Below are 115343 nucleotides of genomic sequence, written 5' to 3'. Positions count from 1 at the left end.
GAACTGTATCAGAACTATGACCGGGTACAGCTTCTGCTGACGAAGAGTCAGGGATCAAGTCTTGCAGGATGTATTGATGAATTTGTGGCATTTACAGAGAAGAATTACCGGATGCTGGCAGACGCACAGGCAAAGGTGTGTGGAGTTTCTGCACCGGATGATTATACGATACACTGGATGGCACATATGCAGATCGATGCATTTGTCCATTTGCTGACACATGAACCTGATGAAGAAAAAGCAGTTGCCCATCTGGGAGACATATTGAAATATCTGCTTGCCGGATGGTATGCACTGTTTCAGAGAGATGAATAGATAACAAAAAGCTATGTGAAATTTTATTTTGCATAGCTAAAAAAATAGTAACAACATAACGGTGTTATGTATGCGCAAAAAATAACAGGAGGAAGCGAGTATGTATTTAGAGGTATCAGATGTAAAAAAAAGTTATGGAGAAGGTGGAAGCTACATACAGGTTTTAAAGGGAGTATCCCTTCAGGTAAAGCAGGGCGATATGTGTGTCATTCAGGGAACCAGTGGTTCCGGTAAGTCTACGTTATTGAACTGTATCGGTGGACTGGATACGATCGAGTCCGGTTCGATCAAGGTGGATGGAACCGAGATTGCAGGTATGAAAGCAGATGAATTATCCGATTACAGGAGAGATTATCTGGGATTTATCTTCCAGTTCTATAATCTGGTACCAAACCTTACCGTGCGGGAAAATATTCAGGTCTGTGAATATCTGACAGATCAGCCGCTTAATATGGATGAGTTGCTTGAGATACTGGGACTGACAGAGCATCAGAATAAGTTTCCGGCACAGTTGTCCGGTGGTCAGCAGCAGAGATGTGCGATCGCAAGAGCACTGATCAAAAATCCGAAGCTGCTCTTATGTGATGAACCGACCGGAGCACTCGATTCCAAGACATCAAGGGATATCCTGATCCTTCTGGAGAAGATCAATGCGACCTATGGAACGACAATGTTGATTGTAACGCATAATAATTCCATTAAGAATATGGTCGATCAGGTTGTGATCGTAAAGGATGGTCAGATTAGGAAAGATTATTACAATGAGACAAAGGTACCGGCAGCAGAATTGGAGGATTTGTAAGATGCAGAAAGTATTGAGAAAAAGGATTTGGAGAGATTTCAAAAGCAACCTTCCAAGATATCTGGCATTGTCCCTTCTGATCATACTTGCCATGTATCTGGTAGTCAGTCTGGTCGGCGCAGCAGAGACGATCATTCGCGGAAGTGAGAATGCTGACAGCAGACAGTGTGTTGAGGATGGAGATTTTTCATTGTTCGTACCGATGAAGGATGAGGAAATGGAAGATCTGGAAGCAGATGGTGTGTCGATCGAGCCACAGTTCTATATGGACTATGAGATCGACGAAGATCATACGCTCCGTATCTTTGCAAACAGAGATAAGATCAATAAGATTAATCTGGTAAAAGGTACACTTGCAGAAAAGAAAAATGAGCTGGTGGTAGAACGCCAGTTTGCAGAGAAGAATAATATATCATTAGGTGATGTGCTTACATTTGGCGGACGGGAATTTACCATTACCGGAATCGGGACAACACCGGATTATGATAACGTATTAAAATCTCTGGGAGATACCGGATGCGACTGCCTGCATTTTGGTACAGGATTTGTTGCAGCTGACGTATACGATACACTTCGTGCAGAAGAAAAAAGTATAAAGTCAGAGGAATATTATTATGCATACCGGTTAAATGGTGCTATGACGGATGATGAATTAAAAGACCGTCTGGAGGATCTGGAGTTCTCATCAGGAGATGTAGAGGATCCATTTTTCCAAGAATACTGGGATCGTACGATGGGAAAGAAGGACGATCTGACAGATGGTATTCAGGAGCTGTTAGATGGAGTAAAAGAGTTAAAGGACGGACTTGCTGAACTGACCGATCATAATTCAGAATTAACAGATGCATCGGGAGAAATCTTTGAGGCTTATCTGAAGGAGGCAAATAAGACCTTAAAGAATTATGGTGTAGAAGAACTGACAAAGGATAATTTTGAGACTGTTCTGCAGACTGAGATTGATGGTGCAGACAATGCAATTCTGCGTTTCTCTTATAAAGATCTGTTGTCACAGTTAAAGGAGCTTAAGGCATTTGACGATGGAATTATAGAATATACAGACGGAACAAAAGAAGCTGAAGATGGTTCCAATGAACTGCTGGATGGTATTCAGGAGTTAAAGGATGAGACAGATGATATGATCGATGACATCTTCTCAGAGGATGCACAGAACCTTATGACTTTTGTAAAGGCAGGGGATAATGCGAGAATTCAGGCGGCTTCCGGTGATCAGGAATTATACCGGAGCGTTGGTACGATCGCAGGTGCGATCCTGTTGATCCTGATCTCTTATGTATTATCAGTGTTCGTTGTACATTCGATCGATCAGGAAAGTGCCGTTATCGGTGCGTTATATGCACTTGGGGTAAAGAGAAAGAATCTGATGGCACATTATGTAACACTTCCGACTGTGATCACATTTGTTTCAGGTCTGATCGGAACACTGCTTGGATATTCAAGCCTTGGTGTGCCGATCCAGATGCAGGACTGCTACAACTATTATTCCCTTCCGGATCTGGATGTTATCTATATGCCATATCTGTTCATTTATGGAATCGTGGTTCCACCGGTTATTTCTATAATCGTTAATTCACTGGTTATCCGAAAGAGGCTGTCGAAGCCGGTTCTTACAATGATCAGGAATGAGCAGAAGGTTGGTAATGGTAAGGATATAAAGCTTGGAAATATGAGCTTCATGAATCTGTTCAAGATCCGCCAGATGCTTCGTGAGAGCCGTACCGGATTTACGGTAGTATTTGGAATGTTTGTAAGTCTTCTGCTGGCGATGATGTCACTGGAGATATATACTTACTGTGCGAATGTAAATCGTGATTATGTAAATGATACAAAGTATGAGTATATGTATACCTACAAATATCCGACAGAGGAAGTTCCAGAAGGTGGATATGAGGCATATGCAAAGACACTGAAAAAGAAAATTTACGGTTATAACTTTGACATAACAGTTATGGGACTGACAGAGAATAATCCGTTCTTTGATGTGAATCTGTCAGATTCATCCAGTAAGGTTGCGATCAGTTCTTCGATCGCTTACAAATACGGTCTGGATGTTGGTGATACTCTGACACTAAAGGATGATGAAGCAGATAAGATCTATGCATTTGAGATCGCATCTGTTGCGCAGTATGCTCCATCCTTTATGGTATTTATGCCATATGACAAGGCGCTTGAGTTATTCGACGAACCGGGGGATTATTTCAATGTTGTATTTTCCGACCATGCACTCGATGTCGAGACCGGAAGATTATATGCAACAACGACAAAGACCGATGTGAAGAAGGCTGCCGGTATCTTCTCGGATATAATGCAGGGAATGATCCTTACAATTGGAGGAGTATCTGTTCTGATCTTCATTGTTGTTATGTATCTGATGATGAAGGTTATGATAGATCGGTCTTCTTTCAACATTGCGTTGATTAAGATCTTCGGATACCGGAATAAGGAAGTGAAGAAGATGTATCTGGATGGTAATTTCTATATCATAACGATAGGGTCATTGATCTCGATTCCACTGACCAAATGGATCATGGATGTGGCTTATGAGCCTGCCTTTGTTCCGAATATTGCCTGCGGTATCGACAAGTCCTTCCCATTCTGGATGTACCTTGCCATCTTCGCAGGTATCCTGATCCTGTACTTCATCATCAACCATCTGCTGATCCGCAGAATCCGCAAGATGGTGCCTGCTGAAGTGCTGAAAAACCGCGAGTAGGAGAAAGGGTGAGAAATTGTCTCTATCAGTTACAGCTGCAAGATATATGCACTACAGAAAACATGCTCATTTTTCTATTCGAAACACATGCCTGATTCGCGTCTGTTCTGTGCAAACTCGCTCTTCGAGCTCAGACATGCACCCACAGACGCTGGCAATGTGTTTCGCATGACGAAAAATAGAGCAATTGTTTTCATAGCAGTTGCATATATCCTGTAGCTGTAGCAGAAGGAAACAATTTCTCGCTATAGCTATAAGTTATATAACTTGCTGGAAATATATATGTATTTTACTTAAAATATATAATGCTACTTTGGAAATTCAATGGACTCAGTCATTATTTAGAAGAATCAGAAATTACCATTTACAGTTGTATGATGCATACTGGCAGAAGAAAATTACAGCCATCAGTTCCCACTGTATGCTATATCACTGTTCAAAAAACAATTGCTCAGTTTGTCTCTATTTGAAACGCATGAGATAACTGCCAGTTATTACGATATGAATATATCATTGTGCAGAAAATTATTACTCGCTTTTTCGTTATTTAAAACACATTGCCAGCAACTGCGGGTGCATGTTTGAGCTCGAAGAGCGAGTTTGCACAGAGCAGTTGCGAATAGGGCATGTGTTTCAAATAGAAAAACGAGTATATTTTTGCACAATGATATATTCATACCTATACAACTGGCAGTTGTCAGAAAAAGTGGGTCTGTGGTAAACTGGCAGTGCAGGCAGTTGCCTGCGGATAGTATATATCAGGAGGATATTACATGATATTAATAAAGAACGGTAGGGTCGTTGATCCTGTGACAAATACAGATCGGAAGCTGGATGTGCTGGTTGATGGTGCGGTGATCACAGAAGTGGAACAGCAGATAGATCTGGAAGTATGCAGGGAAAAGTATGGTACAGGTGATGTTCGCGTGATCGATGCGGAAGGTCTGGTGGTTGCACCGGGGCTGGTCGATACACATGTACATTTCAGAGATCCGGGCTTTACTTATAAAGAGGACATCGAGACCGGAGCAGAGGCTGCCGCTTATGGCGGATTTACGACGGTTATCTGTATGGCAAATACAAAGCCGGCAGTTGATAATGTAGAGACACTTGAGTATATTCAGAGAAAAGGGGAAACAACCGGGATCCATGTGATCCAGACGGCGACCGTTACAAAGGATCTGAAGGGAAAAGAACTTGTAGATATGGAACTGCTGGCAGAACATGGTGCTGCCGGATTTACAGATGATGGTATCCCGATCATGGATGAAGAAGTTTTAACGGAGGCAATGCTTCGTGCGAAAGCGCTTGATCTGCCGATTAGTCTGCATGAAGAAGATCCTGCATTTGTAAAAGGTGCAGGTGTGAATATGGGAACGGTATCCGAGCAGCTTGGTTATGGTGGGGCTTCCAGAACAGCAGAGGATGTCATGGTCGCAAGAGACTGTATCCTTGCACTTCATACAGGGGCATCTGTCTGCATCCAGCATATCAGTTCCGGAAATTCCGTTGAGTTAGTAAGACTTGCAAAGAAGCTTGGTGCGGATGTCCATGCAGAAGCAACACCACATCATTTTACACTGACAGAGGATGCGGTTCTGACCTATGGAACAATGGCAAGAATGAACCCACCGGTCAGAGAAGAAGCAGACCGGTTGAAGATTATTGAAGGTATTCAGGACGGCACGATCGATATGATCGTAACCGATCATGCACCGCACAGTGCAGAAGAAAAGGCACGTCCGATGGCACAGGCACCGAGTGGGATCACAGGCCTTGAGACATCACTGGCACTGGGAATCCGTTCACTGGTACAGCCGGGCTACATCACACTTATGAAGCTTATGGAGCTGATGAGTAAGAACCCGATGGAGTTCTACCGGATGACACCGGGCAGCATCCAGGCAGGAGCACCGGCCGATATTGTGATATTTGGAGAAAATGAAGAATGGATCGTTGAACATTTCCATTCCAAAGCCTCGAATTCACCGTTTCTTGGCTGGACACTTCCGGGAAAGCTTCATTACACGATCTGCAACGGTAAGATCGTAGCAGAGAACTAGAACACAGGGGATACGGGTACATACAGGGAATCATACATTTTTTTGCACAGGAGGAAGAAGAAATGGCAAAAGAATTAAGATGGGCAGTACTTGGTACAGGTGTAATTGCAAATGAAATGGCACAGGCACTGGAACAGATGGGTAAATCCTTATATGCGGTAGGAAACCGTACCCATGAGAAGGCAGTTGCATTTGCGGAGAAATATCATGTAACAAAGGTATATGATGATTTTCATGAGATGTTTACAGATCCGGAGATCGACATTATCTATATTACAACGCCGCATAATACCCACATTGAATTCCTGAGACAGGCACTTGCAAACGGCAAGCATGTATTGTGTGAGAAGTCGATCACGCTGAACAGTGATGAATTAAATGAGGCATTGCAGATCGCAGAGGAGCATCATGTGATACTGGCGGAAGCCATGACGATCTGGCATATGCCATTATATAAGAAATTATGGGAGATCGTATCATCCGGTGAACTCGGAAAGGTTCAGATGATACAGTTGAATTTCGGAAGCTATAAAGAATATGATATGAATAATCGTTTCTTTAACATCAATCTTGCCGGTGGTGCATTGCTTGATATCGGAGTATATGCACTCAGTCTGATGCGTAGCTTCATGGCAGAGACACCGGATCAGGTGATGAGTCAGGTGCGGTTCGCACCGACAGGGACGGATGAGCAGGCAAGCATCATCCTGATGAATAAAGAACAGCAGATGGCGGCTATTACGTTGTCCATGCATTCAAAGCAGCCAAAGCGTGCAATGATCAGTTGTGAAAAAGGGTATATCGAGATCATGGAATATCCAAGAGCTGATAAAGCGATTATCGTAGATGCTGCAAGCGGAGCAGTTACACCGGTAGAAGCCGGTGAAACAAAGCGTGCGCTTGAATATGAGATGCGGGATATGGAAGAAGCGGTACAGTCCGGAGATGTAAGCCGGATGCAGATGCCTTTTACCAGAGATGTCATGAACATCATGACAGACCTTCGAAAGAACTGGGGCTTAGTCTATCCGGAAGAATCAGGAAAGACGGAGTAGATCCCATTTTGATGAGGCTCCGGTCTTACGGAAGATATTCTGTAAGTGCTTCTGGATCGTGTTCTCACTGATCCCAAGAGTGGCTGCAATCTCATCGTTATTTGCAAATGAAAAGATCAGAGACAGGATCTCTGTCTCTCGTGGAGTAAGGTCATAGCCTTTTGCAAGTGCCGGGATACGGTTTGCAAGAGCGGTATGGCCTTTCTCTTTTTCCGGATATAGGATCTGTTCATAGGTTACGTTGATATGCTTGCCAAGAGAACGGAAGAAGAACATATCATCGTCTGTAAAATCCCCATCGATCTTGGTCCGAAACAGCGTCAGGATACCGGAGAATTCTCCACTGCAGATCATGCTGTACTGTAAGGAATCGTAGACATGGAATTTCTGATAACAGTGCTGATAGAGAGAAGAGTTCAGACGGACATCATCATTTACCAGATCGCTTTCTCTTACAAGCTGGGATTCCCGTACATTGTTGATCCAGAGCAGATGATCCTCACTCATATGATCGATGTAGAGCAGTTCTGCTTCATAGAAATAATCAGGAAAGCAGACCGGAGTCGGTACGATCTCAGTTCGGTTTTCCGGATTGACGGAGATAATGCTCGCATAAGTAAATGGGATCAGCAGGCGAAGCCTTGGGAGAAATTCATCTCTCAGTGCTTCATAGGATTTACATTGGTACAGCGTATATACGATATCGTTATAGATCAGAAAGTTGTTCTTTTCCATTGTGGGTCTCCTTCGCGTGAAATGATGTTGATTTTCAGGCAGATGCCAAGACTGCTTCATTTGCGTAGCAAGCCATCCGGTTGAAAGTTATATAAATACAATTATATATTGCAAAATACTTGTTTTCAAGTATATACTACTGAAAATGATTAGCATTTACCTCAAATTAATAATTGAAAAACAGTAGGAAATTGAGATAAGCTATAAAATGAAAAAGAGATCAGAGAAAGGAAGCGTTGCGGATGAAGGATAAAAAATATGTTATAACAATTACGAGACAGTTCGGAAGCCTTGGAAGACCAATCGCAAAACTGATGGCAGAACAACTGGGAATAGAGTATTACGACAGAGATATCGTGGATCAGGCAGCCAAGCAGTTGAAGCTTCCCGCTTCTGTTGTAGACGAAGAAGAAGAAAGCGCAAAGAAGATCTTCAAGAATCCGTTTTCCAGAATGGTACTTCCGCTTGGCGGTGGCACGAACAGTACCCAGGATGATATTTTTGATGCACAGCAGAATATCATACGATTTCTTGCAGAGAAAAGCTCATGTGTGATCGTTGGACGCTGCTCTGACTTTATCTTAAGTGAGATGGACAATGTGATGAATATATTCATCTATGCTCCGTACCCAGATCGTGTTGAGAATTGTGTGAATTCGATGGGACTGGAAATCGATGAAGCCCGTAAGATGATCGTAGCCGTTGATGAGGCGCGTGATTCCTATCACATGAATTATGCCGGATATAAGCCGGGAGACATCAATCATTGTGATATCCTGATCAACAGCAGCCTGCTTGGTGTAGAAAATACCGCAAAGTATCTGGCAGAACTGGTACGTGAGAAGTTTATCAGTGATTAATAAGGATTAGGCGTAATTAAAATTAAGTAGAAACTTATCATATATAATAATTGTAAATAAGTAAATGGAATTGTAAACTAAAAGCAGTTGATACGAAGGCGTATCTGTAATGTCATACGGCATTGCGGATACGCCTTTTTCGTTTTACAGGAAAAAATACAAGACAGAAAGGAAGAATGGTTATGACACATGGCTTAGTGGCACTGTTAATAGTGCTGATCGTAATTGTCGGTTCGATACTGACACATCGCTGCGAAGAATTTATGATCGGGGGTTCTCTGGTCGGCGCGGCATTATTATTTAAAGGTTCATTTCTGACACAATGGTGTACGATGCTTCAGGAGACGATTTCGGAAAATGTCTGGATCGTTGTAGTATGCGGATTGTTCGGCAGCCTGATCGCCTTACTTCAGACAGCAAAGGGAAATTATGGTTTTTCTAAGTTGGTTTCCAAATTATGTAATTCAGAGCGAAAGACATTACTTACCACATTTATACTTGGTATATTGATCTTTGTAGATGATTATCTGAACGTTTTATCGATCGGTGCCTGTATGAAGGGTGTTTATGATAAACGTAAGATACCGAGAGAGACACTGGCGTTCATGCTGGATTCCACAGGTGCTCCGGTTTGTGTACTTCTTCCGTTTTCAACATGGGCAGTTTTCTATGCAAGCCTGTTTATTGATCAGCCGAGTGTGCAGGCATACGGATTCACCTCCGGTATGAAAGCGTACTTAAGTGCCATTCCATTCTGTTTTTATCCAATTATTATATTATTGATCGTATTTTTATTCTGTATGGGAATCATGCCAAAGCTTGGTGGTATGAAGAAAGCATATAAGCGTGTAGAGGAGACCGGAAAGGTCTACAGTGATGCCAGCAGAAAGTACAATCATGAAAACCGTGCAGGTTATGAAGAAGACGGAAATATCTGGGATTTCGTTATTCCGATGGCAGTCCTTGTAGCAATCGCCATTATCACAGGTGATCTTCTTCTGGCAGTTGTACTTGCGATCGCATGTTGTATGCTGATGTATCTTCCAAGAAAGATTATAGCTGCAAATGAGTTCTTTGGTGTGATCGTAAAGGGATTTGCGGATATGCTTCCAACCCTTACCTTACTGGTACTTGCATTCTTATTGCAGAAGGTAACAGAACAGCTTAACATGACAGATTACATAATCGATCTGGCACAGCCGTTATTAACAGGCTCGCTATTCCCGATGATCACATTTATCCTTGTTGCGGCGCTTTGTTTTGCAACCGGATCCTTCTGGGGCATGAGTGCAGTCGTTGCACCGATCGTATTCCCGCTTGGCGCAGCAATCTCCGCAAACCCGGTTCTGATCATGGCAGCAATTATCTCCGGTGGTGCATTTGGAAGCCATGCATGCTTCTACTGTGATGCAACGCTTCTGTCATCGAACAGTGCAGGCATTGATAATATGGAACATGCAGTATCCCAGCTTCCATATGTTATGATCGCAGCTATGTTGTCAATCGTTGGCTTTCTGATCTGTGGATTTATAGTTTAGAGTAAAAGGGGGCATGTGATATGGCAGAATATATTATAAAGAGCCGAGCAGTATTTGATGGTCGGGCGGATAGCTGTAAGCCGCTTGCTGTCTGGATCAAAGATGACAGGATAAAGAAGCTCCTGTCATATGATGAGACAAATGCCGTTCCGGCGGATGTTCCGATATACGATATGGGTGACAAGCTTGTCATGCCGTCCTTTATCGATGCACATACCCATATATTTACCGGAGCGGTAGCCGCAAGTGAATATGTATGCAACACGTTGGATGCCTGCCATTCGGAACAGGAATGTGTGGAGCAGATGGCGGCATATGTAAAGGCGCATCCCGGACAGAAGCGAATCCGTGGAACTGGATGGTTTATCGGGAACTGGACGGAGGATCGTATGCCGGACAAACGAAGTCTGGATGCATATTTCCCGGATACTCCGGTATATCTGGAATGTGCGGATGCACACAGCATGTGGCTGAATTCAGCAGCACTTGCTGAAGCCGGGATCAGACCGAACCCGAGTCTTGCAAATGGCATGATCGAGACTTACCCGGATGGAGAGCTTACCGGAATGTTGATCGAACCGGAAGCCTATGCGCCCGCCATGGAAAAGTTCATGGATTTTACGGATGAAGAAATGACAGAAATACACAGACATTTCAAACAGGTACTTGCGGAGAACGGAGTTGCAGGCTTAAGTGAGATGTTTGCAGAAGATTATACAGAAGAGACTTATAAGAAATATGAATTGCTGAAAAAGCTGGATGATGAAGAAGGGCTGTATGCAAATGTATATGTCTACACGAAGTTATTTGGCTATACCTCATTTGAAAAGTTTTTTGAGATGAAGGAAAAACTGGATTCCAGACATTTTCAGATCACCGGTTTAAAGGGGTTTATTGATGGGGTGACGGAGACTTATACCGGACTGCTCTTAGAGTCATATACAGACCGTCCGGATACCTGTGGGGAGAAACTTCCGCTCTGGCCGAGAGCGAAGATGCAGGAGGAGATCACTGCGGCAAATGAGGCAGGCATACAGGTCAGACTTCATTGTATCGCAGATGGTTCTGTGCGCATGGCGCTTGATATGTACGAGGAAGCGGGAAAAAGAACCGGAAGAAAGGATCTCAGAAATACGATCGAGCATATCGAAAATATTCATCCCGATGATATCAGGAGATTCAAGGAACTGGATGTGGTTGCGTCGATGCAGCCGTATCATCTGATCCTGTCCAATAATGACAAGATCGTGCGGCTTGGAAAGAAGCGGTGCAGATACGAATGGCCGATGAAAAGCATCACAAACACCGGAGCAGCATTTGCAGTTGGAACGGATTATCCGGTTGTAGGCTTAGATCCATTTCAGACAATCTATGCGGCTGTGACCAGAAAGGATGCTGACGGAAGATTATCCGGTCAGAATCCGTGGGAAGTCATTGATATGGCGACAGTCTTAAAAGGATATACTTACGGAGCCGCTTACGTCTATCAGGCAGAAGACCGAACCGGTTCTATCGAGGCAGGCAAATGCGCAAATCTTATCGTGCTGGATCAGAATCTGTTTACGATCGATCCGGAGATGATACCGGATACCAAAGTGCTATGGAATATATTTGAGGGTCAGACGATATATGACAGACTGAATAATCTGGCAGGTGCGAGTGGAATATAAGCCGTTGAAAACAGACAACCGGCGGAAGATAGATTTGGCAGATGTAAGTAGAAGGTAAGCCGGAAATCAATGGCAGAAAATATAGGATAAAGAAATAAGATGTTCTGATAACAGGAGGATATGAGTATGAGAAAGGTAAAGGTAGCAGCTACACAGATGAGCTGTAGCTGGAATAAAGAAGAAGTGTTGGATAAGGCAGAGAAGCTGGTTCGGGAGGCAGCAGCAGAAGGAGCAAATATTATCTTGTTACAGGAATTATTTGAAACTCCGTATTTCTGTCAGAAGCAGAAATTTGAATATTTTGATCTGGCAAAGCCGCTTTCAGAAAATGCAGCAGTAAAACGATTTACCGAGGTTGCAAAAGAGCTTCAGGTTGTTCTGCCGATCAGCTTTTATGAAAAGGCAGGAAATACAGCATTTAATACAATAGCGATCATTGATGCAGATGGAACGATCCTTGGAACATATCGTAAGACCCATATCCCGGATGGACTTCCATATGCGGAGAAGTTTTATTTTACACCGGGAGATACCGGATTTAAGGTATGGAAGACAAAATATGCAGATATCGGCGTTGGCATCTGCTGGGATCAATGGTTCCCGGAGGCTGCCAGAAGCATGGCACTTCTTGGTGCAGAGCTGTTGTTCTATCCGACTGCGATCGGAAGCGAGCCTACATTAAATGTTGATTCCAAGTCACACTGGCAGCACGCGATGCAGGGACATGCAGCAGCCAATATCATGCCGGTGATCGCATCGAACCGTATCGGAACCGAGACGGACGATGAATCCTCGATGACATTTTATGGTTCTTCCTTTATCGCAGATCAGACCGGAACGATCGTGGAGGAGGCAGACCGTGAGACAGAATCTGTACTTATCCATGAATTTGATCTGGATGCGATCGCACAGATGCGTAGAGAATGGGGTGTGTTCCGTGACCGCAGACCGGAGATGTACGGAACGTTGATGCATCATTAATATGACTTTTATAGGATAGCCGTTATTTATGAATAGCTGATATTCACAAATGATCATAAAAGCAAAAATATTTCAAAGATATTTTATGTATAAGATCACGCACACAAGTTCAAGAATGAAGATTGCAGGAAGCCCAATGTAGAATTTGGGCTTCCTGATTTTATGTCGGAATAACAGCATACCAAGAATCGCACCAAAGATTCCGAACACTCCGGCGAGGATCAGGTGGGCTTCCGGGATGCGCCACTTGTGGTGGATGGCTTTCCATTTGTCGATGCCATACAGGAAAAATACGATCAGATTGATCAGGATATATGTACTTAAGAATAAATGATCTTTTATCAGTTCAAATAACATATGTGGTTGTACTCCTTTCATCCGTACAGACTGCTTTCACAGAGAAGAAGTTCGTTCCTTCGCAGTTTCCAGTCAAGCAGATTTTCATTATATGCATTTTAAGATGATTTTTGTGGATTGTCTATATTTATATTCTTGAAGCCTGTTTGATACGGGCTTATAATGATGCATAAAATAAGAAAGAAGGACGAAAGATGAATATACAGATCAGAGAATATAAAGATTCAGACATACAGGAGATGAACCGCATCTGGAACCGTGTGGTAGATGATGGAGTTGCTTTTCCACAGGAGGATGACCTGACAGAGGAGACAGGCAGGGGATTCTTTGCAGGCCAGACCTATACTGCGGTGGCAGAGGATACAGACACAGGAAAGGTGCTCGGACTTTATATCCTGCATCCAAATAATGTCGGACGCTGCGGTCATATCTGCAATGCCAGCTATGCGGTAGATGCGGATGTAAGAGGACTTCATATCGGAGAGAAGTTGGTGTCTGACTGTCTGGTACAGGCAAAGGCGTATGATTATCTGGTGCTGCAGTTTAATGCGGTGGTGGCTACAAATGTGCATGCAAGACACCTCTATGAGAGGCTTGGATTTACGCAGCTTGGAACGATTCCGGGTGGTTTTCGCATGAAGGATGGACATTATGAGGACATCTGCCCATATTACTTTGACCTGCGTGAACTTGGCAGATGATCGTTGTTAATTGAAAATTGATTTCAGACATGGAATGTCGGTCAGATAATATAATGCAAGACAGTAAAGATTTCTATTCGGTTCGTGCACTGATTTGTCAGCAGTCGCCCAAACTTGTCCTTATGGACTCAAACATGGGCTTGATGCTGACGGTTAGCACAAACCTCATAACGAAATCTTCGCGATATCTTAACATTTTATATTGCTTTTATTTTGTATCGGAACATTTAAAATATTAGCATGCTGCAATTATCTTATCTGCCAAGTCTTTATGGATCAAAGTAATATGTTTAATAAAATATAATTTAAGAGCTAAGACAGTATGTGGCAGAAATATATAATGAAGAAAGCAGGATGTTTTCTTTACACAAGTCAATTAAAATGGTAAAATAATTAATGTGCGTAATAAGAACGATATAATTTATTTGATGTGTCAAATAAGACTTTAGAATAGAAATCAGGATAGATAATCATGTTTAAATATAGATTTTTTCAGGTGATCCTTGCGATCGCAGTTGTAATGCTGATTGTGTCGTCTGCGGTGTTTATCTCATTCCAGGGAGTGAATATCAGTGAGGCAGAGTACACATCAGAGATGACCGGACGAACATTTGAGACAGATGGAGCAGATGGTTCGGAAACTGCTCTGACGGAGTTCGAGGCGTGGTTGGAGTACAGTATCATTGCGGATGGACTGAAGGAAACCGGAAATAATGTTGATTTTGATAAAGGAAATGTGAAGCTTTACGACTATAACCTGACGCAGCTTAGACAGTTGAAGAAGGTGAAGGATGAGGCGAAACGAATGATGTTCCTGTCGGTGATCCTGCTTATCATAGGATTTCTGGCAGTAAAGAAAAGACGAATGTATGAATGTGTCGTATGGGGCGGCGTTGCAGCAAGTGTGATCGGAATGGTATCGCTGATCCTGCTTGCGGTATCCGGAAGCGGCATTTTCTATGGTGTTCGTGAGATGGTATTTAAAGGCAGGTATGATGTATTTTTCTCAGGGGATGACAGACTGATCTCGCTGATCCCGGATAATCTGGGACTTCGGATGTTCTTGATCTATACAGGAGTGATACTTGCCGGACTTGTTATAACGATCATAGTACGACTGATAAGCTGGCGAAAGACACAGCCACACAAATTCTAATATATTCAGGAGGGTTATATGAACAAGAGAATCAACGATTGGATCAACTGGGTACTGTATGATGAACTGATCGCAGGTAAATTGAATGCACCAAAGCATCTGCTGGGTATTCATGAATATGGGGAAGGACAGATCATCACAGCCTATCGTCCACATGCGGTGGAAGTGAAGGTTACATCCAGAACAGGTAAAAAAGTTCATACGATGGAGAAGGTAACGGATGAGGGCTTCTATGCGATCTTTTTCCCTAAGAAGGAATTTAGCGGAACAAAATACAATCTGGTAACAACTTATGAGGATGGAACGACGGTTACGACAGCAGATCCATACGCATTTGACAGCCAGATTTCAGATTTTGATTCTTATTTATTTGCAGAGGGCAAGCACTACGAGATCTATAATAAATTTGGAGCACATCCGATGACGATCGATGGCGTAAAGGGAACTTATTTTGCGGTATGGGCTCCGGACGCGCGGAGAGTCAGCGTTGTCGGCGATTTCAATATGTGGGATGGTAATTTACATCCGATGCAGCTTCGACCAAACGGTGGAATCTATGAGCTGTTTATTCCAAATGTGCTTTCCGGCGCAGTATACAAATACCAGATTCTGACCCGTTATGATGAGATTTTATATAAGAGTGATCCATACGGAAATCAGGCACAGATGCGTCCGGACAATGGTTCGGTTGTTGCAGATCTGACGACCTACAAGTGGAAGGATACCGCATGGGTAAATAAGAGAAAAACCTATAGCAGAACAGATCGCATGAAGATGCCGATGACCATCTATGAGATGCATCTCGGTTCATGGAGAAAGAAAGTTGAAGACGATGACAGCGGCTTCTTCAGTTATAGAGAGTTAGCTCCGATGGTTGCGGATTATGTAAAGGATATGGGCTATACACATGTGGAGATCATGGGTATCGCAGAGTATCCGTTTGATGGTTCATGGGGCTATCAGGTAACGAATTATTATGCACCGACATCCAGATACGGATCGCCGGAAGATTTCATGTATTTTATTGACTATTTACATAGTAAGGGAATCGGTATCATCTTAGACTGGGTACCTGCACATTTCCCGAAGGATGCACACGGGCTTGGCAGATTTGATGGTATGCCGCTCTATGAGCATCCGGATCCAAGAAGGGGCGAGCACCCGGATTGGGGTACTTATATTTTCGATTATGGCAGAGCAGAGGTTGCAAACTTCCTGATCGCAAATGCACTTTTCTGGGTAGAGAAGTTCCATATCGATGCGTTACGGGTAGATGCTGTTGCATCCATGTTATATTTGGACTATGGTAAGCAGGATGGACAGTGGCTTCCAAATGAAAATGGCGGCAATGAGAACCTGGATGCAATTAAGCTGCTGCAGAATATTAATGCAGTTATGGAAGAAAAGAATCCGGGAGCATTCCTGATCGCAGAGGAATCAACTGCATGGGCCGGTGTGACTGCTCCGGCATCCATGAACGGACTTGGTTTCCTGTTCAAATGGAATATGGGATGGATGAATGACTTCCTCGAGTATATGAAGATGGATCCATATTTCAGAAGCTTTAACCATAACAAGCTGACCTTCAGCTTATCCTATACATATGCAGAGAATTATGTTCTTGTCATTTCACATGATGAGGTCGTACATCTGAAATGTTCAATGATCAATAAGATGCCGGGAAGCGAACCTCAGAAATTTGCAAATCTTCGTCTGGCATATGGTTATATGTATGGTCATCCGGGCAAAAAGCTGTTATTCATGGGTCAGGAATTTGCACAGCCGCGCGAGTGGAGCGAGGCAAGAAGTCTTGACTGGTTTGTCCTTGACAATCCGTTGAATCAGGGTGTACAGCGTTGGGTAAAAGCGTTAAATAATCTGTACAATGCGAATGATGCGTTATATGCAAATGACAGCGATGTGATGGGCTTTGAGTGGATCGACTGTGACCATCCGGATAAGGGTGTGGTTTCATTTATCCGCAGAGGTTCTACCCCGAATAAGCAGTTGTTATTTATCTGTAATTTTGTACCGGTTGAATATGAGAATTACGAAGTCGGAGCACCTTGCTTCACAACATATAAAGAAGTCCTGAATTCCGACGACGTACAGTTTGGCGGAGCAGGAAGATTAAACAGTGGTAAGATTAAGGCAATCGATAAGAAGACAGAACGTATGCCTTATTCGATCAGTGTAACAGTACCGCCACTTTCTACTGTTGTTCTGGAATATGATTACACCGATGTAACACCGGAGGATATTCTGAAGAAGAAAGAGGCAGAAAAGAAAGCGGCAGCAGCAAAACGCGCGGCTGAGAAGAAAACGGCTGCGAAGAAAACTGCAACGGAAAAGAAGGATGTAGAGACGACGAAAGTTGTAAAAAAGGAGCCGGAGAAGAAGACGGCTGCGACAAAGACAAAAGAAACAGTAAATAAAACGAAGCCTGCACAGACAAAAGCGGCAGTTTCAAAGAAGACTACTAAGAAATAATAAAAAATGCTGGATCGTACTTGTGCGGTTCAGCATTTTTTGTAGGCACAAGGAGAAGACATGAAGATAGAAAAAGTTAGTACAGCGGATGCGGAGGAGCTTCTCGCCATTTATGCACCCTATGTAGAAGAAACAGCAATATCATTTGAATATGAAGTACCATCTGTAGATGAATTCAGGAACAGGATCGAGCAGATCTCAGCAAAGTATCCATACATAAAGGCAGTCGTGGATGGGAAAATCGCAGGCTATGCATATGCAGTCAGCTTCAAGGACAGAAGGGCATATGACTGGTCAGTGGAAACAACGATCTATATCCGAAAAGACTGCAGGCAGATGGGGCTTGGCAAAGCCCTATATGAGAATCTGGAAAAACTACTGGAGGAAATGGGAATCCTGAACATGAATGCCTGTATCGCAAGTCCGGCAGCAGAGAGCGGACATCTGACGGATGACAGTTACAGATTTCATAAAAAAATGGGTTTTACGCTGGTTGGGCGTTTTCATAACAGCGGCTATAAGTTTGGCGAATGGTACGATATGATCTGGATGGAGAAGATGATCGGCGAGCACAAGAAGGATATGCCGGATGTAAAATTTGATCGATGAAAAAGAAATATATAAAAAACACTTGCAAAAAGATAATCCAAGCAATATAATACAGGAGAAGTGCAAAGAGGCACAGAGCGAGAAGCTCTGTGCCTCTTTAGTTTTTCAGGTATTAAGTTTTAGGAGGAAATTCAAATGAAAACAGGTACAGTAAAATGGTTTAATGCAAAAAAAGGATATGGATTTATCAGCGATGAGAATGGTGATGACATTTTTGTACATTTCTCGGCTTTAAATATGTCTGGTTTCAAAGTATTGGAGGAAGGCGACAAAGTTGAGTTCGAAGTAATTGAGGGAGAAAAAGGACCTCAGGCTGCAAATGTAACAAAGCTGTAAGCTGATACACAATGAAGATACCTCATGACGGATCATCGGTACTCGGAATTTTGAAAACCGATGATCGTCATGGGGTATTTTTTTGCGGCTTCTTGCGGAAATCATGATTATATATTAGAATAGCGGCACAGGAGAAAGAAAACATGAACAATCCAATAAAAGAATTAACAAAAAAGGAATGGATCATCTGGTTAGGATCTGTATGTATTGTATGCATATCGAATCTGCTGACAACAGATTTTGATCTGCTGACGTTTATAGCGGCCCTGATCGGGGTAACTTCATTAATCTTTGCAGCAAAGGGAAATGTATGGGCACAGATACTGATGGTGATATTCAGTATCCTTTATGGGATCATTTCCTACCGGTTCCATTACTGGGGCGAGATGATCACGTACCTTGGCATGACAATGCCTATGGCAATCTGGTCTACGATCACATGGCTCAGAAATCCGTCCGGCGGAAACGGAAATGTCGTAAAGATCCAGAAGCTGAACCGGAAGCACATCATAGGGCTTATTATATCCGGCGTGATCGTAACGGCAGTATTTTATTATATTTTAGTTGTATTCGATACCCCGAATATTATATTCAGCACCATATCGATCGTAACCAGTTTTCTGGCAGCGGCACTTACGATGCTCCGTTCCTCGTATTATGCAGTATGGTATGCGGCAAATGATATCGTGCTGATCATTTTATGGGTGCTTGCCTCGATGAAAGATCCGGTATACATACCGGTTGTAGTAAACTTCAGCATATTCTTCTTGAATGACCTCTATGGCTATGTAAGCTGGAAACGCCGGGAAAAGATCCAACTGTAAAAGAATTTTTACCGAATGAATAGCATAGGCTGTTCAGAAATTTTCACCGCGGGACCTGCAACATGCTCCTGTAATATAACTTACTGCGGTTTCTATTCGCTGCACATGCCCGATTCGTAATACTCCTGTGTCAACTCGTTCTTCGGACTCAGACAGGCACCCCGGATTACTGGCAATGTGCATCTCATAAAGAAATCCTCGTAAATGTTATATTACAGGGGCATATTGCAGGTCCCGCGGTGAAAGATTTCAGCAGTGCTATATGCTATTCATCCGCTAAATTTTATACCCTTATATGGTCTCTGATGTAATATTAGACAGATAAAAACAGAATCCCAGGTTCAGCAGTTTTACTGTTCATGAAGCAAGCCTTTCCGAATGTCGGTACTTGGCGAGCTGCCGTTAGGCAGGGAGCCTTAGTACCGCTACATGAGGAATAGAGTGCAAACGACTTGCGTAATGAATATGTAGAACTGCTGAACCTGGGATTCGTCCGTTATTCGTCCGTTATTCATCCGTTATAATATCAGTTCTTCGAACAGCGGAACAGCAGATCCTCCCAACGGCGATCCACTTCCTCCTGATACTGGACAAGCAGATGCTCATTTTCAGGCTTGAACAGATGCTTGAAACGTCCCTGTGTCCGTAAGAAGTCCTCGATCGGAAGCTTCTTCTTAGGAGAATAGCTTAAGATCCATTTGCCTTCGATGACTTCAAATAAAGGCCAGTAGCAGGTCTCAACCGCCAGCTTACAGATATCCATGATCTGTTCGGTAGGATAACGCCAGCCACGAGGACAAGGAGCCATAACATTTAAGAAAGCAGCACCCGGTGTGTAGATGGCTTTTTCGGATTTCTCATAGATATCACGCATATTACCAAGCAGAGTAGTCTGACCGACATAAGGGATATCATGAGCTGCCATAACCTGTGCCAGATCCTTACGGTTCTGCATCTTACCGTTTGACTGGGAACCGACAGGAGTGGTAGTTGTATCTGCATACATCGGAGTCGCAGAAGAACGCTGGATACCGGTATTCATGTAAGCACCATTATCGTAGCAGACATATACCATGTCATGACCACGCTCCATAGCACCGGATAAAGACTGAAGACCGATATCATAAGTACCGCCGTCACCGCCAAATGTTATGAATTTGTATGTTTCATCTAATTTACCTTTTTTCTTTAATACATGATAAGCAGTCTCTACACCGGAGAGGGTAGCACCTGCATTTTCAAATGCATTATGAATGTAACTGTCTTCATAAGCAGTATATGGATACATGAAGGTGGAAACCTCCAGACATCCGGTAGCATTACCGATAACTGCTTTGTCACCCTCATGAAGGGCACGGAGTACATTACGAACTGCGATCGTACCGCCGCAGCCTGCGCACATTCTATGACCCGGAGCAAGACGCTCAGGCTTGTTCATTACTTCTTTAAAATTATATGCCATTTTGTCTTACCTCCTTACTTTCTAAGCCCAATATACTGATACTGTGGAATGGTCTTGCCCTGCTCGATCATTTCCTCTAACTGGTTAAATACATCAGTTGCTTCCACTGTTGTATAATCTCTGCCGCCAAGACCGTAGATATAGCTGACCGCCTTTGTAGAAGCTCCGATATCATATAGGTGCTCCTTGATCTCAGCGGATAAAGGACCGCCACCTGCACGGAAGCCTTCGGAACGGTCTAAGATTGCAACTGCTTTTGTATGAGCCAGCGCTTTTGCAATCTCTTCACCGGGGAATGGGCGGAAGACACGGAGCTTTAATAAGCCGACCTTTTTGCCCTGTGCGCGCAATGCATCGATTGCTTCTTTTGTCGTTCCTGCTGCGGAACCGATCATAACGATCGCGTAATCAGCATCCTCTAATTTATATTCCTCAAAGAAGCCGTACTGTCTGCCGGAGATCTTTGCAAAATCATCCGCAACATCCAAGATCACCTGCTTGGCATTCTTCATAGCTTCGTTCTGGTTCATTTTGGATTCCATATAGAATGGAGAAGTTGCATATGGACCGACTGCCATAGGCATCTTTGGATTCAACAGGTACTGTTCCGGATTATATTCACCGACAAATGCTTTTACCTTATCATCCTCTAACAGTTCGATATTCTCAACTGCGTGGCTGGTGATGAAACCATCCTGACAGATCATGATCGGAAGACGGACATCCTTGTGCTCCGCGATCCGGTAAGCCTGTACGAAATTATCATAAGCTTCCTGATTATTCTCTGCATAGATCTGGATCCATCCGGTATCTCTTGCACCCATACTGTCTGAGTGGTCGCAGTTGATATTGATCGGGCCGGATAAAGCTCTGTTTACAAGAGCCAGTGCGATTGGCAGACGGTTGGAAGCTGCAACATAGAGCTCCTCCCACATCAGCGCCATACCGCAGGATGAGGTTGCTGTTAAGACACGGCAGCCGGCAGCGCTTGCACCGATCGCAGCACTCATAGCACTGTGCTCACTCTCGACCGGAATAAACTCTGTGTCAATCTCACCATTTGAAATATATGTAGAAACAAACTGTGGAATCTCTGTAGAAGGGGTGATCGGGAATGCCGGCATGACATCCGGGTTGATCTGCTTGATTGCATAAGACACCGCTTCATTTCCTGATAAACGTTCTCTGATACCCATTTATTTGCCCTCCTTCATCGTAATAGCACCAAACTTACACTGATAGGCGCAGATACCGCAGCCCTTGCAGTGGTTCAGATCGAAGTCAAGACGTTTGCCGCCTACGACAGGGATGCAGCTGTCCGGACAGACCGGTGCACATAACAGACAGTGTACACATTTGCTCTCATTTATGACAGGAGTAGCAGTTCTCCATTCACCTGTGTTAAATGCTTTGGAAGTACCACCGCCGTACACATGGTTACCGGGTGTGATTTCTGTATATTTACTTTTCTCATGTATTCTGCTGATATCTGTTCTCATTACTTGGTTACCTCCTTAAATGCAAGCTCAAGGGCTTTCATATTTCCATCGATAACCTCAGGCTTCTTTGCGAATTTGTGCTGATAGGAAAGTCTCATATCTGCAAGGAAATCATCCTGCTCCATGATACCGCTGACTGCAACGATAGCAGCAAGCATAGGAGAATTCGGGAAGTTCCTGCCGAGTGTCTGCATCGAGATCTCCCGGGCATCTAATGTATAAACTTTTCCTTTGTAGCCATTTAAATGAGGACGAACCTCATCCGGTGTCTTTGGGGTGTTAATGACGATTGCACCATCTTCTTTTAATCCGGCGGTTACATCCACGGATTCCAAGAGGGACTCGTCAACGACAACAACATACTGTGGGGTGTAGATATTGGAATGAACGCGGATCGGATCGCTGCTGATTCTGTTATAAGCAGTGATCGGTGCACCCATTCGCTCCGGACCATATTCCGGAAAACCCTGAACGTATTTTCCTGTTTTAAAAGCTACGTCTGCAAGCAGCAGAGCAGCAGTTTTGGCACCCTGGCCGCCCCGGCCATGCCATCTGATCTCAATCGTATCTTTCACTTTTTAATCTCTCCTTGTGACTATAAACGCATCGATATGTCAGAATGAATATAGAAATGATTTCCCTTATGATTTCAGACAAATAGAAGGTTTATTGAAAAAATTTCTTAATAAAACGTAGACTTTTTTATTATATCATGTATAAATAAGAAGTAAATAAAAATTTTTTTGTAAATAAGAGAAGAAATTTGAACGAATAAAAGACGGAAAAGTGCAGGTGATAGGATTTTGTAATAGTGAAAAATGAGGTATAATGAATCGTATCAAGAATGTAAAAAAAGAGGAGAGAAAAATGTCAAAAGGGAAAAAAGTAAAGATCGTAATTGAGGGAATCATTCTGTTGTTTATTGTTTACTGTGTCGTTTTAAAGATGCTGCCGGTATCGACAGGAAGACTGTCAACATACGAAGAGATCAATGATGCAGTAGCAACAGCCGCTTCAAGGTATAAGAATACGGTTACGCTAAAGACAACAGGGGAACCGTATATGGATTATCAGTCGGTCCTTGACAAGTTGATGGAAAAGAATATGTATGCAGGTGGAGAATTCTATGCATTTTCTTATGTATATACGCCGGATTCAGGTGGAGAAAAAGTAGCGGTAAAGATCAATCATATGAGCCGGTTAAAAAGCTTTCTTGTATTTATCCGTTCCGGACAGATTTCGGGGAAGATAAAGGGGCTGTCAGATTACGAGAAGGTGAAAGCGGTACATGATTATATTATCTTACATAATGAATATAACCGCTCATCCGGTGGCGCATGTAATACTCTGTACAGAGGCGATTCGGCATGTAACGGATATGCGCTGGCATTTTATATCATTATGAAAAAAGCCGGAGTCCCGGTCACCTGTGAATATGGTTTTGGACTGGAATCCGAGCATCTGTGGAATCGGGTTCAGGTGGATGGACACTGGTATAATATCGATCTGACATGGGATGATCTTGGTGGACAGAATGTCGGATATGATTATTTCCTTAAATCTGATGCGGACTGGCAGGGACATGATCATGGCGGTTCCGATGCAGAAACCTCTATGGATGTGACAGGAAAGACGGCAGCGGAATATTATAGAATGTTCCCGAATTATAATGCGATCATGATCTGGTCGATCATCGGAGTGATCGCGGCAGGATTTGCATTATATATCTGGCTGCTTGACCGGAAGATGAAACGGAAGAAGTTAGAGAAAGCCCGTCTGGAAGCGCAGGAGGAAGCGCAGAGAATGGAAGAACTCCATAAGAGAATGCAGGTGGTTACAAGTGCATTTACAGATGAAGCGACCGTTCCGGCGAATGAAAATGCGGTCACGGACTATCAGACAGCACCATATACAACACAGATGGCAGAGAATGTAGATGAGACTACCATGAATCATGAACAACCTCAGACTGCGGGTTCTGCTGAAAGTGCTTCACAGAATAAAGGCAGTGGTGCTCATTCAGGGTTCCGGTTGAAGCAGGATGATTAAAAATATTATAATGAAAACTTTCGTCGGCATAGTTGTTCACAACTATGCCGATTTGTGTTAAAATAAACAGCGATTGACAAAATGAGAAAAAGAATCACCAACAAATTAGGAGGAAATAGAATGATTAAATTATTTGACAATGGTGCTTATCTTTTAAATGGCACAGAGCTTGTAGAAGACAATGTCGATGCAAATGCGATCCTTACACAGAAGTTAGGTACAGCTCCATCCAAGGAAGAAGCTGCAAAGAATACTATGGCATATGGTATCCTGGAGAAGCACAACACATCTGACAATATGGACAATCTTAAGATCAAATTCGATAAGATGACCTCTCATGATATAACATTTGTAGGTATTATCCAGACAGCAAGAGCTTCAGGATTGAAAGAATTCCCAATCCCTTATGTCCTTACAAACTGTCACAACTCCTTATGTGCAGTTGGTGGTACGATCAATGAGGATGACCACATGTTTGGTCTTTCCTGCGCAAAGAAATTCGGTGGTGTCTATGTTCCGCCTCATCAGGCTGTTATCCATCAGTTCGCAAGAGAAATGCTTGCAGAATGTGGCGCAATGATCCTTGGTTCCGACAGTCATACCCGTTATGGTGCGCTCGGTACAATGGCGATCGGCGAAGGCGGCGGAGAGCTTGCAAAGCAGCTCTTATGTAGAACTTATGATGTAGCTAAGCCCGGTGTAGTAGCAATCTATCTGGACGGAGAAGTTGCAAAGGGAGTAGGTCCTCAGGACGTTGCTCTTGCGATTATCGGTGCAACCTTCCAGTGCGGTTATGTTAAGAATAAGGTAATGGAATTTGTAGGACCTGGTGTTGATAAATTATCTGCTGATTTCCGTATCGGTATTGATGTAATGACAACCGAGACAACCTGCCTGTCCTCTATCTGGAAGACAGATGAGAAGATCAAGGAGTGGTATGATACACACTACAGACCGGAAGCATATAAGGAAATGAATCCGGGTTCTGTTGCTTACTATGATGGTGTTGTATATGTGGATCTGTCAAAGGTAAAACCAATGATCGCTATGCCATTCCATCCAAGCAATACATATACAATTGAAGAATTAAATGCAAACCTGATGGATATCTTAGACGACTGCGAGAAGCGCGCATTGGTTAGTCTGGACGGTAAGGTTGACTTCACATTAAAGGATAAAGTCCGTGATGGCAAGTTATATGTAGAACAGGGAATCATTGCCGGATGTGCCGGTGGTGGATTCGAGAACATCTGTCAGGCAGCAGATATCATCCGTGGAAGAAGCATCGGTGCAGATGAATTTACATTATCTGTATACCCTGCGTCAACTCCTATTTATATGGAACTTGCAAAGAACGGTGTACTGGCTGACCTGATCGAGACAGGTACGATTGTTAAGACAGCATTCTGCGGCCCTTGCTTTGGTGCCGGAGATACACCTGCAAATAATGCATTATCAATCCGTCATTCAACCAGAAACTTCCCGAACCGTGAAGGCTCCAAGATCCAGAATGGTCAGATCTCATCCGTTGCACTTATGGATGCACGTTCGATCGCAGCTACAGCAGCAAATAAGGGATACCTTACAGCAGCTACAGATCTGGATGTTGAATACAAGGGACAGAAATATTTCTTCGATAAGAGCATTTATGACAGACGAGTTTACAATGGTGTCGGCAAGGCTGATCCATCTGTTGAGATCAAGTTTGGCCCGAATATCAAGGACTGGCCTGAGATGATCGCACTGACAGACAACCTGTTATTAAAGGTTGCATCTGTTATTAACGATCCTGTAACAACTACAGATGAACTTATTCCATCCGGTGAGACATCTTCCTACCGTTCAAATCCACTTGGACTTGCTGAGTTCACTTTATCCAGAAAGGATCCTGAATATGTAGGCCGTGCAAAGGCAATTCAGGCAGTTGAGAAGAAGAGAGAAGAACTTGGATGCTTCTGCAAGGCAGATGAATCTATGAAGCCTATGATGAAAGAGATCAAAGCAAAATTTGCAGATCGTGAGATCACAGGTTCCAATACCGGTTACGGTAGTACGATCTTTGCAGTAAAGCCGGGTGACGGTTCTGCCAGAGAGCAGGCTGCTTCCTGCCAGAAGGTACTTGGCGGCTGGGCAAACATTGCCAAGGAATATGCAACAAAGCGTTACAGATCCAACCTGATCAACTGGGGTATGCTTCCATTCATCATGGAGGAAGATTTCGCATTTGATAATGATGATTATGTATTTATTCCGGGTATCCGTGAGGCTGTTCAGAATAAGGACGAGATCATCAAGGCATATGTGGTAAATAAAGACTTCAAGGAATTAGACCTGAAGCTTGGAAGCCTGACCGATGATGAGAGACAGATCATCATGGATGGCTGCCTGATCAACTACTATAAGAACAACTAAGGTATTCTAATATAATAATTTCCTTACAAGGTGAGTCCTACCTATAAGTGGAAGTTGTAAAAACGTTGAAACCGCTGCTGGTGGTTTCACAAATATGGCTATGTCTTATGACATAGCCATATTTATATTATAAGAAGGAGAGAAACAACATGATATATATAGGAAATCATCTGTCGTCCTCCAAAGGCTTTGAGGCGATGGGAAAGGCGGCATTAAAACTTGGTGCAAATACATTTGCATTTTTTACAAGAAATCCAAGGGGCGGAAAGGCGAAAGAGATCGATCCGGCAGATGCGAAACGGTTACGTTCCCTGATGGAGGAACATCATTTTGGAAAACTGGTCGCACATGCACCATATACGATGAATGTCTGTGCAGCAAAACCGGATATTCGGGAGTTCTCATGTAATATCTTAAAGGATGATATGGAGCGGATGGAGTATCTTCCGGGAAATTATTATAATTTCCATCCGGGCGCACATGTTGGTCAGGGAGCAGAAGAAGCCATACCGGTAATTGCCGATGCATTAAATCATGCGATCAAACCGGATCAGAGTACAGTCGTATTACTTGAAACAATGGCAGGCAAAGGCTCGGAAGTCGGAAGAAATTTTGAAGAACTGGAACGTATCATAGAGCTGGTTGACTGCGAGGATAAGATCGGGGTATGCTTTGATACCTGTCATACATGGGATGGTGGCTATGATCTTGTGGAAGATCTGGATGGTGTACTTCACACGTTTGATCAGATCATCGGACTTGACCGCTTAAAGGCTGTTCATCTAAATGACAGCATGAATGTGAGAGATTCACACAAAGACCGACATCAGAAGATCGGAGAGGGAGAGATCGGAGCAGAAGCATTAAAACGGATCGTAACGCATCCATTGCTTGAAGGCAGGCCATTTATCTTAGAGACACCAAATGATGATGCAGGATATGCAAGAGAGATAGCAATGATAAAGAGCTGGGCGGATGAAAGCATGGAGTAATTGTAGGATAACAGATAAAATAAAAACTGCCACTATCAGAATGGTTACCCAATAACGGCTTCATTCTGACAGTGGCAGTTAATATTACCAATGAATCAGTTCAATCTTATTTCTCTGTTTTCACTAATTCCGATAATGAAGTTGCAAGTCCTGCAACACCCTGAATATCAGATGGAATAATGATCTTGGTTGACTTGCCGTCGGCAGCCTTTGCGAAAGCTTCCAGACTCTTGATCGTAAGAACCTGATTAGATGGAGCAGATTCATTTAAGAGACGGATACTGTCTGCATTTGCCTGCTGTACAGCGAGGATAGCCTGTGCCTGACCTTCAGCTTCACGGATCGTTGCTTCCTTCTTAGCTTCTGCGCGAAGAATCTGTGACTGCTTCTCAGCTTCTGCTTCCAGGATAACGGACTGTTTGTTACCTTCTGCAATAAGGATTGCGGATTTCTTTTCACCTTCTGCTTTCAGGATCTGTTCACGTCTTTCACGTTCTGCCTTCATCTGTTTTTCCATGGCATCCTGAATCGCTGCAGGTGGGATAATATTCTTTAGCTCAACACGGTTTACCTTGATGCCCCAAGGATCCGTTGCTTCGTCTAGGGTAGCACGCATCTTTGTGTTGATCGTCTCTCTGGATGTCAGTGTCTGGTCAAGTTCGAGATCACCGATGATGTTACGGAGAGTAGTGGCTGTCAGGTTTTCGATTGCCATGATCGGATTTTCAACACCATAGCAGAAAAGCTTTGGATCTGTGATCTGGAAGAAAACGACAGTATCGATTCTCATTGTAACGTTATCTTTCGTGATAACCGGCTGTGGAGCGAAGTCTACAACCTGCTCCTTTAAGGTAACACGACGTGCGATCTTATCGATAATAGGCATCTTCATATGAAGACCTACGGACCATGTACCGCAGTAGGTTCCCAGACGTTCGATAACGTAAGCATGTGCCTGTGGGACGATCTTGATTGTGCTGCAGATAATAATGATAGCAATGAATACTAAGATAATTACCAGCCATGTGAGTGGTGAATCCATAATAAGTACCTCCTTTAAGTGGCGACAGATATAGTATCTGTCAAATTAAATAAATTATATTCTGCTGACAATAAGTTTTACGCCGGAAACCTCATTGATCGTGACTTCGGTTCCCTGGGGAATAATATCAGTTTCATCAGCAGCACGTGCGGTCCATTCAAGACCATTTACTTTTACCTGCCCGGTAGCCTTTAGATTATCAATGGTTTCAGATACGATCACCTGTTTGCCGACCAGACTTTCAACATTTGTTTTTTCCATATCGGATAATTTGAAATGTTTTAAAGCCACAGGCCTTGTAGTAAACAGAAGAACTAATGAAATAACTGCAAAGATCAATATCTGGATGATCAGTGATGTACCAAAGAATACAGAGATCGCAGATACCAAAGCTCCTCCCGCGAACCAGATGGTTGTAAGTCCGAGAGTAATGATTTCGATAATTATACAGACCATAAAGATAACGGACCAGATAATTAATTGACAGATTAATTCATTTTCCATAAGAACACCTCCTTTATGCCTCCCCGGTCTTAGGTAAAATATGTTTTGTGGTTTGTTAAGAACCCTTAAACATGTCACTATTTTACTATGTAACTAAAATATCGACAATGCTTTTTTCAAAAATATAGGGTCATTTAAGGTTCATTTTTTGAACGATTTCGGATTTGGTAAAGTCATGGTTAAATCTATTTAAAATCTATTAAAAATAGGAAATTCTATTGCCTGACTTTTTGAAACAGTATATAATTTTTTCAGGTTGTTTATAATTATATGTAAGAATAAATCCATTGATGTGTTGTTATAGGAATGGAACGACATATCTGATATTGGGTTTTGAATGTGGAAAGGGAAAGGTTATCAGACAAAATTGGGAAATGAAAGAAAAAGACGGCTGTTTAAGGCGGGAACGATCATATTTCTGGTAATTGCAGCAGCGCTTGTATTTAATAAGATATTGGAGGAGTGGACAGGCTTTCGGAAGGTACTGGATACGATAACCGGGGCGGCAGCACCGATTATAATTGGTTTTGTGATCGCTTTTTTGTTGAATCCGGTGCTTATCTTTTTTGATCGTCTGTGTCATACGATCCTGCAGGATCGGGTGATCAAAGACAAGAAAAAACTGTTTCATGTATCAAGAGCCATATCGATCATTATAACGATCATTTTGTTCCTTGGTCTGCTCACGGGTTTGATCTGGATGGTAGTGCCACAGGTCATCGACAGTATCAATCTTCTTATATCCAATATGGATAATTACTATAATAATATCATGAAGGCGATCAATACCATTTATGATAAATTCAAGAACCTTGGCGAATCCGAAGAAATGGTAATGAATGTCGTAAACACTGTATATGACCGCTTGCAGAAATGGGTAAATACAGATGTTGTTCCGAATCTGGATAAGATTGTATTGAATATCAGCTCCGGTGTTGTGGGCGGATTGAAGTTCATTTATAATTTCCTGATCGGTATTGTAGCATCTATCTATGTGATGGCGAATAAGGAATATTTGGCTTCCAGAGGCAAGAAAATTGTCTATGCACTGTTTAAACTGAAAAACGCGAATATCATTCTGGATGGACTTGCAAGTGTAAATAAGATATTCAGTCAGTTTATCAATGGTAAGATCGTGGATTCAATCATAATCGGGATTATAACATTTATTTTGACAACGATCGTAGATATGCCATATGCATTGCTGATCAGTGTTATCATTGGTGTGACAAATGTAATTCCGTTTTTTGGTCCGATCATCGGTGCGATACCATGTGTGTTTATTGTTCTGATCGCAGATCCTATCAAGAGTATCATATTGCTTATCATGATCCTGTGTATTCAGCAGTTTGATGGAAATATTTTAGGACCAAAGATCCTTGGTGATGTAACGGGACTTTCCAGCTTCTGGGTTCTGACCGCGGTTATCGTAGGTGGTGGTATCTTCGGATTCTACGGAATGCTGCTGGGTGTTCCGGTATTTGCATGTATCTACATGTATATCAATAAGACATGTACCGACAAGCTGGAAAAGAAGCATATGGTATCGGTGTCCTCGGAATTTGAGCGGATCAAACGGATCGATGAAGAAACCGGAAAGCCAATCTATCTGACAGAGGAAGAGGAGGATATCCGTTTTCATAAAAAAACTCCGGAGGAAAAAGCAGCCGCAAAGGCAGAACATGAAGCGAAGCGACATGCGAAGAGGTTATATCAGCAGATTGAGAAAGTGATGCATGCGGAGAAAGCAGATGATCAGTTGGCAGCAACGGAGCATGGAGCTGAAAAGAAGAGTAGTAATGACGACAAAGATGATCAGATGTAGGAAACGTAGCATATTCAGAAATGACAGGGCACATATAGTGTAGCTTTATGTGATAGAATAAGCCGGCAGATTTCTGTGGGGTAAATACCCGGTTAGAGATTTGCCGGCGTTCCTTTTGCCATAGGATAAAATAGTTGTTTTCTCTGAATTAGAAGCATTTTATCAGATAAATCGATTTAATTTTCCATCGTAGTTAAAACCGGCAGATGCCAGTTTTTCGGAAACATCATTTACATTCAGATCCAGATCTGCACATAATTCATCCAGACTCGGATAAAAATCGCGAAGCTTCATATTAATAAAACTAAGGAGCATAACAGGATCTTTTGGAATATTTGGATTAGCCATAGGTTGGAAACCTCCTTTTATAAAAATCTTTTACATATTTTATTTGTAATAAGTAAAAAAAACTGGTATATATATAGGGTATTGGAAACGTGTGTTATTTCCGATGTCAGTATAGCAGACGCTGGAAATATGTGCAACCGGATAGAATGGTAGCTGATCGCTTGGTAGTCGGTTACAAAATAATCAGGAGAAACAATCATGCAGAATGATAATGAAAAGAAGAAAATAAAGAAGCCGTCCGGTATGAGGACAAATTTTGCTTTTCAGGCAGCAGTACTTGCAGGTGCAGGTATATTGTCCCGAGTAATCGGTCTCTTATACCGGTCACCGTTATTTCAGATTATCGGAGATGAGGGAAACGGATATTATGGTACAGCGTATGCAATCTATTCCATGATATTGATGATCGCAACTTACAGTATTCCGACAGCTGTTTCTAAGATCATTTCAGGAAAATTGGCCTTGGGAGAATACAGAAATGCGAGACGGGTATTTAAATGCGCTTTTATCTATGTAGTATCTGCCGGATTGGTGGCAGGTATTCTGACATTTGCATTTGCACCGGTTCTGGTAAAGGAACAGCCCAATGCGATTTTAAGCCTACAGATCCTCGCACCGACAATATTTCTGTCAGGCTTTCTTGCTATTTACAGAGGCTATCTTCAGGCATATAAAACGATGATTCCGACCTCTATATCACAGATTATAGAGCAGATTGCAAATGCAGTTGTCAGCGTTCTGGCTGCCTATCTGATGTCCAGACCATTTGCACCGGGAACCTCTGAACATGCAAAATATGGTGCAGCGGGCAGTGCAATGGGAACAGGGGCAGGTGTTCTCTGTGGAATTATTTATATTCTGATCGCATATGCAGGAAGAAGAAGAGAAATCATGGAGACAGTAGAGACTGATGTTTCGTCGAATGTAGAATCATATGGAAAGTTATTCCGGCAGATCGTAATGATCGTAACACCAATCATTATTGCTGCATTTGTGTATAATATTACGACCACCGTAGATATGAAGATTTTCTACAATGTCTTAAACAGTAAAAATGTAGATCGTGTTGAATCTGCAAATTTGTACGGTATTTTTTCTGGTCAGTATATGGTGCTGATCAATCTTCCGGTATCGATCGCATCTGCGGTTGGAACAACCCTGATACCAAATATTTCGGGAGCATTTACCAAGGGTGATAAAGCGGAAACGAATCATGTATACAATCAGTCCATGAGTATCACGATGATGGTGACGATACCATGTGCTGTCGGAATCGGTGTGTTATCAGAACCAATCATCACGCTGTTGTTCCGTGGCGCGGATCCGCTGGTATTTAAGGCATTGACTGCAGGCTGCATATCTGTGGTATTTTATTCATTATCAACACTTACAAACAGTATCTTGCAGGGAATCGGAAAGGTTATGGAGCCGGTGAAGAATGCGACACTTGCATTGTTGATCCATTTAGTATTCCTTGCTGCTATTTTGAAATTTACAGATGCGAAGCTGTTCGGTCTGGTAGCGGCTACGATCCTGTATTCATTACTGGCATGTATCTTTAACCATATATCTGTATCCAAATATATGTCTACAAAGCTTGATGTGAAGAAGATCTATCTTGCTCCTGCTGTTGCATCGATATTTATGGGAATCGTTGCATGGGGTAGTTATCAGATCTTCTACCACCTGATCCATATGAATTTAGTCAGTGTTGTTCTGGCAATCCTGCTTGCAGTTATTTTCTATGCAGCAGCTATTCTGGCAGTCGGTGGATATACGAAGGAAGAAATCCTTGCTATGCCAAAGGGAACCCTGATCCTGAAGCTTGCAGAAAAACTACATCTGGTGAGAGAGTAGAGAAAGGAACGTGTGATAATTAACTCCCAGATTATTGCACTAAAACAAAAGATGAGCAAATTTAAAAAAATGATCATGCGTATGGCAGACCGGCTTGACAGCAGCTGCGCGCTGGGTGCGATCCGACAGGGTATGATCATGATGATCCCGCTTCTTGTAGTCGGGTACCTGGCGGCGATGTTGATCAATCTACCGATTCCTGCATATCAGACGTTTATAGCGAAATTGTGTGGTGGACATGTACTGGAAATTCTGAATTTCGTATATGCCAGTGTTAATGAGTTCTTTGCTGTTTTTCTGGCAGTAACAACAACGGTCAGTTATGCCATTATGAAACGGAGAAAGCAGGAAATCTATGAAGGTACAGGAAATATTATCATTTTAGTAATTATCACACTGGCTGCTCTGGTAGGGTATTTCGGAATCCAGTACGATGATTTTTCCATTCATTCGTTAAGCAATATGCATGCATTTACGGCACTGTTTGTTGCGCTTATTTCGGGTAAGATCTATTACACAATGAAGAGCAGTCGTTTCTTCAAGGTGAAAAATCAGCGTACGAATACGGACGGTATCTATATTGAAGCAATCGAGGGAATTGCTCCGGCGGTTGTCATTATTGGATTTTTTGCGTTTTTTCGAATTTTGTTACAGGTATTATTTGGAGTAAGCGGTTTTCAGGAATTGGTTGAACGCTTTTTTGATTACCTGTTAAAGCCATTACAGAATGGACTGGGAGCAGGAGTGGTCATTATTTTTCTGACACATGCATTATGGTTCTTTGGAATTCATGGACACAATATGTTAGACACAGTGATCAAGCAGAATTTTTCTGATATAACAGCCGGAATTTTCAGCAAGACAATGCAGGATGTATTTGTACTTCTGGGAGGAGTGGGAGCCGTTTTGTGTCTGGTGATTGCGATCCTGTTGTTTGCGAAAAAGAAGGGTGTTCGGAATCTTGCATATATGGCAGCACCGAGTTTGGTCTTCAATATCAGTGAAATTGTCTTATTTGGAGTTCCTGTGATTTTGAATCCTATTCTACTGATCCCATTTATGCTTGTACCGATGGTGAATTATCTGGTCACTTATGCGGCAATGTTCTTTGGACTTGTTCCGCACGTGATACGTGAAGTTGATTGGACGACGCCTGTTATTCTGAGTGGGTATCAGGCTACCGGTTCCTGGGCAGGAGCAGTTTTGCAGATCCTGTGTCTGGCAATTGGTGTGTGTATTTATAAACCATTTATTCGTATGTATGAAGAACAGCGGGAACTGCGTCTGAAACGTGATGTCAAAAGACTGGTGGAGGAGATGCAGCGCGAGGAGCAGAACAATTCCATCTCACCATATACAAAGCGTGAAGATGAGATCGGACATATGGCCCGTATCCTGGCAGATGAACTTGTTGAAGCAATCAGACGGAAAGAATTGTTCTTAGTGTATCAGCCACAGGTGAACCGTGATGGCAGGTGCATTGGTGCAGAAGCGTTGATCCGTTGGGAGCATCCGGAATTTGGATTTATCTATCCTCCGTTGATCATACAGCTTGCCAAGGAAAAGAAGGTACTTAGTACGTTAGAGAAATTTATCTTTGATACGGCAGGTGCGGCACTGGCACAGGTAAGGGATATCGTACCGGATGATTTCAAGATGTCGGTCAATCTTACAAATGAATCTCTGGAATGGGATGGCATTGAAGCATGTATCGAAAATGTTGTACAGAAATACCAGTTTCCAAATGTACAGCTCGGACTTGAGATCACGGAGCAGGATGCACTTTCTTCGTCCATTGATATAACGAAAAAGATTGAAGCATTGAAGGCGAAAGGTCACAGATTCCTGATCGATGATTTTGGTATGGGACATACGTCGCTGGTTTATTTGCAGACGAAGTATTTTAACATTGTAAAGCTGGATGGATCTCTGACGAGAGACGTTATTCATAATGAAACGAATCGTGATATCATTGCATCAATCGTCTATCTGGGCAGATCTTTGAAATTTAAGATTATTGCTGAATATGTAGAGAATGAAGCTCAGAGAGATGAACTGAAAAAACTTGGCTGTGATGCATTCCAGGGCTATCTCTACAGCAAGCCGATTAAACTTGATGAACTTATGTCGTGGATCAAAGGGTCAGGACATGAAAGCTGAGACATAAACTAAAAAACTCCATGTCCGGTGTCTATATATCTTTATTTCGCAGAACACTTTCGTTCGATCCGGAACGTATCGGTACTAAACTCATCACCTGTTGGTGATTCGTTAAGAACCGACGTTCCGGATAGGTCTGCTTCATAAAATATATAGACACCGGGCATGGAGTTTTTCTGTTATCGTGTGGTGGCTTTGTATGCTTATGCCATCATAGATGTAAGGATCTGGTTGACCAGTTTTCCGTCAGCTTTGCCTTTAACCTTAGGCATCAGCTCTTTCATGATCTTACCCTTGTCTTTGGCTGTTGGAGCATCGATACCAAGACCTGCAAGAACTTCTTTGATCGTAGCAGTGATCTCTGCTTCATCCATCATCTTTGGTGCGAATTCTTCGAATACGGTGATTCTTGCCTTGCATTCATCTATGATATCGGTACGATCATCAGGTGTTGTATCGATTGTTTCCTTTGCGAGCTTGATTTCTCTTAATACAACTTCGTTTTCTTCTTCCTCTGTCAGATCAGCACGTTTGTCTATAAATTTATTTTTCAGGGCTGTAAGGAGTGCGGATAATGCGTCCTTTCTCTCTTTATCATGTGCCTTCATAGCGGCCATCATTTCGCTTCTGACTTCATCAATTTTACTCATTATATTCATACCTCCGTATAAAGTTATATATAGGTAATTGCAAAACTGTCGATGTTTTGTAATTGCTTCACATATTGTGATCGGACAGGTTTACAACCTGTCGCTCCTTATTATAGCACCGGAAAAGCGATAATTTCAATATGGCAACTGTATTTGAATTATCGGTTGCATTTGTCCGGGGGGAAGGTATAATGAGCGCATATGGGTAAATATGGCAAATAACAGGAGATGAAAGGCTATGTCACTTACTATGAAAATGACAACATTATGTTATATAGAGAAAGACGGAAAATATCTGATGCTTCATCGTACGAAGAAGGAGAAAGATATTAATAAGAATAAATGGATCGGAGTCGGCGGACATGCGGAAGAAACAGAAGGACCGGAAGACTGCCTGCTTCGGGAAGTAAAAGAAGAAACAGGACTGACACTGACATCTTATCAGTTCCGTGGCCTGATCACATTTATCAGTGATGTCTGTGAGCCGGAGCTGATGTGTCTGTTTACAGCAGATGGCTTTACCGGAAGCTTAACCGCCTGCAATGAAGGAGAACTGGAATGGGTAGATAAAAGCATCGTGCCATCTCTTCCGACCTGGACAGGAGATGCTATATTTTTGAAACTCTTATTAGAAGACGAACAACGTTTCTTCACTCTGCGGCTGGTCTATGAAGGAGATGAGCTGGTGGAACACCGACTGGAGTTTTATTAAAAGAAAACGCCAGCCGGCATTCGACTCTGTATAAGTCATGACTTTTGCAGGCACAATACAACCATTTCATAAGTCTTGACGCTGCAGTTATTTACGAACAGCTTCTTTTATTATTCGTGTGATCTGGATAATAAAGGTTGGGATAAATGCAAGCCCTAAAATGCTCAATACATTTTTAACTGTCAGGTCGGCAATCATGAATAAGCCATGCATAAATGGTGCGAGCAGGACAAAGCCAAGCAGCAGGACACCGGCGAAGAAAGCGGCGACACTCCAGAGGTTGGAGCGGATACCGATCTTTATAATAGAGGATTCGCTGCGGCATGTAAATCCGTGGAACAATCTTGCAAGCGTCAGTGTGGCAAATGCCATTGTGCTGGCAGTCAGGGCATTTACGGAATCACCCAGATAAAAGGCGACGGTTGTAACAATACCGATCAGAACACCGTAGCAAATAAGCTGGAGCGAGAAGGATTTATTGAAGATTCCTGCTTTTGGATCTCGCGGTTTGTTACGAAGTAATTTCTTATCGGATGGCTCCATACCGATGGCAAGCGCCGGAAGTGAATCGGTCAGCAGATTGATAAAGAGCAGATGAACCGGCTGGAATGGGGTATCAAGCGCCATGATGGAGCAGTAGAGAACTACCAGAATGGCTGCGAGGTTTCCGGACAAAAGGAACAGGATGGCATTCATGATATTACGGTAAACATTTCTTCCTGTCAGGACAGCTTTTATGATCGTTGCAAAATTATCATCTGCAAGGATCATAGCTGAGGCATCCTTTGATACCTCGGTTCCGGTGATTCCCATAGCGACACCGATATCTGCTTTTTTCAATGCGGGAGCATCGTTTACACCGTCACCCGTCATGGCGACAATGTGACCTTTCTTTTGCCATGCATCAACGATACGGATCTTGTTTTCCGGTGAAACTCTGGCATAGACGGAGATCTTTGGAAGGACATCTGTAAGTTCGTCATCGGTCATACGGTCGACTTCCTGACCGGTTACGGCCATATCACCATCGTGGAAGATACCGATCTGTCTGGCAATAGCGGTTGCCGTTACTTTATGATCTCCGGTTATCATGATCGGTTTGATTCCGGCGGAGATAGCATCCGCAACTGCAGCCATGGATTCTTCTCTTGGCGGATCGATCATGGATACAAGTCCGATAAAAGTATAACCATATTCAGAGGCTGCGGTCAGAACTTCCGAATCGGAACATTCTTTATAGGCAAGTGCCAGAACCCGTAAACCTTGTCTGGAAAATTGCATATTTTGTTCCAGAATTCTGTCGCGGTCGTTCTCTGTAATCGGACGGATACCATCCTCTGTGATGATTGAATCCATACGGGTAAGAAGAACATCGACTGCACCTTTTGTCAGAAGTGTAGGTACGCCGTGCAATAGGTATTTGCTGCTCATCAGTTTCCGTTCGGAGTCAAATGGAATCTCTTCCAGACGTGGCATCAGATCACGCAGAACTTCTTCTGTTACACCGACATCAAATAGTTTCGTTTTCCTTGCCATCGTAAGGAGACAGGTTTCAGTCGGATCCCCGATATCCTTGCCATCCCGGATACTGCTGTCGTTGTTTAAGATACAGTTGTACAGAAAATAACGATGTGCCGGAATATGGAGATCCAGTTGGTCGGCATTTAACAGAGTATCACAGGTATAAAGCTGCTGAACTGTCATTTTGTTCTGGGTCAGTGTACCTGTTTTATCCGAACAGATAACAGAGACACAGCCCAGACTTTCGACCGCCTTCAGATCTTTGATGATCGCCTGATCGGCAGCCATCTTTCTGGTACCCATTGCCTGAACGATCGTAACGATCGAACCGAGAGCCTCTGGAATGGCAGCGACAGCAAGGGCAACTGCGAACATCAGAGAATCCAGTATTTTCTCGCCCTGCATCAGACGGAGACCGAATACGATCAGACTGATCACCATAATGATTGTTGCCAGTTTTTTACTGAAATTATCAAGACTGATCTGAAGTGGGGTCGCTTTGGATTTTGTATTATTCATAAGGGTGGCTATCTTACCCATTTCTGTATGCATTCCGGTTGCTGTAACGAGAACATTTGCACGACCATAGATAACAAGACTGCCGGAGAATACCATATTGATGCGGTCACCGAGAGCAACATCCTCGGTGATATCAGAGTCGTCTTTATCCACATTTGTAGACTCTCCGGTCAGAGAACTTTCATTTACCTGTAAAGAGAAATTTTCGATGATACGGCCATCAGCGACGATCATATCACCGGCTTCTAAGAGCAGGATGTCTCCCGGTACGATGTCTTTTGATGCAATCTCCTGTTTGATTCCGTCACGTAATACTTTCGCTTTTGGTGCAGATAATTCTTTTAAGGAATCAAGAGATTTTTCTGCCTTTACATATTGGATCGTACCAAGGATCGCATTCATGATAATAACCGCAAATATAACAATCGTACTTTCGATGTTGCCGGATGCCATAGAGACGATCGCGGCAGCGATCAGGATGATAACGAGCAGATCGGCAAACTGGTGAAAAAAGACAGAAGCAACGCTTTGTTTCTTTTGCTCGACCAGAGTATTTTCACCATAGGTTTGAAGTCGCTCTTTAGCATCTGTAGTGGTAAGTCCTTCCGGATTACCGCAGGTTCGGAATAATTCTTCTTTGTTCAGCTGATAGATTTCTTTCATAAGACCATGTCCTTTCTTTTGCTTTTTTTCCTGAGACAGATAATGAACAGTAGTTTTTTCAAATATGCTGCTTGTATTTTGGGAAAAATTTTGGTTGGTAAATGCTGTTTTTTGTAATTGATAATAAAAAACGAGACTTTTTGTGCACAAAAAATATGCACAAAAAGTCTCGTTTTAACGTATATATCGGTTATCCGATCCCCGGCCTTTTAAGGCGTACTGACGAGAATCGGCACATGCACAGCATGAAACTACTCCCTTTTTGAATGATATATTTTTATCATGTATAAAAAGCTTAGTCAACCGTTTTTAGAAAGTTTTAACCATTTTTTTACCGGAAAATTCGATTTGAAGAACTATGCTTTGACAGAATCTTATAAAAACGATCAGAAAATATCGAAAACAAAATAGAGGTGTGGTACAATGAGCGTAATTGTTTGGACACAGGTCTTATAGTATATTAAAGCATAAAGTACCTGTATAAAAAGAAAACATATAAGGAAGCAATCGGGAGGCACAGATATGACATTACAACAGCTTGTCTATGCTGTAAAGATAGCAGATACCAAATCCATGAATAAGGCGGCAGCAGCATTGTATGTATCCCAGCCGGCACTTTCCAGTACGATACGGGATCTGGAAGAAGAATTGAATATCGAATTATTTATCCGAACCAATCGTGGTATCGTGATCACGGCGGAGGGAGACGAGTTTTTAAGCTATGCAAGACAGATGGTAGAACTGAATCAGATGATCGAAGATCGATACATAAATAACGAAAAGAAAAAGAATAAATTCAGTGTATCCATGCAGCACTATTCATTTGCGGTAGAAGCTTTTATCGAGCTTGCAAAGGAGATCAGGCTGGATGATTTCGAACTGGCTGTGCATGAGACACGGACAAATGAAGTGATCGAGTTTGTAAGAGACTACCGGAGTGAACTTGGAATCTTATATTTAAATGAGTTCAATCGAAAGGCTTTGCAGAAGATCTTCTCAGAAAACGGACTGGAATTCACGGAATTATTTGACTGTGATGTATTCGTGTATCTGAGCAACGAGCATCCGCTGGCAGGAAAAGAGAAGATCGCATTTGAAGAATTAAAAGATTATCCTTGTCTTTCCTTTGAACAGGGCGAACGAAATTCGTTTTATTATGCAGAAGAAGTATTCAGCACGCTGGAATACAAGCAGATCATCAAGGCAGATGACCGTGCAACGATGCTGAATCTGATGGTTGGTATGAACGGATATACATTGTGCTCCGGTATTATCTGTGAAGAATTAAACGGCAGTGCTTACCGTGCAATTCCGCTTGACACGGAGGAGAAAATGACGATCGGCTATATCAAACGAAAAGGCATGCGGCTGAGTACCCTTGGCAGACGCTATATCGAGATACTGACCCAATACGGAACACAGGAAAATGTAAAGAAGACGGCTGAGTAGACGCTCAGCCGTTTTCTTTGTTGTGAGGTCTGAGCCTGCAGGGAGCGGGGTAAATGAAAATCAAGTAACAAGCTGGCTATAAATGATACTTATAACCAGCTCACAGAAATACATAGTACCGGAATCTTATTCCTACTGATATACTATGGTATAAATAATGCATGAACTTATGATTTGTTCTGACAGGCTATTATGACTTGCCAATACAGGGACATTTGAGACCGCCGGTACTTGATGGTGCGAAAGCAGCATCTTAGTACCGCTGCAGGGCTCAACGAGCGGAAGCGTTCCCTGATTGGTAATGTCAGTAATAGCCTGTCAGAACAAATCATAAGTCAAAAACGCAGGCAGCAGGAAAGGATGACGGTTATTATGGATACAGGAATTGCTACAAAATGTATATATGGAAATCACGAAAAATTTGAAGGCGACAGAACGGGAGCGATCAGCTTTCCTATCTATCAGACAGCAACGTATGCGCATCCGGCAGTTGGACAGAGTACGGGGTATGATTACAGTAGACTCCAGAATCCGACCAGAGAACAGTTGGAGAAGATCGTTGCATCATTAGAAGGAGGACTGGATGCTCTCGCTTTTTCTTCCGGCATGGCAGCTATTACTACATTGATGGAGATCTTCAAACCGGGAGACCATATCATTTCGGAAGCAGATCTGTATGGCGGAAGTATCCGTTTATTTGATCATATTAATCAGAAAAATGGTATTGAGTTCAGCCGGATCAATTTTGCAGAGGAAGATCCGGAAAACTACATCAAAGAAAATACAAAAGCAATCTATATCGAGACACCGACTAATCCAATGATGAATGTTATTGATATCCGCAAGACGGCGGAACTTGCAAAGAAACATAATCTGCTGCTGATCGTGGATAATACATTTCTGTCACCGTATTTCCAGCGGCCATTTGAACTGGGAGCCGATATCATCCTGCACAGCGGAACAAAGTTCTTAAGCGGACATAACGATACGCTGGCCGGATTTATCGTGGTAAATACACCGGAGCTTTCGGAGAAATTACGATATATCATAAAGACGACAGGTGCGGGACTTGCGCCATTTGACAGCTGGCTGGTGCTTCGTGGCATCAAGACACTGCCGATCCGTATGGAGAAGGCACAGGAAAATGCACAGGCGATCGTGGAATTCCTGTTGCAGGAGAAGAAAGTAAAGAATGTCTATTATCCGGGAATACCGGGAACAAATAATTATGAGGTTTGTAAGAGCCAGGCGAGTGGATTTGGAAGCATGCTGACATTTGAAGTGGAGAGCAAGGCGCTGGCACTCCATATACTGGAATCCCTAAAGCTGATCCCATTTGCAGAAAGTCTCGGCGGCGTAGAGACCTTGATCACATATCCGACGACACAGACTCATGCGGATGTACCGGAGGAAATCCGTATAAAGAACGGTATTACAGACAGTGTTCTGCGTCTGTCGGCAGGAATCGAAGATAAGAAGGATCTGATCGCGGATCTGAAACAGGCAATTGATTCTTTTCGGGAATAAAACAGTGTAATATATGAATAATGATGAAAAAGTAATTTGCCTGAAAAATATTTTGATATGGAAATATATTTACAGCATAGGATCTGAGACATAACGGGAGGATAATTATGGAAGAAAAAAACCTGAATTTTGATGAAGTAATAGATAGAAGAAATACAGACTGTTTGAAATTTGACTTTGCAGAGAGGAGAGGAAAGCCTGCGGATGTACTTCCTCTCTGGGTTGCAGATATGGATTTTAAGACGTCGAGTCTGGTGCTGGATGCGTTGATAGAGCGTGTACAGCATGGAATTTTTGGCTATACGGAGAGCAGAGAGAGTTATTTCGAGGCGGTCAGCAAATGGATGGAAACTCACCATGACTGGAAGGTGGAACGAAGCTGGCTGACAAAGACACCGGGTGTTGTATTTGCACTGGCGATGGCGGTCAAAGCATATTCCAAGGCAGGGGATGCCGTTCTGATCCAGCAGCCGGTCTATTATCCGTTTTCAGAAGTGATCCGTGATAATAACCGGAAGCTTGTGAGCAATGATCTGGTACTTGGGGATGATGGAAAATATCATATCGATTTTGATGATTTTGAGAAACAGATCGTTGACAATCATGTTGTGCTGTTCCTGTTGTGCAGTCCGCATAATCCGGTCAGCCGTGTATGGACGGCAGAGGAGCTTACGAAGATGGGTGATATCTGTATCAAGCATGGCGTTACGGTTGTAAGTGATGAGATACATGAGGATTTTGTTTTCGGAGACCACCAGCACACGGTATTTGCGACGATCAAGAAAGAATTCGAACAGAACTCCGTTACCTGTACTTCTCCTGCAAAGACCTTCAATCTGGCAGGACTTCAGGTGTCGAATATCTTTATTCCAAATGGAACCCTGCGCGCAGTATTTCGTAAGCAGGTGGATGCGGCGGGCTACAGCCAGTTAAATGCAATGGGACTTACCGCCTGTGAAGCAGCGTATACTCATGGCGAGACATGGTATCAGGCAATGATGAGATATGTAGAGAGTAATATCGCATTTGTGCGTGATTACCTGAAAAAGGAACTTCCACAGATCAAGCTGATCGAGCCGGAAGGAACTTATCTGCTGTGGCTGGATTTCAGGTCACTCGGAATGACCGAGAAGGAACGGGAGAACCTGATCGTGAATCAGGCAAAGCTGTGGCTTGACAGTGGTGCGATCTTTGGGCAGGTAGGCGAAGGCTTTGAACGTATCAATGGGGCATGTCCGAGAGCAACGATCAAGGAGGCACTTGACCGTCTGAAAGCAGTGATCACAGCATAACCACAGGCAAGTATGATGGTTTTGCAGAAAACATCAAAGGCGTGAATCGTAATGTAATAACGTTAGCCGGTGTAACTGTTATAAGAGTTACAGATTGGTTCGGTTATAAGCTGTGGTTATAGCCAGTTAAAATATTTTGACTGGTTGACAAATTATGGAACTGTCACTATAATAGGCACATAACATATAAAACCTACTTTAATACTATGATAAAGAAACGCTATAAGATGTGCCGGATGAGAAAATCATTTATCCAGAGTTGGATGGTGACTGACAAACAGACATTTACCCGGAGGTTGATGCTTCCGGGTTTTATAACGACAACAAAACATACTAACCAGATAGGAAAAGGGAGAAATAGAAAAATGGCAAATATTCATTCATCAATTACAGAACTTGTAGGACATACCCCATTGGTAGAATTCGTAAATTATGAAAAAGAGTTAGGGCTGAACGCCCATCTCCTTGGTAAGCTGGAGTATTTCAATCCATCAGGAAGCGTAAAGGACCGTGCAGCCCTTAACATGATCTTAGAGGCAGAGAAATCAGGTAAACTGAAGCCGGGCGGAACGATCCTTGATTTTACAAGCGGAAATACAGGAATTGCAACAGCAGCATTTGCAAATGCCAGAGGATATAAATATGTAGTAGTGATTCAGCCGGGAGTATCGGTAGAACGTACACTGATCTTAAAAGCATATGGTGTAGAGCTGCTTCAGGCAGCTGATGTGCCGGGCTTCCTGGAGATGCTGCAGAATGGTGGCTTAAGCATGGCGAAGCTTACCGTTATCATGAACAAATATGCAGATGAGCATGGTTACTTCTATATCGATCAGGGAACAAATCCGGATAACCCGGAAGCACACTACCGTACAACAGGACCTGAGATCTGGGAGGACACAGATGGAAAGGTTGATTATGTGGTAGCACTGGTCGGAACCGGTGGAACACTGGCTGGTCTGTCCAGATATTTCAGAGAGAAAAATTCTGATATCAAGATCATCGGCGCACAGCCGGCAGTACAGTCCAGAAAGAATGTCAATCATCCGGAAGCAAATACGATCGACGGCGTACTTGCATTTAACGATGTTCCGGCACAGAGTGTTCCGGTATTCTTCAATCCGGAGCAGGTCCCATATGATGAATGTCTGGATATTGTAGCAGAAGATGCATATGAGACAGGAAGAAGACTGGTAAAGAGTGATGGCGTATTCCTCGGACAGTCAGCGGCAGCAGCCTTAAAGGCAGCAACGATCATAGCTGAACGTCCGGAAGCAGCAGGAAAGAATATTGCAATCATCATGGCTGACAACGCATTCAAATATCTGTCAACCAAGATGTATGCAGGGGAATAAAAGAAACGAGTGGGAGCGTCCTCTGTTTGGTAAGGTCAAGAACATATATATGTAATATAAAACATAGAACAGGAAGGAGACAACATGGCAGACTATCTTACATATGCGAAAGAAACCATGAATTTTATAAACAGCAGGAAGAAACAGGGACCGGAAGGTATCTACTGGTCTTTGCAGGATGCGGCAGAAGGAAGACCCATCTATTATGATGAGATCTGTATGTATGCCGGGGCGTCCGGAATCATTGTATTTCTTCTGGGATTATATCAGGCGACGAATGATGCGGGCTATCTGCAGGAGGCAGAAGAAGCAGCCACATATATCCGTTATCGTTTTGATCATGACCGGGATCTGAAAAGAAACTTTTCAAAATATGCATTTTCCAGTGGATGGAGCGGAGCAGGCTTTGCCATGATACAGCTCTATAAGGCAACCGGAAATGAGAAATATAAAACATTTGTGGCAGATATTATTGAGTCTGCAAAGGCAGATGCAAAGCCCGGAAAAAACGGCAAAGGTTATAGCTGGACTTCATTTCCGGGTATCGTAGGAGATGCCGGAACGGTTCTGTTCTTCTTATATGCAGCAAAAACATTTGGCAGAGAGGACTGGACAGCATTTGCAGCAAAAGCAGGAGAGAATTTCCTCGAGCAGAGGCATGATGCAGGAAACGGAACCTGTTGGTATCCGGGTGTAGATCCTGTCTACTTCGGAGCAAAAGAAGATTATATCGATCCGAACTTCCCGATGGGAACCGGAGGAATCGGATTTGTACTGCTGAATCTGTACGAAGCATCCGGTGATCAGAAGTTCTTGGATGCGACAAAGGGAATCGCGGATTTCATGATCGCACAGGCGGTTAAGATGAAGGCAGGAAGCCTGATCCCACATGGTTTGCCGGATCGTAAGGATCTGTTCTATCTTGGCTATTGTCATGGCCCGGCGGGAACAAATCGTTTCTTCTATAAATTATATGAGATGACAGGAGAAGACTGGTATAAGCGGTATATCGATATGCTGACACAGGGTGTAATTGACACAGGAGCACCTGAGGTTCGGACAGAAGGCTACTGGAATACCTACAATATCTGCTGCGGAACTGCGGGCCTGTTAAATATGTATCTGGGTCTGTGGGCTGCATTTGGTGATGAGACTTATCTGGAACAGGCAAAGAGGTGCGGTAAGGTCATCACAGACGGAGCAACGATCACAGACGGTACGGAAGGAAGAGAGTGCGCATGGAGATTTGCACTTGACCGTGTCGCACCGGATGTATTAAGTACACCGATCGGTTTATTCGATGGTGCAGCAGGTATCGGAGCTGTATTGCTGCAGCTTGCTTCTGCAGAAAAGGGTCAGTTCCATGCGACAAGAATGCTGGACGATCCATTTCCGGAGAAGAACAAACTATGATAAAACGATTGAAGATTTTATATGCGTAAATAACAGTGATTATTTTACTCGGTGAATGATTTTTTCGTTTCATAATTAATCAAAAACTTACGTTGAGAGGAGACACATAAGATGAGTCAGATAAATAACAACATTGATCCTGACAGCAGGGATTATGATTTGAAATCAATAGAGCCGGATGAGCGTTTCACCCAGACAACAAAGGAATTCTGGATCACGCTTGGAACCTATCTGGTATTTATGGTGCTGATGATCGCCAACCTGTATCTGGTGGGCGGTAAGGATGTATCAAAGTACAAATACATTCTTGGATTTCCACAGTGGATTTTTAATGAGATCATTATTTTGATCGCAATGGTAGTAGCGGTTATTCTGGTTGTAACATTTGTATATCGTGACATGGATGTTACTCCAAACGGAAAATTAAAAGAAAGAAAACATAAGGAGGGCAAATAGAGATGAACTTATCTACAAATCAGAGAATTATAATCATTATTGTATTTGCCGCATATACGATTTTCCAGTTGGTATACAGTCTTGTTACCAGAAAAGCAATGGCAAATGGAAAAGGTGATTACCTGAGCAAATTCTATACCGGCGGTAGAAGCGGTGGTGTGCTTGTAACTGCCATGATGGTATCTGCCGGTGTTGCCGGTGCCGGAGTATTCATGGGTGTACCGGGTTATACATATACATTTGGTGCGACCTGGATGGTATGCTGTTTCTGGTCCATGTGCACGAACTTCATGGTACTTGGACTGATCGGTAAGCGTGTCGGTATCGTAGCCAGAAGAACGGATTCCAAGACATTTGTTGAACTTCTGATGCACAGATATAACAACAGCAAGATCGTTGGTGCGCTCTGCGGACTGGTTATCCTGTTCTTCCTTGGAGCATTTGCCGTATCCACAATTACCGGCGGCGGAAGAATTTTCCAGATCTTAACCGGTCAGGATTATCGTATCGGACTTGCTATTTTCACTGTACTTGTTATCATCGCAGCTATCACAGGTGGTATTAAAGGTATCGCATCTGCGATCGTTTTTCAGGGAATTATCATGACAGTTTCCGTTATTATCTTATTTATTATGGGCATCAACGGAACAGATCTCAGCTATACAGAGACGATCCAGTCATTAGTTGAGAGTAATCCGGACTGGTTCGTACCTGCAAGTGTAAAGACGGTTCTTTCGTTTGCATTCTTATGGGGTATCACAACCTGTACAATGCCTCATGTAACAATGACAACGCTTACTTATAAGGATACACAGACTCTGCATCATGCGATCAAGGTTGGTGCGGTTGTAGTTGCAATCTGGCTCATTGGCTTGAATGGTCTGTGCTTCACGATCAAATATATGTTCCCGGAAGGAAGCCTTGCAACTCCTGACCTTGGTATTCCGACACTTGCAGTAAGTGTAATGCCTGCATGGGCAGCAGGTCTGGTTCTCGCCGGTGTATGTGGTGCGGTTCAGTCATCTGTTGGTGGAATGATCGTATCTCTTGCAGGAACGATCGTCAGTGATCTGTACAAGAACCTGTTCAATAAAGATGCAAAGCAGGAGACATTAAAGAAGTTAAATGTTATCAGTGTTATCGTTGTTGCACTAGTTGTTTTCTTATTTGCATGTGATCCACCGGAACTTCTGGCTTCATTGATCACTTATGCTACCGGTGGTATGACAGTAGCATTTCTTCATACTTTGCTTCTCGGACTGTTCTGGAAGCGGGCAAATGAGTATGGCGCGATCGCAGGTATCATCAGTGGTATTGGCTTATATCTCCTGATCGATATGGGCGTTCTGCCAATCTCACTTGGTTTCAATTCCTGTATCGTTGCCTGTCTGATCTCCACGATCATCATGGTGGTTGTCAGCCTTGCAACACCGAAGTGTCCATACCGCGTGATCGCCACATGGTTCGGCAAGGAGTATCCGGCAGATGCATCCATAGCAGAGTAACTTTGAAACAAAATGAACGTTGCCATTACCTATTATTTCGTAAGACGCTTTCGCTCTAATCCACGTGCAGCGGTACATAAGGTTGCAAAGTACGCAACCTAAGTACCGGCCGTGGATAAGGCTTACTACATAATAGTAATGGCAGCGTTCATTTTATTTTTTTACAGTTAACTCCCTGTGGTTCCTATGAAATTCATATCCCCTATTCGCAAATGTTCCTGTGCAACTCGCCCTGATGGGCTAAGACAAGCACTCACATTTGCCGGCATATGCATTTCATAACGAAATCCTCGTGAATGTCATAGTGCAGTAATCTAGTCAACAGCCAGACAGGCTATATTTGTGTTTGTAAACGTGATTTATTGCTTGATGATGCTTGATTTCTGGGTATGGCAATGGATGAGTAAGTATGATACCCGAGGTGTCTGGTTAGATGAGGGTATGGAATGGAAAATAAGCGCACGATACCCACAAGGCAAGCTAGATGAGGGTATGGTAGATGATAAGTAGGCGTCGTACCCGAGACGACTGATCAGATATGGGTATAAGATAGGATATGAGCGCACGATACCCACAAGGACAAGTCTGATGCGGGTATTAGGAAGAATGTTGGGGGAAAATACCCGACGAAGCTAAATAAATTTGGTATGAAGACGAAAAAACAGGTGCGATACCCAATGGTAGCATATAATAGAGGGTATAAGTGTGAGAATATAGAGATTATACCCATGATTCGGGAAGCTCTTTTTCACAGGTTGACACTGTGAGGGGATAAGGCTAAAATGAGACTGGCAGGCGATGTGCCTGACTATACAGGTAAGGCTGGTAATTAAAATGAAAACCATAGTAGCGAAAGCTGATCTGGAAAACGAAGAATTATTCCGGAAAGCTTCGGATATATTAAAAAGTGGTGGACTGGTTGCATTTCCAACAGAAACCGTATATGGACTAGGTGGAGATGCGTTAAATCCAAAGGCATCCGAAAAAATTTACAGTGCCAAGGGAAGACCATCGGATAATCCGTTGATCGTACATATTGCTGATACGGCAAGTGTATGGGAGTTGGCGGCAGAGGTGTCCACACAGGCACAGATGCTTATGGAAGCGTTCTGGCCGGGGCCACTGACGATCATTTTCAAAAAGAAAGACATTGTACCGCATGAGACAACCGGCGGTTTGGAAACGGTAGCGATCCGTATGCCATCACACCCGGCAGCTATGAAGCTGATCAAAGATTCAGGCGTGTATATTGCAGCACCGAGTGCAAATCTGTCCGGAAGACCATCACCGACAACAGCAGCACATGTAGAGGAAGATCTGTCCGGCAGGATCGATATGATCTTAGATGGCGGACCGGTCGGAATCGGAATTGAGTCCACGATCGTAGATGTGACAGGCAATCGTCCGACAATTTTACGTCCGGGTTATATCTCAGCGGATATGATCAAGAATATCTTAGGAGATGTCATGATCGATCCGGCACTGGAAAGCGTGGATATGAAGGTCAGACCAAAAGCTCCGGGTATGAAATACACACATTATGCACCGAAGGGAAAACTCACGATCGTAGAGGGTGAGCGGGAAAAGGTTGCCGCAAAGATTGCAGAGCTGGTTGCTTGTAAGCAGGCAGAAGGATATAAGACGGCAGTTCTGTGTGATACAGAAAATACGGATTTATATTCCTGTGAAAATGTCCTTGATGCGGGAAGCAAAAAGAATGAAATTACGGTATCTTCATCCCTGTACCGGCTGCTTCGTTTGTGTGATGATATCGGCGCAGACTATATTTACAGTGAATCCTTCCGGGAAGGTGATATGGGATATGCGATCATGAACCGACTGATCAAAGCAGCAGGACATAGAATTATATCGGTGTGATATAATGAACGCAAAATTATTTGCTCGCAAGGATGCTGATTTTGCGGAATGCATTGAGTGAGCTATGCTCACGATATAATGAGTGCAAGAGAACCAACATGCTTGCATGATTGGTGAACGACGAATTGGATCATGATAGTTGCGAAGCAACGGTAAGCACCAAAGGTGCGAATCATGATATAATGAAAAAAGTTAACATAGAAAAAACGGGTTGGGTGACAACCACCCGAAAAGATTTTGAAAACAAGAAAGGCAGGACAAAGAATATGATAGCACTTGGATGTGACCATGGTGGATACGGATTAATGCAGGATGTGATCAAGCATCTGGAAGAAAGAGGACTGGAATACAAGAATTACGGATGCTACAGCGAGGAATCCGTTGATTATCCGGTATATGCAAAGAAAGTTGCACATGCAGTAGCAGACGGAGAATGTGAGCGAGGAATCCTGATCTGCGGAACAGGAATCGGAATCTCTATTACAGCAAATAAAGTACCGGGAATCCGTGCGGCACTTTGTGGCGATTGCTTCAGTGCACAGGCGACAAGAGAGCATAACGATGCCAATATCCTTGCAATGGGTGCCCGTGTAACCGGACCGGGACTGGCACTCAAGATCGTTGACACCTTCCTTGACACACTATTCTCAAATGACGAACGTCATATCAGAAGAATCAAAATGATTGAAGAGTAAGGAAAAACACTATAAACTGCATATGCCAGCAAATGTGAGTGCCGGTCTGAGTCGACAGGCGAGTTAGCACTGGAACATTTGCGGATAAGGGATATGTAATTTATAGAAGATTATAAGTAGTAAGAAAAACATCATCTATCAGGGTGGAATGTATATACTTTATGTAGCAGACCTTTTCACACGTCGGTACTTAGTGAACTGTGTAAGCAGTGAGCTTAGAACCGTTACGTGTGAAACAGAACGAAAGTGTTCTGCGAAATAAAGGTATATATATCCTGCCCTGATAGATGATGTTTTTTGCATTGGGATTTAATGTATGTAAAATAACAACAACCATATAATAAGACCGCAGTCAGAAGACATTATCGAGGATTTCGATATGAACTGCATATACCAGCAAATGTGAGTGCTTGTTTGAGCCGACAGGCGAGTTGATACTGGTAATGTGGTAGAATAAAAATACAAAAGACCGGATGAGGGCATCTATATTTTATGTAGCAGACATTTTTACACGTCGGTACTTAGTGAACTGCGTAAGCAGTGAGCTTAGAACCGCTACGTGTAAAACAGAGCGAGAGTGTTCTGCGAAATAAAGATATAGATGCCCTCATCCGGTCTTTGTATTTTTACCTTAAAATTGTGCAAAATGACGTGAAAAATGGTTAAACTAAATTTGACAGTTTGTATTGTTTGTCAAAAATGCCTTAAAAACCAGTAAAATTTCATGATCTTTTGATGAAAAATCTATAAAAGAAGATAAATATTGCTTGAAAAGAGCACACTAACATAATAAAATATTAGCAGAGCGGCATTTCATGCCGAGATTAATAATTATGGAGGGAGAAATTATGCTACAGGAAGCCATGAAGACATTAGAAGATGCAGAAGCAAAGGCAGCCGAGATCGTAAAAGAAGCCGGTAAAAAAGCAGAAGCAATTCAGACGGAAGCAAAGGAAAAGGCAAATGCGATGATCGTAGATGCAAATGCAGGTTCTAAAACAGATCTGGCGGCTATCGCGGTCGACCAGAAGAAACTGGAAACTGATCTTGCAGAAAAAGCTTTGAAAGAAGCATCCGACGAGATTGCTTCCTTAAAAAAACGTGCATCCGAGCGAGAGGGTGAAGCCGTAGAGCTTGTGATCAAGCAGCTATTGTAAATGCTTGAATATCAGGATGCAGAAGGGAGGTAATCATTATGGCGGTATTGGCTATAAAAAAGATTGACATATGCGCCATGAAGAAAGACAGAAAAGCCATATTGGAGAAACTCCAGTCCATGGGAGCTTTGGAGATCCGGGCCGGTGGGGATGAGACGGATGTATTTAAGAAGATCAACACAACCAGTCAGCGTTCCAAATATGAAAAACGAGTCCAGAATACCGACGAAGCTTTAGAGATCCTTGGCAGATATGCACCGGAAAAGACATCGATGCTGCAGGCACTTGCAGGCAAAGCTGATGTAGACGATTCTGTATATAAGGATATTGTTGAGAATCGGCATGATTATAATATGATCGTGCAGAAGATCCGGGACAAGGATAAGAAGATTGGAAACTGCAAAGCAGAGATTGCCAAATGTCAGCTTGCGATCGATGGACTAAAACCGTGGATCAATATGGATGTTCCGATCAATACGACCGGAACCGAACATACAGATGTGATCATGGGAAGCTTAGGACCCGGTCTTACAGAGAATATGATAGAAGAACTGGTTGCAAAAAGGCAGCCGGAGTTATCAGCTCATGAGATCACGGTGATATCTTCTGATAAAGATCAGACATGTATATTTGTGGTATGTTTGAAAACAGAGACGGAAAGACTGGAAGAAGCCTTAAGAGCAGAAGGATTTACCCGGATGTCGTATTTTTCAAAACGGACGCCGGAGAATAAGATCAAGAAATACCGACTCACGATAGAGGGGTATGAGGATGAGATCGAGGATCTGAAAAAACAGATTGCCGGATTTGCAGAAAGCAGGCAGGCACTTAAGACCTTATCCGATTATTACAAGATCAGAGCTGAGAAATATCAGGTGCTTGGAACCCTGCTTCAGTCGAACAGTACATTTATCATAACCGGTTATGTGCTGGAACGGGATGAGGAAAAGGTAAAAGAAGAACTGAATCAGAATTTCGTGTTGATGGTCGAGACCGGCGAGATACCTGAGGATGAAACGGCACCGGTAAAGTTAAGTAATAAGATGCCATTTGCATCGGCAGAAGGAATCTTGGAATCCTATGGACTTCCTGCCAGAGGCGAGATGGATCCGACGACACCGATGAGTTTATTCTATGTATTCTTCTTCGGATTGATGTTATCGGATGCGGCATATGGACTTATTATATTCCTTGCATGTTTCATCCTGCTTCGGAAGTTCCCGAAGATGGGAGATGGCATGAAGAAGTCACTGACATTATTTGAATATTGCGGTATATCTACATTGATATGGGGTATCTTGTTTGGAGGATATTTTGGAGATGTGGTAGCAGTTGTATCACGAACCTTCTTCCATCATGAGATCACGATCGCACCGGTATGGTTTGCACCGCTTGACAACCCGATGAAGATGCTGATCTTCTCCCTGTTATTTGGATTGATCCATCTGTTCGGCGGTCTGGCGTTAAAAGGTTATATGTGTTTAAAGAAGAAAGATTTTGTAGGCTTCTTCTCAGATGTTATATCCTGGTATCTGCTCATCATCGGTCTGGTACTGATGCTGATGCCAACCAGTTTATTTGCATCGATCGCACAGGTAAGCTTCCATTTTTCAGATGGACTTAAGACCTTCAGCTATGTCATTACGATCTTAGGTGCAGCGATCATTGTTGTGATGTCCGGCAGAAGTCATAAGAATCCGGTGCTCCGACTGGCACTTGGTTTGTATGATATTTACAATATCACAGGCTGGCTGTCTGATCTGTTATCTTATTCCAGACTGCTTGCACTGGGACTTGCGACCGGTGTTATCGCACAGGTTATCAACCAGATGGGAAGTATGGTAGGAGATGGAATATTGGGCGCGATCGTATTCATTCTGGTATTCATCATCGGACATACATTTAACCTTGCGATCAATATGTTAGGTGCTTATGTTCATACATGCCGACTTCAGTATGTAGAATTCTTTGGTAAGTTTTATGAGGGTGGCGGCGAAGCGTTCCATCCATTTAAAGAAAATACAAAATATATAGATATAGGGAATGCAGGCATGAAAACCTGTAATCCGGAAATTAAGGAGGAATAATCAATATGACAATGGGTACAGTTTTAGCTTTAACAGGAGCTGCATTAGCAGTTATTTTGGCAGGTATGGGATCTGCTTACGGTGTAGGTATCGCAGGTCAGGCTGCATCAGGTGTAGTAAGTGAAGATCCAAGCAAATTCGCAAAGGTTCTTATCATCCAGCTTCTTCCCGGTACACAGGGTATCTATGGACTGCTGGTAGGATTCATCGCTTTATCAAAGATCGGTATTTTAAATGGTGCTCCTGCAGAGCTTTCAACAGCGACCGGATTACTGATCCTTGCAGCATGTCTTCCAATCGCATTAGTTGGTCTTGTATCCGCTATGCATCAGGGCAAAACCGCTGTATCAGCAGTTGGTATCGTAGCAAAGAAGCCGGATCAGTTCGGTAAAGCAATGCTTTTCCCTGCAATGGTAGAGACATATGCGATCCTTGCTCTGCTCGTATCAATTCTTGCAATTAACGGTGTACCGGTATAAAACAGGCGCAAATTTGAAACATGATTGAACAAGTAGTACAGGAGGATTTGTATGACAGGATTAGAGAAGATCGTTGAACAGATTCTGGAAGAAGCAAACACTCAATCCGATATGATCCTTGAAGATGCACAGAAAAAGGCAGATCAGATTATAGAAGATGCAAAGGTGGAAGCAGATAAGATCAAGGCGGGTTCAGCTGAAAAGGTCAGCCATGTAAAAGCGGACGGAATGGCAAGGGCAAAATCCTCTGCCGACCTGAAGAAACGCCAGACAGTCTTAAAGGCAAAGCAGGAGATCATCAATGAAGTGATAGGTAAAGCCTATAACGGAATGATCGATATGGAAGTTGACAGATATTTCCATATGATGGAGCGTATGATCGGAAATGCAGTACAGCCGAAGAGTGGACAGATCAGCTTCTCAGCCAAAGATATGGAGCGGCTTCCGGCAGGATTTGCAAAACGGGTATCAGAGATAGCAAAAGCACATGGAGGAGATTTGACGCTTGCAGATAAAGCCAGTGATATAGACGGAGGATTTATCCTGATCTATGGCGGTATCGAGGAGAATTGTTCGTTAACTGCCATGTTCCATGCGCAGAAAGAAGAAATGGCAGACAAATTAAATTCCCTGTTATTCACATAAGGGAGGTAGAAAAATGGCAGACAAATATATATATGCTGTTGCCAGAATCCGGGCACTTGAGATGTCCTTGTTTTCACAGGCTGTGATCGAGCAGTTGATCGCCCAGAAAACATATGCGGACTGCCTTCAGTTCTTAGGTGAAAAAGGCTGGGGTGATACAGAAGCCGGAGTGCAGGATGCAGAGACCATTTTGAACAGGGAACTGGAAAAAACATGGACACTGGTCAAGGAGATGGTATCCGATCAGACAGTATTTGACGTATTGTTGATCCAGGATAGTTTCCATAATCTGAAGGCAGCGATCAAAACCGTTGTAGACGGAGAAGTTCAGGCAAATGTATTTTATGACAATGCATCTGTTTCGGGTGAAGCATTAGTCGAGATCATTAAAAATAAAGATTTCCGGTCATTACCGGAATCTATGCGGGAATGCGCATTAGAGGCATATGAGTGTCTGGTGCATACCGGAGATGGTCAGATGTGTGATGTTATCATCGACCGGGCAGCCATGCGAGCAATGCTTGCGGCAGCGGAGAAGAATGGAGATGCATTATTAAAAGAATATGCAGAGACAGTTGTGGCAGTTGCAAATATCAAGATCGCAGTCCGTTCTGTAAAGACAGAAAAAGGACTGGATTTTATGAGACGTGCGATGGAGGAATGTCAGACGCTCAATGTGGAACGGCTGATGCGGGCAGCACTTTCCGGCATGCCGGATGTGATCAAATATCTGGAAGAAACACCGTATTCCGGTGGAGCTGCGGCATTATCAGACAGTTCATCCGCATTTGAACGCTGGTGCGACAACCGGATCATAGAGGCGATCCGGCCACAGAAATATAATTCATTTACGATCGGACCACTTGTTGCTTATGTACTTGCAAGGCAGAATGAGATTAAGACAGTCAGGATCATCCTGACCGGAAAGTTAAATCATCTGCCGGATGATGCGATCAGGGAAAGGGTAAGGGAAATGTATGTATAGAATTGCAGTATTAGGTGAATATGACAGCATCTATGGCTTTGCGACTCTGGGACTTGAGACCTTCCCGGTATCCGATGCAGAACAGGGCAGTACACAGCTCAGAAGACTGGCAGAAAGTGGATATGCCGTTATCTATGTAACAGAGAGCATGGCAGAGCAGATCAAGAAAGAGATAGAGAGATATAAGACGCAGATGCTTCCGGCGATCATCCTGATCCCAGGAGTTTCCGGTAATACATCCGCGGGTATAAATGGAGTAAAGAAATCCGTAGAACAGGCAGTCGGTTCGGACATTCTGTTCAGTGGAAACTAGGAAGGAGCGTGACCAGAAAACGTGGCAACAGGTAAGATAAAAAAAGTTGCAGGACCTCTTGTTATCGCAGAGGGAATGCGTGACGCGAATATGTATGACGTTGTCAGAGTAAGTGAGAGCCGACTGATCGGCGAGATCATAGAGATGCATGGAGATCAGGCATCTGTTCAGGTTTACGAAGAGACATCAGGACTTGGACCGGGTGCACCGGTAGAGTCAACCGGAATGCCGCTGTCCGTAGAACTTGGACCGGGACTGATCAGCAGTATCTATGACGGTATCCAGAGACCTCTGGATGATATCATGAAAATCTGTGGAAATAATTTGCAGCGAGGCGTTGAAGTTCCATCATTAAAGAGAGACATCAAATGGCCATTTGTTCCATGCGTTAAGGCAGGGGACAAGGTAGAGACCGGAGATGTGATCGGAACCGTACAGGAGACAGTTGTCGTAACTCAGAAGATCATGGTTCCATATGGTATAGAAGGAACTGTAAAAGAGATCAAGAGCGGAGATTTCACAGTAGAAGAAACTGTATGTGTGATCGAGACAGCAAAGGGTGATAAGGAACTGACTCTGATGCAGAAATGGCCGGTTCGTAAAGGTCGTCCTTACGCAGAGAAGATTCCACCGGTTATGCCGCTTATCACAGGACAGCGAGTTGTTGATGCATTCTTCCCGATCGCAAAGGGTGGTGTAGCAGCAGTTCCCGGACCATTCGGTAGTGGAAAGACCGTTATCCAGCATCAGCTTGCAAAATGGGCAGAAGCCGATATCGTTGTATACATCGGATGCGGTGAGCGTGGAAATGAGATGACAGACGTATTAAACGAGTTCCCGGAACTGAAAGACCCGAAGACAGGATACTCCCTGATGGAGAGAACCGTTCTGATCGCAAATACATCGGATATGCCGGTTGCAGCCAGAGAGGCTTCTATTTACACCGGTATTACGATTGCAGAATATTTCCGTGATATGGGATATTCCGTTGCGCTGATGGCTGACTCTACTTCCAGATGGGCAGAAGCACTTCGAGAAATGTCAGGACGTTTACAGGAGATGCCCGGTGAGGAAGGTTATCCTGCATATCTTGGAAGCCGTCTGGCACAGTTCTATGAGCGTGCCGGTATGGTTAAGACACTTGGTTCGGAAGGAAGAACAGGAGCTTTATCCGTAATCGGAGCCGTATCACCTCCCGGTGGTGATATTTCAGAGCCGGTATCACAGGCAACCCTTCGTATCGTTAAGGTATTCTGGGGACTGGATTCCGCACTGGCTTATAAGAGACATTTCCCGGCGATCAACTGGCTGACCAGTTATTCGCTGTATGTAGATAACATGGGAAAATGGTTTGAGGAAAATGTCAATGAGCACTGGATGGAAGATCGTCAGAAGCTTATGACATTATTACAGGAAGAAGCAGAGCTGGATGAGATCGTTAAGATGGTTGGTATGGATGCCTTATCCGCAGGTGACCGTCTGAAGATGGAAGCAGCCAGGTCTATCCGTGAGGACTTCCTGCATCAGAACTCATTCCATGAGATCGACACCTACACACCACTGGATAAGCAGTTCCGCATGATGGAACTTGTGCTGGCATTCTATGAGGAATCATCAGAGGCCTTGAAGAGTGGTGCAACTATAAAGAATATTCTGAACATGGAGGTTCGTGAGAAGATCGGACGTTTCAAATATACACATCCGGAAGATGTGGAAGCAGAATATGACAAGATCATAAAGGCACTTCATCAGGAACTGGAAGCAGCCATAGCAAAGGAGGACTAAGCACATGCCAAAAGAATATAGAACCATACAGGAAGTTGCAGGACCTCTGATGCTGGTACATGGTGTAGAAAATGTCACCTATGATGAACTTGGTGAGATCGAGCTTGCAAGCGGCGAAGTCAGACGATGCAAGGTTCTTGAGATCAATGGTGAAGATGCACTGGTACAGTTATTTGAGAATTCAACAGGTATTAACCTTTCAAACAGTAAAGTAAGATTCCTTGGACGAAGCATGGAGCTTGGCGTATCAGAAGATATGCTTGGCCGTGTATTTGACGGACTGGGAAGACCGATCGATAAAGGACCGGATATCCTTCCGGAGGAGAGAAGAGATATCAATGGTCTGCCAATGAATCCGGCAGCCAGAAATTACCCATCGGAATTTATCCAGACAGGTATCTCTGCTATTGATGGATTAAATACACTGGTAAGAGGACAGAAGCTGCCAATCTTCTCAGCATCAGGACTTCCACATTCGAAGCTAGCAGCCCAGATCGCAAGACAGGCTAAGGTACGTGGAACAGATGAACCATTCGCCGTAGTATTTGCAGCTATGGGTATCACCTTCGAAGAAGCGAACTTCTTCACGGAGAGCTTCAAGGAGACAGGAGCGATCGACAGAACTGTACTGTTCATCAACCTTGCAAATGACCCTGCGGTTGAGCGTATCGCTACCCCTCGTATGGCACTGACCGCTGCGGAATATCTTGCATTTGAAAAGAACATGCATGTACTGGTTATCCTGACGGATATCACAAACTATGCAGATGCGTTACGAGAAGTATCTGCAGCCCGAAAAGAGGTTCCGGGTCGTCGTGGATATCCCGGATACATGTATACAGACCTTGCAACCTTATATGAAAGAGCAGGAAGACAGCGTGGCAAGAACGGTAGTATCACAATGATCCCGATCCTTACCATGCCTGAGGATGATAAGACACATCCAATCCCTGACTTAACAGGATATATCACAGAGGGACAGATCATTTTAAGCCGTGAGCTTTACAGAAAGGGCATAACACCACCGATCGATGTACTTCCATCCCTGTCACGTCTGAAGGATAAGGGTACCGGTGAGGGAAAGACAAGAGGAGATCATTCCAGCACCATGAACCAGTTATTTGCGGCATATTCCCGTGGCAAGGATGCGAAGGAGCTTATGACGATCCTTGGTGAATCAGCATTGTCAGATATCGATATTTTATATGCAAAGTTTGCAGAAGCATTTGAAAAGGAATATGTATCTCAGGGTTATGAGACAGACAGAAGTATCGAAGAGACATTAAACATCGGCTGGAAGCTGTTATCGATCCTGCCTCGTGCAGAACTGAAACGTATCGATGATAAGTGGTTAGATCAATACTACGGAAAGTAACGAGGCGAGCGCTTCGAGTTGACTTTATAAGGAGGCAAAAATGGCAGCTACACAGGTAAATCCTACCAGAATGGAACTGACCCGTTTAAAGAAGAAGCTTGTTACGGCAACCAGAGGCCATAAGCTGTTAAAAGATAAACGAGATGAGCTGATGCGGCAGTTCCTTGATATGGCAAGAGAGAATATGGCGCTTCGAGAGAAGGTTGAGGCCGGTATCAAGGCCGCCAATACGAATTTTGTCATAGCAAAAGCCGGCATGTCTGAACAGATCCTTCATACGGCACTGATGGCACCGAAACAGGAAGTCCAGCTTACCTGCAAGGATCGAAATGTTATGAGTGTAGATATTCCGGTATTTGAATATACAACAAAAAGTGCGGATGAGAATGATATCTATTCTTACGGTTTTGCATTTACCTCCGGTGATCTGGATGATGCAGTAAAGTCACTTGCTGACATCCTTCCGGATATGCTGAAACTGGCGGAGATCGAGAAATCCTGTCAGCTTCTGGCATCGGAGATCGAGAAGACCAGACGACGTGTAAATGCGCTGGAGCATGTTATCATTCCTGAGACAAAGGAGGGCATCCGATATATCAGCATGAAGCTTGATGAGAATGAGCGAAGCACGCAGGTGCGACTCATGAAGGTCAAGGATATGATGCTGGAGGAAGCCCATCACTATAAAGAGCATCAATTTGAGTGATGCAGACGAACGAAAACTCCTGATATTATACATTGTTATTACGCAAAACGCTTGCGCTCTATCCTCGGTGCAACGGTACGTAAGGCAGCAAGGGACGCTGCCTAAGAACCGGTACTCGGATAGGTTTGCTACATAACAAGTATTATATCAGGAGTTTTCTGCTTGTTGTTATATTAGAAAATAAGATTTTATTTGTTTCGCTCGGCAAGTTGCGCCTTTAATCTTGCAATCTCAGCATTTTTTTCAGATAAGGTAGCATTCATTTCAGATACTGTAGCATCTCTTTTGGCCAGAGCAGTGACTGCTTCGTCCCGTTCTTTTTTCAGTTCATCGATCATGTAGTTGACAGTATTCTCATCCAATTTTCGTAATGCTTCAGAAAATATGGTAACAACCTCCTCCGGGTGATACAGATATTCTGACATATCAATGCAGATAGCCTCCATCCATGGATAGTCGGATATCAGTGCTGCAAGGTCATCCATAGTAGTTGCTGTCAACAGGGATAACCATGCGTTAAGTTCGTTGATATCTTTAGAATACTTACTTTTTCGAAAGACGTCAAGGGCAACGACATAGTATTCCTGTAGAAGACGAAGGTCGATCCCGGTATCAAATGCTGCTGTTCCATGATGCAGATAAATGTCGGCCAGGTCGGCAGTTTTACATTCTTTCGGGCTGTTTTCAAACATTACGATCGTATAAACGGTTTTCAGATCCTGATAGGTGAATGTACTTCCCTTTTCCCCTTTTACTATGATAGTTTCTTAAAAAATGGATCATAGGTTAAAGGCAGACTTTTCTTACCTTCCATGAATTCTAGAAAGCGCGATTTCCATTTGTCGGGCCAGTTCAGATATGTCCGATAAATGGATGGATTCTTTTTCAATTCTATCAGGCATTCATCTTTGGTTCGGGATGGGAAAAGCTGTTTAATATTTGTAATAGAAGACTTTGACCTGTTACATTCTGATATGGTCATGATATTATTGTTTTTATTTTCATTGTACATAAATTTATTTCCTCTTAATTTCCGGCGCCTGTTTTGTCGACAAGAAAGCCAAGAAGCTTACCATTCCTGCAACTGTAAAAGTGAAAAACGTTACTTATAAAGTAACTGCGGTTTCTGATAAAGCATTCAAGGGTAACAAGAAGCTGACAACAGTTACAATCGGAAGCAATGTTGCAAAGATCGGTAAAGAAGCATTCTCCAGCTGTAAGAATCTGAAGAAGATCACAGTGACAGCAGGAAAGCTGAAGACTATCGGCAAGAATGCATTTAAGGGAATTAATAAGAAAGCAACCATTACTGTGAAAGAAACAAAGAAAGCAAAAATAGATTTAAAGAAACAGTTGAAAAAGAAATCCATCGGATATGTAAAGACGTGGAAGATTAAATAATAAGGAACTGAATTTATAAAATCCCTGCCTGTTATAGATATACGATATGTATGAATTTATAGCAGGCAGGGGTTTTGTTACATTTTATATGATATGAGATGTTGTATCCGGATTTTTTTATGGTTAAACTTGTTTTCCCCTCAGATATCCGTTACAATCAAACATGGAGAGACGGCGGCAATATATTAAGATATGCATGTTATTCTGTTCTGTCAGGAAAGGAGATGGGACATGGATAACGAATTAGTATATTCCGCTGATGCGACATATCAGAAAGCACAGTATGATGCCAGCGCCAAGCGGCTGCTTGGACAGAAGATCATACTGGCGCATATACTGATAAGAATAGTAGACGAATTTAAAGGCATGGATGCAGAGACGGTCGCTTCGCTGATCGAGGGCGAACCGTATATCAGCCAGGTTCCGGTAGAACCCGGATTAACGAACAAAGAAACAGTGGATTCCGGAACCGGTGAACGGATTGTTGGGCTGAATACAGAAAGTTCCGAGATCGATGAGGGAAAGGTGTATTTTGACATCATTTTCTATGTACGGATGCGGGACGGACTGGCAAAAATGATCATCAATCTGGAAGCGTCGCAGACAATGACGGCAGAACAAAAATTGAAGCTTATAAAACAGGAGTATGACATACCGGTAGACAGACACAGTATAAGGGAAGAGGTGAAGATCATGTGCAATCTGAGTGAAGGCGTAGAAGAAATGGGATATGTAAAGGGCGAAGCCGCGGGAATGATTGCTGGCAGAGCAGAAGGCGAAAAAATAGGCGAGGCACGAGGCAAGGCCATTGGAAGGTCTGAAGGAAGATTAGAAGGAAAATCTGAAGAAAGAGCTGATATTATCCTGAAAATGCATAAGAAAGGCTATTCCTTAGAGCAGATCATGGATGTAACCGAAATGAGTGAAGCTGAAATCAAGGCAATCATAGGATAAAGACATAAGCAGAACAGATAACATGTATATTTTAGTAGAGAATCCAGATATGGCAGAAATGCCGTATCTGGATTTTCTAATATAAATGTAAAACCAAGGAACAGTTTTTTATATTTATTGCTGTATTTCCAGATATTCCTCCAGGCAAATTCCTTTATCGTGGATTTCCTGTGCCACATTTTTACCAACATAGCGGTAGTGCCATGGCTCATAAGAGATTCCTGTAATATCGGATTTATCAGAAGGATAGCGTAGAATGAAACCGTATTTGTAGCAGTTTGCCATGAGCCATTGCTGGGTAGCGGTGTCTTCCTGTGAATCATCCAGATTCTGGTTGCTGACAGAACAGATATCAACGGTAAGTCCGAGCTGGTGTTCGCTAGTTCCGGGATAGGCGACCCAGGTAGCGGCATAGGCTTTTGCATCATCACTGCTATAGCCCTGTTCGATATAAGAATTGTATTTATTCGTGTAGAGCTGTTCCTGCTTTTCCTGTGTCCGGTAAGACGAACAGATAAGAGGATCAAGACCTTCGGCTCTGGCATCATCCATCATAGCCTGTAAGCCATCATATGCACGGCGGTCAATGGATTGACCATTTCGGAGCTGTACCAGATCTACGCTCCAGTCAGATGGTAATGTGTGAGACATATTGACCAGAGTTAAGAGCCCATTATTTTCCGCCTCTGTAGCAGAAGCAAGTGTTTGAAGAACTGCCTGAGTATCAAGATCGGATGATTCTGAATTATTATTTGATCTCCGGGTTGAAGTTTGTACTGCCTGTGCTGACAGTTCGGTGGCTTCATCGCTGCCGGTAGTGGAAGCAGATATATTTTCTGATGATAACTTCATTTTTTTGATCTTTCCTGCGATGATTACAATCATTAATAATACTATGTAAAGGACTGCAAGTGATATAACAGTTCTTTTCTTTACCATACTTCCGAATATATGTAACATAATATGTCCTCCTTTGTAACTGCTGTTAAGTCTATAACTGCACTGCATAGAAAGACACTCAAAAAAGCATAAGAAATGAATCAATTCTGCATCTTTTTTTGCACAGATGACCGTCTGCATTTTTTGACAGATTATGCTAATTTGTACATATCGTTTTTCGATTTATTTTCTACTGTATCTGAAATCGCAGAGATCTGCGCCCTCGGCGATCGTCTTCGTTCGGGTGAGTTTCATCTGCATCATATCCGCGAGAACATAGTCCATGCGGCAGAGAAATTTAGCCAGTTCAAAACAGCCTTCATCCCGGCACAGATTACAGATGCCGCAGGTATGATAATCATAACCAAGTTCAAAATCATCCTGTGGAGTTCCCTCAATGATATCAACGACCCAGTCATTTTCATATCGGCGTAAATGAGAATCTGCTGACCATTTCAGTCTGCCCGGCAGCTTCTTTTTATCGAGATAGCTGTCAACGTTTCCAAGAACCATATGGAACAGCCGATTGGAAGATAAGCCATCCTTGTACAGTTCATAGCAGGCTTCCGGTGACAGGGATGTCTTACGGTTTAAGGCGATAAAATATGCCCCCATGCAATAGGAACTCATGAGTCTGGATTTGCCGATGCCCTTTGCATTTTTCATAATAGATACATATTCCTGCTTGATCGCTTTTTTATTAATATCCAGTTTTTGTTTTGCTGCCTGTTTCATACAGGAGCTGTGATAGAAATATCCAAATAATTTCTGAGTAAATCCATATTCCATCTTAAGATGCCTCCATTTTATTTAGTCAAATTCCAATTCGATGATCTGGCACATTTTTGATCGATCCAGATAACGGAAAACTATATTTGTAATAAAACCATAGCGTTTGTCCAGCGGACGGTAACCTGTCAGATATGGGTTACTCACTGCAGATGAGATATGACCGCTCCATTCCTTTAAAGTATGTACATCGTCTACGCTGAAATACACATTGATATCTTTCATCTCAAAGCCCTTTAACCAGGTCTTCAGCATACTTTTCAGTCCTTTTTTCTTCGTTGCATCAAAGACCAGTTTTCCACTGGTGAAATGTTCTGCCATGGCGGTAAAGAGCTTTTCTACATCGGTCTTTTTAAAGTAATAGAATACGCCGGATGCAAAAAATACAATGCCATCTTCAGGCCGGAAATCGATCTGATCGAACCAGGATATATCATTCAGGTCACAGGCAATGTTGAACTCCCGTTCACGTTTGCCGAGCAGTTCATTTCGGATCGCAATGGTATCGGGAAAATCCAGATTGTAGCCTTTGGCCTTTCCGTTATCGACCTGTCGGAAAGTGGTGTCAAGGCCACAGCCGAGGTTTACAACACAGGCATTTGGGTGTGCTTTCAGATAAGCACGACAGGCGCTTGCCATATCGTACTGTCTGGTCGCACCCATGATACAGCCGATGTTTCCCAGCATACCTTTCATATTGTCCGGAACTGTAAAATCAATTCTATCGAAAAGCGCCTGGCAGTCATGATCCATGAAGAGATCCGGATAGAGATCCATAGCATATTTTCTTCCATACAGAGGAATCAACAGTGTTTCCTGTACGGTTCCTTTTTCAATCTTAATTTTTTCCATGTTCTGGGTCCTCCTGTTTTCTTATTCCAAGTTCCGCTTCCAGTCCGTGAAGCAGAATATTCATTGCCTCTAAAAATGCCTGTTTGCTCTCAGATGTGATTCCGTTCTTACAGTCATCATCTGCGATTAAATCGCAGACCATAGAGAATTCGGAAGATGAGAGCATGTATATCGTTTTCTCCGATAACATATTTGATGCCAGCCCGCGTCTGTATAATTCTGAATAATACTGCAGGCTGAATGGGACGCAGCGGTCGATATAGATTTTACGAAAACGGTTCAGATATGTACCTGAATCATTTTTCAGCAGCATATGAAATAACTGCATGTCACCTTCTAACAGTTCGAAGGTGCGGACCGATATTCGTGAATATAAGATCTGAATTAGCTGGTCATCAGACATGGCAGAAAAATCTATATTTAACATGGATTCTGTGAGTTGCATAAGTTTATTGCCACTTTCAGCAAAAATCTCTTCAAACATATCCTCCTTACCGGAGAAGTGCTTATAGATCGCTCCCGGGGTTATACCTGCCCGTGCTGCAATTTTTCGCATTGAAGCATCCTGATAACCATATTCCAAAAAGATTTCTCTGGCACTTGTAAGGATGGCTTCTCTTGTTGCTTTTGTACTTTCTCGAATTGTTCTCACTTCCTGTCTGTTTAAAATGGTAAACACTGTTTACTTTATAGCATGAGGTTTGAAAAAAATCAAGTAAAAAATGATCTTAAACGCTGAATACAGCCAATATCTTACACTTGCGTTATATGTAAAATTTATGTACAATATTACTGTATGTCTATTTGTAAGTTGACATAAGTCTAAATGCGTATGAAGTAATAGAAAAGTGCAGGAGAAATGAAAATGAAATTATCGATTATTTGCTATTTGTCGGATGATAAGAAATTAAATCAGACAACAGTGGAAGCACTTGAGAAAATGGCATCCTATAGTCTGGAGCATGACAATCAGGTTACAGTCGCAGGAAAGCATGTTGATAAGAAATATAATAATGGTAAAAAAGATTCGGTAACAGCTTCCTATGAGGTGGAGATTATTTTAAATACAGATCGTGTACGGGACGATCGTTCATGGTATGAAAATGTTATTACCAGAATCGGAAATCATGCATTTACAAGTAAAGTAAATAAAGAAACATATGTATCCGAGCAGGACGCACACCAGAAGATGGCAGAGAAGGCTTCCGGTGATTATATTATGATCATACATGCAGGTGATGATATCTCGTCGAATCTGGCAGAAGTATTTGTAAAAGGAAATGTTCAGTGCTATGACATGGACACATATATGATAACAAAGGCGTTTCATGATGAGACATTTGGAGCGTTTCGTAATTATAAAAAGGTTACGGATGGAGAGGATATCAAATCCTTTTACATTATTGATCTGAAAAGTAAGTATGACTGTTTTCCATTTGGGTTTGGTGGCGTGATCATCCGTGCAGAAGCATTCAAAAAGCAGTCGGTTGATCCGGCTCTTGGACTGGAAGCAGAGCGGGATTTTATGCTTCGATTGATGGCGAAGGCGATGAAGACATGTTTTCTGCCATATGCGACATTAACAGCGTATGAGTATGAAGAACACGATAATACCTTCTATCGCGGACTGTATATGAGAGAGTGGTATTTTGAATCCATTACTGATTTCTGGATGCCGTTTTTACAGGAAATGAAGGTGACATACGGAAGTATTCCGGTATTTATTCAGTATAATTTCATGTATTCCGTTATGGCGAGATTTAATGGAAATATGGATAACAAGAACAAGCATGTGATTGAAGAAGGTCATGGTGAAGAATATCTGGAACTGATCGGACAGGCACTTCGTCTGATCGAAGAAAATATCATGCTGAACCGAAATAAGGTTGTAGATTGTATCACCGGTGATACGATGAAATGGGTATATGGAATCCTTCGAAACGGAAAAGCTTATAAGTTTGAACGCTTCTTCCTTGCCGGAAAGATCTATTACGGAATCGGAGATACATTATTTAATTCTCTGATGAGTCTTTCCACAAATATATTGTTTATAAATTACAGAGATGGCATGTTGGAGATTGATGGTACGGTTCATCCGATTTTGTATTCGATGGTGGATGAAGTGTATTTCCGGTATGACAATAAGAAATATAAGATTCAGTATAATGAAAGATATGGTCTGACAAAGGCATTTGGTGCGGCAATCTGTAAGAGACATTCGTTCCATCTGTCTATTCCTGTCAAGGATAAATCAGAGTCTGAGTTATTCTGTGAAGCAGCAATCGGAAATCAGTTAGAGCCGATCAATATTCGCTATCCATCGCATTTCAGCCGTGTCTGCAATGCCTTTGGAAGCAGCCATTGGGTATTCGGAGATAACAGAGAATACATGATGACAGCGGAACGAAAGGGTATCATCATCCGTAAAGTCAATAAGCGGCAGAAGTTTATTAAAGAACTGAAGCTGTTAAAAGATATGCTGATGAAGAATAACTACACCAGGAAATATGCATTACTTAGAGTCCTGTATTTTATCTGCAGACCATTTATGACCGGAAAGCCGATCTGGATGTATATTGATAAGATCTATAAGGGTGGAGATTCTTCCGAGTATCTGTACAAATATGCAAGTGCGCAGAATAAGAAGATCAAGCATTATTATCTGGTCGATAAGAAGAGTACAGATTATAAGCGCTTGAAGAAAGAGGGCTACAAGCCGTTGGTTCGTGACTCCTTAAAGCACAGACTTATATTCCTGTATGCGGATATGATGGTTATATCGAATTCAACAGTATATGCATTTAACGGATATACACTTACAAATTCATCTTATATCAGAGATCTGACGCATTTCCATGTCTGTTGCGTTCAGCATGGCATGTCAGTTCAGAAGATCGCGATCGCACAGAACAGACTTCGAGATAATACCAGATTGTATTTCTGTGCATCGAAGTATGAGATCGAGAATCTGTCTCGTCCGGTATATGATTATGTCGGCTATGATGCATTGAAGCTGACAGGCGTTCCTCGTTATGATGGATTAAAGGATCGGGCGAAGAAGCAGATTATGATCAGTCCGACATGGAGAATGCAGGCAGCGATGCCGGTTCGTACCAGTGAGAGCGAACAGCGTGATTACAATCCGCTGTTTAAGGAATCAGAATATTTCAAGGTATTTAATGCACTCATCAATGACAAGCGTCTGATTGATGCGGCAGAGAAATACGGATACCGGATCAAATATGTATTACATCCGATCGTAAGTTCTCAGGTGGAGGATTTTGATAAGAATGATTTCGTAGATATCGTTCCGGCAGTCGGTGATATGAGTTATGAGGATATGTTCTGTGAGTCCAGCCTGATGGTAACGGACTTCTCAGGAATCCAGTTCGATTTTGCCTATATGAGAAAACCGCTGGTATATCTGCATCATAAGGATATTCCGCAGCATTATGAGGAAGGAACTTTCCATTATGATACGATGGCATTCGGGGAAATCTGCCATGATAATGATGAGTTGATCCATACATTGATCGAGTATATGCAGAACGACTGCAAGATGAAGCCGGAGTATGTAAAACGTGCCGATGACTTCTTCTATTACAGAGATCATAATAACTGTGAGAGAATCTATAAAGAGATGATAGACTATCAGGAGAAGTATGTCCTTCCTGAGAGATATTGATCAGGTTAGGAAATAAGAGCAGGTGGTTGTCAAGCTGATGACTGCCTGTTTTTTGCTATTATATGTACAGAAAAGACAATTAAAACTTTGCTGTATTTATTATTTGTGATTGTGCAGAGCGCAGATGCCGTGATAAAATATATATGGTATTTGTAGAAAAATTAATCTGTGTAACGGAGAATAAATTATAAAAAATGAAAGGGAGCGAATGATTATGAAAAAATGGAATAAACTGACAGCAGTTTTTGCCGGAATTGCAGTCTGTCTTAGTCTGATTGGAATTCCGACCGGGGTTCAGGCACAAGCGGATAATAATACAGCGAAGGCATCACAGCCTGCTGTGCGAACGGGGCAACAGACAGAAGAATCGGCTGAATTATCTGTGTCAAATGCGAGAAAGCTGGATACAGATAAGATAGGAGAGACAACATCCTATAATGATATGGTGTATTCGCCGGAGAAGAATGGAATCTATTTTGTCCATACGGTAGGCGATGAGGTATATGCAAATTACAGGACATATGAGATTGTATTTTATGATATAGCGAATGGGACATACACAACAGTGTATACCAGCGAGCGTGGAGTTGAAGAATCCTATATGGATGATAATGCAATATATTTTGCTAAATCGGATATATCATATACGAAGAACGAAAAATCCGGCTCTTATGATTATACATGTGATTTAGAGATCACAAATTATAATTTTAAAACAGGAGCGGTAAATAAGCAGGCATTTGAAACATTGGATATTGATGCGAACTGGGTAAATCTGATATCTACCTTTGGAGTCGATTCATATGGAAGATACTATATTGCGACCAATGAAGGTAAACTGTATCTGTTCAGTCCTGAAGGAAAATTATTGAGTACGACCAAATGTGGAAGTGATATATATGAATTTGCAGGCTTTGATAAAACGAATGGTAATTTTTATTACCGAGGATCAGAGAACTGGAGATATTGGGGATATGATCACAGCATGGCAAGTCTGAAGGCTGGCAAGGTAAACAGTGATAATTCTATCACGATCAAGGGAGAGAATATGATGTATCTCTACCAGAATGGATGGTTTGAACATAAGGCTCCGATCCGGATGTTAAATGACAGGTATCTGGTATCTCTGTCTACATTTAATGGGAACATCTGTGTACTGATAGATTCGAATCAGTATGATATAAATGATGTAACTGAGAGCTCTACAAGTATTAACCTGATTGACAGCAGTGTATCCGTATCACCGATCAACATTGCAAATAAAAAAGCATTGAAGATGGCGTTTTACACAGCTGATTCATATTACGGCGATGGAGATATTGACCTTACAAGCATCGGACCAAGATGCGCATTAGGCAGCACAGCAACTTCTCTGATCGTAAAGACAGATGAAAAAGTGTTAACAGAGTATGATATAGCAAAGAACAAAGAGAAGATACGTGTACAGACAAAATATCCGGTCTACACATTTTTTATGGATAAATCTTCCTGTGTGGTAATAGAGAAAAAAGACAATAATTATTATCTTGAGACCTTTGACTGGACATATCCGACGACATTTAATATTAATGCACCTGCAAATATGAAGGTTGGAGCATCAGGTACTGTGGTCTGCAGTACAAATGGAGGATTTTCTCTGGATTACACTTATAAGAGTTCGGATCCAAAGGTTGTAAGTGTAGATCAGAAAGGAAATCTGAATGCATGGAAAAAAGGAACTGCTAAGATCACGATCAGTGCATCGCCGATCAATGTGAAGAAGACGATCACGGTCAAAGTAACAGACTCGACATTGTCAAAGAGCGGAAATGCATATAAATCGACGGGGGCGGTAGGAGCAGTATCAGCTACGATGCACCAGAGTATCAATTCAGGATATACATATGGAAATGTCCAGACGGCCTATCTGAATGCCAGAGCGGATGGAACCTTTGAACGTATAGAGTACATCCGTGGCTCTGTTATTCGTGAAGTTTATGATTCATCCTATCGGTTAAAGAGCCAGAAAAAGATTAAATGCGAACTCCCGCTATTTGGTGGATATTATAGCGGTGAGAAATACAACTATCTTGTATTTGGCCAGTCAAATCCAAAAGAGAGCAAGAAGAAGGAAGTAATCCGTGTCGTTAAATATGATAAGAACTGGAAAAGGCTGGGCAATTGTAAGATTAAGGGAGCCAATACCTATACTCCGTTTAATGCAGGCGGACTTTCGATGACGGAGACGGCTGGTAAATTATATATACATACCTGTCATACGATGTTTGCCAGTGACGACGGATATCATCATCAGGCAAACTGCACCTTTGTAGTAAATGAGAACAGCATGAAGCTGGTAGATTCGTATTATGGTGTAATGAATCTGTCAGAAGGTTATGTCAGCCATTCTTTTGCACAGCAGATCGCTACGGATGGAACCTATATTTACCGTGCAGATCTGGGTGATGCATATCCGAGAGGAATAGCACTTACAGCAACGAAGGTAAGTAAAAAGGTTGGCGAACCATCTATGTATGGAACCGTTATTTCTATACCGGGATATGGAGGAAACAATTATACTGGTTATACGCTGAATGACCTGGAGCTTGGAGATAATAATTATATTCTGACGGGAACCGGTATTAAGAGTGAAAAGACGTCAGTAAAGAATGTCTACATCAATGTAGGTTCCAAGACAAAATTACAAAATGATGCTACATGGATCACAAACTATACAGCCAAGGATAAGATCACAGTTATGAATCCAAAGCTTGTGAAGATCAGTGGTTCCCAGTTCCTTCTGTTATGGGAAGAAAAGAATACAAAGAAAAATACATATACGACAAAGATGGTGCTGTTAGACGAAGCCGGAAATAAAGCATCAGCAATCTGCTCATCACCACTTGCACTTGCCATGTGTGAACCGGTTGTTACAAAATCCGGTATGGTTGTATGGTATGTCACAAATAATGGTTCTCCTGTATTTGTAGAGATCAATCCATACCAGTTATCCAAGGTACAGACAAAGTCCAAACGCGTGAAAACTTTCAAGAAGGATAATACTTTATCATTTGATAATACAGTAAAGACAGGATACCGGAAAGGTGATGTCGTGATCAAAAATAAGATGATCTATAAGATCACTTCTTCAAAGACGGTTGCCTTTGGTGGAGTAACCACGAATTCAGTTACGACACTTTCGATTCCTAAGACTGTAAAGATTGGCAAGAAGACCTATCAGGTAACAGCGATCGCATCCCGTGCCTGTGCAAATAGAACGAAGTTAAAAAAGGTTACGATCGGCGCAAATGTAACAAAGATCGGCAGTTATGCATTTTCCGGCTGTAAGAGTCTGAAGACCGTTACGATCAAGTCAACAAAGTTAAAAGCATCTTCAGTAGGATCGAAGGCATTTACAAAGATTCAGGCAAAGGCTACGATCAAGGTTCCAAAAGGAAAGAAGACGGCATATAAGAAGTTCCTGTTAAAAAAGGGAATTACAAAGAAGATGAAGATAAAATAGAGAGCTGGAGATTTCTGTAGTCGATGAGCTGTCAGGCATTTATATGTCTGACAGCATTTTCTTTTATAAGAAAGAAATGACCTGTAAGGTAAAAATATTTTGCTGAGCATAAAAATATATGATATTGTCCAGAATATAGAAAAAGGGTGGTGGATGTGTATATGAAAAGATCGGCGAAGATTTACATGGTGCTGCTTGTCTGGATCGCAGCAGCATTGCAATTTTTTATAAATGAGAAAATGGACATTGAAGAAGTATTTGCCGAAGTGCAGGAGGCAGATGCACAGAGGCAGATCGATGCGGATGTGAGTGCATGGGGTGTGTATCAGGTGTCTCACTCTCATCTGGCGCCGACAGCAATAAAAAATCTCCTGTTAAATACGGCTGAATATTTTGGCTTAACTTCCGGTGAACTGACAATCACCGGACAGGATGATTCTATAACAACATTTCAAAGTAACGCGGAAAGTGAGTCCTGGAGGATCACTTTTCTTGTTGATTCTAATACCGGTCAGAGTTATCTGATCTTTCATACGGACAATATAGAAGCAGTTGACCGGATTCATACGTTTTATAATGATCTGAATATTGATGAGACAGTGAGCGTTGAAGCAGATCTTTCTTTGCAGACAGCAGAGAGTGTGATGCAGAAGAAGACGCATCCGGCAGAAATGAAAAAGATATCAGATACAGACTTTTCCGAGCAGCCGTCAGGGAAGGACACATTATTAGAAAAATTGCTGGCTGAGCTTCCGGTCACAGGGCTTACGCAGACTCCGGATGGCTGGTACGGGCGGCTGAATTCCAGCGTGCATCTGAGTGATCTGGCAGTGAATAAAAATGTTCGGCTTCAGGGGACGGATTACGGTTCGGTTCATCTTCAATTCGGCGATAAGACAGATCTGGTCAGGTTGTATGCGTCAGTTCTCAGACGATGAAATTTCAGATGTAAAATTTACACAAAACCTAAGAAAAATAACACGAAATATATATTAATTTTCTCCCGGATATGTTAGAATTAGTTGATTTTTGTCTAATGATAAAAATTACAAATAACTTGAAAAGGAGAGTGTATAAATAATTGGAAAACATTATTGAGTTAAAGCATATCACAAAAAATTTTGATGATAACTTTACGGCTGTGGATGACTTTAATCTGGAGGTGCAGCGTGGAGAGTTTGTAACCTTTTTAGGGCCGTCCGGTTGTGGTAAGACGACCACACTTCGAATGATAGCCGGTTTTGAGATGCCGACAGAGGGGGAGATCTTATTAAATGGTAAGGACATCAGCAAGTTACCACCAAATAAGCGCCCGATCAATACGGTATTTCAGAGATACGCATTGTTTCCACATTTAAATATTTATGACAATATTGCATTTGGCCTGAAGCTGAAAAAGCTTCCAAAGGCTGAGATTGAAAAGAAAGTAAAAAAGGCCCTTGAGATGGTAGATCTTGAGGGATTTGAAGATAGACGCGTTCAGACATTGTCCGGTGGACAGCAGCAGAGAATTGCGATCGCACGTTCACTGGTAAATGAGCCGGAGATCCTGCTGCTTGATGAGCCGCTAGGTGCGCTGGATCTGAAGATGAGAAAAGAGATGCAGCTCGAATTAAAGGGAATGCATGAGAGACTGGGAATCACCTTTATCTATGTAACCCATGATCAGGAAGAAGCGCTTACAATGTCAGATAAGATCGTTGTAATGTCAGAAGGCCGTATCCAGCAGATCGGTACGCCGGAGGATATTTACAATGAGCCGAAGAACGCATTTGTTGCCGACTTTATCGGAGAAAGCAACATTTTTAATGGAATCATGACAGACAAATTAAAGGTTCGTTTCTGCGGTGCGGAATTCGAATGTCTGGATGATGTAGAACATGGAACACAGGTGGATGTCGTAGTACGTCCGGAGGATATCCTGATCGTGCCACCGGAGCAGGGAGCAGTAAAAGGAACGGTTATCTCTGTGGTATTTAAAGGTGTTCATTATGAGATCACAGTACAGTCCGGTAAAAATGAGATCGTGATACAGTCCACAAAGTCTGCAAAGGTAGGCGACATGGTTGGACTGAATGTAGAACCGGATGGTATTCATGTTATGCCTGCGGAGAAAGCACTGAACCGCATCGAGACAGGAGTTGACAAATATTATAAGCTGGAATTCTTAGATGGTGAGCTTGAATGTGACCTGAGTAAGATCGTTCCGTCATCCCATTATGAGGATGGCGTATTGATGGATGCATCCGGGGATGTCATCGATCATGAGCGGCTTAAGGTGATCTTAACGATCAAGCCGGATGATATTACGATGAGTGATGATCAGGAGGAAGGTATCATATCCGGTCATATCATTAACCTGATCTATAAAGGAGACCACTACAGCTATGTAGTCCGTACGGAGAATGAGGAAGACTTCATTGTTCACGATGAATATCTCTGGAATATGGATGACTTTGTCAGCCTTGTGATTCCAAAGGATAAGATCCACTTTGAACTTAAGAAATAACCGAAAGCAAAAGGAGACAGAGATGAGTACATTACGTTTTTCCAGAAAACAACTGTGTGTGCCATATGCATTGTTCCTGATATGCTTTGTGGTTGCACCGCTTATAGTCATTATATATTATGCATTTACAAATGGAGAGGGGCAGTTCTCACTGGAGAACCTGACAGGATTCTTCACCAGTCCGAACACGATCGGAACCCTTGCCTACAGCTTTGCGATCGCCTGTGTATCGACGGCAGCAGCTTTGTTGCTGGCGTACCCGATCGCCTATATACTTGCCAGAAGTGAATGGAAGAAAAAGTCGATCATTGTTATGATCTTCGTTCTTCCGATGTGGATCAATTTTACGTTAAGACTGACTGCTTTAAAGGAAGTCCTGACGTTGATCGAGCATAATCTGGCATATTATCCGTTTTTGAATTCCGTGATCGGTATGGTATATGACTTTCTTCCGTTTATGATCCTGCCGATCTATACAACATTGATGAAGTTAGATAACAGTCTGTTAGAAGCAGCAAATGATCTGGGCGCAAGTTCTGTTCAGACATTTTTAAAGGTGACGCTTCCGTTATCTGTTCCGGGTATCATCAGTGGTATCGTGATGGTATTCCTTCCGTCTATGACGAACTATGTTGTATTGGATATGTTGTATAACAGCACTTATGTTATGGGTAGTCTGATAGGCAGCTATTTTGCTGCATACGATTGGCACAATGGATCCATGATCGCACTGGTGCTTCTGTTGATCATATTAATCTTTACTCTCTTTACAAATAAATATGAGGGAGAAGACAACAACAGAGGAGGTGCATTGTTATAATGAAAAAAGGATTTCGGGTTGCTTTTATTATATTGATGTTGGTGATCCTCTATCTGCCGATTCTGATCCTTGCAGTTTATAGTTTTACGGATTCGGCAAATATCGGAACGATACACGGATTTTCTGTTCAGAATTATATTACATTATTTACCAAGCCTGAGCTTGCAGATATGATCTGGGGTACGGTTCTTCTTGCGGTTGGCTCAGCATTAATTGCGACATTGCTTGGAACACTGGGTGCGGTCGGTGCATTTTATTCCAAGAAACTTGCATCGGGGATTGTATCTGCGATGAATCAGGTTCCGGTTGTAAATGCAGATGTTGTAACCGGTTTTTCAATCTGTATCCTGCTGATCGTAGTATTTGGTGTCAGTAAGGAATCCTATGTGCCGCTGGTAGTCGGACATGTCGTGCTGTCTGCCCCGTTTGTTTATCTGTCAGTTGTACCGAAGCTAAAGCAGATGGATGGAAGCCTGTATGAGGCAGCTATGGATCTGGGTGCATCACCATTTACCGCACTGGTAAAAGTAGTCCTTCCACAGATCCTGCCGGGGGTGATTTCAGGATTTGCACTGGCAATTACCCTGTCATTAGACGATTATTTCATTGCAAGCTATACGAAGCCTGCGACCTTTGATACGATCAGTACTTATGTCGTAAATGCGACGAAAGGATCTCAGACAGAGATCAAGACTGCTTTATGGGCGTTATCAACAGTGATCTTCGTGATCGTTATACTGATCGTTGTTGGTATGAATATGACATCAAAGGCAAAGGCGAGAGCCGGAAAGGCAGGTGGCAGATATGAATAAGAAGAAGTTATTCAAAGGATTTGCCGGCTTCTGTGCCGGACTTATGATGCTTACACCTGCGGCTTATCTGGTACATGCGGAGGCAGATAATAATGTGCAGGATCAGACAGAAGCATCTGCCATATCAGATAATACAGGAAGTGATGCAGCAAAGACAGATGCTGCCGATGTACAGAAGTCGGATGATACGATCGTGCTTCGAGTATCCAACTGGGAAGAATATATCGACCTTGGAGAATGGGATGAGGACGAAGTAATCGACCTGGAAGATGGAACCGAGATCTTCGGTGAGAATTCCATGGTGACGGATTTTGAGAACTGGTACTATGAGACATATGGTCAGAAGGTAAAGGTGGAATATTCCTGTTTTGGAACAAATGAAGACCTTTATAACATGCTTACTCTTGGTGATAAATACGATCTGGTTTGTCCATCCGACTACATGATCATGAAGCTGATGGCAGAAGAAAAAGTAGTTCCGTTTTCGGATTCGTTTTATGACACGAGTATAGAGGAAAATTATTATGCAAAGGGAGTATCTCCATATATCAGACAGACCTTTGATGAAAATGAGATCAATGGTGAGAGCTGGAGCAAATATGCAGCCGGATATATGTGGGGTGTAACCGGTATCTTATATAATCCGGAGGAGATAACGGAGGAAGAAGCAGGTACATGGAATATCTTGGATAATCCGAAGTTTGCACGTCAGGTTACGATCAAGGATAATGTGCGTGATTCTTATTTTGCGGCACTTGGTATTTTAAAGCAGGACGAACTGACATCAGAGGAATTCACAAATGCAGATACTTATCATGATGATCTGCTTCGGGTAATGAATGATGTCAGCCCGGAAACGATACAGGAAGTACAGGATCTGCTTCAGGATATGAAGGACAATGTATATTCCTTTGAGACAGACAGTGGTAAGGCAGATATGGTATCCGGCAAGGTACTTGCAAATTATCAGTGGTCCGGTGATGCGGTTTATGCGATGGATCAGGCAGAAGAAGATGATCTTTATCTTGATTTCGCCGTGCCGAAGGAATCTACTAATCTCTGGTTTGATGGCTGGGTGATGTTAAAGGATGGTATCGATGAAGATGCCAGAAAACAACAGGTAGCAGAAAGCTTTGTGAACTTTCTTTCAAGACCGGACAATGCAGTCAGAAATATGTACTACATCGGATATACTTCTGTTATTGCAGGAGGCGAAGATGATAATACAGTATTTGATTATCTGAACTGGAATTATGGTGCGGAAGATGGAGAAGAAGATACAACAGAATATCCGCTTGGTTATTTCTTCAGTGGTGATAATTCGGATCCTGATTACATCATAACAGCTCCGGAGGAGCAGACAAGACGTCAGCTCTATGCCCAGTATCCGGACGAAGCGGCGATCGAGCGAAGTGCGATCATGCAGTACTTTGATGCAGATGCCAGCAAACGGATCAATCAGATGTGGATCAATGTCCGCTGCTATAACATTAAGGATGTAACTCCGCAGGTGTGGACAATCGTGGTGATACTGATCCTTGCGGCAGCAGGACTAATCGTACATTATAAGCGTTCTCATTATCACAGCTAAGTGGTGTGATTTCGGCGATCAGCCGGGAGTTTATAGGCGTTAACATTCTTTGATAATGATAAAAAAAGAAGCCTGGGAGAAATTTCTCCCAGACTTCTTTTTTTGAATAGTCCTATTATAATTCAGAATAACCATAGCTGTTTACAATAGCTTCAATGCGGTTTCCGGCCTGACACATTGGACACTGATCATGAGGATAAGTCTTGTAATCAGGGAGATCCTTTTCGGTAAACAGTGCATGTACCGGATAGCCGTCAACCTCTGTCGCAACAGAGAAGATAGCAGAGATACCTGCGATAGAACCACCGTAGTATTTGATACACTCCAGACTCTTTTTGATCGTTTTACCGGTTGTAGCAGATGCGATCAGAAGAAGCACATGCTTGCCTTCGATCATTGGCTGGAGGTTGTCACGGAAGATCAACTGACCGGAGCTGTGAACCTCAGGTGTAACAACGTAGATGGACTTGTGCTGGTTCATGGAAGTGATACCGTTCTGGCTTAAGGTTTCTGCCAGATAAGCACCGATCACTTCAGTACCATCCATGCAGACGATCGTATCAACGATAGTTGATGCTACATATTCGGTTCCCATGGATTTGGCAGCGGCAGCAGCCATAGTGCCTCTGACTTTCAGGGTTGTCATATCAATGTACTGGTTGATATGAGAATGGTTTGTAGCAAAGTGACCGTTCATCACTTTGATGTATAACTGATTGTTGTAAGAAGATGTTAATTTCATTGCGTCATGTTTCATATGTATGTACCACCCTTTCATTTAAATAACATATATAGTTGTTATACGATCTCTAAAATTGTATTTACGACCAGATCATTCTGTTCCGGATTCATGAAGCAGAAGCGGATATAAGAATTATCCAGTCCTGTGATATCTGCACAGCTTCTGATATACAATCCCTTACTCTGACAATGATCCACAACCGTCTGTGCGGAAATGTCTTTTTTCAGTAATTTGACCAGAATAAAATTCGCATCCGGCTTATAGAGCTTGATCGTCTTGCGGCTTGCCAGTGCAGAATAGACCAGATTCCGTTCCGTCTTCATCAGTGTCTGGGTTTTGCTTATATAAGAAGCATCCTTGAACATATCGATGCCGGCTGCCTCTGCAAGTGTATTGATCGCATAAGGAAATCCTGTGATCGACATTGTCTTTTTAAATACCGGATTTGATGTAATTGCATAGGCTAATCGAAGTCCGGGTACTGCAAAGAATTTGCTTGTATTTCTGAGAACGTAGAGATTGTCATATTCCTTAACCAGCGGAATAGCGGTGCAATCATCCTTATCCTGAACGAAATCCATATACTCCTCGTCAACGACCAGTGCAATATCATTTCCTGTACAGATCTTTGCGATGAATTCCAGAGATTCGCGGTCGATGACCTGTGATGTTGTTCCGTTTGGATTCGAGATAAATACCATATCAATGGATTCATTTAACGTAGAGATGAAATCCGCAATATCCAGTTCGTAGTTTTCTTCTTCGGATAACTGATAGTATGTGATATCACAGCCGTTCATTTTCAGGACCTTCTCATAGTTGTGTGCTCCCGGTGAAAGAAGAACAGCATGCTTTGGACTGTTGAATTCGATCAGGAGTTTGATAAATTCATATGAGCAGCTTCCGACAATGATATCGTCCGGATCCGCACCTGAATAGCCTGCGATACTTTCCTTTAATCTTGTATATGAGCCATCCGGGTAACGCTTCAGATCTTCGATGCTGTTAAGAATGACATTTTTGACAGAATCCGGAACCCCGAGCGGATTCATGTTCAGGTCAAATCTTACAGATTCATTCTGGGAGAGCAGATTGCTTCCAGAAAGATGTGATGTACTTTTTCCCATAAAAAATTCCTCTTTTTCCATATATAATGTTTCAAAAAACTATTTATTTTGCTATAATCAAAATATATGTTTTTATATAATTATACCGATTCGGGGATTTAATTACAAGAAAAATACATGAGTTTTAATAAAATGATTACGAAAGCAAGGAGAACCAGATGAAAGGGATCGTAGAACAGTACGCCAGAGGAGAATTCAATGTAGAAAGACCGGATATTGATATTTCCATTGCAAAGCTGGAACTGGCTGTGGAAGCCGGCTCCGTATTTCAGGGAACCTTTAAGGTGGTATCAAAAAATGATGTGCCGATCAAATTGATGGTATATGACAGCAGATACCTGTTCGATTTCAAGAGTCATACATTTGTAGGCAGACGGAATACGGTTGCCTTTTCTTTTGATGCCCGCGGAATCGAAGAAGGCAAGAGCTTCAAAGGACATATCAACATCATAACGGATGGCGGCGAATATAAGATCCCATACAGCGTGGAGGTTGTACCGCCTTATGTTCTGGTCGAAGACAAACGGATCGAGGATCTGTTTCAGTTCGCGACCTTTGCAGAGGAGCACTGGGATGTAGCAGTCCAGATCTTTGACAGCCCGGAATTCGTGCGTACCTTTTTAGGGGATGATGCGATCATAAAGGGTGTCTATGAGAGCCTGAAGAAATCGTTATCCATCAATCAGGCGATGGAAGAATTCCTTGTATATACTCATAAGAAACGTGTGCTCACCCTGACAGCAAAGCAGCGTGAGTTATTGATCGAGATGCCGGACGAGCTGGTTCGTGCAACGATCTCCGTAAATAAGAATACCTGGGGTTATACCCATACCTATATTACATCAGACAGCGATTTCCTGATCCCGGAAGCAACCAGGATCACAGGTCAGGATTTCACCGGAAATAATTATGAACTGAACTTCCTGATCGATCCGACGAAGATCCCGGAAGGAGTATCGGCAGGTTATATCCATTTTAATAATACCCTGCAGAATATCAGCGTGAAAGTCAGCATCAAGAAGCCGGAGGTTCAGCGAACCGAGCCGAAGAACCGTCATGTGAATTTCATGATCAAGAAAGGCCATGAGGCACTGGCAAAAGCATACATTGATTTCCGTACGGATAAGATGGCACTTGCTGATTACACGAAACGTTCGACAGAGGCACTGGAAACACTGGTCAAATACAGACCGGAGGATAATATCTACCGTTTGGGTCTGCTTCATATGAAGCTGTTAGAGGGCAAGACAGAATATGTAAAACAGGAATTTGTCCGTATCGATGCAGATGCCGATCTGAACGAGGCAGGCAGCATGGAGAAGTGTTATTACAGTTATCTGAAAGCACTTCTGACAAAGGATAAGGATATGATCGACAGCACGGCAAGACTTGTCCGCGGACGACTGGAACAGGAGAAGGACAAGCTGTTTTATTTCTGGCTGCTGTTATTTGTGGACTACAGTTATACAGAGGATAAATGGAATCTCTATGAGGATATCCGGAAATTATATAATGAGGGTGTAAACAGCCCGGTTATTTACTTTGAAATATGTGATATGTTCAATAAGCAGCCGCTTATGATGAAACGGATCGCACCGCTTGAGATCTCAGCTATCCGATGGGGTATGCGGCATGAGTTTGTATCCGAAGATGTCATTATGGAATTCGTAAAGACGGCTGCAAGAATGAAGCTCTTTGATATTCACGCATTCAAGATGCTGGAGAATATCTATGCAGCAAAGCATGATCGTATGACACTGGATACGATATGTGAAATTCTTCTCAGATTTAAAAAATGTGATAAAGAGTATCATGTATATTATCAGGATGCGGCAAATGCAGGAATTAAATATGTTGGTTTGTATGAGGGCTTCTTAAAGAGCATGGATAAGAAGACGTATCAGCCGATACCGGAATCCATTCTCCGTTATTTCAATTACAAGAATACGTTAGATGATGAAGAGCTGGCGTATCTCTATGCAAATGTCATCATGAATAAGGCACAGAATATGAATGTGTTCCATGAGTATATTCCGGCGATCGAGAACTTCATGGAGAAGAAGATCATCGACGGAGAAGTGAGTGATGATCTGACGGTTATCTATGAAGAATTTCTGGAGCCGGAGAGCGTGAAGCCGGAATTTGCATCAAAGTTAATTAATATCATATTCAAGCAGAAGCTGACCTGTCGGAATAAGAATATTGTATCAGTGGTTGTAACACATGAGGAACTGGAAAAGAGTGAACAGGTGGATGTGATTGATGGAGAAGCTTATGTAGAGATCGTGTCAGAATCCGCTATCATTACATTACTTGACAGTCGGGGCTGCAGATATATCAATACGGTACCATACCGGCTTGAGCCGGTTGTCGGAGAAGAAAATTATCTGGATATCTGTAAAGAGTATAATCCGAAGGATTACCGCCTGTTATTATTTGAGTATAACGATATAGACAGCTTTTCATATAAGGATGCATCCGAGATCAATCTGGCGCGTGATATCTCTAACTGCCCGAATATCAGTTATCTGATCCGGCAGAGAGCACTCCGCCATATGGTTGAGTATTATCATGAGAATTATGATACGGATATTTTATATAAATATCTGTCACGAATTGATCTGGATTATGTGGAAGTAGAGGACGCTTCCCGGATCATTACATATTACATTTCTTTACGGATGTATGAGCAGGCATTTAACGGAATCCATCGGTTTGGATATGTAGATGTGGATGTGGATGAACTGATACGGATCGCGGAATTCGGAATATCCGATAAGCGCTATGATGATGACAGGACGTTATTATCCATTTGTGTATATCTGTACCGGAGGGGGTATGCGACACAGAAGGTTCTGGCATTCCTGATCAATAACTATAATGGCTCGTTAGAGGAAATGGCAGAGCTGTTTAAGGCAGTTAACACAAATTATCGTGATATTGATATGCTTGCAGAGAATATCTTGGCACAGATGATGTTTGCAGATGCTTATACAGAGGCAATCTTTGATATCTTTGCGCTTTATTACGCAGGTAGAAGCAGGGGCATGGTAGTCAAGGCATTTTTACGGTTCTGTGCATACCAGTATATTATCAAGGATCTGAAGATTCCTGCGGATATCATGGAATGTCTGTATAAAGAGGTGGAGAAGAAGAACATTACAGATGAGATTTCAGAGATGGCGCTGCTCTCTTATTTTGCAGGTTGCGGTGGACGGTTCTCGGCAGAACAGAAGGAATGGATCCGGAATACAGTTCGTCATTTTATAGACAGCAGTAAGATCCTGCCGTTCTTTAAAGAATTTGCATCCTTTGTAACGTTGCCGGATGATATGAAGTTTAAGACCTATCTGATCTTTAAGGGCGAGAGCGGCAGACAGATCTGGGTAAGCTACAGCTTCGGACAGGAAAGCAACAGTATGGCACATTACAAATCGGAGCGAATGAATGAGATCATACCGGGAATCTATATCAAGGAATTTGTTGTGTTCCACGGAGAGACGCTGTTATATTCCATTGATGGTGCGGAGAGTGGTAATTCATCCATCGTTGAGAGTGATATTTTAAAGAATACAGCATGTCATAAGAAGAACAGTAATCGATTTGAGCTGATCAACAGTATGCTGATCAGTCAGGAGACAAGAAATGATCAGGAGCTGATCCAGGCGATGGATACCTATCTGAATAACACACATTTCTTTGAGGAGAATCTGATATTGTTATAAGACAGCAGAAACAGGAGGAGATAACATGACGGAACATCCATTATATCTGGGATTGGATCTGAGTCCGGAGTATACACAGTTAAGTTATTATAAGCTGGATGAAGGAGTACCGGAATCAATCTGTCACAGTGATTCCAAAGATACATATTTGCTTCCAAATATTATGTTTTATACAGATAAATATAAAGACGGAACCGGAGCAAAGGATGAATCCGGTTGGAGTGTCGGAGCGGTGGCTGCCGGGAAACGGTTCAAGGAAGATGGCGTGGTGGTTGACCGTATTTACCAGAAGACGATCATCAACGAGGACACGGAGATCTATGGAACAAGTTATAAAGCAAAAGACCTTCTGGTCAAAATGCTGCTGCTTCATATCCGGGAATTCACAAAACAGTTTGAAAGCTATGAGATCAGGCGGCTGGTAGTAACGATCGCAGATGCCGATATTCATATCATTAAGGCAGTGCAGGAGTTACAGAAAGCACTTCATCTGAGTGATGAACAGTTTGAGATCACAAGCCATATAGACAGTGGAATTTATTACATCTTTAATCAGCCGGAGTCATTAAGAAATAACAGTGTGGTGCTGTTTGATTTTAACAGCAGCGGACTTGATTATTACAGATTCGATATTACGCATAACAAATCACCGGAGATTGTAGATGTATTTCATCAGAACCTGAAAGACCGCTTGACATTTTCAGCGTTTAAGAAGGACGATGAGGAGTTGGATGAGCAGTTCGCAGCAATCTGTCAGGAGCTTCTGGCAGAGACTTATGTGTCCTCGGTCTTCCTGACCGGAATTGGCTTTGCGGATAACTGGCTGAAGGAGTCGGCGACGATCCTCTGTCAGGGAAGACGGGTATTTGTCGGTCAGAATATCTATACAAAGGGAGCCTGCTACCGGGCATTTGGCGACCGGCATAGCAAGGTGCTTGACCGTTATCTGATTCGGTCGGAATATACAGTTGGCTTTGATATAGGTATCAGTTTAAATGATGACAGCAAGACATTTGTGCCGATCACCAGAGGAGGACAGGAATGGTTCCACACAAAGGGAAAATTATATATCTTTCCGGACGAATCGAATCAAGTGGAGCTGATTTATCGCAACATATTGACAGGAGATTATGATAAGGAACATATCGAGATCCACGGACTGCCGAAGCGTCCGCCGAAGACGACCAAGATCTCACTGGAAGCGGAATTCTACAGTGCGGAAAAGGGAGCGGTTGTTATCAGGGATGAAGGATTTGGAACGATGTTCCCGACCACAAATAAGATATATAGGAAGGAATTTGACCTGAAATGGGAAAAATAATTGTATGTAATACAAAAACTGCACAGAATCCATATACGTTCCTGAATACCAAGGTATCTGTATATTCCTACGAGGAATTGTGTTACTACCTGTATAATAATATGGTGCTGGTCGGGGAAGAAGATGTATCGGCGAGATTGTCGGCGTGGATCAGGAGAGAGCTTGATCTCGCGGAGCTTGCGGATAAGATCGATACATTACTTGAGAAGCATGCATTTGTTCAGGATATCATGGTGGAGATCCTGGTATATGGCGGATATTACAGCAGTGAAGAAGTACGGCAGTTTATGGCGGAATGCCAGAAGCTTCGTACGTTAAAATCTTACGAGGTCGAGAAGCTGCGGGCGGATGGATATCTGCGGTACAAGCATTATATTAAAGCAGGTGCGATCTATGATGAGATCATTTGCTATCTGGAAAAGGAAAAACAGGAGGATGAATTCCTCGGAAATGTATACCATAATAAAGCAGTTGCACTGGCCGGAAATCTTCAGCTTGATGAAGCAAAGAGCTGTTTTATTAAGGCATATTCTTTAAATAAGAATGAGGAATCCCTGATCGAATATTTCTGTGTGCTGGCAGTTACGGTGGATACCGCGACACTTGAAAAAGAGATTAAGAAGCGAGGACTTCCTGCGAACTTTTTAGAGGATCTGATGAGTGAAGTCGGAGATTCTAAAGAAGATGTGCGGGAGCTTCCAATCTACAATAAAGTCCAGAAAGCGGTTTATAACCGACTTCATGGACATATTGAAGATTATGACAGACGTATGGATACGATCCTGTCGGAATTAAAAGACGAATTCCGGGATCAGCTTGTCTGATAAATGAAAGGTAAAGTTGTGTATGAAGTATGATGTGATTATTATCGGTGCAGGACCGGGAGGAATCTTTGCGGCATATGAACTGATGAAGAAGAAACCGGAGTATAAGATTGCTGTATTCGAGGAAGGATATACCTTAAAAAAGAGAAAATGTCCGATCGATGGCGATAAGATCAAGAATTGTATTAACTGTAAGCATTGCTCGATCATGTGTGGATTTGGCGGAGCAGGTGCATTCTCAGATGGAAAATACAATATCACAAATGATTTCGGTGGAACACTGTATGAATATATCGGTAAGCAGAAAGCTGTTGACCTGATGAAGTATGTAGATGAGATCAACATGGAAAATGGCGGCGAGGGAACAAAACTTTATTCAACCGCCGGAACGAAGTTCAAGAAGCTCTGTCTTCAGAACAAGCTGAAGCTTTTGGATGCGTCGGTTCGCCATCTGGGAACTGATATCAACTATGTTGTTCTTCAGAATCTGTATGATCAGATGAAGGATCATATAGACTTTTATTTTGATACACCGGTTGATACAGTACAGGTTATTGATGGTGGTTATCGTATCATCTGCGATAAGGGTGAATTCGACTGTGAGAAATGTATCGTATCCGTTGGACGAAGCGGAAGCAAATGGATGGAAAAGGTATGTAAGGAGCTTGAGATCCCTACAAAATCCAACCGCGTCGATATCGGAGTCCGTGTGGAGCTCCCGGCAGTTATCTTCTCACATCTGACGGATGAATTATATGAAAGCAAGATTGTATATCGTACGGAGAAATTCGAAGATAATGTCAGAACCTTCTGTATGAATCCAAATGGAATTGTGGTAAATGAGAATACGAATGGTATCATCACTGTAAACGGACACAGCTATGAGGGTGATGAGAAGAAGACAGAGAATACAAACTTTGCACTTCTGGTTTCCAAGCATTTCTCAGAGCCATTTAAGGACAGTAACGGATATGGTGAAAGTATCGCAAGATTATCTAATATGCTGGGCGGTGGTGTAATTGTACAGAGATTTGGAGATCTGGTTCGAGGCAGAAGAAGTACCGTGAAGCGTATTGAAGAAGGGCTGGTAACACCGACCTTAACGGCAACACCGGGTGATCTGAGTCTTGTTCTTCCAAAGCGTATCTTAGATGGAATCATGGAAATGATCTATGCACTGGATAAGGTAGCACCGGGAACAGCAAATGATGATACTCTGTTATATGGTGTAGAGGTTAAGTTCTACAACATGGAAGTGGAGTTGGATGAGAATCTGGAAAGCTGCCACAAGGGCTTATATGTGATCGGAGATGGCAGTGGCGTAACGCATTCGTTGTCCCATGCCTCCGCCAGCGGTGTCTATGTTGCCCGCCATATCATTGGAGAAGAATAGGATTGAATAAAAGCTGGAGCTGTCCTAATGGCATCCGCTAACATATAATACGAATCCCCCTATACATGACATTGACGGATTTTCGTTATGAACTGCACATTGCCAGTAAATACGAGTGCTTGTCTGAGCCGAAGACGAGTTAGCACAGGAGTATTTACGAATCAGGCATGTGCAGAGAATAGAAAATCCGGCACGTCATTATAGAGGGGTTCGTATTGTATGTGGACGAAGGCATTAAGACAGCTCCAGCTTTTCAATGACAAAGCCTGCATTTTCCATATGGTAGTCACTGCCACAGTAAGGGCAGCTGCGCTGGCGGACAGTATCGAAGCTTGCGCCACAGGCAGGGCAGTGGACGGAAGTAATGGAGAAACCGGGCGGTTCCATGTAGGCGGTATTACGTCGGAGGGATACGTCGATACAGTCGCCCCGACGGTTTATGGCGCCATCATGTTCACTGTAGTTGATCCACCAGGTACGAAGATTCAGGCACAGTTCACTTCCCTCCATGTGGATATCATTGACAGTTAAAGCCTGCATGTAGGTCATCTCGATGATATCCTGAAAATATGGATCAAAAGAAGAACCACGATAGAAAGCAAGGTTTTCCGGGTGATCTGCCAGAACGGTCATGCGGATCAGGGAGATGATCTGGCCTTCAAATTTCTCGAAAGAAAAAACAGGATCATAAGGCGCAAATGCTCGTGAGATCTTTCCCTTTGCTGTCACATAAGACCAGAATGGAATACGTTTTCGACCGTCACGATTGAACTGCTTAATGATCAAAAGAATGGATGAAAGCATAAGTCCGGTGATGCCGCCGAAGATCAGTGTGACAAAATAGGACATGATCAGGCTGGCAGGAATCGGATTCTCCCGGTCTGAAAGAAAGGAAATAAAAGTAAATAGAAATACAACCAGAATAGTGATCCATATGGTGAAGCCTCGTTTGTTTACATTTTTCATGGAAGCATTATTCCGGATAAAATAGGTATTCGTGACACGCGGGAACAGATCCTTTATCTGGAAAACGGTGCTGCAGTATGGGCAACCCTGTGTCAGGGCAGCAACCGGATTGACAGCGCCACAGTTCGGACAGGTCATGGTCATATGATGAAGCTCTGCTTCATTTGGTGTATGCACAACCACCTCATACATGATATCATCTGATTTCCGGTCATATATGGTGCCGGATGTATTTTCAAATCGCAGATGCCGGTTGATCCTTTCGTCCATGGTATCAACGGAATACCAGACCGTGTTTCTTGTAAGATAAGAGGTGCCATTGGTGTCTTTGGCAGGCGTTGTGTAGTGGATCATTTGGATACCTTTGCGATTCAGACGTTCCTTCTGCAGGTGGAGGGCGTAGGAGGTATCACCGTCACAGCTCTTTGGCGGAAGGCCGGAATCATACCAGTGATTCAACTCTATGGCAAAATCATCATAAATGCTTTTGTGTTTTTCCCATGAAGGTTTGTATTTCTTAAATGCGGTCACCTGTTTTATATAGCGTATCAGTAATATAACGGCAATTATGATCAGTACGATACCGATTCCAAGGAAAATAAATGCAATGTACGATATAAAACCATTTGTCCCCATATAGGAAAAGTGTATAATGAAATATAGAAGATGTCCAGCATAAAATAAGAAAGGACCAAAGCATGAAAAAGCAGGAAATGGCAAATACATTGTTAAAAGAGAATAGAACACATGGAACGGTGCAGTATCCGGTTGCTTTGTACGAATGGAACGGAGAAAATGAGTGGCATGTGGTTCCGCATTGGCATGAGGAAATGGAATGGATCTATTTTCAAAAAGGTGATTTCCCGGTATGGATAAATACAAAGGAGTATCAGGTTCATGCACCGGCATTTATGTGCATCCATCCGGAAGAACTGCATGCATTGATCCTGGAAAAGGATGGTATAGAAAGTGCGGTTGTGTTCCCTGTTGATATCCTGTGCTTTGAACGGTATGATGCGGCGGAGGCGAAGGTGCTTGGCCCACTTGCAGAAGGAAAGCTTCGGATGCCGGTTCTGTGCCAGAGCGGGGATGCGGCATTTGAGGAATTGAGTGCCTGTTATAAAGAGATTGAACAGGTGCTTAGGCAGATGAAAGAACATGATACGAAGAAAGTGCAGCATCTGGATTCTTCAATAACGCGTGAGAACGTGGCAGGAGAACCGAAACAGAATCTACAGAAAAATATGCTCTATTTGAATATCAAGGCAAAGATGTTAGAATTGATCGCAGTTGCATATAAGTATGACCTGTTTACAAGACAGGTTAGGGAAGACAGGGAAGAATCCGGAACGGTAGAGAATCTGAAAAAGGTGCTGCAGTATATCGGGGAGCATTACGGTTCACCGATCCGCTTGTCCGAACTGGCGGAGCTGGTCAATATGAATGAACAGTATTTCTGCCGGTATTTTAAGAAGAATATCGGGAAGACGATCACAGAATATATCAATGTGATCCGTGTGGAGAAAGCGGCAACGGCACTTGCAGAGACAGAGGATAAGATCATAGATATTGCATCTGCCTGTGGATTTGACAATATTGGATATTTTATCAGACGCTTTAAAAAGGAGAAGGACATGACACCTTCCGAATATCGTAAAAAGTCAAAATAGTACAATAAAATAGTCAATTTAAAGATAGAAAACCTCTTTGTATTCCGTATACTGTAATTAAAGTGTAAAAAGAACGAGTATCTGTATCCAATGGTGGAACAGATACAGACAGTATAAAAGGAACACAGGAGGTTTTTATAATGAAAAGAAAATGGTGGCATGGTAAAGTAGCATATCAGATATATCCAAAGAGTTTTCAGGATACAAATGGAGATGGAATCGGTGATCTTCGTGGCGTAATCGATCATTTAGATTATCTGAAAAGTCTGGGAATTGATATTATCTGGTTATCTCCGATCTATCAGTCTCCATTTGTCGATCAGGGTTATGATATTTCAGATTATTATAAGATCGAGGAGATCTTTGGAACGATGGAAGAATTCGATGAGTTGTTAGCAGAAGCGAAGAAGCGGGATATGTATATCATTATGGATCTTGTTATTAATCACTGTTCTGATCAGCATGAATGGTTCCAGAAAGCATTAAAAGATCCGGAGGGTAAATATGGCGATTATTTTTATTTCCGTAAGGGAAAAGACGGCAATCCGCCAAGCAATTACCGGTCTTATTTTGGTGGAAGTGCATGGGAAAAGGTAGAAGGAACGGACTATTATTATCTTCATATGTTTGCAAAGGAACAGCCGGATCTGAACTGGAACAATCCTGAGGTATTAAATGAATTATATACCATGATCAACTGGTGGCTGGATAAGGGCGTTGCGGGTTTCCGTATCGATGCGATCATCAATATCAAGAAAGATCTGAGTTTTCCGGATTATGAGCCGGACGGACCAGATGGAATGACAGGAATCTTCCGTATGGTTGAGGGCGTCGATGGCGTTGGTGAACTGTTAGAGGATCTGAAGAAGCATACATTTGAAAAGTACGATGCGTTTACAGTTGCTGAAGTATTCAATATGAAGAAGGATGAGCTGGAAGAATTTATCGGTGACGACGGACATTTTTCAACGATGTTTGATTTCTCAGCGCATGAGATGACCTTTGGCGATCATGGCTGGTACGATGCGAAGAAGGTCGGATTTGATGATCTGAAAAAGGTGATCTTCCATGCACAGAAGGAATGTGAAGATGTTGGCTTCCTTGCAAATATTATAGAGAATCACGACGAGCCGAGAGGTGCGAGCCGTTATCTGCCGGATTACCTTCAGAATGAAGACGGAATCAAATTACTGGGAACGATCAGTGTTATGCTGCGTGGTATTCCGTTTATTTATCAGGGACAGGAGATCGGCATGCGTAACTGTCATGTAGCATCGATCGATGATTATAATGATATCAGTACAAAGAATGAATATGCAGTTGCGATCGAAGCGGGCTGCACGGTAGAAGAAGCGATGGAAGCCTGCTATGAGAATAGCCGGGACAATGCCAGAACACCGATGCAGTGGGATGATTCTGCACAGGCAGGATTTACGACCGGAACACCATGGCTCTTTGTGAATCCAAACTATAAAGAGATCAATGTAAAGGAGCAGCTTGGCAGAGAAGATTCTGTATGGCACTATTACCAGAAGCTGATTGCACTTCGTAAGTCCGAGGACTACAAAGAAGTATTTACCTATGGCAAGGTCGTTCCAATGTTTGTGGAGAAGAATGGAATATTTGCATATGCAAGAAAGACAGAAGACCAGACCGTTTACATTATAACGAATTACAGCAGAGAAGATATCACGGTTGATCTGCTGACTACAAATGAGCAGCCGAAGCTTCATGTTTTGTTAGATAATAAGAATGACGTATGCTTAAATGGCAACCGTATACGGTTAAGCTCCGGGCAGGCAGTGATCCTGGGATAATGCTTTGAATAATTGATCAACATATAAAACCATTAAAATGATGGCGAAACAGTGCTTAAAAACCATCATTTTGATGGTTTTTATTAGTTACAAGGAAATTAATATATGATATTCTGTTAAAAAGTGGAAATAAATTAGGGGTATTATAATGGCATAGAAATAGGGTGCATATATGAGAAAGAATTACAGGAAAGGTATCGGCAGATGGCTGACAGGAGTGCTGGTTATCAGCATGACACTTGGACAGATAACAGGCTGTCAGCTGACAGGTGGGAATCAGAATGGGGGAACAACCTCCGGGTATTTGACAGAAGAAAATACTGACAGGGCAGATGGCTCACAGACGACAACCGAAGAATCGACCACAGAAGAAGAGTGGAAGTCGATCATCTCGGGAGAATACTACAAGCAGGCAAAGGTATCCGGACAGACGAACCTGTATCAACTGGATATGAAAGTAGAGGAAGATGGTATTTACATCAATAAGATGTTTGCTTTTGGGGATGCCCTTGGAATCCAGTATGGCGTAGGAGAAGACGGTTATCTGGCACTATATGATCTGGCGGATCTCAGGCAGAAAGCGGTTGTAAGCTGCCCGAAGGATACATATGCGTCAGATGTATTTTCAAATGGAACCGATGAGGTGGTTCTCTATGATAAAGGCAACAAAGAGCTGATCCGTTATGGATCCTTGTTGGATCAGGAGACTGTTATGCCAATCGAAAAGGGGACACCGGACAGTTATCTGATGTCAAAGGATCTTACCGGCTTCTTCTATACAAATGCAGAGGATGGACAGATCTATGAATATGATCTGCGGTCAGGAAAAGAGGCAGAGGTGTGTCCGGCATATTCAGGAGAAGGAAAAGATACAACGCTGCTTGGATATGCAGAAAAACCGGAATATCTGGTGGTATCGGCATATGATAATACGGCAGACCGTTTGGAGGTCAGATGTTATAGTGTGACCGGCGTGGATGTAAAAGAAACCGGTGATTATAATATCGTGCAATTTGAAGGAAGTGGGGATAAATATTACGCATCGGTATATGCGGATGGTCAGGTCTATCAGGTGTATGGAGAAACGTCCGGGGAAGAACCGGGCATTTTGTTCCCGGATAATACAGGTGATTTTCAAGTTGGCTGCGATGTAGAACATGGTCTGGCTATGTATGGCAGTGCCAGTCAGTCGCAGGAGACAAATACACAGAAGCTGCAGTTCCGGATCTTTAATGTGGATACCGGTAAATGTGAAAACAGACTTGCAGTAACATTTCCGTTTGATGAAACAAATTATATCTATATCGATCAAGGTACTTATATAGATACATACAACTTCTTTGCATTTTCAACGAGCGGACTCACATCGGAAGTATACATATGGGATCTGAACGATGCGCGCAGCATTTCCGGTGATTCCAGAGTCTACCGTTATCCATGGAGTTATCTGGATCATCCGTCCGATGAGCTGAAGCAGGAGCTGCGGCAGCAGGCAAAGGATATCGGAGATCAAAATGGTGTAGAGGTACATATATTTGATGAAGTGACGGAGTGCGGCAAGGATATCTACCGGTATGAGACATCAGACAATGCACTTCTGACCGCGCAGTCATTGGAAGTTCTGAAGAATGAGTTGAAGAAATATCCGGATCGAATGTTGAAAAATCTGGATGATGGATATGGAAGCATATTAAAAATCTATCTGGCAGGTGCGATCATAGGAACAGATGAAACGGCACTTACAACAGCTGCCGGAGTTCAGAATACTCTGGAGAATGACACATTTCTGGTTATTGATATCAATGATCAATCCGCCTATATCAGCACGATCCATCACGAGATCTTCCATGCGATCGAGAACCATATGAATTACATCGGCTGTTGGTTTGATGAAGGAATTTGGTCGGAGTGCAACCCGGATGGATTCGATTATGATTACGATTATATTGCAAATGAAAATAGCTATGACAATACCTATGTAGCATTTTCATCCGGTGATGCATCAGAGATTGCATTTATTGACACCTACTCAAAAAGCTTTCCAAATGAAGACCGTGCGAGAGTATTTGAATATGCCATGACGGATCAGCAGAATGATAATGGATTCTTTAGCTATGAAAGAATACGGAAAAAGTTAAAGGTGATATCGGATCAGATGAGTGCATGTTTCCCGGAGGATGATGGAGCGACACTTATGCCGTGGGAAAGAGTATTGATGTATGAAAAATAGCAAGATTACGTTTAAAACCGCTTGACACTGGAAAGACTTCTGTTGTACTATGAGATTTAGTTTAACAGCATAAATGCAAGGAAAAAGAGGAGTACCATAAAGGAACTGCCAGAGAGGAAGATCCACAGGCTGAAAGGTCTTTCGAGGAAATTTGTGGGAAGGTAGCTTTGGAGCAGCACATCCGAAATGTTCAGTAGGATGCGCCGGGTCGTTCCCGTTACAGAATAAGATGAGTGATAAATTAAGGTGGTAACGCGTAAGATACGCCCTTTGGAACAGAGATGTTTCAAAGGGCTTTTTCTATGTAAGAAGATTGATTCTGTAAAGGAAAAACGCTCCACTAAAGATGCTATAAAAACAGAAAGGATGGAACAGATGAAAGAACTGGAAAAGACATACAATCCGGCCGACATAGAAGACAGGCTGTACAGAAAATGGGAAGATAAGAAATATTTTCATGCAGAGGTAGATCGCAGTAAGAAACCATTTACGATCGTTATGCCGCCTCCAAATGTAACCGGACAGCTTCATATGGGTCATGCCCTGGACAATACGATGCAGGATATCCTCATTCGTTTCAAAAGAATGCAGGGCTACAGTGCATTATGGCAGCCGGGTACAGACCATGCAGCGATCGCTACAGAGGTAAAGGTAACAGAGAAATTAAAGGCAGAAGGCATTGATAAGAAGGAGATCGGCAGAGAGGCTTTCTTACAGCATGCCTGGAAATGGAAAGAAGAATACGGCGGAAGAATCGTAAATCAGTTAAAGAAGCTGGGTTCATCTGCTGACTGGGACAGAGAGCGTTTTACAATGGACGAGGGATGTTCAGAAGCAGTTAAGGAAGTATTTGTCAATCTCTATGAAAAGGGATATATCTACAAAGGTTCCAGGATCATCAACTGGTGTCCTGTATGTAAGACATCCATTTCGGACGCAGAGGTAGAGCATGTAGAGCAGGAAGGACATTTCTGGCATATCAATTATCCGATCGTTGGAGAAGAAGGAAGATATGTAGAGATTGCAACGACCAGACCGGAAACCCTGCTTGGTGATACAGCAGTTGCTGTAAATCCAAAGGATGAGCGTTATAAGGATATCATTGGTAAGATGCTGAAGCTTCCTTTAACAGACAGAGAGATTCCTGTTATCGCAGATGAATATGTAGATATGGAATTCGGAACAGGCTGTGTAAAGATTACACCTGCACATGATCCGAACGACTTCGAAGTAGGTAAGAGACACAATCTGGAAGAGATCAATATTTTAAACGATGATGCTACGATCAACGAGAAGGGCGGCAAATACGCAGGCATGGATCGTTATGAAGCAAGAAAAGCAATGGTAGCAGATCTGGAAAAAGAAGGTCTTCTTGTAAAGGTTGTACCACACACACATAACGTAGGAACACATGACAGATGTAAGACAACGGTAGAGCCAATGATCAAGCCACAGTGGTTTGTCCGTATGAAGGAAATGGGCCAGGCAGCTCTTGACCTGATCAAGACAGATGAGCTGGAATTTGTACCGGAGCAGTTTGATAAGACATACATCCACTGGCTTGAAAATATCCGTGACTGGTGTATCTCCCGTCAGCTTTGGTGGGGACACAGGATCCCGGCTTATTACTGTGATGAGTGTCATGAGACGATCGTTTCCAGAGAAGTTCCGACGGTATGTCCGAAATGTGGATGCACACATCTGACACAGGATGAAGATACACTAGATACATGGTTCTCATCCGCACTCTGGCCATTCTCAACACTTGGCTGGCCAAAGAAGACACCGGAATATGAATATTTCTATCCGACTGACGTACTTGTAACCGGATACGATATCATCTTCTTCTGGGTTATCCGTATGGTATTCTCCGCACTGGAGCAGACAGGAAAGAGCCCATTTAAGCATGTTCTGATCCACGGACTGGTTCGTGACGATCAGGGCCGGAAGATGAGTAAGTCTCTTGGGAATGGTATCGATCCGCTTGAGGTTATTGATAAATATGGTGCAGATGCCCTTCGTCTGACACTGATCACAGGTAATGCACCGGGAAATGATATGCGTTTCTATTGGGAGCGTGTAGAGAATTCCAGAAACTTTGCAAATAAGATCTGGAATGCATCCAGATTCATTATGATGAATATGGAAAAGGCTGATTTCTCAAATGTAAAATTATCTGATCTTACGATCGCTGACCGTTGGATCTTATCCAAGGTCAATGATCTGGCAGTTGAGATGACAGATAACATGGAGAAATACGAGTTGGGTATCGCAGTTTCCAAGGTATATGACTTCATATGGGAAGAATTCTGTGACTGGTATATCGAAATGGTTAAGCCAAGACTTTACAATGATGCAGACGAGACAAAGGCAGCAGCCCTCTGGACATTAAAGACCGTTCTGATCCGGGCATTGAAATTATTACATCCATATATGCCGTTTATCACGGAGGAGATCTTCTGTAATATTCAGGATGAGGAAGAATCTATCATGATCTCTGACTGGCCTGTATATAAAGAGGAGTGGAGCTTTAAACAGGATGAAAATGCAGTTGATACGATCAAGGCTGCAGTTCGTGCAATCCGTAATCTGCGTACCGGTATGAATGTACCGCCAAGCAAGAAAGCAACTGTATATGTTGTATCTGCTAAGAGTGAGATCCGTGATATATTTGAAGCATCAAAGAATTTCTTTGCAACACTTGGATATGCAAGTGAGGTATTCATTCAGGATAGCAAGAATGGTATTGATGAGAATGCAGTATCTACCCTGATACATGATGCCGCACTCTATATTCCGCTTGCAGAGCTGGTTGATATCGACAAAGAGATCGAGCGTCTGGAGAAAGAATCCGGTCGTCTGGCCGGCGAGATCAAGCGTGCATCCGGTATGCTTGCAAATCCTAAATTTGTAGATAAAGCACCGGCTGCTAAGGTAGAAGAAGAAAAAGCCAAGCTTGCAAAATATACAGAAATGAAAGCCCAGGTTGAAGAACGTCTGGCTCAGTTAAAGAAGTAATAACAGAGACGCAAAGCTGTGTCCATACATGAATCGAAACGACAGTGTCGACAGAAATGATTCATGGTATAAATTCAAAAAGAAAGAAACAGGCTGGCTGATCCGCATATAAAAGCACTGATAATACAGATGTTTTCATATCGTATCAGACAGCCTGTCTGGTATAGGAAGATGATACAGGATATAGAACCAAAACGGTTTCATAATGAATATGCATATCGAAAACCGCCGAAGAATGATGATGTGATCCTTGCATTTTCCGAGAAACTGATCCTTGCCAAAAAGGTGGAGGATGAGCATGAGCTGGTCTGGCTCACTGTCTCGGAATATAAAAGCTATATAGGAATAAATGATACGGTCACGCAGAATGCATCATGGCAGGATAATCTGACCTACCTGTTTGTAATCGATAACAGACAGTATTTTCTGTATCGGACGCATGATCTTGTCCGGACAACAGGGACTTATTATGTTGAAAGATCAGCGAATGGAGTAACTGATGTAAATTTGGGGGCGCGTCTGGAGATTCCCGGTTATGAATACCGGAGCATGTATAAGACCAGAAGCTGCAAGCCAAAGGAAGAAGTGCTTGCGGCGGCAACCGGATGGCATCTGTATCTGTGGTATTCGATGAACCGCTATTGTGGAGCCTGCGGAATGCCTGTGCTTCCGGATGAGAAAGAACGGATGCTCCGTTGCCCGTCATGCGGACATCTGATCTTCCCAACGATCGCACCGGCAGTAATTGTCGGAGTGACAGATGGCAATCGTATCATTCTTACAACTTACGCTGCAAGAGAGTATAAACGATACGCCCTGATCGCCGGCTTTACGGAAATAGGTGAGACGGTAGAGGAAACGGTTCGGCGTGAGGTGATGGAGGAAGTCGGAATACCGGTTAAGAATATCCGGTATTACAAATCACAGCCGTGGGGATTTGACAGCAATCTGCTGATGGGATTCTTCTGTCAGGCAGACAGAAAAAAGTCAGATGAGCATGGACCGGAACTGACCATCGATCATGAAGAACTTGCAAGCGGTGAATGGGTAGAGCGCGAGCAGATCCCGGACTATGGAGAACATCTGAGTCTGACACATGAGATGATGATGCAGTTTAAACGATATGGACAGGGTGTGTTTGATCTGAAAACAGACCGATCACAGGATTAAAACAGACCGATCACTATAAAAAAATAAAAATAAAGTTATAGTATTTGATATCTGAATAAAATAAAAAAGAAAAGCATAAGGTTGAAAATAATTTCATATATTATAAAACCTGTGTTAAAAAGTAATAAAAAACGATTTGTTTCTGAAAAGCTGTTGGTTGACAAAACAAAAGCGGATGGTATAATGAGCCAAAAACCAGCTGGTAATACCAGTGTACCATACGATTTTGCAATGAGGCATTGAGAATGATCAGTGCCTCATTATTGTATCAGGATGTATTTCTGTTACAGTAAACACTTCAGAAACTGAGTAATCAGAAAAGTGAGGTATTATCAAGATGAAAGAAATCAATGCAGAGGAATTAAAAGGAAATCTGATCGAAATGATCAACAAAAAGTGGGCACTTGTAACTGCAGGAGATCATGAGAAGGCAAATACGATGACAGTAAGCTGGGGTTCCTTTGGTGAGTTCTGGTCAAAGCCTGTTATCACGATTTATATCCGCCCACAGAGATATACAAAGCAGTTTATCGATGAACAGAAGGAATTTTCCGTTTGTGTACTTCCGGAAGAGTACAGAAAGGCACTGACTTATTGCGGAAGAACATCCGGTAAGGATGTAGCGGATAAATTTGCAGGAGCAGGGATCACTCTTGATTTCTGTGGTGATGTTCCGGTTATCAAAGAGGCAGGCATTACACTCATTTGCAGAAAAATGTGCGAAGGAGATATTGATCCTGCTACCTTTGCTGATCCAGAGGAAGGAGCAAAGGTATATCCGGATAAGGATTATCACAGATACTATATCGCAGAGATTGAAAAGGTACTTGTACCGGATGAATATTAAATTAATACGGGCGTTCGCGTCCGAGAAAGAATAGTCCGGCAGCACCGGGACCGCAGTGGGATGCGGTAATTGTACCGGCATTTAAGATGCGTACCGGATGGGTGACATTTGGAAATGTCTGTAGGACGGAGTTCTTTAACAGATAAGCAAGCTCGGGGCAGGCAGCATGGGAGATGAAACATTTTCCATTGTAGTCTGTCCCGTTTTCTGCGTAGTATTCCATCTCAGAGATCACCTCTCTTACGGCGCGCTTCTTGCCACGGACTTTTGTATAGGCATCTGCCATTCCGTTCTGATCCAGCCGGATCAGAGGATGAATGTTCAGGATCGATGCGATATGGGAAGCAGCGCCGCTGATCCGTCCGCTATGGTGCAGAAAGGTGAGATCGGTTGTAAAAAACTGATGATGGATACAGGTACGATGCTTCATGATCCAGTCGGCAGCTGTTGCCAATGAAAGACCTTCATCCCGCATATCGGCAACGTAGTCCGTTAACAATCCATACCCTCCTGCACCGCAGAGAGAATCAATGACCTGCAGCTGCTTTCCCGGATAGTTCTTTTTTATTGCTGCCGCCGCACGATAGGCATTATTTGCCGATCCGCTTAAGGCGGAGCTGAATGTGATATGAAGCACATCACCATTCCGTATCAGTCCTTCAAAGAAATCATAATAGGAAGCTTCGTTGATCTGGGAGGTTGTAGGCAGCAGCCCTTTTTCCAACATCTTATAATACTTCGGCATCAGATCTGGATTTCGTTCCATGTTATCCTCGTATACATGTTCATGAATGATGTAAGTATAAGGAATGACCGCAATTTCCCGTTCATTCAGATAAGAATATGACAGATCCGTTGTCGATTCACACGATAAGATAAAATTTCTCATGATAAAAACCTCCAATACAATTTCCGATATATTTCCTGTATTAGTATTACCGGTGTTGATGAAAATACTCTTTGAAAAAATTGTTATTATTGCGTATTTAGTAAATGACTTACTTGCATGGTTCATTGTAATATGGTTTGATCTGACTGGATATGATAATAAGTTTCAAAATATAAGATTGCATTGGCTGATTTTGATAATTGGAATAATACATATTATTGCAACAACGATTTGCTGCGTGTTTTTCTATAAGAAAGCGAGAACAAAGTATAAGATTCAAATTGGAAGCAAGCTGTTCGTATTCAATGAGATTATGGCATTATTGCCTTATTTGTATTTAATGTTCACTTGGATTATCATATAACTCGGAACTTACGGAGGAAAATAGTAATGGCACTGTTCCTACTGATTACATATATAGTAATTTTAATATTTCAAATAATATTATTTGTGATAACCATTCGCAAGAAAACAAAAAAACTTTGGCGGATATTGTTTTCGGCAGAACTAATTCCGCTGCTTATATCCATAGGACTGATGATTTACTATAATAATCTTCCTGGATATGGATTTATGCCAGGACTAACTTATTTGGAAGAAGTAATGTTTAGTTTTGGAGCGGTTGTTTTGTACTGTATAAGTTTCCTGATTTCTATATGCAGTTATATTGCAATTTCAAATAAACAAACTTAATTTGAGGTATTCCACTTGTGTGTTTATTTGAGTTCCTTGAATGAGCTTAAATATTATGTTAATCTTTTAAAGAAGTTGGCGTGTAGTTGAGTAGAAAGATAAATCGGAATTTGACGAGGTATTGGTAGAATGGTAGAAGTTAAATTTTATGACAATGTCGCAGATGAACTTTTGAAGTTTGCCATATTTGTTATTGTATACTAAATTTTGAAAATGCTGCATAATTTTGCGTTCAAAAAAAGACTGCACCATTTGTGTGCAGCTGCCATTGCCATATTCAGCTACCTGTTGTCAGGTGATGAATGCAAAGCTGTCATAAAGACGCTTGAAAGTAAATCTCCAGCGATTACTCCTTCCAATGGACAGCACCAGACGGCCGGCATGTTCTGTCAGATGTCCCGCAAACTGCATAAGATTACTGATCACCGTACGTATTCTTCGGCGATGTATTTTCTTCCGGCCGGGAGCATCCTTCTTTTTCAGCGATTCCTGCCCTATGATTCGAAGGATATTATATGCGATCATTGTCAGCTCCAGCACCAGTTTGTTGCTCTCAAACTTTCCCGACGGGAGTCTTCCAACATCCATGTCCGTCTTGATTTCACTGTGATACTGCTCACTTTCTCCGTGGGCATGGTAAAGATCAATGACTGTTTCGTCTGGCAGGGAAGTGTTTGTCCAGTATGTGCCCAGTTCTATATCGGGTACGATAAAATACTGCCCATATCGGTCAATGGTTCTTTCCGTGATCTCATAAATTGTGCGTATTCCGACAGTTTTCTCCTCGTTATCAGAAAGGGAATATGTCACATTCCGGAAGGTCTGTCCGATATAAACAGTTTTCCCATCACGTGGATGCTGGATATTCTGGCAGCATTCCCTGACGGATTCCAGCCATTCTTCTTTACTTTCCTGTCTGGGATTCCGTTTTATGATGAAAGACACATTGTTGTATTTATAGCTTTCTTCCATAAAGATGCCTATGTTTTCAGATGCATCGTTGCCGGAATCCAGCCGGATGAGCAGTGGTTTTTCCGTCAGCTGTCTGCACAGTTCAATGGTCTCTCTCAGGAAATCAGGAGTTTCTTTCTGGCAGTGCTGTTTCCCAATCCGCAGTTCAAGATTGACGAGGTATCCTTCTGTGCCGATATATGCCATAATTGGTGCATATCCGTCAAAACCCTTGTAGGTACGGGATACGCCTTCCTTATTGGATTTCGAATTGTCAAAGGGGGTTACATCAATATCGACAGGAACAAAGCCGTTATCCAGGGCTGTCGGCTCTATGTGCATTTCACGCAGCATGTCGACATTTGCCTGCTGGATGTCTTTGCGCAGGGAATCCCCGATCATGTCAAAACGCTGACGGAGTGTTTCGGCGGAAGGAATCGCATAGGAGATGCATAATGCGTATTTGTAGTAGTCAGGGTCATCTATCATTTCACGGACAGCCTCATACTGGGGTTTTCCCTGACAGAGCATACCAATATAGGTGAGGAGCACGTCTCCATTTTTTATCTGTTTCTGCAGATAATCTTTTGAAATTGGAGCACGGTTGATTTTTTTAACAAAACTGCTTTTTCCAAGTATTTGCCCTACGAATACCAGACCACTGGGAGTAATGAGCCGCTCATCGCTGAATTCAATGTGTATTTTCTTCATTGCACTGCCTCCGCCTATCTTTTGATACTTTCATTATACAGGATAATGCATGATGATACAGTAAAAAAACAAAATTTTGTTTAACCTAGTGGGTGAAATAAAATGTATTGCGAAAATCAGTTTCCAGCAGGTATTATTGCTGAAAAAAAGGGATGTAACACTATGGTAAGTTTCACGGAATAAGGTGGATTTTCATTGACGCATATAACACCTTACAATATAATAAAAGCAAATATATAGCTTATAAAGGAGGTTCCTTAATGACGAAAAAAATAACCGCAATATTCTTGGCATTGTGCATGGCAATCTCCGTTTTGCCGATGACCATTCAGGCGGCATCAAAGCCCGATATTAAAGTTGGCGACTATGTTAAAATGGGCGCGTATAACAATGCCTCAATTCTTTGGCGATGTGTAAGCATTGACAATAACGGACCGCTTATGCTTGCAGACAAAATTGTTGACACCCTTGCATATGATGCCAAAACAAATGACAACAGCAATTCAAAATCACACAGCAGAAGCTATAAGCGTGATGATTACGGTTCTAACTATTGGAAAGACAGCAATATGCGTTCTTGGTTAAATTCGACCGCAGCTGAAGGCAAAGTCGATTGGCTTTGCGGCAACCCTCCGAAAGACGGATATGTAAGCGGTGTGGGAGCGTACAACGAAAAAGCGGGTTTTCTCAACGCTTTTTCAAAATCTGAAATTGCGGCAATGAAAACCGTTACCCAGCGTTCTCTCGTTTCTCATCCCGAATACAACAAGGGCATAGTTGATGGAGACGCAAATTCGGATTTGTTATACTACACCGATATTTCGGAAGCGGTGGCAAACTACGACAGTTCATATTTTGAAACTACAACCGAAAAGGTTTTTCTTCTTGATGTAAAGCAGGCTAATGCCGTGTGGAAAAATCTCAAAGGTTATTATGTTGCGTATAATAATGACGGTATGGCTTGGCCTTATTGGCTTCGCACTCCTGTTACCGATTGCAATCACGATATGCGTTATATCAGTTCATCGGGTCAGATCGGTCGTTATGCTCCGTGGTATTCCGATTTGGGCGTAAGACCTGCATTTTATCTCGATTCCGAATATTTTGTTACAACTTCCGGCAGCGGCTCACAAAGCAGTCCTTATATCGGCTCTGCTCCAAATAAGCAAGAGGATGATTATACAATTTCGGAACCTGCCGAGGACGCAAATCCCGATTGGAATGTCAGCACCGAGCAAAGCATTCAGCTCACCCTCGGCCCGTGGTATTCAAATGACGGAAAATATTCTAATCCTACCATCCCTGTTTATACCATCCAAAAAACACGCAGCGACACGGAAAATATGGTTGTTGTCGTTTGCGGCGAGGGATACACAAAAAGTCAGCAGGGCAAATTCATCAATGATGTCAAACGACTTTGGCAGGACGCTATGAAATATGAACCGTATCGCAGTTATGCCGACAGATTCAATGTTTACGCTCTTTGCACAGCTTCCGAATCGACTTTTGACAATGGTGGAAGCACCTTCTTTGATGTTATAGTCGACAAATATAATTCGCCTGTTATTTCTAATAATCTCCACGGAAGTCAGTGGAAAAATCATATTTTTGAGAGATGTATCGGTCCTGAATTTATCGAGAAAATTCACGATGCTCATATCAAAAAAAAGTGTGATCCAAACACAATTCCGTCCGGTTCGGAATATGAGCCTTATTATTATGTTCACGATTATATTGCTCAGTTCGCTATGGTTGTAAACACAAAATCAGATTTCGGCGGTGCTTATAATAACCGTGAATACGGCTTCCATTATTTCATTTCGCCATCAGACAGTTATCGTGCGTCAAAAACTTTTGCACACGAGTTTGGACACGGTTTGCTCGGTCTCGGTGATGAATACAGTAACGGATATTTGCTTGACGATAAGGAACTTAAATCACTCAATCTTTCCTCGGTTGAAGACCCGGAAAAGATAAAATGGCGACAGCTTTTAGGTTTTAGAAACACATATACCTGCCGCAATGCTTACGGCTCAAAAATGCTTGTTTCAAGTTATGAGTGCATAATGAGAGACACAAACTATCAATTCTGTGAGGTTTGTCGTTTGCAGGGCTTCAAGCGAATGTCTCAGCTTGTTAAGGATGTAGACCTTTATGTTGCAACTCCCGAGGTTAAGGAATATACGGGCGCTTATTCAAAGCCGTCTGATTTTACCGACCTTGAAACAAGTTCATATTATAATTACACATATAATCGCAATGACCGACTTTTGAGCGGCAACAGCAAAAGCAGATTTAATACTAATATGAACGGTAAAAAAATCGAGCTTAGAACTGTTATTCAAAACATTTCAGATAAAAATGCACGACAATTAAAATTCAAAATGTGGATTAAGCACTCCGACGGAAGCGTTGCGACCGATTCATCGGGGAATCCGCTTCAAACAGTACAAACCTTTGACATTCCTGTTTGGAATGATAAGGCAAATTTCTGGCCGCTCGGTGCTTTGGATCACATCAAAAGCGACTTTAATTCAGGCTTAAAGAGTTGCTCGCTTATTTATCAAATTCCGTCTGATGCACAGCTTAAGAGCGGCGATACCGTGGCATTTCAGGTGCTCGATGAAAACGGAAATGTGCTTGCAGACGACAATACGGAAACACAGCGCTACACAACCGTTTCAATTCAGTATAAATTTGAGGACGGCTCTGAAATTCCAAACACTGCCGGCGGAACATTTACCGTGCCATACGGCACAAAGCTTGATTTAACACCGGCAAAAACACTTTATGATTATGAATTTATAAAGGTTGACGGCTTGAATAAGCCTATTGTTTCGGACGGAACGGTTGTTACATATTATTACAAAAATAAAAACGAAGAACACACTCACAATCTGACTTTGGTTGCTGCGAAAGCTGCCACCTGCACTACTGCGGGCAATTCCGCATACTACACCTGCGATGGCTGTGACAAGTGGTTCGCAGATGCAACAGGATCGGTAGAAATTACCGATAAAACCAGTGTGAAGATTCCGGCTCCCGGACATACCGCAGGCACAGAATGGAAGTCTGATGATACTAACCACTGGCATGAATGTTCTCGTTGCCACGACAAAAAGGACGAAGCGGCTCACGATTACGGTTCTGACAATGTTTGCGACACCTGCGGATATTACAAAACTGTACCGCACACTCACAATCTGACTTTGGTTGCTGCGAAAGCTGCCACCTGCACAGATGGCGGTAAGGAAGCATACTACAAGTGCGAAGGTTGTGGCAAGTTCTATGAAGATGTACTCGGTACAAAGGAAATAACCGACCTTGCATCTTGGGGCAATATTGCTAAGATTGCCCACACCACAAAGCAAACCGTAACAAAGGCAACCCCAACAGCAAACGGCAAGATAGTAAATTACTGTTCGGTATGTAAGAAAACTCTTTCAACGACAGTAATTCCAAAGGCATCAAGCATAAAGCTTAAAGCAACATCATTAACATATAACGGAAAGGTTAGAACACCTAAGGTTATTGTTAAGGACAGAACAGGAAAGACACTTGTTAAGAATACTGACTATACTGTGTCTTATGCAAAAGGCAGAAAGTATGTTGGCAAGTACGCAGTAAAGATTACCTTTAAGGGTAAATACAGCGGAACAAAGACGCTTTATTTCACAATCAAGCCAAAGGCAACAAGTATTTCCTCACTTAAAGCAGGTTCAAAGAAGTTCACAGTAAAGTGGAAGAAGCAGGCTACACAGACAACAGGCTATCAGGTACAGTACAGTGCCTCAAGTAAATTCAGCAAGGCTAAGACCGTAACAGTAGGCAAGAATACAACAGTATCAAAGAAAATTTCAAAGCTTTCGGGCAAGAAAAAGTATTATGTAAGAGTTCGCACCTATAAGACAGTTAAGATTAACGGCAAATCCATAAGGATTTATTCAGGCTGGTCAAAAGCTAAGACTGTTACAACAAAGAAATAAAAACTATACCGTAACCTTTGATTCTGCCGGTGGCTCTGCAGTAACGACTCAGACTATCGAAGAAGGTCAGAAGGCAACCAAACCTGCCGCTCCTACCAAGTCTGACGATACCACCAAGCCTTCGGATGATGTTCAGAATCCGCAGACCGGCGACAACAGTATGAGTGGCTGTGGATCGCTCTGCTGTTCGTCAGCGGCTTCGGAGTTGTGACAACTACTGTTTATACTAAATTAGACGAAGCAATTTCTGATGCTGTTAAAACTGGGAAAATCACTCAAGAAGAAGCGAACGCAGCTTACAAATAAATATACGAGGCTTGTCTTAAAAAAGACGAGCTCAAAATGACAATGAAACTGTCACTCTCTGGAGACACTAGGAGTGACAGTATAATCATCATAAATAAAATGAATCTTCGGCATCAACCCACATCTGCATAGTTCCATCAAGGTATAGTCTTGCATAATCAAGTGGTTCATCAATAGCAAGTGCATTTAATGCACAATCTAATCTGGGTGTTGTTTTTAAATTCTTTTCTGCTTCCCAGCAGTCAATGCGGAGCATATAGCCAGCAGAAGTATAAACATCAATGCTGTTGCGTTGTGGATTGTATTCTGCAAATATTGTTCTCATCGTATCAAATCTCCTTATCATTCAATCAATCATTTGTTACAAAAATCAGAAGCATTTCAATCAGTTCACCATGTCGTTTTTATTTTGTGTTATACTGTTTTAGAGGATTTTCTTTTCCTTGTATTTTCCCTTATCAGGGTTCATAAATCCATATGGGAAGATATAACATAAGGGAAAGTCTAAGGGAAAGATCACCTGCGACAAACTTAGTGTTTTCAAGGGATTCAGAGATATTTGATAATAAAATATAACAGTTATTAAATCCCTTGGAATACATGAAATCTCAATTCCAGTTTATGAGGATAAAAGATGGAACTTAGAGAATACAAGTCAACTGACTGTGAGCAGATGGCGCAATTGTTCTACAATACGGTACATAGCATAAATGTAAAGGATTATACAGAAGAACAGTTAAATGCATGGGCAACCGGTAGCGTAGATTTACAAGAATGGAACCACTCTTTTTTAAATCATAAAACAGTGGTTGCAGTGGAGGATGATGAGGTTGTTGGATTTGGAGACATTGATCAATCTGGCTGTCTGGCTAGGCTGTATGTCCATATAAATTATCAGGGGATGGGAATTACACTTAAAAACTATGTGATGGAGAAGAAAACTTCTAGCGGCTTTTCTGATAAAAGTTCAGGAGGTAATGAATAAAGGGATTTAATATGATAAAAATTGTGTGGTCAATAAACGATATAAATAAATATCAAACAGGAAATTTGCTGGATGGTGCAGTAAAGATAGAAACACCGCAGAGTGTTGGTGAACTGATGAAAAAAGCAGTGCCAATTGCTGTAATTTTATGTGTTATCCTTTTTATTGCTATGCTTTGTAAAACGATAATATGCAAGACCGTTGTAATCTCGCCAATATTTATTCTGGTCGGATTTGCTTTCGGTTTTTTACTGTTAATAATTCATGAGTGGTTACATGGAATTGTTTATCCTAAGGAAGCAGATGTAACAATAGGCAGAATAAAAGGAAAGGCAACATTTGTTGCATTAGCATCATATCCATTGAGGCGAGATCGGTTTATATTGATGTGCCTGTTGCCATTTGTTCTTGGGTTAGTTCCATTTATATTATTTGTAATTAGTCCTGCTGAATTTAGAGTATTAAATGGATTGAATTTTGGCATGGCATGTATGGGGATGATTTCGCCATTCCCAGATGTGTTTAATGTCCTTGTCGTTCTAAGAAATTCTGAAAAAAGCGATTTAATAATGTTCTACAAGAATGATATGTATAAGATTTCTTAAATTTTTGTTTGGAAAAATGCTTAATTATTCAAGTGAAAACATATAGCAATTAATACGGGAAAGAAAAATCGGAATTTGGAGAGGTATTGTTTATGAAGATTGAATATAGAAAAGCAGATATTACGGATGCAGAATTGCTAATAGATATTTATAATTTTGCATTTTATAGTGATTATATTAAATATGGTGAATGTCCGGCGTATGGAAAGACTAAAGAGATGATGGAAAAATCTATAATAGAATATCCAAAATTTATTATTTTATATAATGGTGAACCGGTCGGTTGTGTTTCTTGTAAAAAAGTGGAAATGCGAATATATGAAGTTGGGTGTTTGTGTGTTGTCCCAGAGTTTCAAGGAAAAGGAATTGGAACGCAAGCAATTAGATTTGTAACATCACACTATAGGGATTGGGATAAAATTACCTTAGTTACACCCATAGATAAAAAGGAAAATGTAAAGTTTTATACAGAAAAATGTGGATTTAATATAGTGTCTATGGAAATGGATGGAAATGTTAAAGTAGCACGATTTGTTTTAGAAAAATGATAAGAAAGACAGCCTTGGCAGGCCGTCGTGCAGCAATTTTGTTCCATTAGAATTTTATTAACATGTTATATTGAGAAATTGATTTCGATTTAAATCGAATTAGAGGTTGTTGTTATAGTTTGCGTATGGTATTCTGAACAAAATACAACCAGAAAGGTTCAAAGAGAGTTTTATGAAGAATTATAAGGTAATTGTGCGATAGCAGTGGCTATTGCAAAAAAAATTAAATGCTATAGCCATTGCATCCTAAGGTGACAATTAGGAGGACGCATATGAGCTATGTTAATGCAGATGAAGTCTTGCCAGAAGACTTGATTAGAGAAATTCAAAAATATGTTGATGGCAAAGTTTTATATATCCCGCGCAGGAGTGAGAAAGCAATGGGCTGGGGTGAAAAGAACGGTGCCAAAAACAGGCTTGCAAAGCGAAACAAGGAGATAGTAAGTAGATTCAATTCGGGTGAAACTATCGCAGAACTTGGCAAAATGTTTTTTCTTTCAGAAAAAAGAATTCAAGGAATAATACGTGAATATGAATCCTCAAAAAATCAAGATGGAGGATTCAACAATGAATAGAGAAAACAAGCGCAAGCAATACGAAAAGGGATATTATAAGACGCATCCCTGTAACGAAACGTTTGTTTGTAAAAATTGTGGAAGAACTGTAGCTCCAGAAGGGGCAGGAAGTGACCATAGAAATCATTGCCCGAATTGTCTGTACAGTCTACATGTTGATGTTGAACCAGGAGACCGAGAGTCCGATTGCGGTGGTCATATGGAACCAGTATCAGTATGGGTAAAAATAAGGGCGAATGGGCTATTATTCACCGATGTAAGATGTGCGGAGCATTGAGTTCTAACAGAGTTGCGGCAGATGATAATCCAATGAAGCTAATGTCAATTGCAATGAAACCTATTGGCCATCCACCATTTCCGCTTGAAAGGATTGAGAAAATGACAATGCTAATGGGTGGAGAGGGATATCTTAAGTAGTTAAATTAAAACATGGGCATCTGTCATTTGGTTAACGGATGCCTTTTTGAGTTTGGAGAAAATTGCAATATAAGGAGAGAACGTGAAATGATTATAAGAAATGAAAAAACAGATGATTATAGAGTTGTAGAGGAAATGATAAAGGAGACATTTTGGAACTTGTCTGTGCCGGGATGCAATGAACATTATTTTGCCCATTTGGTTCGAAATAGTGAAGATTTTATTCCGGAATTAGATTTTGTATTAGAAGAGGATGGGAAAATAATTGGTTCTATTATTTATGTGAAGGCAAAGCTGGTTGCTATGGATGGAACAGAAAAAGAAATCTTATCTTTCGGCCCATTTACAATTCATCCCGACTATCAAAGAAAGGGCTATGGAAGAAAGCTTCTTGAACATTCATTGGAGGCAGCAAGAAAGCTGGGCTTTGACACGATAGCGATTTGGGGGAATCCAGAAAATTATGCTTGTTATGGATTTAAAAATTGTAAGCGATATAATGTGTGTATAGACAAAGATGTATACCCGGTTGCTCTTATGGTAAAAGTTCTTGACGAGGATGCTCTTGAGGGAAAAATGTGGAAATATGTTGAAAGCCCTGCACATGAGATGGATGAGAGTGGCTTTGAAGAATTTGATAGTTCTTTTGAGCAGATGGAAGAAGGCTATAAATATACACAAGAGCTGTTTTACATTTATTCAAGATCGAATGTATTACGATAGTTTGTTACAGTTAAAAAACTGGAAATTGTATGTTTGATCAATTACAGATTCTAAAAATGAATAAATCAGACATTAAGAGTAGATAACCTGGAACATGGTTATCTATTTTTAATTGCCTTTATTTTTCAAAGACAACACAAATATAACCAACAGGCAGTCTTATAACGGGACTGCCTGTTTTTTCGTGAATTTTACAAAAGAAATATATGCCCCTTGCAATCTTTACGGAAGTGTGATAGCAGGCACATGCAGGCATATCTATAATAAATACAGAAATGAAGTGAGACCACCTCAAGGAGCAGGCAGGTTCGCCTCATATGTATAAGGAGCAGGCAGCCGGAAATGAAAGAGACAGAGAAAAAAGACAAAACGATAAGGGAAACGGATGAAAAAACAGGTGGGCATCTTGTTTTATTTGTGAGAAGAAATGCAGTATATATCGCGGTTTTCCTGATCGGAGCAGCCTTTCTTCTGGCGGCAGGTTCATTTGATTGGGATCGGATCAACAGCTATACAATGTACAACAACGACAGCAGGACATTCGTAAGAGGGCGGGTAGTATCTGTCGATAATGAGCGGCTGGAGACAGATCCATATGATCATTCCAGATATCTTGGGGAACAGGAGCTTACAGTTCTGATTCTGGAAGGAGATCAGAAAGGCGACAAAGTATCGATTGATAATTATTTGTCGCAGACACATAACATCTATGTAAATGCTAATCAGAAAATAATCGTATGTGCAGATATGCCGGAGGGAGTAGCTCCCTACTACACAGTATTCAATTATGACAGGTGCCTGCCACTTGGCATCCTTGTGGTGGTATTTGCCGCGGTAATGTTGTTTGTGGGAAAAGGAAAAGGCTTACGGGCATTAGCCGGTGTCGTTTTTACACTTCTTCTGGTAGTACTGTTTATGGTTCAGGCGATCTACCACGGATTTCCTCCTGTAATTGTCTCAATCCTGACCATATTAACAGGAACAGCAGTCAGCCTGTTGTTGTTAAATGGCTGCAGCAGACGGACGGCTGTATCCGCACTTGCTACTGTACTTGGAGTTGCAGTAACAGGAATTATTTTTTACATAAGTTCAAAAACCTTACATCTTACAGGATTTAACAGTGACAATGCGGAAGAACTACTGGTCATTCAGGGAGCGACAGGACTTTCGGTTCGATCACTTCTGATCGCAGGCGTTCTGGTATCTTCCCTTGGAGCCGTTATGGATGTGGCAGTTTCCCTTACGGCAGCGCTTATGGAACTGGTCACTGTAGATCCTTCGGTAACCGCTCGACAGGTTATGAAGTCGGGATTTAATATCGGAAAAGATATGATCGGAACCATGAGCAATACGCTGATCCTTGCATTTGCGGGAACGGCACTCAATACGATGCTGGTATTAACCGCCTATGGAGTGAGCCGGACACAGTTCATATCATCGGACTACCTGGCGATCGAGCTTGCACAGGGATTGTGTGCAACGATCGGAGTGATCCTTACCGTACCGATAACGACAGGAATCTGCGCAGCAATGCGCATTTCACATAGATAAAATGAAAAGATGAAAAGAGGAAAATGAATGAAAAAACACAGACGTAAGACAACAGGAAGACTTTCTGCACTTTTGTCATTATTGTTGGTAGCAACGATGGCACAGCCCCTTTTTCAGACAAGGGCAGCAGAGAATGATGTAACAATGGATGGAAATGTAACATGGAGTTATCTGGATGATGGAAGCGACCCGGCAGGCGACAGCATAGCAGCAGGCTATGACCGGACAAGCTGGACCAAGGATGACTATGACATATCTGCATGGAAGACAGCGACAGGTCCTTTTGGAGCAAAGAAAGGAAAAATCAATGATCTGGGTGGCGGATGTACACCAAAGACATTATTAACACAGTACAAGGCAGATGGAACAACCGATATTGAAGCGTTTTTCTTCCGTACGGATGTAACGATACCGGATGCTTCTAAGGTAACGAAGATATCAGGAAGTGTGATCTATGATGATGCAGCAACCGTATATGTAAATGGTGTGAAGATTGCAGGCTTTGATGATGACAGCATAACAGGCAATCTTCAGTATGGCGGTTCCAATGCCGGCGATCCAAAGACCGGAACGATCAGTACCAGTGATCCGGCAGCACTTGCGGCAGTGAAGGATGGAAAAAATGTTATAGCAGTAGAGCTTCATCAGGGACGCTCATCCAGCTCGGATATTTATTTTGATATGCCGACTCTTACATTTGAGACGACAGTATCCGTACCGGTATATACACAGAAGAATATCTCATGGACGGTTGGTAAGGATGCGTCTGAGATCAATGTAACCTGGTATGCAGATGTTGATGGAACAGGCACACTTCTGGTTGCTAAGAATTCAGAAGTCAGTGGGAACGAGATGCCGGCAGATGCAAAGAGCTTCACGGCAAATGGAACTGCATCCAACAAATCCGGTTACTACAACTATCAGACGACAGCAACCGGACTGTCAGCTGATACGACATATGCTTATCAGTTGGTAAATGGAGAGACAAAGTCAGAGATCCGTTCCTTTACAACCGGTGGAACAGGCGCATTCTCATTTGCAGCAGCAGGTGATCCACAGATCGGTGCAAGCGGAAGTTCTGTAAACGATACAGACGGATGGGAGAAGACGCTGAAGCTGATTTCCGGCAACAGTGCATTTGACGGTGTGGACTTCCTGTTATCAGCAGGTGATCAGGTAAATACAGCATCAAATGAAGATCAGTACGACGGATATCTGGAGCATGATACTTTACTTGATCTTCCAACCGCAACAGTGGTAGGTAACCATGATTCCGGTTCTGCGGCGTACGATCAGCATTTTAACAATCCGAATGAAAGCAGCTATGGAACGACTGCAGCAGGCGGAGACTATTATTTCGTATACAATCATGTACTGTTCCTTGCACTGAACAGTAACAATACATCGACAGCTGAGCATAAGGCATTTATGGAACAGGCAATGCAGGCAACTGCAGGTCAGGATATTACATGGAAGGTGGTTGTATTCCATCACTCCATTTATTCCGTAGCAAGCCATTCTTTGGAGAGCGGCATATTGACAAGACGAGAGGAACTGGTTCCGGTATTCAAGGATCTTGATATCGATGTGGTTCTTATGGGACATGACCATGTATATTGCAGAACCTACATGATGGATGGACTTGATCCGATGACAGATGCATCGATCTATAATGATGCCGATTATTCATCGATCACAAATCCAACAGGAATCTTATATGTGACATTAAACTCTGCATCTGGTTCCAAGTTCTACACGATCAAGAATGCAAGCTTCCCATATTCCAGAGTGATGAATCAGGAAAATGTTCCAAACATTTCAAGAGTAGATGTGTCAGACAGCCAGTTTAAGGTAACAACATATAGAACCAGTGATATGAGCGTGGTTGATTCATTTGCAATCAATAAGAAGCATGTACATAATATGAAGGCAGTATCTGCCGGAGAAGCCACCTGTCTGGATGAAGGAAATATCGCATACTGGTACTGCGATGAATGCGGCAAATATTTCCGTGATGCAGACGGTGAACAGGAAATCACACTTCTTGATACAGTAGTTGCGGCAAAGGGTCATCAGTATGGCGCATGGCAGGTTGTAACAGCAGCCACAACATCTGCTACAGGAATAAAGAAGCATGAATGTACTGTTTGTGGAAAGGTAGAGACAGCCGCTATACCGGTTATACAGGAGACGACAACAGAGAATGTGACGACTGAAGAAGAAACGACAGAAAAAGTTACGACCGAGGATGCTACAACCGAGACAACTCAGAAAGCAACCACGGAGGATACAGATTCAGACAGTGATGAAGATACCACCGAGGAACATACCGGTGAGATGGAAGATACAGAATCAACAATATCTTCAGAGACTACTAAAGATACAGGTACAACCGAAGATAAGACCGGTAAAGATTCTAAGCTCGTAAAAACAGGTGATACAACCCCGATCGTTTATGTAGCAGTTCTTGCAAGCTGCGCATGCTTTGTTGGAGCTGGCTGTGTGTTCGCAAAGAGCAGAAAGAATAAACAGTAAGTGTCAGTCATACAGAAAAATATAAGAATCCCGTCTGGTGTATGCCAGGCAGGATTCTTGTGGTATAATAAACATAAAATTATTTGCTTGCATATTTTGAGAGGGAGGTATGTATGATGTGTTATACAATTGAAGAAATCAAAGATAAAACAATACCAATTGCAAAAAAACATGGCATATCTCGTATGTGTTTGTTTGGTTCTTATGCAAGAGGAGAAGCAAATGATGACAGTGATGTAGATCTTTATGTGGATAAAGGAAAGATGACGAGTTTAATAAAGTACATGGCGTTCGTGTATGATTTAGAAGATGAATTACAGTGTCATGTTGATGTCGTTACGACGGGTATAAAAGACAAGATATTTTTAGACAATATTCAAAATGAGGGGGTGGTTTTTTATGAAGAATAATGATGTAGAGATTCTTAAGAAAATAATTGGATATTGCGATGACATTGAACTGCTGAAAGAACAGATTAATAAAATCATTTAATATTGTAAGAATGAATCAAATAAAATATGGGAAAAGACTGTTGTTTGAATAATTCAAACAGCAGTTTTTTTGATTTTAAAATAGTCGAAAAAATGATAAAAATATCGTTTTTATTATATTTCTATAAATAAA

Annotated in this window: 92 protein-coding genes and 1 other annotated feature (1 of these 93 running past the window's edge); of the genes, 70 read left to right on the top strand and 22 right to left on the bottom strand. The window is 42.3% G+C overall.

Annotation, left to right across the window (positions count from 1 at the left end):
• From DWW43_RS00470 to DWW43_RS00450, 5 genes are all read left to right on the top strand, one after another.
• On the top strand, nucleotides 1-315 hold the 3' portion of the coding sequence (locus DWW43_RS00470; protein WP_008402680.1) for a TetR/AcrR family transcriptional regulator. It extends 309 nt beyond the left edge of the window; 315 of the gene's 624 nt are visible here — the last part of the coding sequence; its start codon lies off the left edge, out of view; the stop codon is at nucleotides 313-315.
• 100 nt (nucleotides 316-415) lie between these two features.
• Nucleotides 416-1117, top strand: coding sequence for an ABC transporter ATP-binding protein (locus tag DWW43_RS00465; RefSeq protein ID WP_008402679.1), 702 nt, complete (start codon nucleotides 416-418; stop codon nucleotides 1115-1117).
• Nucleotide 1118: 1 nt separating this feature from the next.
• Complete coding sequence (locus tag DWW43_RS00460; RefSeq protein WP_119962425.1) at nucleotides 1119-3848, top strand: FtsX-like permease family protein; 2730 nt, start codon at nucleotides 1119-1121, stop codon at nucleotides 3846-3848.
• Between the two features lie 773 nt (nucleotides 3849-4621).
• Entirely contained in the window at nucleotides 4622-5911 is a 1290-nt protein-coding gene (locus tag DWW43_RS00455; protein ID WP_119962424.1) for a dihydroorotase, read from the top strand.
• A 32-nt stretch (nucleotides 5912-5943) separates the two neighbouring features.
• Complete coding sequence (locus tag DWW43_RS00450; protein WP_347475224.1) at nucleotides 5944-6966, top strand: Gfo/Idh/MocA family oxidoreductase; 1023 nt, start codon at nucleotides 5944-5946, stop codon at nucleotides 6964-6966.
• Here the strand turns inward: DWW43_RS00450 and DWW43_RS00445 are convergent.
• On the bottom strand, nucleotides 6949-7701 hold the full coding sequence (locus DWW43_RS00445) for a helix-turn-helix transcriptional regulator (RefSeq protein ID WP_165852992.1): 753 nt from the start codon (nucleotides 7699-7701) through the stop codon (nucleotides 6949-6951). The two genes, DWW43_RS00450 and DWW43_RS00445, sit on opposite strands and share 18 nt — an antisense overlap.
• Before the next feature lie 242 nt (nucleotides 7702-7943).
• Here DWW43_RS00445 and DWW43_RS00440 point away from each other — a divergent pair, with 242 nt between their 5' ends.
• From DWW43_RS00440 to aguB, 4 genes are all read left to right on the top strand, one after another.
• Entirely contained in the window at nucleotides 7944-8561 is a 618-nt protein-coding gene (locus DWW43_RS00440) for a cytidylate kinase-like family protein (protein WP_021944939.1), read from the top strand.
• Nucleotides 8562-8743: 182 nt separating this feature from the next.
• Nucleotides 8744-10099 carry a Na+/H+ antiporter NhaC family protein gene (locus tag DWW43_RS00435; RefSeq protein ID WP_119962421.1) on the top strand — a complete coding sequence of 452 codons (1356 nt, stop codon included), beginning with the start codon at nucleotides 8744-8746 and terminating at the stop codon, nucleotides 10097-10099.
• Between the two features lie 20 nt (nucleotides 10100-10119).
• Nucleotides 10120-11769, top strand: coding sequence for an amidohydrolase (locus DWW43_RS00430; protein WP_119962420.1), 1650 nt, complete (start codon nucleotides 10120-10122; stop codon nucleotides 11767-11769).
• Between the two features lie 126 nt (nucleotides 11770-11895).
• On the top strand, nucleotides 11896-12750 hold the full coding sequence (gene aguB, locus DWW43_RS00425) for an N-carbamoylputrescine amidase (RefSeq protein WP_119962419.1): 855 nt from the start codon (nucleotides 11896-11898) through the stop codon (nucleotides 12748-12750).
• 72 nt (nucleotides 12751-12822) lie between these two features.
• On the opposite strand, the gene DWW43_RS00420 is transcribed toward aguB, so the two are convergent.
• On the bottom strand, nucleotides 12823-13128 hold the full coding sequence (locus DWW43_RS00420; protein ID WP_347475222.1) for a DUF1294 domain-containing protein: 306 nt from the start codon (nucleotides 13126-13128) through the stop codon (nucleotides 12823-12825).
• Nucleotides 13129-13301: 173 nt separating this feature from the next.
• On the opposite strand from DWW43_RS00420, the gene DWW43_RS00415 reads away from it, so the two are divergent.
• The 6 genes from DWW43_RS00415 (at nucleotide 13302) to pnuC (ending at nucleotide 19223) form a co-directional block, all read left to right on the top strand.
• A complete protein-coding gene (locus DWW43_RS00415) occupies nucleotides 13302-13808 on the top strand; it encodes a GNAT family N-acetyltransferase (protein WP_117807193.1) in 507 nt (168 codons plus the stop codon).
• 472 nt (nucleotides 13809-14280) lie between these two features.
• Nucleotides 14281-14964: a hypothetical protein gene (locus DWW43_RS00410; RefSeq protein ID WP_119962417.1), complete on the top strand. Its 684-nt coding sequence runs from the start codon at nucleotides 14281-14283 to the stop codon at nucleotides 14962-14964.
• A gap of 18 nt (nucleotides 14965-14982) precedes the next feature.
• The gene (gene glgB / locus DWW43_RS00405; RefSeq protein WP_119962416.1) at nucleotides 14983-17454 is read left to right on the top strand and encodes a 1,4-alpha-glucan branching protein GlgB; all 2472 of its coding nucleotides are present in this window, start codon (nucleotides 14983-14985) and stop codon (nucleotides 17452-17454) included.
• 60 nt (nucleotides 17455-17514) lie between these two features.
• A complete protein-coding gene (locus DWW43_RS00400) occupies nucleotides 17515-18063 on the top strand; it encodes a GNAT family N-acetyltransferase (protein ID WP_119962415.1) in 549 nt (182 codons plus the stop codon).
• A gap of 135 nt (nucleotides 18064-18198) precedes the next feature.
• Nucleotides 18199-18399 carry a cold-shock protein gene (locus tag DWW43_RS00395; protein WP_008402657.1) on the top strand — a complete coding sequence of 67 codons (201 nt, stop codon included), beginning with the start codon at nucleotides 18199-18201 and terminating at the stop codon, nucleotides 18397-18399.
• Between the two features lie 143 nt (nucleotides 18400-18542).
• The gene (pnuC, locus tag DWW43_RS00390) at nucleotides 18543-19223 is read left to right on the top strand and encodes a nicotinamide riboside transporter PnuC (protein WP_119962414.1); all 681 of its coding nucleotides are present in this window, start codon (nucleotides 18543-18545) and stop codon (nucleotides 19221-19223) included.
• Nucleotides 19224-19749: 526 nt separating this feature from the next.
• Here pnuC and DWW43_RS00385 read toward each other — a convergent pair.
• Genes DWW43_RS00385 through DWW43_RS00370 form a run of 4 tightly spaced genes read right to left on the bottom strand, consistent with a single transcriptional unit; the run spans nucleotide 19750 to nucleotide 22759 of the window.
• Entirely contained in the window at nucleotides 19750-20685 is a 936-nt protein-coding gene (locus DWW43_RS00385; protein WP_008402654.1) for a thiamine pyrophosphate-dependent enzyme, read from the bottom strand.
• Between the two features lie 14 nt (nucleotides 20686-20699).
• Complete coding sequence (porA, locus tag DWW43_RS00380) at nucleotides 20700-21881, bottom strand: pyruvate ferredoxin oxidoreductase (RefSeq protein ID WP_119962413.1); 1182 nt, start codon at nucleotides 21879-21881, stop codon at nucleotides 20700-20702.
• Nucleotides 21882-22184: a 4Fe-4S binding protein gene (locus DWW43_RS00375; protein WP_119962412.1), complete on the bottom strand. Its 303-nt coding sequence runs from the start codon at nucleotides 22182-22184 to the stop codon at nucleotides 21882-21884.
• The gene (locus tag DWW43_RS00370; RefSeq protein WP_008402650.1) at nucleotides 22184-22759 is read right to left on the bottom strand and encodes a 2-oxoacid:acceptor oxidoreductase family protein; all 576 of its coding nucleotides are present in this window, start codon (nucleotides 22757-22759) and stop codon (nucleotides 22184-22186) included. The genes DWW43_RS00375 and DWW43_RS00370 overlap by 1 nt, the downstream gene beginning before the upstream one ends.
• A gap of 292 nt (nucleotides 22760-23051) precedes the next feature.
• Here DWW43_RS00370 and DWW43_RS00365 point away from each other — a divergent pair, with 292 nt between their 5' ends.
• From DWW43_RS00365 to DWW43_RS00355, 3 genes are all read left to right on the top strand, one after another.
• Nucleotides 23052-24233 carry a transglutaminase domain-containing protein gene (locus tag DWW43_RS00365; protein WP_165852991.1) on the top strand — a complete coding sequence of 394 codons (1182 nt, stop codon included), beginning with the start codon at nucleotides 23052-23054 and terminating at the stop codon, nucleotides 24231-24233.
• Between the two features lie 120 nt (nucleotides 24234-24353).
• Entirely contained in the window at nucleotides 24354-26645 is a 2292-nt protein-coding gene (locus tag DWW43_RS00360; RefSeq protein ID WP_119962410.1) for a hydratase, read from the top strand.
• A gap of 149 nt (nucleotides 26646-26794) precedes the next feature.
• Nucleotides 26795-27637 carry a deoxyribonuclease IV gene (locus tag DWW43_RS00355; RefSeq protein ID WP_119962409.1) on the top strand — a complete coding sequence of 281 codons (843 nt, stop codon included), beginning with the start codon at nucleotides 26795-26797 and terminating at the stop codon, nucleotides 27635-27637.
• A gap of 106 nt (nucleotides 27638-27743) precedes the next feature.
• Here DWW43_RS00355 and DWW43_RS00350 read toward each other — a convergent pair whose 3' ends face one another.
• A complete protein-coding gene (locus DWW43_RS00350) occupies nucleotides 27744-28679 on the bottom strand; it encodes a stomatin-like protein (protein ID WP_008402646.1) in 936 nt (311 codons plus the stop codon).
• Nucleotides 28680-28733: 54 nt separating this feature from the next.
• Nucleotides 28734-29183: an NfeD family protein gene (locus DWW43_RS00345; RefSeq protein WP_008402645.1), complete on the bottom strand. Its 450-nt coding sequence runs from the start codon at nucleotides 29181-29183 to the stop codon at nucleotides 28734-28736.
• A 337-nt stretch (nucleotides 29184-29520) separates the two neighbouring features.
• On the opposite strand from DWW43_RS00345, the gene DWW43_RS00340 reads away from it, so the two are divergent.
• Nucleotides 29521-31008, top strand: coding sequence for an AI-2E family transporter (locus DWW43_RS00340; protein ID WP_119962408.1), 1488 nt, complete (start codon nucleotides 29521-29523; stop codon nucleotides 31006-31008).
• Nucleotides 31009-31170: 162 nt separating this feature from the next.
• Here DWW43_RS00340 and DWW43_RS00335 read toward each other — a convergent pair whose 3' ends face one another.
• Nucleotides 31171-31356 carry a DUF4250 domain-containing protein gene (locus DWW43_RS00335; protein ID WP_119962407.1) on the bottom strand — a complete coding sequence of 62 codons (186 nt, stop codon included), beginning with the start codon at nucleotides 31354-31356 and terminating at the stop codon, nucleotides 31171-31173.
• 198 nt (nucleotides 31357-31554) lie between these two features.
• Here DWW43_RS00335 and DWW43_RS00330 point away from each other — a divergent pair, with 198 nt between their 5' ends.
• Nucleotides 31555-33213 carry a polysaccharide biosynthesis protein gene (locus tag DWW43_RS00330; RefSeq protein ID WP_119962406.1) on the top strand — a complete coding sequence of 553 codons (1659 nt, stop codon included), beginning with the start codon at nucleotides 31555-31557 and terminating at the stop codon, nucleotides 33211-33213.
• 51 nt (nucleotides 33214-33264) lie between these two features.
• Nucleotides 33265-35373: an EAL domain-containing protein gene (locus DWW43_RS00325; protein WP_133302387.1), complete on the top strand. Its 2109-nt coding sequence runs from the start codon at nucleotides 33265-33267 to the stop codon at nucleotides 35371-35373.
• Between the two features lie 203 nt (nucleotides 35374-35576).
• On the opposite strand, the gene DWW43_RS00320 is transcribed toward DWW43_RS00325, so the two are convergent.
• On the bottom strand, nucleotides 35577-36023 hold the full coding sequence (locus tag DWW43_RS00320; RefSeq protein WP_119962405.1) for a GatB/YqeY domain-containing protein: 447 nt from the start codon (nucleotides 36021-36023) through the stop codon (nucleotides 35577-35579).
• A 250-nt stretch (nucleotides 36024-36273) separates the two neighbouring features.
• On the opposite strand from DWW43_RS00320, the gene DWW43_RS00315 reads away from it, so the two are divergent.
• The gene (locus tag DWW43_RS00315) at nucleotides 36274-36735 is read left to right on the top strand and encodes an 8-oxo-dGTP diphosphatase (protein WP_008402638.1); all 462 of its coding nucleotides are present in this window, start codon (nucleotides 36274-36276) and stop codon (nucleotides 36733-36735) included.
• 87 nt (nucleotides 36736-36822) lie between these two features.
• Here the strand turns inward: DWW43_RS00315 and DWW43_RS00310 are convergent, their stop codons facing one another.
• The gene (locus DWW43_RS00310; protein WP_119962404.1) at nucleotides 36823-39438 is read right to left on the bottom strand and encodes a cation-translocating P-type ATPase; all 2616 of its coding nucleotides are present in this window, start codon (nucleotides 39436-39438) and stop codon (nucleotides 36823-36825) included.
• Nucleotides 39439-39960: 522 nt separating this feature from the next.
• Here DWW43_RS00310 and DWW43_RS00305 point away from each other — a divergent pair.
• The 18 genes from DWW43_RS00305 (at nucleotide 39961) to DWW43_RS00220 (ending at nucleotide 60540) form a co-directional block, all read left to right on the top strand.
• On the top strand, nucleotides 39961-40887 hold the full coding sequence (locus DWW43_RS00305) for a LysR family transcriptional regulator (protein WP_119962403.1): 927 nt from the start codon (nucleotides 39961-39963) through the stop codon (nucleotides 40885-40887).
• Nucleotides 40888-41259: 372 nt separating this feature from the next.
• Nucleotides 41260-42414, top strand: coding sequence for a PLP-dependent aspartate aminotransferase family protein (locus DWW43_RS00300; RefSeq protein ID WP_117785709.1), 1155 nt, complete (start codon nucleotides 41260-41262; stop codon nucleotides 42412-42414).
• A gap of 107 nt (nucleotides 42415-42521) precedes the next feature.
• A complete protein-coding gene (locus DWW43_RS00295; RefSeq protein WP_119962402.1) occupies nucleotides 42522-43706 on the top strand; it encodes a MalY/PatB family protein in 1185 nt (394 codons plus the stop codon).
• 365 nt (nucleotides 43707-44071) lie between these two features.
• Nucleotides 44072-45061, top strand: a complete 990-nt coding sequence (locus DWW43_RS00290; protein WP_119962401.1) for a cysteine synthase family protein — start codon at nucleotides 44072-44074, stop codon at nucleotides 45059-45061.
• Nucleotides 45062-45145: 84 nt separating this feature from the next.
• Nucleotides 45146-46474, top strand: coding sequence for a lanthionine synthetase LanC family protein (locus DWW43_RS00285; protein WP_119962400.1), 1329 nt, complete (start codon nucleotides 45146-45148; stop codon nucleotides 46472-46474).
• Nucleotides 46475-46585: 111 nt separating this feature from the next.
• Nucleotides 46586-46930, top strand: a complete 345-nt coding sequence (locus DWW43_RS00280; RefSeq protein WP_008402630.1) for a YhdT family protein — start codon at nucleotides 46586-46588, stop codon at nucleotides 46928-46930.
• A 2-nt stretch (nucleotides 46931-46932) separates the two neighbouring features.
• Nucleotides 46933-48435, top strand: a complete 1503-nt coding sequence (locus DWW43_RS00275) for a hypothetical protein (protein ID WP_119962399.1) — start codon at nucleotides 46933-46935, stop codon at nucleotides 48433-48435.
• A gap of 834 nt (nucleotides 48436-49269) precedes the next feature.
• The gene (locus DWW43_RS00270) at nucleotides 49270-50313 is read left to right on the top strand and encodes an L-threonylcarbamoyladenylate synthase (protein WP_119962523.1); all 1044 of its coding nucleotides are present in this window, start codon (nucleotides 49270-49272) and stop codon (nucleotides 50311-50313) included.
• Between the two features lie 266 nt (nucleotides 50314-50579).
• Nucleotides 50580-51008, top strand: a complete 429-nt coding sequence (rpiB, locus tag DWW43_RS00265) for a ribose 5-phosphate isomerase B (RefSeq protein ID WP_119962522.1) — start codon at nucleotides 50580-50582, stop codon at nucleotides 51006-51008.
• Nucleotides 51009-51856: 848 nt separating this feature from the next.
• Nucleotides 51857-52165 (top strand): hypothetical protein, encoded by a 309-nt coding sequence (locus DWW43_RS00260; protein WP_119962398.1) that lies wholly within the window; start codon nucleotides 51857-51859, stop codon nucleotides 52163-52165.
• 38 nt (nucleotides 52166-52203) lie between these two features.
• Nucleotides 52204-54252, top strand: a complete 2049-nt coding sequence (locus DWW43_RS00255) for a V-type ATP synthase subunit I (protein WP_119962397.1) — start codon at nucleotides 52204-52206, stop codon at nucleotides 54250-54252.
• A gap of 5 nt (nucleotides 54253-54257) precedes the next feature.
• Nucleotides 54258-54731: a V-type ATP synthase subunit K gene (locus tag DWW43_RS00250; RefSeq protein ID WP_008402619.1), complete on the top strand. Its 474-nt coding sequence runs from the start codon at nucleotides 54258-54260 to the stop codon at nucleotides 54729-54731.
• 51 nt (nucleotides 54732-54782) lie between these two features.
• On the top strand, nucleotides 54783-55376 hold the full coding sequence (locus tag DWW43_RS00245; RefSeq protein ID WP_119962396.1) for a V-type ATP synthase subunit E family protein: 594 nt from the start codon (nucleotides 54783-54785) through the stop codon (nucleotides 55374-55376).
• A gap of 13 nt (nucleotides 55377-55389) precedes the next feature.
• On the top strand, nucleotides 55390-56361 hold the full coding sequence (locus DWW43_RS00240) for a V-type ATPase subunit (RefSeq protein WP_119962395.1): 972 nt from the start codon (nucleotides 55390-55392) through the stop codon (nucleotides 56359-56361).
• Complete coding sequence (locus DWW43_RS00235; protein ID WP_021944905.1) at nucleotides 56354-56674, top strand: V-type ATP synthase subunit F; 321 nt, start codon at nucleotides 56354-56356, stop codon at nucleotides 56672-56674. The genes DWW43_RS00240 and DWW43_RS00235 overlap by 8 nt, the downstream gene beginning before the upstream one ends.
• Nucleotides 56675-56695: 21 nt before the next feature.
• Nucleotides 56696-58459, top strand: a complete 1764-nt coding sequence (locus tag DWW43_RS00230) for a V-type ATP synthase subunit A (RefSeq protein ID WP_117807211.1) — start codon at nucleotides 56696-56698, stop codon at nucleotides 58457-58459.
• A gap of 4 nt (nucleotides 58460-58463) precedes the next feature.
• Entirely contained in the window at nucleotides 58464-59834 is a 1371-nt protein-coding gene (locus DWW43_RS00225) for a V-type ATP synthase subunit B (protein ID WP_119962394.1), read from the top strand.
• A gap of 40 nt (nucleotides 59835-59874) precedes the next feature.
• Nucleotides 59875-60540 (top strand): V-type ATP synthase subunit D, encoded by a 666-nt coding sequence (locus tag DWW43_RS00220; RefSeq protein WP_021944903.1) that lies wholly within the window; start codon nucleotides 59875-59877, stop codon nucleotides 60538-60540.
• A 188-nt stretch (nucleotides 60541-60728) separates the two neighbouring features.
• On the opposite strand, the gene DWW43_RS00215 is transcribed toward DWW43_RS00220, so the two are convergent.
• Complete coding sequence (locus DWW43_RS00215; protein ID WP_243104356.1) at nucleotides 60729-61232, bottom strand: hypothetical protein; 504 nt, start codon at nucleotides 61230-61232, stop codon at nucleotides 60729-60731.
• A 322-nt stretch (nucleotides 61233-61554) separates the two neighbouring features.
• On the opposite strand from DWW43_RS00215, the gene DWW43_RS00210 reads away from it, so the two are divergent.
• Both DWW43_RS00210 and DWW43_RS00200 read left to right on the top strand, forming a co-directional pair.
• The gene (locus DWW43_RS00210; RefSeq protein WP_347475223.1) at nucleotides 61555-61941 is read left to right on the top strand and encodes a leucine-rich repeat protein; all 387 of its coding nucleotides are present in this window, start codon (nucleotides 61555-61557) and stop codon (nucleotides 61939-61941) included.
• A 231-nt stretch (nucleotides 61942-62172) separates the two neighbouring features.
• A complete protein-coding gene (locus DWW43_RS00200; protein ID WP_119962392.1) occupies nucleotides 62173-62895 on the top strand; it encodes a hypothetical protein in 723 nt (240 codons plus the stop codon).
• 114 nt (nucleotides 62896-63009) lie between these two features.
• Here DWW43_RS00200 and DWW43_RS00195 read toward each other — a convergent pair whose 3' ends face one another.
• The 4 genes from DWW43_RS00195 to DWW43_RS00180 form a co-directional block, all read right to left on the bottom strand.
• Nucleotides 63010-63855: a M15 family metallopeptidase gene (locus DWW43_RS00195; RefSeq protein WP_243104354.1), complete on the bottom strand. Its 846-nt coding sequence runs from the start codon at nucleotides 63853-63855 to the stop codon at nucleotides 63010-63012.
• A gap of 162 nt (nucleotides 63856-64017) precedes the next feature.
• Nucleotides 64018-64623 (bottom strand): L-2-amino-thiazoline-4-carboxylic acid hydrolase, encoded by a 606-nt coding sequence (locus DWW43_RS00190; protein ID WP_119962391.1) that lies wholly within the window; start codon nucleotides 64621-64623, stop codon nucleotides 64018-64020.
• 21 nt (nucleotides 64624-64644) lie between these two features.
• Complete coding sequence (locus tag DWW43_RS00185; RefSeq protein ID WP_119962390.1) at nucleotides 64645-65475, bottom strand: class I SAM-dependent methyltransferase; 831 nt, start codon at nucleotides 65473-65475, stop codon at nucleotides 64645-64647.
• A complete protein-coding gene (locus tag DWW43_RS00180; RefSeq protein WP_008402602.1) occupies nucleotides 65462-66127 on the bottom strand; it encodes a TetR/AcrR family transcriptional regulator in 666 nt (221 codons plus the stop codon). The genes DWW43_RS00185 and DWW43_RS00180 overlap by 14 nt, the downstream gene beginning before the upstream one ends.
• Before the next feature lie 213 nt (nucleotides 66128-66340).
• Here DWW43_RS00180 and DWW43_RS00175 point away from each other — a divergent pair, with 213 nt between their 5' ends.
• The 7 genes from DWW43_RS00175 (at nucleotide 66341) to DWW43_RS00145 (ending at nucleotide 78394) form a co-directional block, all read left to right on the top strand.
• Nucleotides 66341-69160, top strand: coding sequence for a CDP-glycerol glycerophosphotransferase family protein (locus tag DWW43_RS00175; protein WP_165852990.1), 2820 nt, complete (start codon nucleotides 66341-66343; stop codon nucleotides 69158-69160).
• A 214-nt stretch (nucleotides 69161-69374) separates the two neighbouring features.
• Nucleotides 69375-72662 carry a leucine-rich repeat protein gene (locus DWW43_RS00170; protein WP_165852989.1) on the top strand — a complete coding sequence of 1096 codons (3288 nt, stop codon included), beginning with the start codon at nucleotides 69375-69377 and terminating at the stop codon, nucleotides 72660-72662.
• 161 nt (nucleotides 72663-72823) lie between these two features.
• The gene (locus DWW43_RS00165; protein ID WP_119962387.1) at nucleotides 72824-73600 is read left to right on the top strand and encodes a hypothetical protein; all 777 of its coding nucleotides are present in this window, start codon (nucleotides 72824-72826) and stop codon (nucleotides 73598-73600) included.
• Nucleotides 73601-73743: 143 nt separating this feature from the next.
• On the top strand, nucleotides 73744-75171 hold the full coding sequence (gene potA / locus DWW43_RS00160; RefSeq protein WP_119962386.1) for a polyamine ABC transporter ATP-binding protein: 1428 nt from the start codon (nucleotides 73744-73746) through the stop codon (nucleotides 75169-75171).
• A 22-nt stretch (nucleotides 75172-75193) separates the two neighbouring features.
• Complete coding sequence (locus tag DWW43_RS00155; protein WP_021943440.1) at nucleotides 75194-75991, top strand: ABC transporter permease; 798 nt, start codon at nucleotides 75194-75196, stop codon at nucleotides 75989-75991.
• A complete protein-coding gene (locus tag DWW43_RS00150) occupies nucleotides 75991-76803 on the top strand; it encodes an ABC transporter permease (protein ID WP_119962385.1) in 813 nt (270 codons plus the stop codon). Before DWW43_RS00155 ends, DWW43_RS00150 begins: the two co-directional genes overlap by 1 nt.
• A complete protein-coding gene (locus tag DWW43_RS00145; RefSeq protein WP_119962384.1) occupies nucleotides 76796-78394 on the top strand; it encodes an ABC transporter substrate-binding protein in 1599 nt (532 codons plus the stop codon). The genes DWW43_RS00150 and DWW43_RS00145 overlap by 8 nt, the downstream gene beginning before the upstream one ends.
• 115 nt (nucleotides 78395-78509) lie before the next feature.
• Here the strand turns inward: DWW43_RS00145 and DWW43_RS00140 are convergent, their stop codons facing one another.
• Nucleotides 78510-79151, bottom strand: a complete 642-nt coding sequence (locus DWW43_RS00140; protein WP_044945666.1) for an orotate phosphoribosyltransferase — start codon at nucleotides 79149-79151, stop codon at nucleotides 78510-78512.
• A gap of 41 nt (nucleotides 79152-79192) precedes the next feature.
• Nucleotides 79193-80263, bottom strand: a complete 1071-nt coding sequence (locus DWW43_RS00135; RefSeq protein WP_008402003.1) for a histidinol-phosphate transaminase — start codon at nucleotides 80261-80263, stop codon at nucleotides 79193-79195.
• A 158-nt stretch (nucleotides 80264-80421) separates the two neighbouring features.
• On the opposite strand from DWW43_RS00135, the gene DWW43_RS00130 reads away from it, so the two are divergent.
• Genes DWW43_RS00130 through DWW43_RS00115 form a run of 4 tightly spaced genes read left to right on the top strand, consistent with a single transcriptional unit; the run spans nucleotide 80422 to nucleotide 87526 of the window.
• On the top strand, nucleotides 80422-83988 hold the full coding sequence (locus DWW43_RS00130) for a DUF5717 family protein (RefSeq protein WP_119962383.1): 3567 nt from the start codon (nucleotides 80422-80424) through the stop codon (nucleotides 83986-83988).
• A gap of 25 nt (nucleotides 83989-84013) precedes the next feature.
• Nucleotides 84014-85309, top strand: a complete 1296-nt coding sequence (locus tag DWW43_RS00125; RefSeq protein ID WP_008402001.1) for a DUF5716 family protein — start codon at nucleotides 84014-84016, stop codon at nucleotides 85307-85309.
• Complete coding sequence (locus DWW43_RS00120; protein ID WP_119962382.1) at nucleotides 85297-86133, top strand: hypothetical protein; 837 nt, start codon at nucleotides 85297-85299, stop codon at nucleotides 86131-86133. The genes DWW43_RS00125 and DWW43_RS00120 overlap by 13 nt, the downstream gene beginning before the upstream one ends.
• A gap of 22 nt (nucleotides 86134-86155) precedes the next feature.
• Nucleotides 86156-87526, top strand: a complete 1371-nt coding sequence (locus tag DWW43_RS00115) for an FAD-dependent protein (protein ID WP_119962381.1) — start codon at nucleotides 86156-86158, stop codon at nucleotides 87524-87526.
• A 234-nt stretch (nucleotides 87527-87760) separates the two neighbouring features.
• Here the strand turns inward: DWW43_RS00115 and DWW43_RS00110 are convergent, their stop codons facing one another.
• Nucleotides 87761-89128 carry a zinc ribbon domain-containing protein gene (locus DWW43_RS00110; protein ID WP_119962380.1) on the bottom strand — a complete coding sequence of 456 codons (1368 nt, stop codon included), beginning with the start codon at nucleotides 89126-89128 and terminating at the stop codon, nucleotides 87761-87763.
• Between the two features lie 62 nt (nucleotides 89129-89190).
• On the opposite strand from DWW43_RS00110, the gene DWW43_RS00105 reads away from it, so the two are divergent.
• The 6 genes from DWW43_RS00105 to DWW43_RS00080 all read left to right on the top strand — a co-directional run bounded on the left by DWW43_RS00105 (nucleotide 89191) and on the right by DWW43_RS00080 (nucleotide 99244).
• On the top strand, nucleotides 89191-90162 hold the full coding sequence (locus DWW43_RS00105; protein ID WP_119962379.1) for an AraC family transcriptional regulator: 972 nt from the start codon (nucleotides 89191-89193) through the stop codon (nucleotides 90160-90162).
• Nucleotides 90163-90302: 140 nt separating this feature from the next.
• Nucleotides 90303-91979: an alpha-glucosidase gene (locus tag DWW43_RS00100; protein ID WP_119962378.1), complete on the top strand. Its 1677-nt coding sequence runs from the start codon at nucleotides 90303-90305 to the stop codon at nucleotides 91977-91979.
• Between the two features lie 172 nt (nucleotides 91980-92151).
• Complete coding sequence (locus DWW43_RS00095; protein WP_119962377.1) at nucleotides 92152-94209, top strand: hypothetical protein; 2058 nt, start codon at nucleotides 92152-92154, stop codon at nucleotides 94207-94209.
• 69 nt (nucleotides 94210-94278) lie between these two features.
• Nucleotides 94279-94483, top strand: a binding site (T-box leader).
• A gap of 101 nt (nucleotides 94484-94584) precedes the next feature.
• Nucleotides 94585-97227, top strand: a complete 2643-nt coding sequence (locus DWW43_RS00090) for a valine--tRNA ligase (protein ID WP_044945721.1) — start codon at nucleotides 94585-94587, stop codon at nucleotides 97225-97227.
• A gap of 171 nt (nucleotides 97228-97398) precedes the next feature.
• On the top strand, nucleotides 97399-98397 hold the full coding sequence (gene nudC, locus DWW43_RS00085; protein ID WP_119962376.1) for an NAD(+) diphosphatase: 999 nt from the start codon (nucleotides 97399-97401) through the stop codon (nucleotides 98395-98397).
• A gap of 337 nt (nucleotides 98398-98734) precedes the next feature.
• Entirely contained in the window at nucleotides 98735-99244 is a 510-nt protein-coding gene (locus DWW43_RS00080; protein ID WP_021944623.1) for a flavin reductase family protein, read from the top strand.
• A 1-nt stretch (nucleotide 99245) separates the two neighbouring features.
• Here the strand turns inward: DWW43_RS00080 and DWW43_RS00075 are convergent, their stop codons facing one another.
• Nucleotides 99246-100133, bottom strand: coding sequence for a DegV family protein (locus DWW43_RS00075; protein WP_161116986.1), 888 nt, complete (start codon nucleotides 100131-100133; stop codon nucleotides 99246-99248).
• A gap of 984 nt (nucleotides 100134-101117) precedes the next feature.
• Entirely contained in the window at nucleotides 101118-102488 is a 1371-nt protein-coding gene (locus DWW43_RS00065; RefSeq protein ID WP_119962373.1) for an IS1380-like element ISClsp2 family transposase, read from the bottom strand.
• A 260-nt stretch (nucleotides 102489-102748) separates the two neighbouring features.
• Here DWW43_RS00065 and DWW43_RS00060 point away from each other — a divergent pair, with 260 nt between their 5' ends.
• On the top strand, nucleotides 102749-106474 hold the full coding sequence (locus tag DWW43_RS00060) for a M64 family metallopeptidase (protein ID WP_119962372.1): 3726 nt from the start codon (nucleotides 102749-102751) through the stop codon (nucleotides 106472-106474).
• Between the two features lie 394 nt (nucleotides 106475-106868).
• Here DWW43_RS00060 and DWW43_RS00050 read toward each other — a convergent pair whose 3' ends face one another.
• Entirely contained in the window at nucleotides 106869-107105 is a 237-nt protein-coding gene (locus DWW43_RS00050; RefSeq protein WP_119962371.1) for a DUF6061 family protein, read from the bottom strand.
• Nucleotides 107106-107414: 309 nt separating this feature from the next.
• Here DWW43_RS00050 and DWW43_RS00045 point away from each other — a divergent pair, with 309 nt between their 5' ends.
• The 10 genes from DWW43_RS00045 to DWW43_RS00005 all read left to right on the top strand — a co-directional run bounded on the left by DWW43_RS00045 (nucleotide 107415) and on the right by DWW43_RS00005 (nucleotide 115129).
• Nucleotides 107415-107765, top strand: coding sequence for a GNAT family N-acetyltransferase (locus tag DWW43_RS00045; RefSeq protein ID WP_008401981.1), 351 nt, complete (start codon nucleotides 107415-107417; stop codon nucleotides 107763-107765).
• 11 nt (nucleotides 107766-107776) lie between these two features.
• A complete protein-coding gene (locus tag DWW43_RS00040) occupies nucleotides 107777-108370 on the top strand; it encodes a DUF3267 domain-containing protein (protein ID WP_008401980.1) in 594 nt (197 codons plus the stop codon).
• Nucleotides 108371-108462: 92 nt separating this feature from the next.
• Nucleotides 108463-108918 (top strand): GNAT family N-acetyltransferase, encoded by a 456-nt coding sequence (locus tag DWW43_RS00035; protein ID WP_119962370.1) that lies wholly within the window; start codon nucleotides 108463-108465, stop codon nucleotides 108916-108918.
• A gap of 272 nt (nucleotides 108919-109190) precedes the next feature.
• Complete coding sequence (locus DWW43_RS00030) at nucleotides 109191-109493, top strand: CD3324 family protein (RefSeq protein ID WP_008401977.1); 303 nt, start codon at nucleotides 109191-109193, stop codon at nucleotides 109491-109493.
• On the top strand, nucleotides 109450-109770 hold the full coding sequence (locus DWW43_RS12420; RefSeq protein WP_342413217.1) for an RNHCP domain-containing protein: 321 nt from the start codon (nucleotides 109450-109452) through the stop codon (nucleotides 109768-109770). Before DWW43_RS00030 ends, DWW43_RS12420 begins: the two co-directional genes overlap by 44 nt.
• Nucleotides 109680-109910, top strand: coding sequence for an RNHCP domain-containing protein (locus tag DWW43_RS12415; protein WP_347475226.1), 231 nt, complete (start codon nucleotides 109680-109682; stop codon nucleotides 109908-109910). Before DWW43_RS12420 ends, DWW43_RS12415 begins: the two co-directional genes overlap by 91 nt.
• Nucleotides 109911-109997: 87 nt before the next feature.
• On the top strand, nucleotides 109998-110633 hold the full coding sequence (locus tag DWW43_RS00020; protein ID WP_165852988.1) for an N-acetyltransferase: 636 nt from the start codon (nucleotides 109998-110000) through the stop codon (nucleotides 110631-110633).
• A gap of 342 nt (nucleotides 110634-110975) precedes the next feature.
• Entirely contained in the window at nucleotides 110976-112184 is a 1209-nt protein-coding gene (locus DWW43_RS00015) for a YibE/F family protein (protein WP_119962368.1), read from the top strand.
• 27 nt (nucleotides 112185-112211) lie between these two features.
• On the top strand, nucleotides 112212-114719 hold the full coding sequence (locus DWW43_RS00010) for an FN3 domain-containing metallophosphoesterase family protein (protein ID WP_119962367.1): 2508 nt from the start codon (nucleotides 112212-112214) through the stop codon (nucleotides 114717-114719).
• Between the two features lie 113 nt (nucleotides 114720-114832).
• Nucleotides 114833-115129: a nucleotidyltransferase domain-containing protein gene (locus DWW43_RS00005; RefSeq protein ID WP_119962366.1), complete on the top strand. Its 297-nt coding sequence runs from the start codon at nucleotides 114833-114835 to the stop codon at nucleotides 115127-115129.
• Nucleotides 115130-115343: the final 214 nt, after the last annotated feature.

The organism is Clostridium sp. AF15-41 (assembly GCF_003604095.1).
In the GTDB taxonomy this organism is placed as follows: domain Bacteria; phylum Bacillota; class Clostridia; order Lachnospirales; family Lachnospiraceae; genus Coprococcus.
This window is presented reverse-complemented; position numbering and strand designations above follow the sequence as displayed.

What these genes read in the sequence shown, in the direction of transcription:
- DWW43_RS00465 (WP_008402679.1), top strand. Translation starts at nt 416, where the DNA reads ATGTATTTAGAGGTATCAGATGTAAAAAAAAGTTATGGAGAAGGTGGA.
- DWW43_RS00460 (WP_119962425.1), top strand. Translation starts at nt 1,119, where the DNA reads ATGCAGAAAGTATTGAGAAAAAGGATTTGGAGAGATTTCAAAAGCAAC.
- DWW43_RS00455 (WP_119962424.1), top strand. Translation starts at nt 4,622, where the DNA reads ATGATATTAATAAAGAACGGTAGGGTCGTTGATCCTGTGACAAATACA.
- DWW43_RS00445 (WP_165852992.1), bottom strand. Translation starts at nt 7,701, where the DNA reads ATGGAAAAGAACAACTTTCTGATCTATAACGATATCGTATATACGCTG.
- DWW43_RS00440 (WP_021944939.1), top strand. Translation starts at nt 7,944, where the DNA reads ATGAAGGATAAAAAATATGTTATAACAATTACGAGACAGTTCGGAAGC.
- DWW43_RS00435 (WP_119962421.1), top strand. Translation starts at nt 8,744, where the DNA reads ATGACACATGGCTTAGTGGCACTGTTAATAGTGCTGATCGTAATTGTC.
- DWW43_RS00430 (WP_119962420.1), top strand. Translation starts at nt 10,120, where the DNA reads ATGGCAGAATATATTATAAAGAGCCGAGCAGTATTTGATGGTCGGGCG.
- aguB (WP_119962419.1), top strand. Translation starts at nt 11,896, where the DNA reads ATGAGAAAGGTAAAGGTAGCAGCTACACAGATGAGCTGTAGCTGGAAT.
- DWW43_RS00420 (WP_347475222.1), bottom strand. Translation starts at nt 13,128, where the DNA reads ATGAAAGGAGTACAACCACATATGTTATTTGAACTGATAAAAGATCAT.
- DWW43_RS00415 (WP_117807193.1), top strand. Translation starts at nt 13,302, where the DNA reads ATGAATATACAGATCAGAGAATATAAAGATTCAGACATACAGGAGATG.
- DWW43_RS00410 (WP_119962417.1), top strand. Translation starts at nt 14,281, where the DNA reads ATGTTTAAATATAGATTTTTTCAGGTGATCCTTGCGATCGCAGTTGTA.
- glgB (WP_119962416.1), top strand. Translation starts at nt 14,983, where the DNA reads ATGAACAAGAGAATCAACGATTGGATCAACTGGGTACTGTATGATGAA.
- DWW43_RS00400 (WP_119962415.1), top strand. Translation starts at nt 17,515, where the DNA reads ATGAAGATAGAAAAAGTTAGTACAGCGGATGCGGAGGAGCTTCTCGCC.
- DWW43_RS00395 (WP_008402657.1), top strand. Translation starts at nt 18,199, where the DNA reads ATGAAAACAGGTACAGTAAAATGGTTTAATGCAAAAAAAGGATATGGA.
- pnuC (WP_119962414.1), top strand. Translation starts at nt 18,543, where the DNA reads ATGAACAATCCAATAAAAGAATTAACAAAAAAGGAATGGATCATCTGG.
- DWW43_RS00385 (WP_008402654.1), bottom strand. Translation starts at nt 20,685, where the DNA reads ATGGCATATAATTTTAAAGAAGTAATGAACAAGCCTGAGCGTCTTGCT.
- porA (WP_119962413.1), bottom strand. Translation starts at nt 21,881, where the DNA reads ATGGGTATCAGAGAACGTTTATCAGGAAATGAAGCGGTGTCTTATGCA.
- DWW43_RS00375 (WP_119962412.1), bottom strand. Translation starts at nt 22,184, where the DNA reads ATGAGAACAGATATCAGCAGAATACATGAGAAAAGTAAATATACAGAA.
- DWW43_RS00365 (WP_165852991.1), top strand. Translation starts at nt 23,052, where the DNA reads ATGTCAAAAGGGAAAAAAGTAAAGATCGTAATTGAGGGAATCATTCTG.
- DWW43_RS00360 (WP_119962410.1), top strand. Translation starts at nt 24,354, where the DNA reads ATGATTAAATTATTTGACAATGGTGCTTATCTTTTAAATGGCACAGAG.
- DWW43_RS00355 (WP_119962409.1), top strand. Translation starts at nt 26,795, where the DNA reads ATGATATATATAGGAAATCATCTGTCGTCCTCCAAAGGCTTTGAGGCG.
- DWW43_RS00350 (WP_008402646.1), bottom strand. Translation starts at nt 28,679, where the DNA reads ATGGATTCACCACTCACATGGCTGGTAATTATCTTAGTATTCATTGCT.
- DWW43_RS00345 (WP_008402645.1), bottom strand. Translation starts at nt 29,183, where the DNA reads ATGGAAAATGAATTAATCTGTCAATTAATTATCTGGTCCGTTATCTTT.
- DWW43_RS00340 (WP_119962408.1), top strand. Translation starts at nt 29,521, where the DNA reads ATGTGGAAAGGGAAAGGTTATCAGACAAAATTGGGAAATGAAAGAAAA.
- DWW43_RS00335 (WP_119962407.1), bottom strand. Translation starts at nt 31,356, where the DNA reads ATGGCTAATCCAAATATTCCAAAAGATCCTGTTATGCTCCTTAGTTTT.
- DWW43_RS00330 (WP_119962406.1), top strand. Translation starts at nt 31,555, where the DNA reads ATGCAGAATGATAATGAAAAGAAGAAAATAAAGAAGCCGTCCGGTATG.
- DWW43_RS00325 (WP_133302387.1), top strand. Translation starts at nt 33,265, where the DNA reads ATGAGCAAATTTAAAAAAATGATCATGCGTATGGCAGACCGGCTTGAC.
- DWW43_RS00320 (WP_119962405.1), bottom strand. Translation starts at nt 36,023, where the DNA reads ATGAGTAAAATTGATGAAGTCAGAAGCGAAATGATGGCCGCTATGAAG.
- DWW43_RS00315 (WP_008402638.1), top strand. Translation starts at nt 36,274, where the DNA reads ATGAAAATGACAACATTATGTTATATAGAGAAAGACGGAAAATATCTG.
- DWW43_RS00310 (WP_119962404.1), bottom strand. Translation starts at nt 39,438, where the DNA reads ATGAAAGAAATCTATCAGCTGAACAAAGAAGAATTATTCCGAACCTGC.
- DWW43_RS00305 (WP_119962403.1), top strand. Translation starts at nt 39,961, where the DNA reads ATGACATTACAACAGCTTGTCTATGCTGTAAAGATAGCAGATACCAAA.
- DWW43_RS00300 (WP_117785709.1), top strand. Translation starts at nt 41,260, where the DNA reads ATGGATACAGGAATTGCTACAAAATGTATATATGGAAATCACGAAAAA.
- DWW43_RS00295 (WP_119962402.1), top strand. Translation starts at nt 42,522, where the DNA reads ATGGAAGAAAAAAACCTGAATTTTGATGAAGTAATAGATAGAAGAAAT.
- DWW43_RS00290 (WP_119962401.1), top strand. Translation starts at nt 44,072, where the DNA reads ATGGCAAATATTCATTCATCAATTACAGAACTTGTAGGACATACCCCA.
- DWW43_RS00285 (WP_119962400.1), top strand. Translation starts at nt 45,146, where the DNA reads ATGGCAGACTATCTTACATATGCGAAAGAAACCATGAATTTTATAAAC.
- DWW43_RS00280 (WP_008402630.1), top strand. Translation starts at nt 46,586, where the DNA reads ATGAGTCAGATAAATAACAACATTGATCCTGACAGCAGGGATTATGAT.
- DWW43_RS00275 (WP_119962399.1), top strand. Translation starts at nt 46,933, where the DNA reads ATGAACTTATCTACAAATCAGAGAATTATAATCATTATTGTATTTGCC.
- DWW43_RS00270 (WP_119962523.1), top strand. Translation starts at nt 49,270, where the DNA reads ATGAAAACCATAGTAGCGAAAGCTGATCTGGAAAACGAAGAATTATTC.
- rpiB (WP_119962522.1), top strand. Translation starts at nt 50,580, where the DNA reads ATGATAGCACTTGGATGTGACCATGGTGGATACGGATTAATGCAGGAT.
- DWW43_RS00260 (WP_119962398.1), top strand. Translation starts at nt 51,857, where the DNA reads ATGCTACAGGAAGCCATGAAGACATTAGAAGATGCAGAAGCAAAGGCA.
- DWW43_RS00255 (WP_119962397.1), top strand. Translation starts at nt 52,204, where the DNA reads ATGGCGGTATTGGCTATAAAAAAGATTGACATATGCGCCATGAAGAAA.
- DWW43_RS00250 (WP_008402619.1), top strand. Translation starts at nt 54,258, where the DNA reads ATGACAATGGGTACAGTTTTAGCTTTAACAGGAGCTGCATTAGCAGTT.
- DWW43_RS00245 (WP_119962396.1), top strand. Translation starts at nt 54,783, where the DNA reads ATGACAGGATTAGAGAAGATCGTTGAACAGATTCTGGAAGAAGCAAAC.
- DWW43_RS00240 (WP_119962395.1), top strand. Translation starts at nt 55,390, where the DNA reads ATGGCAGACAAATATATATATGCTGTTGCCAGAATCCGGGCACTTGAG.
- DWW43_RS00235 (WP_021944905.1), top strand. Translation starts at nt 56,354, where the DNA reads ATGTATAGAATTGCAGTATTAGGTGAATATGACAGCATCTATGGCTTT.
- DWW43_RS00225 (WP_119962394.1), top strand. Translation starts at nt 58,464, where the DNA reads ATGCCAAAAGAATATAGAACCATACAGGAAGTTGCAGGACCTCTGATG.
- DWW43_RS00220 (WP_021944903.1), top strand. Translation starts at nt 59,875, where the DNA reads ATGGCAGCTACACAGGTAAATCCTACCAGAATGGAACTGACCCGTTTA.
- DWW43_RS00215 (WP_243104356.1), bottom strand. Translation starts at nt 61,232, where the DNA reads ATGTTTGAAAACAGCCCGAAAGAATGTAAAACTGCCGACCTGGCCGAC.
- DWW43_RS00200 (WP_119962392.1), top strand. Translation starts at nt 62,173, where the DNA reads ATGGATAACGAATTAGTATATTCCGCTGATGCGACATATCAGAAAGCA.
- DWW43_RS00195 (WP_243104354.1), bottom strand. Translation starts at nt 63,855, where the DNA reads ATGTTACATATATTCGGAAGTATGGTAAAGAAAAGAACTGTTATATCA.
- DWW43_RS00190 (WP_119962391.1), bottom strand. Translation starts at nt 64,623, where the DNA reads ATGGAATATGGATTTACTCAGAAATTATTTGGATATTTCTATCACAGC.
- DWW43_RS00185 (WP_119962390.1), bottom strand. Translation starts at nt 65,475, where the DNA reads ATGGAAAAAATTAAGATTGAAAAAGGAACCGTACAGGAAACACTGTTG.
- DWW43_RS00175 (WP_165852990.1), top strand. Translation starts at nt 66,341, where the DNA reads ATGAAATTATCGATTATTTGCTATTTGTCGGATGATAAGAAATTAAAT.
- DWW43_RS00170 (WP_165852989.1), top strand. Translation starts at nt 69,375, where the DNA reads ATGAAAAAATGGAATAAACTGACAGCAGTTTTTGCCGGAATTGCAGTC.
- DWW43_RS00165 (WP_119962387.1), top strand. Translation starts at nt 72,824, where the DNA reads ATGAAAAGATCGGCGAAGATTTACATGGTGCTGCTTGTCTGGATCGCA.
- DWW43_RS00155 (WP_021943440.1), top strand. Translation starts at nt 75,194, where the DNA reads ATGAGTACATTACGTTTTTCCAGAAAACAACTGTGTGTGCCATATGCA.
- DWW43_RS00150 (WP_119962385.1), top strand. Translation starts at nt 75,991, where the DNA reads ATGAAAAAAGGATTTCGGGTTGCTTTTATTATATTGATGTTGGTGATC.
- DWW43_RS00145 (WP_119962384.1), top strand. Translation starts at nt 76,796, where the DNA reads ATGAATAAGAAGAAGTTATTCAAAGGATTTGCCGGCTTCTGTGCCGGA.
- DWW43_RS00140 (WP_044945666.1), bottom strand. Translation starts at nt 79,151, where the DNA reads ATGAAACATGACGCAATGAAATTAACATCTTCTTACAACAATCAGTTA.
- DWW43_RS00135 (WP_008402003.1), bottom strand. Translation starts at nt 80,263, where the DNA reads ATGGGAAAAAGTACATCACATCTTTCTGGAAGCAATCTGCTCTCCCAG.
- DWW43_RS00130 (WP_119962383.1), top strand. Translation starts at nt 80,422, where the DNA reads ATGAAAGGGATCGTAGAACAGTACGCCAGAGGAGAATTCAATGTAGAA.
- DWW43_RS00125 (WP_008402001.1), top strand. Translation starts at nt 84,014, where the DNA reads ATGACGGAACATCCATTATATCTGGGATTGGATCTGAGTCCGGAGTAT.
- DWW43_RS00120 (WP_119962382.1), top strand. Translation starts at nt 85,297, where the DNA reads ATGGGAAAAATAATTGTATGTAATACAAAAACTGCACAGAATCCATAT.
- DWW43_RS00115 (WP_119962381.1), top strand. Translation starts at nt 86,156, where the DNA reads ATGAAGTATGATGTGATTATTATCGGTGCAGGACCGGGAGGAATCTTT.
- DWW43_RS00110 (WP_119962380.1), bottom strand. Translation starts at nt 89,128, where the DNA reads ATGGGGACAAATGGTTTTATATCGTACATTGCATTTATTTTCCTTGGA.
- DWW43_RS00105 (WP_119962379.1), top strand. Translation starts at nt 89,191, where the DNA reads ATGAAAAAGCAGGAAATGGCAAATACATTGTTAAAAGAGAATAGAACA.
- DWW43_RS00100 (WP_119962378.1), top strand. Translation starts at nt 90,303, where the DNA reads ATGAAAAGAAAATGGTGGCATGGTAAAGTAGCATATCAGATATATCCA.
- DWW43_RS00095 (WP_119962377.1), top strand. Translation starts at nt 92,152, where the DNA reads ATGAGAAAGAATTACAGGAAAGGTATCGGCAGATGGCTGACAGGAGTG.
- DWW43_RS00090 (WP_044945721.1), top strand. Translation starts at nt 94,585, where the DNA reads ATGAAAGAACTGGAAAAGACATACAATCCGGCCGACATAGAAGACAGG.
- nudC (WP_119962376.1), top strand. Translation starts at nt 97,399, where the DNA reads ATGATACAGGATATAGAACCAAAACGGTTTCATAATGAATATGCATAT.
- DWW43_RS00080 (WP_021944623.1), top strand. Translation starts at nt 98,735, where the DNA reads ATGAAAGAAATCAATGCAGAGGAATTAAAAGGAAATCTGATCGAAATG.
- DWW43_RS00075 (WP_161116986.1), bottom strand. Translation starts at nt 100,133, where the DNA reads ATGAGAAATTTTATCTTATCGTGTGAATCGACAACGGATCTGTCATAT.
- DWW43_RS00065 (WP_119962373.1), bottom strand. Translation starts at nt 102,488, where the DNA reads ATGAAGAAAATACACATTGAATTCAGCGATGAGCGGCTCATTACTCCC.
- DWW43_RS00060 (WP_119962372.1), top strand. Translation starts at nt 102,749, where the DNA reads ATGACGAAAAAAATAACCGCAATATTCTTGGCATTGTGCATGGCAATC.
- DWW43_RS00050 (WP_119962371.1), bottom strand. Translation starts at nt 107,105, where the DNA reads ATGAGAACAATATTTGCAGAATACAATCCACAACGCAACAGCATTGAT.
- DWW43_RS00045 (WP_008401981.1), top strand. Translation starts at nt 107,415, where the DNA reads ATGGAACTTAGAGAATACAAGTCAACTGACTGTGAGCAGATGGCGCAA.
- DWW43_RS00040 (WP_008401980.1), top strand. Translation starts at nt 107,777, where the DNA reads ATGATAAAAATTGTGTGGTCAATAAACGATATAAATAAATATCAAACA.
- DWW43_RS00035 (WP_119962370.1), top strand. Translation starts at nt 108,463, where the DNA reads ATGAAGATTGAATATAGAAAAGCAGATATTACGGATGCAGAATTGCTA.
- DWW43_RS00030 (WP_008401977.1), top strand. Translation starts at nt 109,191, where the DNA reads ATGAGCTATGTTAATGCAGATGAAGTCTTGCCAGAAGACTTGATTAGA.
- DWW43_RS12420 (WP_342413217.1), top strand. Translation starts at nt 109,450, where the DNA reads ATGAATCCTCAAAAAATCAAGATGGAGGATTCAACAATGAATAGAGAA.
- DWW43_RS00020 (WP_165852988.1), top strand. Translation starts at nt 109,998, where the DNA reads ATGATTATAAGAAATGAAAAAACAGATGATTATAGAGTTGTAGAGGAA.
- DWW43_RS00015 (WP_119962368.1), top strand. Translation starts at nt 110,976, where the DNA reads ATGAAAGAGACAGAGAAAAAAGACAAAACGATAAGGGAAACGGATGAA.
- DWW43_RS00010 (WP_119962367.1), top strand. Translation starts at nt 112,212, where the DNA reads ATGAAAAAACACAGACGTAAGACAACAGGAAGACTTTCTGCACTTTTG.
- DWW43_RS00005 (WP_119962366.1), top strand. Translation starts at nt 114,833, where the DNA reads ATGATGTGTTATACAATTGAAGAAATCAAAGATAAAACAATACCAATT.